Source organism: Flavobacterium aestuarii (assembly GCF_040049115.1).
Lineage (GTDB): Bacteria > Bacteroidota > Bacteroidia > Flavobacteriales > Flavobacteriaceae > Flavobacterium > Flavobacterium aestuarii.
The window spans coordinates 230,687-331,064 of record NZ_JBDLZZ010000003.1; the positions used below are offsets into that span (position 1 = coordinate 230,687).

Sequence of the window (100,378 nt, forward strand, 5' to 3'; positions counted from 1 at the left end):
ATGAATAAGAATGTTGGAGACTTCTTAATTCAGAGTTTTGCTTCCAATACCCAAAATCCCTATTCTGAAAGTTATAGAGGGAAATTGTATGGCGAAACCTTGGCTGGAGATCTTTTGGATAATAAGCCTCAAATATTAGATATTCACCCTGTAAAATATTCTAAAAAAATAGTTACATGCTCCTCTGCAACTCCTGTTAAAGAGATTGCCCAAATAATGACCAAGAAAAATGTAGGCGCCATACTTGTCGTAGAAGATAAACTTCCTATAGGTATTATTACAGATAAAGATTTGAGGAATAAAATTGTCACTGGTGAATATCCAATAACATCTTCAGCTTCGGTAATTATGACAAGCCCAGTTATAACCTATCACAAAAAACTGACTACAACACAGGCTCAGATGGCCATGATGAAAAGCAACATTAGCCATATCTGCCTTACCAAAGACGGCACCCCTAATACAAAGGCTGTTGGAATTCTATCCAAACATGATGTAATGGTATCATTAGGAAATAATCCTGCTGTATTGATAAAAGCTGTAAAAAGAGCCAAAAAATATAAAGAAATAAAACCTATAAGGGCTAGCATCATGCAGTTATTGCAAGGGTATATAGACCAAAACATCCCAATAACATTAACATCAAAAATCATTACAGAATTGAATGATGTCTGCATTCAGCAAGTGATAACTATTGCGCTAAAAAAAATGAGTACACCACCGCCAGTAAAATTTGGCTGGCTGGCTATGGGAAGCCAAGGAAGAAGCGAGCAATTACTGCAGACCGATCAAGACAATGCCTTGGTATATGAAGATGTTCCCGAAGAATTAAAAGAAAAGACTAAGAAATACTTCCTGGAGTTAGCTGCTCACGTTAATAAAGGATTATTTGAAATTGGATACGAATACTGCCCTGCCGAAATGATGGCATCCAATCCAAAATGGTGCTTAAGCCTGGAAGAATGGAAAAAACTGGTACATCATTGGATCACAAATACTGGAAAAGATGAAGTCCTATTATCCTTTATATTTTTTGACTACAGCCTGTCTTATGGTGATAGCGAATTAGTAAACAAACTTTCGGATTTTATATTAGAGGACATAAAGGCTAATCCTGTATTTTATCTTCATCTAGTAAGCGGTGCTTTGCAGAGTCCATCTCCTACTGGGTTTTTCAGGCAATTTTTATTGGAACAGGATGGTGCGAACAAAGATTTCTTTGATATAAAAAGAAGAGCCTTAATGCCTCTGAGCGATGCTGCGAGAGTATTAATCTTATCGCATTCAGTAAAATCAATCAGCAATACTCCGGAACGTTTTGAAAAATTGGCCGAATTGGAACCTCAAAACAGAGAATTATATTTATCTTGTTCCTATTCCTATAGAGCGCTGTTAAAATTCAGAACCAAACAAGGATTGCTTCATAATGATTCTGGGCAGTATATTGCACTTGAACATCTTACAAAGTTAGAAAAGATTAAGCTAAAAAGCACTTTTAAAACCATTAAGGAACTGCAGGAAATTATTTCAATTCGTTTTAATCCATCAAACATATTGTAATGAAGAACTTTTTGACAGAATGGAAAACTCAATTATCTGATTTTTTAAAAATATCAAAAAAACCAATTGATGAATCACTTTTGTGCCCCGTTGAAAGTGTTCGTTTTGTAGTTTTAGATACTGAGACCACAGGTTTTGACTATGATAATGATCGGATTCTATGTATTGGGGCTATCACTTTGCAAAATAACATCATAGCCATTTCTGAAAGTTTCGAAATGTACATACACCAGGAACATTATGACAAAAGCAGTGTACAGATTCATGGTATTCTAAGGGATCTGGTTATGAAAAAACCTGGCGAATTAGAAGTTCTTCAGCAGTTTTTAGATTTTTTAGGAGATTCAATTATCATTGCCCATCATACTATATTTGATATCACCATGATCAATCGTGCTTTGGAACGAAATGGACTTCCTGCACTGACAAATAAAACATTGGACACTGCATTTCTATATAAAAAAACACTGATCAGATCTAATTTACTGGAATACAAGGATCATTATGCATTGGACGATCTCGCCGATAAATTTGATATTTCCAAAAAAGACCGTCACACCGCAATGGGCGATGCTTATATCACTGCTATTGCCTTCTTGAAAATTGTAAAAAAATTAAAAGAGAAAAAAACGAAAGGTGAATTTCTTTTAAATGATCTGTTTTATTATTAATTGAATTCAAGGTTCTTTTTTTAATTCTTGCCTCTGATTTATGCAGTGATTTCTCTTCCAAATACATTTTTCAGCTATTATTACGACCGGAGAGAAAATTTCTTAATACCCATTTTATATCCCTTACATTCCTGGAAACTGTTACCTGAAGGCATCAGATTTTTTCAAAGAGTCTGTATTTACTGTTAAAAACTCCAAAAAACATAAAATTTATATTTTTTGTAAAACAAAATACTTTTTCACACTTAAAACAACCGATTGTGTAAAAGCAATTCATATCTTTACAGCAAAAAAAACGAAATATAATTATTGTTTTAAAAAAAAACTAGTTAATAAATTGTATATATAAAAATAAAAACTATTTTTGTGTAATCGATTGCATAAATGATTATATTTCAATTAAGCTATTAAAAAAATTTAAAAACAAAAGATTAATGGATAATAAAAATATCGGTAAATATAGATGGACAATCTGCGCAATGCTCTTTTTTGCAACCACTATCAACTATCTTGACAGACAAGTGCTTTCATTGACATGGAGTGATTTCATTGCACCCGAATTTCACTGGACCAACAATGATTATGGAAACATTACAGCACTATTTTCTATATTTTATGCCGTTTCATTATTGTTCGCAGGAAAGTTTGTGGATTGGATGGATACCAAAAGAGGTTTTCTCTGGGCAATAGGTATCTGGTCATTAGGAGCCTGTCTGCACGCTTTTTGCGGTATAGCAACTGCTGGAATTATCACAGGAAATTGGTTTGTAGGTTTTGAAGGAGCAAAAGAGGCAATAAGTACTATAAAAGATACTAGCCTGATTATTTCAGTAAGTGTAACCTTGTTCATATTTGCCCGCTTTGTGCTGGCAGTGGGCGAAGCTGGAAACTTCCCTGCCGCTATAAAAACCACAGCCGAATATTTTCCAAAAAAAGATAGAGCTTTCTCTACCAGTATATTCAATGCGGGTGCTACTGTTGGTGCTTTGGCTGCACCTATAACTATTCCTTTTATTGCTAAATCTTTTGGATGGGAAATGGCTTTTATCATTATTGGTGCACTAGGTTTCGTCTGGATGGGGTTCTGGATTTATATTTATGATAAACCAGAAAAACACCCCAAAGTCAGTGCGGATGAATTGGCCTATATACAGCAAGATGCTGTCGCAGATAGCAAAATCATAGGCTATGTACCTGAAACTGCTGCTAAAGTATCGCTTATAGACTGCTTCAGATACAAGCAGACTTGGGCTTTTGCATTTGGCAAATTCATGACCGATGGTGTCTGGTGGTTTTTCCTATTCTGGACCCCAGCATACCTAAGCTCTGTGTACGAAATGGATTCAACAGAAGCTGCTTTCCCATTATTTGTTTTATATATGATCACCTTGCTTTCGATCATTGGAGGGTGGCTTCCAACTTATTTTGTAGAGAAAAAAGGGATGAACCCATACGATGGACGAATGAAAGCAATGCTGATTTTTGCATTTTTCCCATTATTAGCATTAATAGCACAGCCATTAGGATACATTTCATATTGGCTGCCTGTAATTATAATTGGTATTGCAGGTGCCGCACACCAGGCTTGGTCTGCCAATATCTTTACCACTGTTGGAGATATGTTCCCTAAAAAAGCAATTGCAACCATTACAGGAATTGGCGGATTGGCTGGAGGAATTGGATCTACATTAATAAATAAAGGCTCAGGGATGTTATTTGACTATAGCAAAGAAAGTGAAATGATATTTATAGGTTTCAAAGGAATTGAGGCTGGCTATTTTATAATTTTTTCAATATGCGCAGTATGTTATCTTATAGGCTGGATTGTTATGCGATCATTGGTTCCTGACTACAGCCCTATTACAGATCTTTAAAATTAAAACCAAACCAAAAAACAGCCAAAACCACACAATTACTCATGAATCAAACGAACGCTACAATAGGAAAATATCGTTGGACAATATGCGGCTTAGTTTTTTTTGCAACAACTGTAAATTATCTAGATCGGAATGTAATAAGTTACCTAAGGCCATTTTTAGCAGAAGCTTTTCATTGGTCACCTGAACAGGAAGTTATTGATTATGCAAATATTGAGATAGCTTTTAAAATTGCCTATGCCTTAGGAATGCTGATGGCAGGAGGATTTATTGATAAATTAGGAACAAAATTAGGTTATGCAATAGCAACTGGCCTATGGAGTTTAGCGGCTATCGGTCATGCTTTTGCGACTGGAACTGGAGGTTTTATAATTGCACGTATATTTTTAGGAGTCACTGAAGCGGGAAATTTCCCTGCTGCAATAAAAGCTACTGCTGAGTGGTTTCCTCAGAAAGAACGGGCATTAGCGACCGGCATTTTTAACTCAGGAAGCAACATCGGAGCTATAATTGTTCCATTATCTGTACCATTTATTGCTGAAAATTATGGCTGGCAATGGGCATTTATTGCAACGGGTATTATTGGCTTTATATGGCTGTTTTTATGGTTCGTCTATTATGAAGTGCCTCAAAAACAAAAACGCCTTTCACAGGCAGAACTTGAATACATTACTACAGACAAGACTGAAGCAATTGAAGAAGAAAATACAGAGAAAGCTTCTTGGCTAAAACTGCTTACTTTTCGCCAGACTTGGGCATTTGCAATTGGCAAACTATTAACCGATCCTGTCTGGTGGTTTTATTTATTCTGGCTGCCTGATTTCCTGATGAAGCAATATAAGCTTACTGCTACTGAAATTATCTGGCCATGTGCCTTGGTCTATGTTATTGGAAGCATCGGGAGTATTGGCGGAGGATGGCTCCCTTTAAAGCTGATAAACAAAAACTGGCCTGCATACAAAGCCCGCAAAACAAGTATGCTGCTATATGCAATTGCGGTTTTGCCAGTTTTGTTTTCACAGTATTTAGGATCAATTAATATGTGGTGGGCAATTCTTGTTATTGGTTTTGCTGTCTCTGCTCATCAGGCATGGAGTGCCAATATTTTTACAACAGTATCAGATATGTTTCCTAAAAACGCAACAGCTTCAGTAACAGGAATTGGAGGGATGTTCGGGGCGCTAGGCGGAATTTTGTTAACTTTACTGGTTCAGAAAAATATGTTTGTTTATTACACCAAAATTGGACAGATAGAAACAGGATACTTTATCATGTTCTGCATTTGCGGAGCTGCTTACTTATTAGCCTGGTTAATTATGCATATTTTGGTTCCAAAAATGAAAAAAGTAGAATTATAACATTCAAAAACAAATAAAATTGAATTTGAATTATGTTTTTTAAATATAAAAATATAATTTTGTGCAATCGATTACATAAAACTTGATATTATGACAAAATATAGTTTCAGATACGCCTCAAATCCAGAAGCAGTAAAACATTACGACACTAAACAATTAAGAGATGAATTCCTGATTGATAATTTAATGCAGGAGGATGAGATTGTATTAACTTATTCTCATTATGACCGATATATTGCTGGCTCAGCAGTCCCGGTTAAAGATTTAATTCTAGAGACCATTGATCCATTAAAAGCAGGGTATTTCCTTGAACGCAGAGAAATGGGAATTATAAATGTGGGAGGAAATGGCTCTGTAGTTGTTGAAGGAACAGTATATGAATTAGGTTTTAAAGATGCCTTATATATTGGAAGCGGTAATAAAGAAGTGATTTTTAAAAGTGCAGATTCAAAAAATCCTGCAAAATTTTATATCAACTCTGCTCCTGCCCACACCAGCTATCCAACTAAAAAAGTAAGTTTGGCTGAAGCTAAAAAACTGGAATTAGGCACAATGGAAACAGCAAATCACCGTACCGTAAATCAAATGATTATTGGCGGTGTTGTTACTACCTGCCAATTACAGATGGGTATGACCGAATTAAGGCCGGGAAGTGTTTGGAACACTATGCCTGCTCACGTTCACGACCGCAGAATGGAAGTATATTTTTACCTGGATATTCCAGAAAATCAAGCAGTATGCCACTTTATGGGACAGCCGCAGGAAACAAGACATATCTGGATGAACAATCACCAGGCTGTTATTTCACCGCCATGGTCAATCCACTCTGGTTCAGGCACAAGTAACTATACATTTATTTGGGGAATGGCCGGTGAAAACTTAGACTATGGAGATATGGATGTGTGTAAAATAACAGATTTAAGATAATTAATAACTATTAAATAAAAATTATGTCAATCAACCTTTTTGATTTAACTGGAAAAACAGCACTTGTAACCGGGGCAGTACATGGACTTGGAATGGCAATGGCAAAAGGACTTGGTCATGCTGGCGCAAAAATTGTTGTAAACGATCGTTCTTCACGAGAAACAGTTGATAATGCTGTTGCTGAATACAAATCAGCAGGAATTGATGCTTACGGATATATATTTGATGTAACCGATGAAGCAGCTGTAATTGAAAATATTAAAAAAATCGAGGCTGAAGTCGGCCCAATCGATATTCTGATCAATAACGCTGGAATTATCAAAAGAACTCCTATTGTTGACATGGAAGTTGCTGATTTTTCAGAAGTTATTAATGTAGATTTAATCAGTCCTTTTATTATGTCAAAAGCAGTTGCCAAAGGAATGATTGCCCGTGGAACCGGAGGAAAAATCATCAACATCTGTTCAATGATGAGCGAACTGGGAAGAGATACTGTAAGTGCTTATGCTTCTGCAAAAGGAGGTTTAAAAATGCTTACTAAAAGCATGGCTACAGAATGGGCAAAATTCAATATCCAGACAAATGGAATCGGTCCTGGATACTTTGCTACAACTCAAACTGCTCCTATTAGAGTAGACGGACACCCATTTAACGAATTTATCATTAGCAGAACACCGGCAAACCGCTGGGGAGATCCAGAAGATTTACAAGGCGCTGCTGTATTTTTATCTTCAAAAGCGAGTGATTTCGTTAACGGACACATCCTTTACGTAGATGGTGGAATTCTTGCAACTATCGGAAAACCATCAAACGAGTAATAATCTTTTAAGACGTTTATAATGAGTACTAGTTTCATACACGATAATTTTTTATTAGAAAATAAATTTGCTGAAGAATTATATCATAATTACTCCAAAAATCAGCCTATAATTGATTATCACAATCACTTAAACCCGCAGTTTATTGCCGAAGATAAAATTTTTGATAATATCACCAATGTTTGGATAAACGGAGATCACTACAAGTGGCGTGCTATGCGTACTTTAGGAATCAACGAGCAATTCATCACAGGGAACGGTTCAGATAAAGACAAATTCATAAACTGGGCAAAAACTGTTCCTTACACAATGCGTAATCCTTTGTACCATTGGACACATTTAGAATTGGCCCGTTATTTTGACATCACTGAACTATTAAACGAAAAGTCAGCAGAATCAATTTACGAGCAGACTTCTGCAAAAATAAATTCTCCAGAATACAGTACAAGAAACTTACTTAAAAAAGTAAATGCAGAATTTGTATGTACCACTGAAGATCCAATTGACAATTTGGAATACCATCAGCAATTGGCAAAAAGTGATTTCACTACAAAAGTAAGTACTGCTTTTAGACCTGATAAGGCAATCCTTATTTCAAATGACGGTTACAATGATTACATTGACACATTGGGTCAAGTGGCAGGAGTAACTATCAATACCTATTCAGATTTATGTTCCGCTTTGAGAAATAGAATTGAGTATTTTGACAAAAACGGATGCCGATTATGTGACCATGGTTTAGATCAGGTTTACTTTGAAAACTACACTGAAAGCGAAATAAATGCTATCTTCAAAAAGAAAAGAGAAAATGCAGTATTGAGCAATGAAGAAGCATTGAAATTTCAAAGTGCAGTTTTATTCTTCCTGTTTGAAACCTACCACGAATTTGGATGGGTACAGCAGCTGCACTTAGGAGCATTGAGAAACAACAATGCCCGTATGCACCGTATTCTTGGACCTGATACAGGATGGGATTCTATTGGAGATTACCCGCAGGCTCAAAAACTGTCTGGTTTCTTAAACGCTTTGGACAGCAAAGATAAATTAGCAAAAACAATTATTTATAATCTGAATCCTGCTGACAATGAAGTTATGGCTACCATGATTGGTAACTTTAATGACGGAAGCGTTAGAGGAAAAGTTCAATTTGGTTCAGGCTGGTGGTTTTTAGACCAAAAAGACGGAATGACCAATCAGCTGAATGCACTTTCAAACATGGGGCTTATCAGCTGCTTTATCGGAATGCTGACTGATTCCAGAAGCTTCTTATCTTTCCCAAGGCATGAATATTTCAGACGTATTCTTTGTAATCTTTTAGGAGATGAAATTAAAAGAGGCGAACTTCCTAATGATATGGAATGGATAGGCAAAATGGTTTCAGATATCAGTTATAATAATGCTAAAGAATATTTCAAATTCTAATTCATTTTTGAACCATTAAGACATTAAGGTTCATTAAGTTTTAAAAAAAATAGCAAGCAGAATAGGCCGATTTATTTTAAGAAAATAAGAATCATTATAATCTTTTAATCTGTAGCTAAATAAAAAATAAACCATTAAGATATTTAAGGTTCATTAGGCTCAAAACTTTATTTCCTTAATCTCTTAATGGTAAAAAGAAAATTTTTATTGGTAAAAAAAATAAAACAATATGAGTAAAGTAGTTTCATTCGGAGAAATAATGTTACGCCTTTCACCAGAAGGGAATTTACGTTTTGGCCAAGCTACATCATTTGGAGCAACTTATGGCGGAGGCGAATTTAACGTTGCTGTTTCTTTAGTAAATTATGGTGTAAACGCTGAGTTTGTAACACGATTACCAGAAAATGAGATTGGTACCTGCGCCTTAAGAGAAATGAGAAAAATGAACGTAGAATCCAAAAACATCGTTTTTGGAGGAGAACGTTTAGGAATTTATTTTCTTGAAACAGGAGCCGGAACACGAGGAAGCAACGTAGTTTATGACAGAGCGTATAGTTCTATGGCAACTATTGAAAAAGGAACTATAGACTGGGAAAATGTATTGAAAGACGCTGCGTGGTTTCACTGGAGCGGTATAACTACAGCTATTTCTGAAAGTGCTGCCGAAGCATGTTTAGAAGCTGTTAAAGCTGCTCATAAATTAGGACTGACAATATCATGCGACTTAAATTACAGATCCAAGTTATGGCAGTATGGAAAAACTCCAAGTGAGGTAATGCCTGAATTACTGCAGTACTGTAATGTAGTTTTAGGAGATATTGATACAGCTTATTTTATGCTGGGTAAAAACAAAGTAAATCCAAACTATCAAGACGAAAAATCACTTCCTGCTTTATATACAGCCTTATTTGATTTACTTCCTAATCTAAAAACAGTTGCCACTACCCTGCGTTATTCAGTTAGTGCTTCACATCAAAGAATCGGCGGTATATTATTTGACGGAAAAGCAATCTACCAAGGTGCAGTAAAAGAAGTTACACCAGTTATTGACCGTGTTGGAAGCGGTGATGCCTTTATGGGCGGATTAATTTACGGTTTATTAGAATATCCAAATAATAACCAAAAAGCATTAAACTTTGCAGTTGCAGCCTGCTGCTTAAAACATACCATTGCAGGAGATTATAATCTGGCAAGCTTAAAAGAAGTAGAAAATATGGCAGAAGGTGATTCCGCTGGATTAGTATCCAGATAAAAAATATTTAGAAGTTTCTAAGATGCTGAGTTACTAAGCTGCTAAGATTTAGTTCCTTTAAAAAACTCAGAAACTTAGTAACTCAGAAGCTCAGAAACTTAAAAAAAACAAAAATGGCAAAATATACGCGGTTAGAAGTTGCAGCAGCAATGAAAGAAACAGGATTAGTTCCATTGTTTTTCCATACAGATGTAACATTAGCAAAAAAAGTACTTAAAGCCTGTTATGACGGCGGCGCCCGATTGATGGAGTTTACCAGCAGAGGAGACTTTGCTTTTGAGATTTTTGGAGAACTCAACAAATATGCGATAAAAGAATTACCGGGAATGATTCTGGGGGTAGGATCGATTACTGATGCTGCAGCTGCTTCGCTTTACATGCAGCTAGGAGCAAATTTTATTGTTACTCCGGTCTTTAGAGAAGACATCGCTATCGTTTGCAACCGCCGAAAAGTATTATGGTCGCCAGGCTGCGGATCGCTTACTGAAATCGCAAGAGCAGAAGAATTAGGCTGTGAAATTGTAAAATTATTCCCTGGTGAAATCTACGGACCACAATTCATAAAAAGCATAAAAGGACCTTGCCCTTGGACAAGCATCATGCCTACGGGAGGCGTAACAACTGCCAAAGATAACCTGAAAAGCTGGTTTGATGCCGGAGCGACCTGCGTAGGAATTGGTTCTCAGCTTATAACCAACGAAATATTATTAAGCAGAGATGTCGATGTATTAGAAATTCAAGTCCGAAAAACATTAGCCACTATCAAGGAAGTCAGACAAAAATAAACCCATTAGTAAAATCTGATGTAAACCAAACAATATCAATAGTCTGTGCAAAAAAACAAGAGTGTTACGGTCCAGCTAACCACAACACTCAGCACTAATTATGCTCAAAATTTGCCGAGGAAATTGAAACAAAAAGCTCAATAAGCGATTGAATACTAGGGAAAAGCATTTAATCCCCAATCCTCATTAAAGGATTAAAACTAAAATTCCAGGATAACGGTCGTTTATTATTATAAAAAAATCAGGCTTATACTTTAAGCCCATAACAGTAAGGAAAAAATGAAAAATTTAAATAGAAAAAATTTAGGATTAGAGAAATTACAGCCTATCAAAGTAATTCAATTTGGAGAAGGGAATTTCCTGAGAGCTTTTATAGATCACGCTTTTCAAGAGCTGAATGAAACTGCAGATTTCAATGCTGGAATCGCTGTGGTACAGCCTATAGAAAATGGAATGGTGAACATGCTGAACGATCAGGACGGGCTGTACACATTATTCATGAAAGGATTGACAAAAGGACAAGAGATTCAAGAGAAAAAACTAATCACGAATCTTGTATCAGGAATTAATCCGTATACTGACTTTAATAATTATTTGGCTTTGGCCAAAGAAGAAGAACTGCAGTTTATCATTTCAAATACAACAGAATCTGGAATTGCTTATGTAAGCACTGATACTGCTGTAATGCAGCCGCCAAGTTCCTATCCTGCAAAACTGACTGTTCTTCTGCACGAAAGATTCAAGCATTTCGGCGGGGACAAAACGAAAGGATTAGCGATTATTCCTTGTGAATTAATTAATTATAATGCTGATACTTTAAAAGAAATTATCCTTAAATACAGCAGCGACTGGAATTTGGGAGCTGAGTTTGTTACTTGGATTAATGAAAGTAATTCTTTCCATAATACACTTGTAGACAGGATTGTACCAGGTTATCCAAGAGCTGAAATTGATGAATATAACAAGCAGCTGGACTACACCGACAATTTAATTGTTTCGGCTGAAAGTTTCTTCCTTTGGGTAATTGAAGGCGGTGAAGATCTGAAAGCAAAATTACCGTTCCACAAAACTAATCTAGATGTAAAAATAGTTGCCGATATGCAGCCTTACAGAACCCGAAAAGTTAGAATCCTGAATGGTGCACATACTGCAATGGTTCCTTTTTCATTGATGTATGGAAATGAAACCGTGAAAGAAACTGTCGATAATGACTTTACTGGAGCTTTTGTCAATAAAGCAATTTTTGATGAAATCAATGAAACAATTGATATGGACAAAAAAGAACTGGATCAGTTTGCAGAAGACATTCTGGATCGTTTCAGAAATCCATTTATCAAACACAACCTTTCCAGTATTGCCTTAAATTCTATTTCTAAATTTAAAGTAAGAGTATTGCCAAGCATTCTGGGCTACACTTCCAAGTTTGGCAAAGTGCCTGCCAACTTAACTTTTGCTTTTGCATGCCTGATCCGTTTTTATCAGGGAACTTGGAATGGAGCAGCTTTACCAGTAGATGACAGCAAAGAAATTACAGATGCTTTTAAGGCTATCTGGGAGAATAATATAACAAAAGCAGTAGAGCAGACACTTCAAAACACTGAGTTTTGGGATGAGGATTTAACTGCCATAAAAGGTTTATCTGAAGCAATAGAATTAGCCATAAACGAAATAAATACTAACGGAATCGAAGAAGGTTTTAAAAATTATTTAAAATCTTTTGAATCTGTATCGCTGTAATTAAAAACGAAAAGCTGTTTAGGTAACGCTTGCGTGAAGGATGGCAGTGGAGCTCTTTTTATATGTGGCTTTTTCTGCCTCATATAAAAAAGCGGGAACGAACAGCCTGACCCTTGTGGTCACGCCCAAATTAATAGTTTCTAACTTATTTAGCTTCAAAGCGGCTAAGATTTAGAAAGTATTTTTAAAGCTATAATATTAAAAATAAAACTTTGAAGCTTAGAAACTTAGTCTCTTAGCCACTCAATAAAAAAGTGAGTATAAATTTATAATTAAGTGAGATGCAAAAGAAATTAATAAAAGTAAACCCTACGGACAATGTGGCGGTTGCATTAGTAAATCTTGCTGCTGGCGAGGTCGTTTCTTTTGAAGGTGAAGACATCACCATCGAATCAGATGTGAAAATGAAACATAAAATTGCACTGCACGCTTTTGAAGCAGGGCAACGTATCATTATGTATGGTGTTCTGGTAGGCAAAGCAAGTGCGCCAATTGCAAAGGGAGGACTGCTTTCTACAGCAAATGTAAAACATGAAAGTGATAAAGTTACTGGAAAAACCGAAACTATAGCCTGGAATGTGCCCAATATCGATAAATGGAAAGACAGGACTTTTCTTGGATATCATAGAGAAGATGGACAAGTTGGAACTGAGAATGTCTGGCTGTTTTTCCCGCTGGTTTTTTGTGAAAACAGAAATATCGAAATTTTAAAAGATATTTTTGAAAAAGAATTGATGAAGCCAAAAGAAAATGACTATCAATTGTTATTGCGTTCACTTATCAATTCAGAAAATGGTTCGAATGAAACTGCTGCAAAAACAGCTGAAAATGATGTGTTCAAAAACATTGAAGTAAAGTTTATCACGCATCAAGGTGGCTGTGGCGGTATCCGTCAGGATTCACATAGTTTAGCAAAACTTTTGGCTGGTTATGTAAATAATCCAAACGTTGCAGGAGCTACAGTATTGAGTTTAGGCTGCCAAAACCTGCAGATTTCAATCTTCAAAGAAGCCATGGATGCCATAAATCCAGACAGCAAAAAACCAGTTTTAATTTACGACCAGCAGTCCATTGGAACTATTGAAGCAATGATGAGCAGTGTGGTAAAAGATACTTTTGAAGCTATAAAGGAAGCTAATAAAATAGAAAGAACACCAGCGCCATTATCCAAATTAAAAATTGGTCTGGAATGCGGCGGTTCTGACGGATTCTCTGGTATTTCTGCCAATCCAACACTGGGAGTAACTTCGGATCTGCTTACGGCATTGGGAGGAACAACTATTCTTTCAGAATTTCCAGAATTATGCGGTGTTGAGCAGGAATTAGTCAACCGATGCAATGATGATGCTGATGGAAAACGTTTCTTGGAATTAATGAAATGGTATGAAAAAACGGTGGTTGACGCGGGTTCGGGATTTGATATGAATCCTTCGCCAGGAAACATTAAAGACGGATTGATTACAGATGCTATGAAATCTGCAGGAGCTGCAAAAAAAGGAGGAACCTCCCCTATTGTCGGCGTTTCTGATTATGGAGAATACATTACGAAACCGGGATTGAATCTGCTTTGTACTCCAGGGAACGACGTAGAATGTACAACAGCGATGGTTGGTTCTGGCGCTAATATGGTATTATTTACAACAGGTTTAGGAACCCCAACAGGAAATCCAATCGCACCCGTTGTAAAAGTGTCTTCCAATTCTGAACTTGCCAGAAAAATGTCTGACATCATTGATATTGATACCGGGGGCATTATCACTGGTGAAAAATCAATTGATGAAATGGCAGATGAAATGCTTGAATTTATAATTGATGTTGCGAGCGGTACTATAAAAACCAAAGCAGCAATTTTAAATCAAAATGATTTTATTCCTTGGAAAAGAGGAGTTTCATTATAATACCAAAGAAAGTTTTTTTAGATTATTTTGTTAAAAAAAAGCTGTTAGATAATTTTTCTAACAGCTTTTGATTTTTAGAATAAAAGTATTTTAAAGGCATATTATTTTATTCTTGTAGAAGATTTTCGAATGTGCAATTCAGGATTAAGCACCACTTTCTTTTCAATTTTTATTTTATCAGTATTATTTATCTGTTCCAGAAAAACTTTGGCAGCCATCTTCCCCATCTCCAGTGGTGATTGATCTACAGATGAAATTGACAATTCCATAAATCGTGTAAAAGGCTCATTTCCAAAACCAAAAACACAAAACTCTTCGGGAATCTTTATACCTCTTTCTTTCAATTCCTGAATGGCTCCCAGAGCGGCAAAATCACTGGAAGAAAAGATTCCGTCTGGCGGGGGATTCAAAGCCAGCAATCTTTCGACCGCCTGTCTTCCAGCATCAACATTACTTTTTACTTGAAAAACATAATCTGGATTGAATGGCAAACCACTGTCGGATAATGCTTTCTGGTATCCTTTATTTCTATTATCATAAATTTCCAGAGACTGGTCGCCAGTTAAATGAGCAATACGCTTGCATCCTTGCTCAATAAGATTTTTGGTAGCCAAATACCCCCCTTCCAAGTCATTGATGGTTACAGAGCTGACTCCGTCCATTTTTTTCTTTCGGTCAAAAAAGATTAAGGGCACATTTTTGTCAACCACATTTTTTATTACATGATCATTTTCTTCAGAAACATTGGAAATAGACATCAAAATCCCATCGACCTGTGCATTTAGCAAAGTACTGATGTTTTCAATCTGCCTCATTTCGTCTTCAAGTGTCTGGCAGATAATTACATGATAGCCTTCCGGGCGCAATTCTTCTTCTATTCCTCTAATAACCGAAGCAAAAAAATTACTATCAATGCGGGGAACTATAACGCCAACGTTATTGCTTTTGCCACTGCGCAGCGATTGAGCCAGTTTATTCTGCTTATAATTCATTTTAGCTGCGGTATCCAATACAAGCTGTCGTGTAACCTGACTTATTTTAGGATTACCATTTAATGCTCTGGAAACAGTAGCAGCTGTAATATCCAGTGCTTTGGCAATATCGTAAATTGTCGTTTTTTGATCCATTCTGGAATTTGAAGTATAATTTATAGCTGTAAAAATAAAATAAAAAAATTAAATAATTTCAGCAATGTTATCGATTGCATAAAATTTAATTTATTCTATAATTTTTGAATTAAAAGCAATAGTTAAAACTTAATAAATTTATAAAATTAAATATAAAATAAAGAATATAGCAAAAATAACCGCTTTTTATTTTATTTATAATTTTTTATTCGACATTTTTTTGTTTATATAAAAATTATACGTAGGTTTGTGCAATCGATTACATAATTACAATTACACATTCAGCAAAAGCTCCCTGATGAAACTATTCAAATCACATACAATTTTGAAAAACACTTCACAACAGATAAACATTTTTGTAGTGTGTGCATTAGCAGCAGCGTCAACAGCTTTTGCACAAGAAAACAATCCAGCAGAACATTGGGAGAAAATCGAAACTATAGTAAAATCGGTTAAATACCCAAGTTTTTCAAATAAGGTGTATAACATTCTGCAGTATGGAGCGCAATCCAGCATTACATTCGACAATACCGCATCAATTAATAAAGCTATCAAGGAATGCAACCAAAACGGAGGCGGAACAGTAGTAATACCAAAAGGAAAATACTTATGCAAAGCCATCCATCTGGAGAATAATGTTAATCTTCACTTGGATAAAGATGCTGAAATTCTTTTCAGCACCAATCCGAAAGATTATTATCCATTAGTCCACACTTCATTTGAAGGTACCGAATTCATGAATTATTCACCATTAGTTTATTCATACAAAAAAAACAATGTAGCCATAACTGGCGAAGGAACTTTAAACGGTCAAGCTGACATGGAAAACTGGTGGCCTTGGGCAGGCAGCGAACAATATGGATGGCAAAAAGGAATTTCTTCTCAGAGCGATCCTCTCAATCGATTGCGCTTGGTAGAAATGGCAGAAAACGGCATTCCTGTTACTGAAAGGATTTTTGGTGAAGGGCATTATTTGAGACCAAATTTTGTAGAATTTTTTGAATGCAAAAATGTACTTATTCAAGGAATAACGATTATTAATGCTCCATTTTGGGTTATTCATCCCATAAAATCAGAGAATGTAATTATAGATGGAGTGACTATCAATAGCCACGGTCCAAATAATGACGGCTGTGACCCTGAATATTCAAAAAATGTAATCATTAAAAACTGCACCTTTAACACTGGAGACGACTGCATTGCTATCAAATCGGGCCGCGATGCCGATGGCAGAAGAACAGGTATAAAAAGTGAGAATATCATTGTACAAAATTGTACCATGTTTGATGGGCATGGCGGTGTTACTATAGGAAGCGAAATATCTGGGGGAGTCAGCAATGTATTTGTAGAAAACTGCAAAATGAGCAGTCCTAATCTTGATATTGCCATTCGATTAAAAACCAATACCAAAAGAGGTGGCCTGATAGAAAACTTTTATGTAAGAAATATAGAAATTGGACAAGTTAAAGAAGCTATATTGAAAGCAGATATGTTTTATAATGTACATGGCAATCAAACAGGAGCTTTTATGCCTAGAATAGAAAATATTTATCTGGAAAATGTAAAGGTAAAAAATGGCGGAAAATACAGTATTCTAGCAAAAGGACATATTGAATCTCCCATTAAAAATATCACTTTTAAAGACGTAACTGTCGAAAGCGTAAAAGAACCTTATTCAGTAGAAAATGTAAATAACCTAAAATTTATAAACACAAACATCAATGGCAAATTAATAAAGAACTAAAATAAAAAACCAACAATAAACTATTTATAAACAACCAAACAATTATTTTTATGAAAATAAAAGAACATTTTAAAAACGGCATAAGCTTTTGTTATGTCTTAACCCTTTTATTGGGGCTTTTCATGACCAATGAAATGGCCGCTCAAAAAAATACTACAGTTAGTGGTATCATAAAAGACGATGCTGGATTATCTATGCCTGGGGTAAACATACTTGAAAAAGGAACCGCAAACTCTACAAGCACTGATTTTGATGGTAAATTCAGCTTAAAATTAACTACCGATAATGCAGTATTGGTAGCAAGCTTCATTAGTTTTCAAACACAAAATATTACGGTTGCCGGCAGAACTTCTTTAGAAATTAAATTAAAATCTGAAGAACAGACATTAAAAGAAGTGGTTGTAGTTGGATATGGATCGGTAAAAAAATCAGATGTGACTGGGGCAATCAGTACTATTAAACCAGAGACAATTACTGAAAGAAATGCAATAAATCCATTAGAAGCCATTCAAGGGAGTACGCCTGGTGTGCAGATCACTTCCAGTACAGGCCGTTCTGGGGATGGATACAAAGTGGTAATCAGAGGTAATAACTCTTTGCTGACTGATGCAACACCATTATATGTGGTAGATGGTGTACCTACAGACAATATTGACTTTTTGAACCCACAGGATATTGCCAGAATGGATGTTTTAAAAGATGCATCATCTGCAGCGATTTATGGATCAAGAGGTGCTAGTGGAGTAATTATAATTGCTACAAAAAACGGAACATCTGCTAAAAGTGGTATCAGTGTATCTGTAGAATCATCATATGGAACTAAAAAAGCAGTGAGATTGCCAGAATTCATGTCAGGAGCTGAATGGTGGCAATATCATCAAACTGCTTACATGAGTGCAACTCCTTTAACACAAACACCAAAACAGCTTGCGGACTTAGCTGGAAATCAAAGCCCGGTATTAGTGGCTAGAGCGAACAGCGGATATAATTTTGACTGGTATGATGCAATATTGCAAACAGGAATGACATCTAACAATTATATTAACCTATCTGGAAGAGCTGACAGTGGTTTAAGCTACAACATGGCATTTGGTATTCAAAAGGATGAAGGACTTATTGACAAAGACACTAATGACAAGTATACATTCAAGTTAGGTGTAAACCACCGTATAAACGATAAATTTTCAACAGGAGCTAACCTGACCATGGCACGTGTTGAAACAGAACTGGGAAGTGATCTTGCCATGCAGGAAGGAACCAGATTCAGTCCTTTGTTATCTCCATGGGCAGTAGATGCTGATGGGAATGAAATTATAGGAGAATTATTTTTTCAACCAGGAAAATTAACATATCCAAACAGTACCGTATTTGCGATCAATAAAACAAGTTCAGTCAATCCATTCATGGAAATTGCTAACTCTACACAAACTCAAAAAAGCTGGAAAACTATCGGTAACGTATACTTTCAATACCAGGCTCTTAACTGGTTATCATTCAAAACTTCGTTTTCAGCAGGTGTTAACAATGGCGTAAACAGCTCAGCTTATGGTGCACAAACAACAGCGGGTGTAAAATTGGGGAATATCAATTCAGCTTCTATCAAAAACATGCAAAATTTCAATTATACCTGGGATAATCAAATTGACTTGAAGCATACATTCAATGAAGTTCACAATGTAAGCGCACTTTTATTACAAAGTTTTTATTCTAATACAGATGAAAATTCATATATGTTTTCAAACAACCAGCCATTTGATGTTGGTTCAAACAATATGGGTTCAGGAGTACAAACTAGTTATCAGATAACTTCTGGGTACGAAAGAAACACATTAAATTCGTATGCAGTGCGTTTAAATTATGGATATAAAGACAAATATTTAATTACAGCATCAACCCGATGGGATGGTTCTTCAGTTTTGGCAGAAGGAAATAAATGGACTAGTTTTCCATCTGTAGCTTTGGGATGGAATATTAGCAGAGAATCCTTTTTAGCAGATAGCAATGCTGTCTCAAATTTAAAATTACGTGCAAGTATCGGTTATACAGGAAATGACAATGTAGCTCCTTATACTTCTCAAGATTTATTAAACCAGCAGACTTTCTATGCCAATGGCGGAAATGTTGTATCAGGATGGCAGTCTAAAAACTTAGCCAATACAAATTTGACTTGGGAAAAAACAAGAGAGTTAAACTTAGGTCTTGATTTCGGTTTCTTATCTAATAGAATTACAGGAACAGTAGATGTTTATGACCGTCTATCTGATAAATTAATACAAGAGCAGAAATTACCATATGAAACGGGCTGGGATAAAACCTATGCCAATGTAGGATCTGTAAGTAACAAAGGTATAGAGATAGGATTAACTACTAAAAATATTAAATCAAATTTAGTTGATTGGGAAACCAGCTTTACTTTTACTAAAAACGTAAATAAATTAGAATCTATCTATAACCAGGATCAAACTAGTGATATTGGAAATAACTTAATTCTAGGTTCAGAGCTGAAACCAAACTACAACTACATTTATGACGGAGTTTGGCAAGAAAGCGAAGCTGCCGAGGCTGCTCTTTATAAAATGGCACCAGGTCAAGCAAAAATCAAAGATTTAAACGGTGACGGAAAATTCGATTCAGAAGACAGAACTGTAATTGGCAATGTAAATCCAGAATGGCAAGGAAGCATGTACTCTAAATTAAAAGTAGGCAACTTCGATTTCAATTTCTCTATATTGACTAGCCAAGGACAGACTGTACTGAGCAGTTTTCACAAAAATTTTGCCGATGTTAGCGGAAGGTCATTTCAAAAAATAAAAATGGATTATTTTATCCCTACAAACGGTGCGGGTTTAACGCCTAATGCCTCAAATGAAAATCCAAGACCAGGACCGGTAGCAACTGGAGCTGGTGCTTTTTGGGGATCCAACATGGCTTACTATCGAGAAGTTGATTATGTAAAAATTAAAAACATATCTTTAGGCTATACTTTTAACACGGAATTGTTAAAAAAGCTAAAAATGAGCAATCTTAGAGTCTATGTAAATGTATTAGACCCATTTGTTTTTACAGATTTTGATGGATATGATCCAGAATGGGCTGGCGCAGCTTTCGGTATAAATCGTCCAGCATCTGTTACAACTCAATTAGGGCTAAGTGTTAAATTTTAATAAGATATAAAATGAAAAAAATAATAATAGTATTAGGGCTAATCGCTACAGTATTCAGTTCCTGCAATGATTATATTGAAGAGGAAAGCTTATCAAATGTTCCTGCTGATGCCACTTATAAAACTGCCAAAGGATTTCAGTTATTAGCAAATTCAAACTATGCAACCCTCAAAAATATTTATGGCGGTGCACCATGGCTATTTTGTTCTGGAACAGATATGTATTCGGAAGGACCAACTCCAGAACCAGCAGGATTGAGCCAATACACTCAATTAATACCAGATGCTGAAGGTGTTGAGCAATTGTATTTAAGCTGCTACCAGGCGATACAGTCTGTAAATAAAACTGTTTATTATTCGGCAATTACAGAACAAACGCCTAATATTCCATCAATAGTAGCAGAGGCTAAATACATACGAGCAAATGCGTATTTCTTATTAGTACAAACCTATGGCGGAGTTCCAATTGTGGATGAAAACATTAATAGTGCTGTTATATCATTCAACAGAAATTCAGCTGAAGAAGTATACAGCCACATTATCAAAGACTTGGAAGAATCCCTTGCTAATATTGGGACAGCACCATACGCATCTACTGGAAAAGTAAATAAGAGAGCGGTTCAGGATTTATTGGCAAAAGTATATCTGACAAGAGGTTATGAAACTTTTGGAAAAGCTGCAGATTTCACTAAAGCAGCTGCCTATGCCGATGAAGCAATTGCTGGACAAGCATTAAACATACCTTTTGATCAATTATTCAAGCCAGGCAATGATTTGAATGCCGAAACTATTTTCTCAGTACAATACGACAAGGCATCAACAAGTACTAGTCCTGGAACATTAGGAAATAGCCAGTTTTACTACTTCAGTTCGTACTTAGGAGGATCGGAAACCGGCGCTCCTTTAAGAAGCAAGAATTTAATTGCTACAAATTATGCACTGGGATTATTTGAAAAAGGCGATCAAAGATGGGGCGCTACTTTTATGACTGAAATGGTTCAAGGACCAGAAGTCCAAGCAAACGGATCGGTTAAAACAATTCTTTATTATCCTTTTTACAGAAGCTCAAATCCTTCTGCATTGCAAGTGAGACACTTTTATGAGCCAAAATGGTTTACTCCAGCCGATAAAACAGCTTGGGAAACAGCCCATGCTGGCAGATTAGCTTCAAATTTTGTATACCACCCATGGGGAGAGTATTCTGCTGAATTTGTTCAGACTGGCAACAAAGGAAGTACAGACTGTTATGGAATACCAGTTAGAAAATTTGATGATCCCGATCCAACAACACCAGTAGGAACTGCAACAAACAATCTAGTAAGTACAAGAGATATTATTTTATCACGATTAGGTGAAACCTATTTAATTGCAGCCGAAGCTTATTACAAAGCAGGTAATTCATCTACGGCATTAGCACGCCTAAATGAAGTTAGAAGAAGAGCTGGAGGAGGTACTGCAGGAGTAATACCTGTGCTGACAACTATTGACATTAATACAATATTAGACGAAAGAGGAAGAGAACTGCTAGGAGAATATAAAAGATGGTTTGACTTAAAACGTACTGGAACATTAGTAGAAAGAAATGTTTTATACAACCCTAAAGTTCTTAATGCAAGCGTTTTTAACGGTGTAGGAGGCAATCTTAAAATTCTAAGACCAATACCTCAAAAAGCTTTAGATTTAAATCAAAATAAGGATTTCCCGCAGAATCCAGCATATTAATACCTGTAATAGTTTTAGTTTTTTGTTATTTATGAGTTTAGTAGAAATAGGAGTTTGAGTTAAAAATCAAACTCCTATTTTAAATTAAAAAAGTCTTGAAGAAATAAAATGAGAAAATCGCTGATAATATTTTTTTTAACTTCTCTTGTCATTCAAGCACAGACCAAAAACACAATAGATACATCCTATACGCCAAAAAGTGTATATCATAAGGAGATAAAAAACTATCCTTTTATAACCTTGATCCAGCCCAGAAACCACCCCAATGTAATAGAAAAAAAAGAAATAGTTTATTACAAAATAAAGGACAGACAGCTGCACTTAGATGCATATTATACAAATAAAAAAAATCCAGCCATAATTATCCTTCACGGAGGAGGATGGAAATCTGGCAATAAATCCCAGATGGAGATTTTTGCACAAGAAATGGCTTCAAGAGGATTCTCTTGTTTTACAATAGAATATAGATTATCGCAGGAAGCAAAATATCCTGCTGGTATTTTTGATGCTAAAAAAGCGATTCAGTTTATCAAAATAAATGCTGAAAAGTTCAACACAGATACTGCTAAAATTGCTATATTAGGTTGCTCTTCGGGAGGACAGATGGCTGCTTTAATAGGATCAACAAATAATAACAGGCACTTTGAAAACAAAAGCTTAAACAAAACAGCCAGCACGGTGCAGGCAATTGTGGATATAGATGGAATCGTGGCATTTAAGCATCCCGAATCTGAGGAAGGGTCAGCAGCATCACAATGGCTTGGAGGAAGTTATGATGAAAAACCTGAGACCTGGAAAGAAGCTTCGGCTCTAACCCATATTGATAAAAATACACCTCCTGCCCTATTCATTAACAGCAGCAAAAAACGGTTTCATGCAGGAAGAGATGATATGATTGCAATATTAAACCAATATAAAATTTATAACGAAGTCAAAACTTTTGAAAATTCGCCACATTCTTTTTGGTTTTTAAATCCCTGGTTTGATGAAACAGTAAATACAACAGTACAATTCTTGAACAAAATATTTAAAATAGATTAATAATATCTCATAATTCACACAATGAAAACAGTTTATACAATTGCAGCACTATTATTGGCAGGATTTACTGCTGTTAATGCCCAAAACAAAATCAATGTCCCAGCAAATGCTAAAACTTATGCAGAAATATCCCTTAAAGAAGGCGGTAAATGGGAAGGACGAAAATACGTTGGAGGCGTTTTTAAAAATGTCGAAAAACTTAAATTAGCCAAAGAACATACCGATCATTCTTTTGATATCCGATATGAAGGACCAGGATGGGAAAGCAACAAAATAGGATATCGCCTGTATCTGGATTGGAGAAATGCTATTGATATTTTTGGAAAAAAAACCGAAGCTGTTATTTTGCCTCAAGTGGGACAAGAAGGATTTGACTCCTATCACAATATGCAGGATTGGGGGGCTGATATCCTTAAAGCTGGAAAAGGAATCGGAATCGGCTCTATCGATCGTTATCTGAACAATGAAAAACTGCATTTCTATGAAGTAGATTCTACTTTTGCCAGTGTCGAAAACCAAGCTAAGCAATCTACTGTAAAAGTAGAATATTATGGCTGGAAAACAGCTTCAGACAAAATTGACTTCACTTCATATTTAACTATTACCCCGGACCAGCGCTATACCAAACACACTTTTAAGGCATCAAAGGAAATTAAAGGAATCTGTACCGGAATCGTTAAGCAGAAAAATACTGAGTTTTTTAAAAAAGAAAGCCAGAACAAAAAGTGGGCATATATTGCAACTTATGGGGTACAATCTTTAGTTCCAGACAATTTAGGCATGGCAATTTTTTACGAAGTAAATACTGTAGAATCTCTAGAAGATACAGATCTGGACTATCTTCTGGTATTTAAGCCAACTGCACAATCAACTTCTTTCTATCTTCTGGGAGCTTGGGAACAAGAAAAAAATGGTATCAAAAACAAAGAGGAGTTTATCAAATACCTGGATGAAAAACTATCTGTTTTAAACAAGAAAAGCAAACTCTAATTTAGTAAACATTAAAAAAACAATAAATGGTAATCGGAAAAACAAACGCATTCATGACAGCGGCGCTTTTTATCTCATTTGCTTTTTTCAGCTGTAAAACTATAGCTCAAGAACCCGCAAAAAATACCATAAACCGAAGTGCCAGCACGATTTCGAAAGATTTAAAATGGTCAGATAAAATGGCTTTGACACTAATGAAACGTCATCCCGAAAGTTATATGATTGACGATTCAAAAGAGCCAAAATGGGATTATGTACACGGTTTGGTTTTATATTCATTTCAGGAATTGTATAAAAAAAATCCTGATCCCAGATATATAAATTATATAAAAACCTACGTCGATAATTTTGTTCAGGAAGATGGCAGCATCGTAACATACGAATTGGAGAAATACAATATTGACATGGTTGTAGCGGGACGATTGCTATTTAATATATACGCAGACTCAAAAGAAGATAAATATCTAAAAGCCATGCAGCTGCTTCGAAGACAGCTTGAGGAACATCCAAGAACCCAAAGCGGTGGTTTTTGGCATAAAAAAATATACCCAAACCAGATGTGGCTAGACGGTTTATACATGGGAGAACCATTCTACGCACAATACACTGTCACTTTTGAAAATGGCAAAAATCTAGATGATGTTGCTAAGCAGTTTGAACAGATTCAATTGCATGCTGCCGATGCAAAAACTGGATTATTATATCATGGCTGGGACGAAAGCAAAAAAATGCCGTGGGCAGATCCAGCAACAGGAAATTCACCAAATTTCTGGTCAAGAGCTTTAGGATGGTATGCAATGGCATTGGTTGACGCTTTGGATTACTTTCCAAAAGATCATCCAAAACAAAAAGAATTGGTAAAGTATTTAAATAATGTTTCAGCTGCTTTGGCAAAATATCAAGATGAAAAATCTGGCTTATGGTATCAGGTTACTGACAAAGGCGGTGAAAAAGGAAATTATCTGGAAGCTTCGGGCTCTGCCATGTTTGCGTATGCTTTTGCAAAAGGAGCAAACAAAGGATATTTATCCGCCAAGTACAAGAAACTTGCCAATAAAGCCTTTGATGGCCTGACTAATCAGCTGATAAAAACCGATCCTGATGGAACAATTACTTTAACTCAAGCTTGTGCAGTTGCTGGTTTAGGAGGAAATCCATATAGAGATGGATCCTATAATTACTATATCAATGAAAGAAAAAAAGACAATGACCCCAAAGCTACAGGTCCATTCATTTTAGCAGCTTTAGAATTAAATAGATAAAAAATATTCCAGAATCAGAATGAAGATTATAAAAATCATATCGCTTTTTGTATGCTTAATTGTTATTCCTAAAGCAATTGGCCAACAAAAAAATGAAAAGCAATTTTCACAAGCCTGGGTATCAGATAATGGTGATGGAACCTATAAAAATCCTGTTCTTTACGCCGATTATTCTGATCCAGATGCTATTCGTGTTGGTGATGATTATTATATGACCGCTTCATCTTTTAATTGTATTCCCGGCTTGCCTATACTCCATTCCAAAGATCTGGTAAACTGGAAAATAATTGGCTATGCCCTTTCCAGGCAAAAACCTTTGGAAGTATTTAATAAAGTCCAGCACGGAAACGGAGTCTGGGCTCCCTGTATCCGCTATCACAATAATGAATTTTATATATTTTACCCCGATCCTGATTATGGGATCTACCAGATAAAAGCAAAAAAAGCCGATGGCCCATGGAGCGAACCCATTATGATAAAAGAAGGCAAAGGACTTATTGATCCTGCTCCATTATGGGATAATGATGGCAAAACATACTTGGCTTATGCATTTGCAGGAAGCCGTGCCGGTATCAAAAGCCAATTGGCAATCTGTACGATGAATCCTGAAGGAACTCTGGCAAATAATGATGACGTCATGATTATTGATGGTCATGCTGATGAATCCACAATTGAAGGCCCTAAATTTTACAAACGCAATGGTTATTACTACATATTTGCCCCAGCTGGCGGAGTTGCAACAGGCTGGCAGACCGTTTTAAGATCCAAAAACATTTTTGGCCCTTATGAAAAAAGGAAAGTAATGGATCAGGGAAAATCAAATATCAATGGGCCTCACCAAGGCGCCTGGATTCAAACACAAACGGGTGAAGACTGGTTTCTTCATTTTCAGGATCAGTTTGCTTATGGCAGAGTGGTTCACTTACAGCCAATGAAATGGGCACACGACTGGCCAGTAATTGGAAATGATGAAGACAAAAACGGAATTGGTGAACCTGTAATGGCTTATAAAAAACCAAACGTTGGCAAAAAATCATTCGCCATTGAAACACCTCCTGACAGTGACGAATTTAATCTTCCTGAGCTGGGACTGCAGTGGCAATGGCATGCTAATCCTCAGATAACATGGGGATTTCCAACCGCTATGGGATATTATAGCCTGAATTGCATTCCTGTTCCAAAAGAGGCATCAACACTTTATGAAGTACCTAATCTGCTATTACAAAAATTCCCATCGAATGAATTTACTGCTACCGCAAAAATTAAATTCAACCCCCGTTTTGATGGAGAAAGCATGGGATTGGTCATTATGGGGCTGGATTATAGTTACATCTGTTTTAAGCAGGAAGCTGGCAAGCTGTATTTGTCTCAAAAAACAGCTAAAAATGCAGACAAAAAAGGTATAGAAATAGAGAGCGTACCAATTCCTGTCAATAATCAGAATCTTTATTTACAAGTGAAAGTAAAACCAGGAGGAATATGTACTTTTTATTATAGCGAAAATGGTCAGGATTTTACCTCAATTGGTGAAGCTTTTACAGCAAAAGAAGGCAAATGGATTGGAGCCAAAATTGGTTTTACAGCACTGCGGAAAGGTATAATAAATGATGCCGGCAACGTAGAAATCGATTGGTTTCGGGTCACCAGATAATATATTTTAGGGATGAAAAATACAAAAACATATATATACATAATTCTGCTGCTATGTACTAATATTCAGGCTCAAAAAGAAAAAAATGAAACTGCTCTGAAAGACGATTTTAATATTGTAGTCGACCAAAGCGGGAATGGAGACTTTAAAACAATTCAGGAAGCTGTAAATGCATCCAGATCTTTTCCATCCAAAAGAATTATGATATTTATTAAAGACGGAACGTACTATGAAAAAGTAAAAATACATGCTTGGAATACCCATATTTCATTCATCGGCGAGAGCCAGACAAAAACCATCATAACATACGATGATAACTTTAATAAAATAAATCTTGGCCGAAACAGTACTTTTTATACCTACACCGTCTTGGTTGAGGGAAATGATTTTTCATGCAAAAACCTCACCATTCAAAACCCATCGGAAACAATTGGCCAAGCGGTTGCATTGAATGTAAATGCTGATAGAGCCATGTTTGCGAACTGTACTTTTTTAGGAAATCAGGATACGCTTTATACTTCGGGCGAAGGAAACAAAAATTATTTCAAGGATTGTTATATAGAAGGTACAACCGATTTTATATTTGGCAATGCCACCGCTCTTTTCGAAAATTGTACAATTCACAGTAAAAGCGACTCGTATGCCACTGCAGCGTCTACAGAGCAAGGCACAGTTTATGGATTTATATTTAAAAACTGTAAGCTTACCGCCGATGAAAAAGTTACCAGAGCATATTTGGGACGACCTTGGAGGCCTTATGCCAAAACCGTTTTTATTCATTGCGAAATGGGCAGTCATATTCTGCCCGAAGGATGGCACAACTGGTCAAAACCTGAGGATGGAGCCAGCACTTTTTATGCTGAATATAAATGTACTGGCGAGGGTTATCAGCCAAAATCCAGAGTTTCATGGTCACATCAGCTAAAAGATTCCGAAGCCAAAAAATATACTATTGAGAACATATTAGATTCAGAATGCACCTCTTCAAAACAATGGTATCTGAAAAATAATTAAAATTCAGGAATTTAAAGAGCTCCTCACAACAGATTTTTTCAATCATTCAATTATGAAATATAAATTCTTAATTATTTTCTTTTTAGCATTACAGTGTGCTGCGCAAAAAAATAATTTTCCTTCTGATAAAGCAGAAGAAATTATCAAACGCATTCAATTGCCCGTTATTCCTTCATTTAAAATTGAAATAACAAAACTGGGCGCTAAGGGAGATTCTGTGAGCAATTCAAAACCTGCATTTGATAAAGCAATGGCGCTTTGCAAAAAAAATAATGGTGGTACAATTATAGTTCCTAGAGGAATTTATACTTTAAACGGTCCAATTCATTTTGTAAGCAATGTCAATATTCAAATCGAAAAAGGAGCCAAAATCCGTTTTAGTGACAATCCCGAACATTATTTACCAATGGTACTCACAAGCTGGGAAGGCACAATGCTTTATAACTACAGCCCATTAATTTATGCCTACAGCTGCAGTAATATTGCTATTACAGGCGAAGGCACAATTGATGGCGAAGGTGGCAAAACCTGGAATAGTTACAAAGCCAAAGAAGAAGCTGGCAAAATGCTGAGCAGAGATATGAATCACAACAATACGCCAATTGCTGACAGGAAATTCGGTGCAGGATATTTCCTGAGACCACAGATGATTCAGTTTTTTAACTGCAGAAACATTTTGCTGGAAAATGTAAGACTGGAAGATTCTCCTTTCTGGACTGTTCATTTGCTGAAAAGTAAAAGCATCACCATTCGAGGCTTAAAATATAAAGCGCACAATAAAAACAATGACGGAATAGACCCCGAATATTCCAGCGATATCCTGATTGAAAATGTACTTTTTGACAATGCAGATGATAATATTGCCATAAAGGCAGGAAGAGATGATGAAGGAAGAAGGAATTCAGACACCCCTTCTGAAAATATTGTAATTAGAAATTGTGAATTCAAAGGTTTGCACGCTATTGTCATCGGCAGCGAAATGTCTGCAGGAGTGCGAAATGTATATGTTGAAAACAGCAAATTCAGGGGTTACTTAAAGAGAGGGATTTTCATCAAAACCAATTCGGATCGTGGTGGTTATATCAAAGACATTTATTTCAACAATATTGCTTTTGGAAAAGTAGAAGACTGTCTGTACATAACCGCTAATTATCACGGAGAAGGCAGCGGATTGCATCCTTCGAAAGTTTCGGATATTTCTTTTTCCAATATCAGCTGTGCCGAAGCAACAAACACTGGAATAATAATTGAAGGATTTCCAGATAAAAAAGTAACCAGCATCAGACTAGATAACATCAATATTCAATCAGCCAAAAACGGAATGACTACCACCAATTCAGAAAATGTTACTATCAATGAAGTCGTAATTGGCCAGAAAGCAACCACTCCTTCGGCAGCAAAATAATTTTAATGAAATCAAAAGTTATGAAGTGGATTCCCTTCTTTTTTATGCTAATCTCTCTAAATTGTTCAGCACAAAAACCAACGATTTATGGCATTGGCGATTCGACCATGGCAAACAAAACTGAACCCGAAAAAAACCCGGAACGAGGCTGGGGACAATTATTTCCTATATTTCTTACTGACAATATAAAGTTCGATAACAGGGCTGTAAATGGGCGGAGCACTAGAAGTTTTATTAACGAAAAACTTTGGGATGCAGTTTATCAAAAGCTAAAAAAAGGAGATTACGTTTTTATTCAATTTGGACATAATGATGCCAAAGACAAAGATTCCTTGCGTTACACCAATCCACATACAGCATACCGTCATAACTTAATCCGTTTTATAACCGAAACCAGAGAAAAAGGAGCGACTCCAATTCTTTTTTCATCGATAACCCGCAGAAATTTTAACGAAAAAGGTGTGCTCATTACAACTCATGGAGATTATACATTAGAAACACGTCTGGTTGCTCAGGAATACAATGTTCCTTTTATAGATATGGAATATTACACGGAATTATTGGAGCAGTCATATGGTGTAGAAAAATCAAAAAAATTGCATTTACACTTCAAAGCTGGAGAAACCCCTTATTACAAAGAAGATAAAGCCGATGACACCCATCTTTCTGTAGAAGGAGCAACAGCCTTAGCCAGAATAGCAGCAGAAGAATTAAAAAAAACGAAACTGGATTTAATCAAGTATTTAAAAATATAAACTTTTTAAATAAAAAATGGAAGAGAGAAACAAAACGTTAGGAGAATTTATTATTGAGAACCAAAAAGATTTCCCTTACTCATCGGGTGAGTTATCACGCATTTTCAATTCCATAAAATTAGCTTCAAAGGTGGTTAGCCACAAGGTAAACAAGGCGGGATTAGTGGACATTGTGGGAGCTGTGGGCGAAAAAAACATACAGGGCGAAGACCAGCAGAAACTGGATCTTTATGCCAATGAAGTTTTTATTCAAACACTCACAAATAGAGAAATTGTCTGCGGAATAGCTTCCGAAGAAAATGATGATTTCCTTACCATACAAGGAAGTGACAACGGTAACAATAACAAATATGTTCTTTTGATGGATCCTTTGGATGGTTCTTCCAATATCGATGTAAATGTATCTGTTGGAACTATTTTTTCGGTTTACCGAAGAATAACACCCGTTGGAACCCCAGTTAAATTAGAGGATTTTTTACAGCCTGGAACAGCACAAGTTGCAGCGGGCTACTTTATTTACGGAACCTCAACCATGCTTGTTTATACCACTGGTCAAGGCGTAAATGGTTTTACATTAAATCCTGCGATAGGAACTTTTTACTTGTCTCATCCAAAAATGCAATGTCCTGTAGATGGCTCTATTTATTCTGTAAACGAAGGCAACTACATCCATTTCCCGCAAGGCGTAAAAGACTATATAAAATACTGCCAGCAAGAAGAAGAGGATCGTCCTTACACTTCCAGGTACATTGGCAGTTTGGCATCCGATATTCACAGAAGTATAATTAAAGGCGGTGTTTATTTATATCCAACAAGTTCCAAAGCCATCAAGGGAAAATTAAGGCTTTTATACGAATGCAACCCAATGGCTTTTATCATTGAGCAAGCTGGAGGAAAAGCCTCCGACGGTGTCAACAGAGTAATGGAAATAGAGCCAACCGAATTGCATCAACGTACCGCCTTCTTTTGCGGAAGCTACAATATGGTGGAAAAAATAGAAGAATGCATCCATCAGGCATCACTGAGTAAATATTAATTTTTTGGAGCAGAAAGATGAGGCATTTTAGGCTAGATGGTTCCTGCTCTTCGTTTCAATCTCTTCGCAAAAGCTGCGAGGATTTCCACTGCGATCAGGGCTAAAAGGAATGACATTGCAATCTTGCTATGATTTACAATCCAACTCAAAAAAAAACAGTTTAGAAATTTCCTAAACTGTTTTTCTTTTATTCTAAAACAAAGTAACCTGACCATCATCATCCAGCTGGATTTCCGTATCGTCCTCTGTTTGTGTCTGTACTTCAATTTCTTCGACAACTACTTCAGGCTCTTCATAAGGCAGAGACTCCAATAAATTAACCTGTTTCAGTTTATCAGTCGTCAATTGATTACCAAGTGCCTTAAAACCTTTTACAGCAATAAAAGCCTCAATGTCTACAGTCATATTCTCTTTCTGTACACCTTTGACTTTGGCAAAAACCAATTCAGCCACTGGACGATAATCTGTTGCCACAATTTCCAGTCTGGAATTAGGATGTTCCGTGATGAAGCATTCTTCTTTATTTTCGGTTTCAACAAGGAAACGTTTCAGGAAATAACGTTCTTTTTCTCCGTCATAATAAATGGCAGAAATTGGTTTCTTCGGAATCCATTTTTCCAGAACAATCATGTCTTCATCAAAATGGGTTGTCAATTCAGGTATAACAACCTTAATTTTACCGGCTTGCGAAATAATTAAAATCTTATCGCTCGGCCTGAATTCGCCCAGCAGTTCTCCCCTTGCATCGACATTCAGCCTTTGCACGGTATCGTCAAACCAAATCTTTCTAGGCAATAAAGTCGAAATACCTTTCTCCTTCAACTCAATTTTCTTGATTGGATATTTGGTAACCAGATTCCCTTTGGAAGCACGTCCTTTGATTGCTAAAGAAGCAAAATCAATATCAAACTTTAACTTCTTGATACTTCCAACCTGGCGCAGTAAAATAGTAATTACCTCAGCTTCGCCATTTGGATTACATGAAAAATACAAGGTTTGCGAACCTTTGGTTTCATTGGTCAAATCGTATAATTTATCACGGGTTACGCCTGAAACATTGAAACGCTTAATATACGATGGTCCAGATTTTCCGTCACGGTAAATCATGTTGTAAATAGTACGCTTATCGCTCTTATCAAATACAGCGACATGTATAATATCTTTCCCTACAAAGGTTTTTGCATCTACTTTGGTAACCATCATTTTACCTTCGCGAAGAAATACAATTACATCATCAATATCCGAACAATCAGCAACATATTCGTCTTTTTTCAGACTGGTTCCTACGAAACCTTCTTCCCTGTTTACGTACAACTTGGTGTTTCTCAAAACAACTTTCGTAGCCTCGATATTATCAAAACTGCGCAGCTCCGTTTGGCGTTCTTTTCCTTTTCCGTATTTCTCTTTTAATTTGGTAAAATAAGCAATGGCAAAGTCAGTAAGGTGTTCTAAGTTATGTTCAACCTCCTTCATTTCGTCTTCCAGCTTCGCAATAAAATCATCCGCTTTATCAGAGTCGAAACGCGTAATACGAATCATCGGAATCTGAGTCAAACGATGCAAATCATCATCATTAATCTCTCTGACAAATGATTTCTTGAAAGGCTCAAACCTGTCGTACAAATATTTATATAATGATTCTCTGTCACCATACAACTTGAAATCGATGTACATTTCTTCGCGGATGAAGATTTTCTCCAAAGTCGAGAAATGCCATTTATTTTTTAATTCCTCCAGCAGAATTTCCAATTCCTGACGAAGCAGATCAACTGTTCTGTGCGTTGAAATTTTCAGCATTTCAGAAACTCCGATAAATAACGGTTTGTTATCTTCAATCACACAGCCCAAAGGCGCGACAGAAGTTTCGCAGGCTGTAAAAGCGAACAAAGCATCAATAGTTTTGTCCGGAGAAACGCCTGGGAAAAGATGAATCAAAATCTCTACTTCGGCAGCAGTATTATCTTCAATTTTCTTGATTTTGATTTTGCCTTTTTCATTGGCTTTCAAAATACTGTCAATCAGACTCGAAGTATTGGTCGAAAAAGGTATCTGCGTAATCACCAAAGTATTTTTATCCAATTGCGAAATCTTCGCACGCACACGAACACGTCCCCCGCGCATTCCATCATTGTAATTGGATACATCAGCAATACCCTGAGTCAGGAAATCGGGATAAAGCGTAAATGGTTTTCCTTTCAGTATTTTGATTGAAGCATCTATCAGCTCATTGAAGTTATGAGGCAGTACTTTTGTCGAAAGACCAACGGCAATACCCTCGGCTCCCTGTGCCAAAAGCAGCGGAAACTTTACCGGAAGATTGTTCGGTTCCGCACGGCGTCCGTCATAAGAAACACCCCAATCGGTAATCTTAGGCGAATATAAAACCTCCAAAGCAAATTTTGACAAACGCGCCTCGATATAACGGGATGCTGCAGCGCCATCACCCGTTAGAATATTTCCCCAGTTTCCTTGGCAGTCAATCAGTAATTCCTTCTGTCCAATCTGCACCATTGCATCGCCAATACTCGCATCACCATGCGGATGATACTGCATCGTGTGCCCTACTACATTGGCAACTTTATTGTAACGGCCGTCATCCAGCTCTTTCAAAGAGTGCATAATACGGCGCTGAACCGGTTTGAATCCGTCTTCGATAGCAGGAACAGCACGCTCCAGAATTACGTACGAAGCATAATCCAGGAACCAGTCTTTGTACATTCCGGTTACTTTCGTAATCACGTCCTCTCCTTCTTCTTCCTGATTTTCGTAAAAATGCTGTCCTTCAAAATATTTGGCATCTACGTTGATAATTTCGTCATCTCCTTCTTGATTATTATCAAAAGAATTATCTTCAGAATTACTTTCTTCGCTGTTTGGAATAATGTTGTCGTCTTCTTCGTCTTTCATAGTTTCTTTTAACTATTGAATTTATTATTTTTTTACAAAATCTACTCCAACTCTTATTGGATAAGAAAAAGCGTGATTAGCTATTCTCTGAGTATAATTTGATTTTATAGTAGTTATATATTTTGCAACAAATGAGTCTTTTTTACCATCAGATTTAAGAAAATTAAACAATATTTCACCATCTTGATTAAATTGTGTGTCAACAACTAAAAATTGGATAGGTTTTATATAAACTGGACTGAACTTATGATGATCTTTATCTATAATTGTATTGACATCAGTCCATTTGACTATTTGTTTTTCTCCTAAATAACTTATGAAGGCTGTGTCTCCTAGTTTTAGAGCATCATTTGATTTAATCGGACTTCCTTTAGCAAAGAAAAACGAATTTTCAATTTTATCTGGTCTTAAACAATCACATAATGCGGTAATACAGATATAATATTCATCTTCATCTTCTTTTTTAAACACATCTCCAAAATTTAGCTTATTGTCATTTTTTAATTTTGTAGAGTTATAAAAGATATTCATTGCTATTAGCTCTCTATCTTCAGGTATAATACCTTTATTTTCAGAATCTAAAAAGTCTTCATCTAATAGCGAAATAGGTATACTTCTTAGATTAAGACTCGCCTTTTCTAACATTATTTCTTTAATAAATTCAGGAAAGAAATGCAACAAATCATCATTTCTGTAATTTTCTCTATGAAATAGTAGGCTGTCTTTTGAAAAATGCAACAAGTTTTGATCAATAAAAGCACTACTTTGAGAAAAAACAGATTGCATTTCTAACCCTAAAAGTTGTGTAAAACTATTGTCGTGATTAATAATTTGATTTGATAAGTTTTTCAATAAAATTTGCGGATCATTATCTTGCTTGTTTAAAATCGTAATAATAGTGTTTTCAATCACAATTGTTTTTGTATCAAATGAAACAAAAGATGGGCATGGATTTCTCTCATTAGATTTAAGCGTGTCCATTAAGGCTATAGATGCTTTAATCAAAGAACATTTTTTATCGGTTTTACCTGTTAATTCAAAAATTGCATTAAGGATATTTAAATTATTTTTAAAAAGTTTTTTTGTGACTTCTTTTACATCTTCTTTATCTCTGTTATAATTTAAATAATCTAAATCACTTTTTATAGTTTTTATATCTTCAATTAATTCTAATTGCTCTTTTAAGTTTAAATAATAATCTTGAGTTTCGTTCGAAAAATAAGACAATATATTATAGAATACTTTGTTCAAATCTTCTCCATTTTCAGAAGTATAAATAGCACAAAAATGAATATGAGGTCTAGTAACTATATCTTCAAGTAATTCTAAAGAATATTGCTCGCCAGACTTGTCTTGTAGATTCCAGTCTAAAAGGACTAAATCTCTATCTTCGAATAGATAATTTTTTAAATTGATATTTTTTTCATCATTTAGAATATATTTATGGATATCTAATGAAATTCCATTATCCCTTAAATTCTCGTAGAGTTTTAAAGATAAATCTTCTTCGATTTCACCTTTTAATTCATCATCTTTTTGAAAAAAAGTTCTTGCTTTTTCATCAATAAAAATTGCAGATTTTATAGATTTCTTTATAATTTCTAATGCTTTTTCTTCGTAACTCATAAATCTAATTTAAAGGCTTAATCACAAAACAAGCACCATTTAAAGTGTTGTAGTTTTTATCGTTAGTTGCATAAATATCAAAATAGCATTCGTTTAAACTTTGCTTTGTTAAGTACAATCCAATTCCTCTTCCGTTTGGTCTATTAGAATAAAATAATTGGAAGATTTTTTCTAAGCGATGGTCTTCAATTTTTTGACCCGAATTCATTATTACCATTTCATCGGTTTCTTTGAAATAATCAAGTTTAATATGTTTAGTATTTGAATTTCTTATCCAATAAAGCGCATTGCTTATAATGTTGATAAATGCAGTGTGAATTACAGGTTCCTTAATGTTTATAATGTGACTTTTAAAAGCTGTTGTTTGTTCAAAATTCACTTCGCCATTACTTAACTTTGAAGTAAAGAATTTTTGAAGATAAGTAAATATGTCATTACATTTTATATCCTTAGCAACTACACCCGAAATTCTATAAAGAGGAGAAAGCAAATCGTATTTATCTTCAAGTTGTTTGAAATTTTGTTTCAAAAATTGGAATTGTTGAACATCTGTAAATAGGTTATCATTACTCAATTTATCAATTGAATGGTTAATTTTTGCATACAATTGATTGAATTCGTGATCAATGATTTCAACAGCAACGCCAAGTTGAGCCGTTTCTCTTGTTTGATCCCATTGGTATTTCATTGAATCATATTCAGCTTTGTATGCACCTTGAACTAATTCTTCATCTAAATCAAAACTTAATTTATTTAAATGTTCAATCAAAGGAAGTAACTCTTTAATTACCTGTTCTCTTAAATGTTCAAACTTATTAGATACTTTTTCTGTTTGTAGTTTTACAGAGTCTTTAGAATTGATTGAACTTATAATTTGTTCTTTATCAAGATTAAAATCTTCGATAATTCTTCTTGACCTTGTCGAATAATCTTTTAGTAAAGTATCAAATTTAGTTTTTATAATTTCTCTGTTGTCAGAAATCAATCTTTCAAGTGTACCATTATATTTTTGAAAATTTTTTACAAATTCCATTTTCAACTCTTTAACCTCCAACTTTTCCTGTACTCTAACCATCAATTGTGTACTATCTTTTTTTATAGTATCATTAAACTTGACTAATTTATTTTCAAATTTATCAAGTCTGTCTAATTGAGTATCAGTTGGCTTGTAACGTTTAGGTATTTTAGGCAAAAGATTTTTGTATTCAATATCAAGTGAATTTAATTTATCCAAAATTCCTTCAATATCAGAATATAATACATCACTTTGATTAGTTCTTTCTTCCAACTGATTTAATAAATCTTTATAATCATTTTGATACTTTTCAAAACGCTCAGAATAAGAATTTAAATCTTTTGAAAATTGAACTTTCTCGACAGTCTCTCTTTTTTTGTCTGCTTTTAAAACTTCTGATTGAGCATTTAGTAATGCTTTTTTATCAAGAAAAATAGATTGCTTAGCTTTATCTCCAAAATATTCATTCGCTAAATCTACAAAAAAAGCAATTAAATCAGATTCGAATGCCCTGTATGAAGCATTATTTATTAAACCTTCACGACTAGACTTGTCTTTTAAATTAGGGTTTTCATTTCTTGACAATCCTAAATAACCAAACATTCTACGATATGAAAAATAATATGATCCTATTCTTCTTGATCTTCGTTCTTCAAATCTTAAAAAATCAGCATTTTGCCTTCCATAAGGTAAAACTCTAAAATCATCTCGGTAAATATATAAGCCTCCATAATTCGTCACTTTCTTTTTTATTTTTGAGTATGATTCATCCTCTAATTTTGATGAGCCTTCTTCACCTTGGCTATAACCTAACTTAATTGGAACTGAACCATAATTATTCCTTATATCTTTTTTTCTTGGATTTGTATAACTATGATTTATGTATTCATCATAAATTTTGATTTTCCCATTAAAATTACCAGTTCCGTCAAAAACACCATCAATAATAATATCTGCTACTTCAAAATCTTTTTCTTCAAAAAATTTCCCTTGTGAAGTCAAAAAATCGTAATCTTGATTTTCTAATTTATAAATCGGAATAGTTGTCTTAACAGGTAGTTTTTCATCTTTAAATACATTTGTAAAACCAGAAAGACTTGAAAGAACAAACATTCTATCTTCCGTTTTATCTTCATCAGTATTGGTCAATTCTGTTATTTGATCTATAGGTTCAAAAATGATAAATTTTGTACCGCTATTTTTATTTAAATGAATTAAGTTTTCTAATAGTTTATCTTCTAAGAAATCAGGCAAATAACATTTCTCTACTGAACTTTCAATTTCAGTTTTTAAATTAGACTGAGAAGATTCCCAAATTAAATTTCCATCTACATCATTTTCCTTTTCAAAGTTTTTAAGAAAATCTTTTTTTAGTTTTTCAAATTTTGAAGGAAAATCATTTATAGAATCAATGTTTTCAACAGGAATATCTACATCATCAAGAAAAAGATTGTAGTTTTCAAGTAATCTCCAATCAAAAAATAAAGCTTGTAGAGGATAACCTTGTTTTTTAGTCAACATTAACATTGGGTTTCCTAGAAAAGCTACTGATAGTCGTCCAATACCTTTTTCACCAGCTTTTATTCTTGGTTTTTTCCAAAGTGTTTCTTCGCTCTCTTTTTCTTCAAGAGTTGCTCTACTTTTAGAATCAGTTCCAAGAACTAACCATTTTTCAAAAATATCTTTTCGCGACATTCCTTTTCCATCATCTGTCATTACAAATAATGGATTATTTAGCCCTTTATAACCAGCTAAATAAATTTCAGCAGTTAAATTATCTGCATAAGCATCATAACCATTCTTCCACAACTCTGTAATGGCTGTTGGTAAATCGGCAATTTGTCCTTTACCTAATAAATCGACTGCTCTAGCTTTGGTTCTAAATTGCATTTATATGATTATTTATTATAGCCTTCCCTATAGATTCAGCATATTTAGGAGGAACTGCATTTCCTATCATACGTGCAGTATTGGCAACACTTGTTGTTTTAAAGACGTAGTCTTTAGGAAAAGTTTGTAAAGTAGCTCCTTCTCGAATTGAAATCGCTCTATTTTCTTCAGGATGTGCAAAACGACCGTTTGAAATACTAAAGAATTTTGTTGTAATCGTTGGAGATTGCTTATGCCACCACATTCTACCATAAGTATCTTTAAAATTAGTCGTGTCATTTTTATGACAATCAGGAACTAATACTTCATTATTAGCATATACTATTCTTGAACCACCGTCTTTATGAGTTAAATTTAATCTGTCAATATTGATTTGCGCCAATCCTGCCACAGTATGATTAAATTCAGTTCCATCTTTGTTACCTGCCTCCACTTTCGGAAAACCATTGTGTTCTCCAATAACATCATAAACGGTTAGTTTTTTACCCCCATTTTTTATTGGTTCGAGTTCGGTATTGGTTATTCTATTTGCAATTAACGTAAGCCTTTTTCTATTTTGTGGTACTCCATATTCACTCACATTATGAACATCACAATGAACTTTATATCCTTGATTTTCTAGCCACATTTTGAAATCTTCAAGACCGCTTTCATCTTTTCTTCTTAGGACTCCAGGGACATTTTCAACAATTACATAACCAGGATTAAAATATTCTACAAATCTTCTAAACTCAACAAGTAAACTTTTAGACTTGCTTGATTTTGTTCTATCAGTATTTATAATACTCCAATATTGACAAGGACTACAGCCTATTAAGATAAGATTATCGTCATCTTTTTGAAGATTTAATCTTTTTTCTAGTTCAATTTCTTTGTAATCAAAAGCATTAGCGTGAATAAATTCAGCCCCTTTGATATTTTTTTCATAAGTATCTTTGCAAGTGATATCATAATCTATACCTGCTAGTATTTTTATACCCGCTTTCTGCATCCCAGAGCTCATTCCACCTCCTGAGCAGAAAAAATCAACAGCTTTTAATGCCATAAAAAACTCTTTAATATTTTAATATATTTACACAATTTGGGACTAAGATATGAAAATTTAAATTTTGTAACATTTTATTTATTTTCTAACGATATGAATTCTCCAATCAGTGATTATATTTTCATTTTTTCATTAAAAAAGATTGTTCAGACACTGTCTGAATAATTTGAGGATAAACTAAATAAAACTGTTTACAAGTATTTAACATTGTGATAAAATCATTTTACATTTTTTCCTTAAATTATGATATACAAACCTAACTAATTATAATGGTTATTCAAACCAAATTCCAAATCAGCCTACCATAAACAACTCCTTCAGCTCCTTATTACTCAAATTCCCAATCCTGTTTTCGCCTGTGGAAAAGGTCATTTCGGCTAGGTCTGCTCCCCGCAACTTTGGCCTCTATCCTATTGCCTTTAATTGTAATTTTGGTTACAGAACCATTGTTGGCATAACTTTTTCCTCTTGGTAAACGGTTATCATAATCTATGTTTGACAAAGTGTTGAGCCATTGCAAACCCCACCAAGTCTTACCGTAGGTATTGGACATTATATTTTTTATTTAAATTATTTCTCTGTTTCTATGCTTTTTTCTTTCCGCAAAAAGGACAAAAAACAAACATATTTTCTACCTGTTTTTGGCATTTTTTGCAAATGCTAAATGTATCTTTATTTCCGTACGATTCTGCCGTAACGGCTTCTTTGTACTCGTCTGGTATTTCTTTTAAAAAACGGGAAGCATTTCCTTTTTCGGTAATTAAATACAGTTGGTCTTTGGCTCGGGTTATCGCTACGTAAAACAGCCTGCGTTCTTCTTCCATCAAACTATCATGATTGGCGGGTTTGATAACTTGAAAAATACGGTCTTCCAGCCAAATATCTGGAAATCCTCCGTAACCGTCCGTCAAACCGACTATAAAAACTACTTTTGCTTCCAATCCTTTGGCTCCGTGAATGGTTTTGCCTTGTACTTTTAAATCCTCATTTCGCAAAGCAAAATAATAAGGCTTATACATTTTGCTACGGCGGTACAAAAACAAAATATCATCATTTTTGAACCCCTCATTCAATAATTGACGAACTTTTTCAACACAAAAAACAACATTTTCGTCCTGATTGTTTCCTGAATATTCCATTATTTTAAAACTGGAAACCTTGGAAGCAAAAATCTCCTTTTCTATTTTGAACTTATTGTGTTTGATGACTTCATTACTCGCACCAACTATGCTTTGTGTACTGCGGTAATTCAGGTTGAGTTTTATGGTTTTGGCTTCTTTAAAATTTTGATCAAAATTCAAGATACAATCCACATTCGATCCTCGAAATCCATAAATACTCTGCCAGTCGTCGCCTACGCAAAATAGCTGTGTTTTGTGGGTCAGCATCAGCTTAATCATTTCAACCTGCAGATTATTGACATCCTGAAACTCATCGACCAGCAAATACTGATACTGTGTTTGAAATTTTTGAAGTATATCCTTGTTGTTGCTGAATAAGGAAACCGTTCGACTGATTAAATCGTTAAAATCCAGATAAGATTTATTAGTACAATAACCCAAAAACTCTTTTACCAAAGGCATAGCAATACTATAAAAAACCCGAATTCTTTCGTGAGGATCGGTTTGTGATTTGGCATAGACTTCGTCCCAATTACTGCCCTCAACTTTGAGCATGTCACAAATTCGAATGGCTTGAAAAATAAAATCCTTAACCTCTTCCTGATATCGTCTAAATTCTTCCTGATACGACAAAACCAACTCACTCCTATAATTTTCAGACAAGCGTCCTTTGATAATTTTGTCCAAAACATGATTGAAAAGTGCCGAATCCTCTGTCATTTTCTCATAGGTTTTCACCCATAGAATATTTCCTTTGGTAAACTGCTCGGCTTTGTTTTTTGAAGGATAGCTTTTATTGGAAATGTGTTCCAAATAAATATTGGCATCTTCGATATAAAAGTCAGGTTTAAAATCGAAATCTTTAATGTTAATTTGTGGTTCGTATTGATAACCGATACTGTGCCTAAAAAGCCAATCGGCTATATATTGCTCTGATTTTGAACGCACCTTCTCGCCCCGAAGCGTCGTGTATATTTTCCCATCTGGATACAGATTAATGTTCTGAAATTTTTCGGTATGAATTTTATCAACCACATAATCCAACAGATATTTTTTGAGTTTCAAAAGATATTCGGTGTTTTCACATTGCCTGATGAGCAGTTTATGAAAAACTTCGAAACTTGTTTCTAGAGCCGAAAAAACCTGCATCGGATCATCATCCTTTTTCTTGTCTTCGGATATAATTTTGAACTTATTATCAAATTCCTTTACCCCATAATTTTGCATAATTTTATAACACAAACTATGAAAGGTACGAATGGTTAGATTTTCAATCCATTTGTACTTTTTGATATGAATAAGCCGTTGACGGTTTTTTTCGTCAAATTGCAGTTTCTTGTCAAAGATTATTTTTTCATACTCCCCCGATTGATCCGCTTCTATAATCAAGCGGTCTATCATTTCGTTGGCTGCATTTTTGGTAAACGTAATAGCTAAAATTTCGGAGGGTTGTACTTTTTTTTCGGTAATTAAATACTTTATTTTCTGCAATAAAGTTTTGGTTTTGCCCGACCCCGCTCCTGCCAAAACCAAGATGCGTTTCTCTTCGGCTTTTACAGCTTCTATTTGGCGGTCGTTAAGGGTTTCGAAAGGCATTTATTGTTGCTTATAAATAATTTCTAAAACTAAACTTTTAATAATTCCTTCAAAACAGTCTCACTTGGTAAAACAGTCTTGTATTTACTGGCAAAAATCTGTTCATTGTTTTCGGGCAAAGTATATTTTACCACTGCTTCACTCTTATTTTGGCAAAGCACAATTCCAATCGTTTTGTTCTCATCTTCCAGACGCATTTCTCTGTCATAATAGTTGACATACATCTGCATCTGACCTAAATCCTGATGTTTTAATTCCCCTATTTTTAAATCAATCAGAACAAAAGATTTTAATATTCGGTTATAAAAAACCAAATCAATTCTGAAATGTTTATCGTCAAATGTAATTCTTTGCTGTCTTCCCACGAAAGTAAAACCGTGTCCCAATTCCAATAAGAAATGTTCCAGCTTATTAATGATTTCTTCCTCTAGTTGCGATTCCGAATACTGATGCAATTCAGGCAATCCAAGAAATTCTAGAATATATGGATCTTTGATAACATCTTTTGGTTTCTCAATAATCTGACCTTGCTCTGAAAGTTTTAATATTCCTTCCTTATCTCTGCTTAAAGCCAATCTTGTGTAAAGAGCTGTATTATATTGACGCTTTAATTCTCTAAGGCTCCATCTATACTTTATCGCTTCAATTTCATAAAATTTTCTTTCTTTTGAATCGTCGATATTTATAAGAAATAAATAATGTGACCAAGTCAATATAAAATTCAAAGAGAGTTTTGATAATTCTACATGATCTTGATTTTTAGAAATACTAGACACTGTCTCGTATTTTTGATTGACGTCTTTAGAAATACTAGACACTGTCTCGGAAATTGAATAGACCAAATATAGTTTCCTCATATTCTGCAAATTATCTACAGAAAATCCCTTCCCAAACTCCTTTGTCAACTGTTCAGAAAGCCCCTTTAAAAGCTGTTTTCCATATTCAGCTCTGTCTTTTCCGTTTTGTTCTTCTTCAACAATGATTCTTCCAATTTCAAAATAGGTATATACCATTGTTGAATTTACGGTACGCAAAACCTGCTGTCGGGCATTTTGCAATAACTCGGCAACTTGCTTAAATATGACTTTATTTTGTAGATCGTTAGCCAATAATTATGTTGTTAATTTTTTAAGCTTCCTCAATCACATCCAATTCCACTTTCAGGTTTTTGATAATAAAATCCTGTCTGTCCGGCGTGTTTTTACCCATGTAGAACGATAACAGCTGCTCTATCGAAGTATGTTTGTCCATCATAACCGGATCAAGGCGAATGGTGTCTCCAATGAAATTCTTGAACTCATCGGGCGAAATCTCTCCCAAACCTTTAAATCGGGTGATTTCAGGTTTTGGTTTTAATTTTTCGATAGCCTCTACACGTTCTTCTTCTGAATAACAATATATCGTTTCTTTCTTGTTACGAACCCTGAAAAGCGGTGTCTGCAAAATATACAAATGCCCCTCCTTGATTAATTCAGGGAAAAACTGAAGGAAAAAAGTAATCAGCAATAAACGGATGTGCATTCCATCGACATCGGCATCGGTTGCAATTACGATATTATTGTAACGGAGTTTTTCGAGTCCGTCCTCAATATCAAGCGCGGCCTGCAATAAATTGAACTCTTCGTTTTCATACACAATTTTTTTGCTCATCCCGTATGAATTCAAAGGCTTACCTCGCAAACTAAACACCGCCTGCGTATTCACGTCACGTGATTTGGTAATCGATCCGGAAGCCGAATCCCCCTCGGTAATAAAAAGCGTACTCTCCAAGTTTCTCGGATTTTTGGTATCCGGAAGATGCGCACGGCAATCCCTTAATTTTTTATTGTGAAGATTAGCTTTTTTGGCACGGTCAGTAGCCAGTTTTCTAATTCCTGATAATTCTTTCCGCTCACGTTCGGCCTGCAGAATTTTACGCAATAACGCTTCGGCTGTTGGTGGATTTTTATGTAAATAATTATCTAATTTGGTTTTGATAAAATCATTTACGAAAGTACGGACAGAAACCGCTGGTGTTCCATCATCAGAACCCATATCGGTAGAACCCAATTTGGTTTTGGTCTGCGACTCAAAAACCGGTTCCATTACCTTGATGCTAATGGCACTCACGATCGATTTACGGACATCCGAAGCTTCAAAGTTTTTATTGTAAAACTCACGGATCGTTTTTACAATCGCTTCTCTGTAAGCTGCTAAATGCGTTCCTCCCTGCGTAGTATTCTGACCGTTTACAAAAGAATGATATTCTTCGCTGTATTGTGTCTTACTGTGCGTCAGTGCAACCTCAATATCGTGTTCTTTAAGGTGAATAATTGGATATTCCAAATCTTCTTGATTGATGGTTTCTTCCAGCAAATCGCGAAGACCATTCTCTGAATAATATTTTTCGCCATTAAAAATAATCGTCAAACCATTGTTCAGGTAACAATAGTTTTTGACCATTTTGATGACATATTCCAAGCGGAATTTGTAATTTTTGAAAATTGTTTCGTCTGGCGTAAAAGTAACTTTAGTCCCTTTTCGCTTCGTAGTTTCAATAATATCCTCTTCCGAAACTAAATTCCCAGCCGAAAATTCAGCTGCTTTTTGTTTATCTTCACGAACAGATTCTACACGGAAATAATTCGAAAGTGCATTCACGGCTTTTGTTCCCACACCATTCAGACCAACCGATTTCTGGAAAGCCTTGGAATCGTACTTACCACCCGTATTCATTTTCGAAACAACATCAACAACTTTTCCCAGCGGAATACCGCGGCCATAATCGCGAACCGAAACCGTTTTGTCCCTGATTGTTACCTCAATTGTTTTTCCAGATCCCATCACAAACTCATCGATACAGTTGTCGAGAACTTCTTTTAATAAAATATAAATACCATCATCCGGCGAAGAGCCGTCACCAAGTTTTCCAATGTACATCCCGGGACGCATACGGATATGTTCTTTCCAATCGAGAGAACGGATATTATCTTCGGTGTATTGATTTTGATCTGACATTTTGAAATTTGTGGATTTTAGGCTAATGTAGTGTAATTTGATAAAATTAAAAAATGTGCCATATCAAACTTATTAAGAATGATATTGACACTTAATTATAACACTGAAAAACAAATATATTAGAGTTTTTTTTGAAAACTAAATATTATTAATAATATCCAGCAGCTGTCTGTTCAATTCTTCATTTGAGATTTTACCTTTTTCAGTATCAAAATTATCATTGAAGCTTGGCAATGAGAAAACTGCTTTTATATCGGCGTTGAAGCGTGGAAAGTTGTTTTTGGCAATTTCCAAAACACTTGCTCCGCCTCTTGCTCCTGGTGATGTCGCCATTAATAACATAGGTTTATCCTGAAATAATTTTGGATTTATTCTCGAACACCAATCAACCGTATTTTTGAATGCTGCACTATAATTACCATTATTTTCTGCTAAAGAAACAACTAAGAAATCTGCTGTTGCAATTTTTTCTAAAAAAGCTTTGGCCAATACATGCTGACCAATAACAGCCTCTTTATCTACACTGAATAAAGGCATTTCGTAATCGTTTAAATCCAAAACTTCCACTTGGGCATTTTCAAATAAACCAGCTGCATAAACAGCTAATTTTTTATTGATTGATTTTTTGCTTGGGCTTCCGGCAAATGCAATGATTTTCATAGTGATTTATTTTTTAATTATTTTTCACTTTTTTATATTCTATGGTTTCTCCAAAGTTTTTTAAATTCAAAACCCGTTTAAATTCATTTCTTGAAGGCTTTAAAATAAATAAAATCGAATCGATCATAGTTGATTTTATTTTGGTCAGCGAATCCATTCTTTTTAAATCTTCTTCCGAATAAATGTATTTTATTTTAAGGATATTCTTCTCCAAACTAACAGCTTTTATTTTCCAATAAACGGAATCTTTGTAATTAAGAACCAATTCTCCATTTATTCGTTTTGCTTTTTGTTTATCCGAAAAAACAAAAAATGTATCAATCTGCTTGTTTGAAAACTCGATTGAGTCGCCAATATACCTGTAATCATAAACCTCATCATTTAATTTAGAAACGTACTGGTTACCTTTTAAATCAAAAATCATTTTTATAGAATCCATTTCTTTTTTATGAAACCGATACTTGTAATAACTTTCCGTTAGAATAATATTTTCTTTAACATTGATGTAAGTCGAATCTGAACTCATAAAAAGCCCCCTAAATTTATTTGGAATTTTAGACAGTTCTGAATCATTTATTGGCTGCGGTTTTTCAAAACGTATTGCAAAACCTACTTCCTCTGCAGGTTCGTCTCCTCTTTTACACGAAACAATAAACAGTAATCCAACAATTAAAAAGTATTTTTTCATTTTATACCGCTATAAAAATTTAAAGCGAATTTACGTATAAAAATCATTAAATCAATTCAAATAATTTAGATCGAAAACCAGATCAATTCATAAAAAAAACCTACAAAATTACTCTTGCAGGTTTCTATCTATTTTCTTTATTCTATTCTCTATTTTCTAAAGACTATACATTGAATCTAAAATGCATTACATCACCATCTTTTACGATATATTCTTTTCCTTCAACTTTGAATTTACCGGCTTCTTTAGCTTTAGCTTCCGAACCGTATTGAACGTAATCATCGTATGAAATCACTTCGGCGCGGATAAATCCTTTTTCGAAATCCGTATGAATGACTCCTGCTGCTTGCGGAGCAGTCGCTCCAATATTGATGGTCCAGGCACGAACTTCTTTTACTCCAGCTGTAAAATAGGTCTGCTGTTTCAATAACTTGTAAGCTGCACGGATCAAAACTGATGCCCCAGGCTCAGTCAATCCCATATCTTCCAAGAAAACCTGACGTTCTTCGTAGCTTTCTAATTCAGTAATATCAGCCTCTGCTCCTACCGAAAGGATAATTACTTCAGCTTCTTCATCTTTCACTAATTCACGAACTTGATCTACATACTTATTTCCTGAAACTGCCGAATTTTCATCAACATTACAAACATACAAAACTGGTTTTGCAGTAATCAGCTGAAAACTTTCGAGAAGAACCTCTTCCTCATTACTTTGAGGGGTAATAACTCTCGCTGATTTTGCCTGTAACAGAGCCTCTCTGATTCGATCCAAAAGTGCTTTTTCAGTCTGTGCTTCTTTATTTCCTGTTTTGGCAGCACGGTTTACTTTTTCCAAACGTTTTTCAACCGTTTCTAAGTCTTTTAACTGCAATTCAATATCAATAGTTTCTTTGTCACGGATAGGGTTTACATTTCCGTCTACGTGCACAATATTATCATTGTCAAAACAGCGCAAAACGTGGATAATAGCATTACATTCTCTAATGTTTCCAAGAAATTGATTTCCTAAACCTTCCCCTTTGCTGGCTCCTTTTACCAGTCCTGCAATATCTACAATATCTACAGTGGCCATTTGCACACGTTCTGGTTTAACCAGTTCTTCCAGTTTATTAATTCTTGGATCTGGAACGTTTACAACTCCAATATTAGGTTCAATAGTACAAAACGGAAAGTTGGCACTCTGCGCTTTTGCATTGGATAGACAATTAAATAATGTTGATTTTCCAACATTTGGTAACCCTACAATTCCTGCTTTCATAATATGTTTGTTTACAAATAACAGCAAGCTGTCATTTATTTTGTGATATTCATTTTTAAAAGTGTGCAAATATAGGATTTAAAAAATGCTTGCTAAACAATTTTTTCAAGATTAATATTTCATCATTCATTCATGTATTTTTCTTAACATTTTTAAGTGTTTATGTTAAAATATAATTATATTTATACCATAATTAACCAATAACCAACTTATTAGATTATCAAATGGATGAAAATGTAGCCAATTATGGAAGTTTTGAAAATCAGATTACAGCCGCAACAGATACTTACAGCACCAAAATGGTAACCGATTTGACTTTAGGCTTTATGCTGTCAAAATCTCTCAAGTTAAGTATTGGGGGTAATAATATTTTCAATATTTACCCTGACCAGCAAGATGACTGGGTTGAGGCCGGTGGTTATTGGGATGCTGTCCAAATGGGCTTTAATGGTGCATATTATTACACCCGTTTAGCCTTTACCTTCTAAAAAAATCATAAAAATAAAGGGCTATCGTAAGGCAGTCCTTTATTTTTTTTTAATTTTATACGAGCAATACAACTACCATGGCAAATTTATTCGATGGAAAAATGGCAGCCATTTTTGATGCCATGTATCAGACTTTTATTAATTATGATGAGGAGTATGAGTTTTTTAATGAATTACTTCGAGAGAAAAATTGCATCTCTGTACTTGAAATAGGAAGCGGAACAGGAAATCTCGCCAAACGTTTTTGCAGAAACAATCAAGATTACAAAGGACTGGACTCAAGCCTCAGCATGATTGCAATTGCCCAGGAAAGAAATAAAGACTGCACCTTCATTCATGGCGATATGCGCAAATTTGAACTGGAGAATCCCGTAGACGCAATCATTATAACTGGACGGTCTACAAGCTATTTAATCAATAATGAAGATATTATTGATGCTTTTGAATGTGTGCACAAAAACCTGAATCCCCAAGGCATTTTTATATTTGACATTATTGATGCCAATCGGTTTATACCTTTTATCAAAGAGAACGAAACCATTATTCATGAGGCCTCGTACGAAGGCATTAATTACATTCGGGAAAGCCAATGGGAAACTACACCATTTGAAAATTTCATGCTGAACTGGAATGCAAAATACTATCAGATTGTAAATAATGAAAAAGAAATCCTGTCTGAAGATTTTTCTACAGTCCGGGTTTTTACACGCAACGAAATGGAGCTTTTTTTATATTTAAATAATTTTGAAATCCTGAAAGTCATTGATCGAAAAACCTACGCTTATGATACTTATGTATTTATGGCAAAAAAAAGAGAGTTTTAACTGCAAAACAGCTAACTTCAAGAGTTAATAACCAATTTTATTGATGATTTCCAATTCCTTAGCAGTAGGAGTCAAACCAGAAACATTCCAATACTCGGTCAAAATAGAGTTTTTAGCATTAAAAAGTGTTTTATCTTTAAAAACCTGGCTATCATTATAAGTAAAATTTTGAATATTAAAATTAGTAGTAACCAGATTATTCATTATTTCAATATTTTTCACTTCATTTCCCATATTAACACTATAATTGATTTCCTCATTCGAACTGACTAAATAGTAAGTCCCCGCATCCACTCTATAATTAGTTTTAAATTGAGATCTAATAATGTTTTTAAAGCCTTTGGCAGTATTTTCGTCGATTGTTGCCAAAGTCACTGGGGAGATTACTGCCGTAACCTCAATTATCAGCTTCTTTTTTATATCATAAACAACTTTAAAATCATCGAGCAATTCTGTTTCTTTTTCAGTTGAAATTGGAGTAGCAATGATATCATTATACTCTTGATTCAAAGGATTTACCTTTACAATAAAATTATATTTTTTTCTAATTTTATCGTCTGTTAATGGTCTCAATACCGAAAAAATATAATATTTTTCCATCATCGAATTTAAATTATACCCCAATAAATCTGAGGAAACATCTTCTCCAATTAGACCAAAAGATCGATTTTGCTCTAACAGCAGAATTGATTTTACTTTTTTTTGATCCTTATATAATTGAAAATTAATAAGCCCATCATTAAAATAGGTATATTCTCCATTTAATTTAAAAAACTCCCGAGCATATACTTTCAGTCTGGCAGGAATGTTTAGGGTTTTAATAGAATTACTCACTAAATCCTTAACTATTTCATGTGGTTCTCTGCTGGTTATAACAATATCATCGAGAGTAGTAAGCTTGCTCTTTAAATAAAAAATATTTTCCGCTTGATTTAATGAAGCCCACTTTATGGTAAGAGGCATATAGGAAGAATGTGTTACTTTTAAATTTGAACCGCCTTTAAGCTCAAACACTACAGTTCCTTCAGCATTACTCATTAATACCTGCTTTGTTTTCAAGACTAAAACGACTGCGTCATCAATTGGCTGATTGGTATCTACATCCAGCAGTATTACTCTTTTTTCATTGGTTTGTGAAAAAGCAGTAAAAGACAAAATAAACTGAAATAAAATAAAAATTTTTCTCATATTCACGAATATAGATGACTTATTCACAAAAAATATTTCTTAAAAATATAAAAAAACAATTGAATCAATGTATTTTTTACAAAAAAAGGAACATAATATAGTTTCAAGATATAAAAAAACCTGCGAAAAAACGCAGGTTTACTTTATATTACATAAAAAAACAATTATTCATTATGCAGGAATGATTGTCTGTTTAATAAAGTCTCTTCAGTTTCGACATGATTGTCGTCTGGCACACAGCAATCTACAGGACACACAGCAGCGCATTGAGGCTCATCATGAAAACCTTTACACTCTGTACATTTGCCTGGAACAATATAATAGATTTCATCAGAGATAGGCGTTTGAGCTTCCTCAGAATCTACTTCGGTACCATCTGGCAAAACCACTTTTCCTCTTAGTTTTGTACCATCTTTATATCTCCAGTCATCTGCTCCTTCATATATTGCAGTATTTGGACACTCAGGTTCACATGCCCCGCAATTGATGCATTCGTCAGTTATTATAATTGCCATCTTCTTTAGCTTTATGCTTTAAGCTTTGTGCTTTAAGCTATTTTTTTAATATCTAAATTTTTAATTTAAAGCTTCATGCATAAAGCCTAGTGCCTAATGCTAAAAAAACTTATTTTTGTGCAAAATTACAATCAAAACTTTTCATAAGCAAACATTATGACATTAGATACAAAAAAAAGTGCATTTGTTAAACTAGGAGAATTCTTAAGTCAATTTAAAGAAAATAATTGTATAAAGAAAGAAACTGCATTTGGCAATGATTTATTTTTTGACAATTTCATCGATTTAATTCAGCTTTCTCAATCTCACAATGGCTGGTACACTCCTGAACAGGTTTATTTTGCAATTGCTTCCTGGGCAGAAGCTTTGACGGACGACAAGCTTACAAAATGGCTTTCTGAATATGATTTCAGCACTGTAAAACCAAAAAATACAGCCTTGATATTAGCTGGAAATATTCCGCTTGTAGGGTTTCATGATTTCATCTGTGTCTTACTATCTGGACATAATGTACTCGTTAAAACATCATCAAACGACCAGCATATATTGCCTTTTTTGGCCAATTATCTAATTGCTGCTGAACCTGAATTAAAAAACAGAATTACATTTGCTGAAGGAAAACTGGAAAATTTTGATGCTGTAATTGCAACCGGAAGCAACAACACAGCCCGTTACTTTGAATATTATTTCAAAGACAAGCCTTCTATTATCAGGAAAAACAGAAACTCAATTGCTGTTTTAAATGGCGAAGAAACTAGAGAGCAATTGACAGCATTAGGCGAAGATATTTTTAGATATTTTGGGTTAGGATGCCGTAATGTCTCTAAATTATTTGTTCCTAAAGGCTATTCTTTTGACTCCTTTTTTGAAGCAATTTTTAAATATCAGGATGTTATTCATTATGAAAAATATGCTAACAACTACGATTATAACAAAGCTGTTTTCCTGATGAGCAATTTTAAGCTATTAGATAACGGATTCTTGACTATTAAAGAAGATTCGAGTTACGGTTCTCCTATTTCGAGTGTGTTTTATGAGTATTATGAAAACCTTCAGGATCTCCAAAACCGCTTAAACGAAGAAAGTGAGCAGATTCAATGCATAGTGAGTAATAATCTAGTAAAAAATAGCATCGGATTTGGAACTACTCAAAAACCCGATTTATGGGATTATGCAGATAATGTCGACACTATGTCATTTTTGATAACCTTATAATTGAATCTTTTTATATTATTTCAAAAAATTTAATGATTATTCGTGCCGTATTCCCGAAATTTGCACCTTAAAAAATTTTAGCCTTTCAGCTATTGAACCAAATAAAAACAAAGTAACTACACCATGAAAAAACACAACTACAGCGCAGGACCTTGTATTTTACCGCAAGAAGTTTTTGAGAAATCAGCTCAAGCTATTTTAAATTTTAATGACTCTGGTTTATCTCTAATAGAAATTTCGCACCGCAGTAAGGATTTTGTTGCCGTAATGGAAGAAGCAAGAGCTTTGGTTTTAGAACTTTTAGATTTAAAAGACAAAGGATACCAAGCCATTTTTCTAGGAGGAGGAGCTAGCTTAGAATTCCTGATGGTTCCCTACAACTTAATGAAAGAAAACGGCAAGGCTGCGTATTTAAATACCGGTACTTGGGCTTCTGCAGCAATAAAAGAAGCAAATTTTTTCGGCACAACTACTATTGTAGCTTCTTCAGAAGACCAGAATTTCAATTATATACCAAAAGGATATACGATACCTGCTGATGCAGATTATTTTCACTGCACAAGTAACAACACCATTTTTGGAACTCAAATGAAAGAATTTCCAGAAACGGATATTCCAGTTGTATGTGATATGAGTTCTGATATTTTTTCTAGAAAAATTGATTTTTCAAAATTTGACATTATATATGCCGGTGCTCAAAAAAACATGGGACCTGCAGGAACTACTTTGGTTGTTATCAAAGAAGAAATTCTTGGAAAAACCGGCCGTACCATTCCAAGCATGCTAGATTATGCTAAACATATCAAAGCCGAGAGCATGTACAATACCCCGCCTGTTTTTTCTGTATATGCCTCATTGTTGACTTTACAATGGCTAAAGAAAATAGGTGGCATTGAGGCTATCGAAAAAATAAATGATGCCAAAGCAGCACTGCTTTATGCTGAAATAGACCGAAATCCGCTATTTAGAGGAACAGCAGCTGTTGAAGACCGTTCTAATATGAATGCTACGTTTTTATTAAACGATGAATCACATGCAGCAAAATTTGATGAAATGTGCAAAGCCGCTGGAATAAACGGATTACCTGGACATCGTTCTGTAGGTGGTTACAGAGCTTCTATGTACAACGCGCTGCCACTGGAAAGCGTTCAGGTTCTTGTTGATGTAATGAAAGCTTTAGAAACTAAAATTTAATGATTAAATAAAAAAAATAAATGAAGATATTAGCAAACGACGGAATTTCTAAAAGCGGTATTGATGCTTTAGAAAAAGCCGGTTTTGAAGTTATTACCACAAAAGTAGCACAGGAACAAGTTGCTAATTTTATAAACAAAAACGACATTGGAATATTGCTGGTACGCAGCGCTACGAAAGTCCGTAAAGATATCATCGATGCTTGTCCAAGCCTTAAAATCATTGGCAGAGGCGGCGTTGGAATGGATAATATTGACGTTGAATATGCCAAGAGCAAAGGGATCCATGTAATAAATACTCCTGCATCTTCGTCAGAATCTGTAGCCGAACTCGTTTTTGCCCATTTATTTACAGGTGTAAGATTTTTACATGATTCTAACAGGAATATGCCTCTTGAGGGTGACACTCAATTTGAACAGCTGAAAAAAGCCTATGCCAATGGTATTGAGCTTAGAGGCAAAACCCTTGGAATAATTGGCTTAGGACGAATTGGCAAGGCAGTTGCAAGAATGGCAATAAGCTTTGGAATGAAAGTTATTTACAGCGACATGGATGTGCCTCATAAGGATTTAAAAATCCATTTTTTTGACGGACAGACTATCAGCATATCACTCAACTCTCAATCTCTTGAATCGCTTTTTAAAGAGTCTGATTTTATCACGCTGCACGTCCCTGTTCAGGACGATTACGTAATTAGCGGGAAAGATTTTGAACTGATGAAAGATGGAGTCGGAATTATTAATTGTGCCCGTGGCGGTGCTATTGACGAAGTAGCATTGATCGAAGCGCTAGATAGCGGAAAAGTACTATTTGCAGGTTTGGATGTTTTTGAAAATGAACCCAATCCAGAAATTACTATTTTAATGAATCCTAAAATTTCACTGACTCCGCACATTGGAGCTGCTACTGCCGAAGCTCAAGATAGAATTGGTACAGAACTTGCACATCAGATCATAGATTTACTAAGCTAAACAACTGATATAAAAACATATAGTCAGTAATTATTAGCCCAGGTTAATAATTACTGACTTTTTTTTTGATTATATTTGACATAAACTTTAATCACCAAAAACTATGTTTGAACAATTAACCCAATTAGTACAGCAATTTGGCCAAGACGATGTTGTGAAAAATGACGCCATTCCAAATGAACAGAATGAAGCCGTAATGGAAGAAGCTGGAAATTCTATTTTTTCGAGTTTGCAAAAAATGGCATCAGAAGGCGGAATGGAACAATTGGCGGGATTATTACAAGGAAATAATGCTCAGAATTCCTCTAACCCCGCAGTTCAGCAGATAACGAAACAGCTTACAGGAAGCCTGGGAGAAAAATTTGGCCTGGACAGCAATACTGCTTCTGGAGTCGCTGGAAGCATCATACCTAAAGTTCTAGGCGGGCTGGTAAACAAGGCCAATGATCCAAATGACAGTTTTCAGCTGACAGATTTAATTGGAGCTATTTCTGGAGGCGGCGCGCAAACCTCTGGAATCATGGATGCCATTTCAAAATACGGAACACAATTTGGCTTAGACCAGAATGCCGATGGTAAAGTTGACATTGCAGATGCGGTGGCAATATCTAAAAGCAGTGGCGGTATTGGCGGCTTTTTTGGAAAACTTTTTGGAAAATAGCATATAACCTAAAAAAACTTAAAAAGACATCTGCCTTTTTGCAGCTGTCTTTTTCGTTTTGAGCAGATAAGCTCTTTAATCAATATAAAGCCTTAAATTTGTATAGATTATCCATAGCTGTTCTAATTATTTAATGACAATTTCTGTACTTTTTACAATGCTCAAATATTCTTTATTATGAAAAATTTAATTTACACAGTGCTAATTCTCATCACAATTATAGCGTGCAGTACTTCCAAGTCAAATCTTTCAAACGTAGAAAAACCTAAGACAGCAAATGACACCATAAAAATTGTTAATAAAGAATTAGAATATGAGGTCATTATAATTGAACCAGGTTTTGATTACTGGCTTGCATCAACCGCTTTTCCAAGAGGATATTACTCACAAAGTTATTTAGAAAACAAAAACAGTTTTTATGTTACCGAATGGAATAACCGAGTAATGCAGCCGCAAAGATATCCTCCAAACCTTTATGAAATGACAATTAATTATGACCCAAACATTAATTATGGATATGAAGTGAATTATCTTATTTATAATTACATGATTTACTTTCAAAACAAATACAATCAGAGATTATTTGGCCGCGTTCCTTCGAGATAATAAATCCTGCTTTTTAGAAATCTGAACTGCCAGTACAAATCTTTCAGTAATCTGCATCCCGGCTGTGCTGAATGTGACAAAATAAATTAGATTATCTATATCTTTAAATGATATTTACTGTTTCCTGATTTTTGTTAAACACAAAAGATCAGCCCTGAAATTGATTTGTTTTCATTTCCATATTTATGATTTAAATACCAACAAAACCTGCTATATTTGTAAAAAGGAATTTTTAAATCAATAATGAAAAGATTAAAACAACGATGGGGAATTACTTCTAATTACGACCTTGTAATTATCTTTATCGTTTTTGCCATTAACGGTTCTTTATCAGCAAAAATATCCGGCTACGCAATGGATTATTTTGGGTTAAATAAAGACAGCATGCATTGGTTTTTTTATTATTTCGTTCTGCTTGTATTAGTACTTCCCTTATATCCCTTTTTGCTGATGGTTTTTGGATATCTTTTTGGACAATCTAAATTCTTTTTCCCCTTTTCAAAGAAAATGCTGAAAAGTATAGGACTTGGCTTTTTTTTTAGAGAATAAAAACTATTTGTGGTTCTTCGCAGTACCTTTTTGAAACCAATATGTATACATCCAAGTAATAGTAAAGGATGGAATTATATCGGTAAACGGAATTATTTCTTCAACAAAAGTTAAAATACCAGCCACACGGCCTACACGGCCTGGATACATCCTGGTCATTAAAAAACCTGCTAATGGCGCCCAGACTATATCAATGTATTCGGCAAGCCCTGGAATACTATAGGAAACCATTCCGACAGCATCAAATAGCAAGCCTAACAGCAGTTTATTTATTTTTTGTTTTTGCAGATCCTGATTATTCATTTGATAAAAAGTAATTAAAATATAAAACTACAAAATCAAATCGCATTACAATTAAAGTAAAAAGTTAAAAATTACCGAAGCCATTGTAATATCGTCTCAAACTTTTGTTTCTTTGTGAAAACAGTTTCAAAATAATGATACACGCAAAAAACATCCATAAATATTACGATCAGCTTGAAGTATTAAAAGGAGTAGATTTACATATTAAAAAAGGCGAAATTGTTTCTATCGTTGGAGCTTCGGGTGCAGGAAAAACTACACTCTTGCAAATATTAGGAACATTGGACAAACCTAATTCCGAAGTAAAAGACAAGGAGACTTCATTGGTTATAAACAATGAAGACATTCTAAAAATGAACGACAAATCCTTATCCCGATTCAGAAATTTAAATCTGGGATTTATTTTCCAATTTCATCAATTGCTGCCTGAATTTACTGCATTAGAAAATGTCTGCATTCCTGCTTACATTGCTGGTAAAAAAGTTTCTGAAACCGAAAAAGAAGCCAAAAAACTATTAGAATATTTAGGATTATCTCATAGAATAAATCATAAACCAAGTGAACTTTCGGGTGGTGAACAGCAGCGCGTTGCTGTTGCTAGAGCATTAATCAACAAACCCGATGTTATTTTTGCCGATGAGCCTTCGGGGAATCTAGACACCCATTCGGCAGAAAATCTGCACCAATTATTTTTTCAGCTGCGGGATGAGTTTGGGCAGACTTTTGTAATTGTTACCCATAATGAGGAATTGGCAAACATGGCCGACAGAAAATTAATTATGGTAGATGGTCAAATTAGCAATCCATAACAGAAAATGAATCAAGCTGAGCTCAAAGATTTCCTTGACCAAAAAGTAATTCAATACAATACACTCGATTTTATTGAAAGCGATCCAGTCCAGATTCCGCATTTATTTTCTCAGAAAGAAGATATTGAAATCGCTGGATTCCTGAGTGCTACAATTGCTTGGGGCAATCGAAAAATGATTATTAAAAACGCTCATAAAATGATGAGTTTAATGGGGGACTCTCCTTATGATTTTGTTCTTTCTCACAGTGACAATAATCTGCAGCAGCTGGATTCATTTGTACACCGGACTTTTAACGGGCAGGATTTTGTTAGTTTTATAAAAGGATTACAGCACATTTATTCCAATCACGGCGGTCTTGAAGCTGTTTTTACAAAACATCAGGAAACTGATTCAATTCAAAAAAGCATTTCGGAATTCAAAAAAACATTCTTCGAAACCCAGATTCAAAACAGGGCTCAAAAGCACATCTCGGATCCAATGAATGGTTCTGCAGCAAAACGCATCAACATGTACCTCAGATGGATGTGCCGTCAAGATAACAAAGGAGTTGACTTAGGTATTTGGAAATCCATTTCACCTTCACTCCTCTCCTGTCCTCTCGATGTCCATTCTGGCAATGCTGCGCGTAAACTGGGGCTGCTCACTAGAAAACAAAACGACAGCAAAGCCTTGGCAGAACTTGATATAAACCTCCGCAGACTTGACCCAAATGACCCCGTAAAATATGATTTTGCTTTGTTTGGTCTAGGAGTTTTTGAGAGATTTTAAAATACCTTTTGCATTACAATTCAATTTTAGGATTTGGCACCTTATACTTCTAAAAACCTCTTTTTTTTCAAATTTGAACTTCAATTGAAAAAAGTGAGGTTTTATTTATTTTAATACTTTTAAAATATTAATTACCTTTATGTAATCTATAATAAAAAAGAATCAATTCTCTGTTACGTTTTACACTAACACCAAAAAGCACTTTTTATTAATGGAAGTATTAATTCATTATTTCATCCGAATCATCTTACCCATTCTTATTATTGGGTGTGCTTTATTAATTGCTGTTTTAATCATCAACAGGTATCGATACGATTTATTTCGTCCCAAATTTGAAGCTGCAAAAAATGAAATCGAGAATTTCCTGACCAATATAGTTTTCTCTCCCTTTGATGATGCTATTCATAAAAGCGAAATTGAACAGCTTAAAAAAGTGATTCCTTTTGAAAAAAGCTGGTGTAAAAAATTGCTTCTTAATGAAATAATATTTCTGAAACTAAATCTGAAAGGAGAGGTTACCAATAAATTTCATTATATCTACGAACAATTTGATTTATTTAATTATACTCAAAAACTTTTAAAAAGCTCTCTTTTTTATTTAAAATGCTTAGGCCTTTTTCAACTGGAGTCTTTAGATTATAAAAAAGGAAAAGACTACATTACCTCTTTATTAAATCATAAAAACAGGGATATAAAATCCAGAGCTTTTCTAGCATTGATTTCATTGAAGCCAAATAAACTCGAATCATTAATCGATTTTTCGCATGAAATTACAATTGCCGAAGAGATTAATATTATGGATATTTTGCATCAGAAGAAAACAAAGATGCCCGAAAACTTAAAGGACTGGATTGTTTCAGATAATGCATCGATTATCAAGCTTGGCATTAAGCTGATGATGTTCTATAATTATACAAATGAAAATAAAAATATAGTAAAACTGCTAAGCCACAAGGATAAATCTGTACGCCATGAAGTCATTATGGCAATTAATTTCCTCTTCATTTTTGAAGCAGAAAGTGAACTGATAGCGCACTTCAGCCAGGAAGACACCCAAAATAAATTAGAAATTTTCAATACACTTTCTGAAATTGGATCAATAGAATCTGAGAAATTTATTGCCCAATTATTAGAAAACAAAACAGATGAAAACATTAAGCTGGATGCTGTCTATTGCCTCTACAAAATTAATCCGCATTATTTCAGCAATCATTTTTTAGACAATTACGATGTACAAAAAATGGTTAAACATGTAAAAGCCATCAATAAATGATCGATGATATCCTATCCATATATGCTAATTTTATAGGTGCTTTTTCTATCACTTATATAATATGCTATTGTATATTGGCAGCCTTATCCTATTATGCAATCAAAAAAAGCCTTAATACCAAGCATTTTATTCCTAATAATGTTATTATAAAATCCAACTATATTCCTGGTGTTTCCATTGTGGCACCAGCATTCAATGAAGGAGCCACTGTAGTTAATAACGTTAAATCATTACTGTCATTAACCTATCCAAAATTTGAAATAGTATTAGTAAATGATGGCAGCTCGGATGCCACTTTAGAGAAATTAATTAAAGAATTCGAACTGGTAAAAGTTGATTTTTATTATCAGGAAAAGATTAAGACCCACACCGTTAGAGGTCATTACAAATCAACTAATCCACTATATTCCAAATTATTAGTCGTAGACAAAGAGAATGCCAAAAGCAAAGCCGATGCAGTCAATGTAGGAATAAATTCTACCAAATACCCATTGTTCATTTGTACCGATGTAGATTGCATCTTAAAAAATGATACCGTAATAAAATTGGCAAAACCCTTTATAGAAGCTAAAAAAAGAGTTATCGCCACTGGAGCAGGCATAAGGATATCGAATTCGTGCGAAGTAAAAGATGGTTTTTTGGTTAAGATTCATTTCCCAAAAGGCTGGCTTCCCAGATTTCAGGAATTAGAATATGTCCGAGCTTTTCTTTTTGGAAGAATGGCTTGGAGCAAAATTAATGGATTGCTTTTAGTTTCTGGCGCTTTGGGAATGTTTGACAAAGAGATTGTAATAGCTGCAGGAGGATATTTCCACAAATCTTTAGGTGAAGATATGGAACTTGTAACCCGAATGAGGAAGTACATGTATGACAATAAATTACCTTTTTCTATACAATATATCCCAGAATCCCTCTGCTGGACAGAGGTACCGGCTACCAAAGAGGTCTTTATCCGACAGCGCATGCGCTGGGCAAGAGGATTAGTCCAAACATTGTATTTGCATAAAAGCGTTTTTTTTAATCCAAAATATCAAAAAACAGGTTTTTTAATATTCCCCTATTTTTTCTTTTTTGAATTTTTAATTCCTATTCTAGAAGTAATTGGAGTCGCTGTATTGATTCTGAGCTTTATTTTTTTACATGAAGATTATGTTAATTTTCTTTATTTAACGCTGACTGTATACTTATTTTACATCATCCTGACCTTTATATCAATTCTGCTAGATGATGTTATTTATAAAAATTATGCCAATGCCAAGGAAATAGTTATTCTAGTACTAATGGCTATTATAGAGCCCTTTTGCTACCATCCAATCAATGTATACGCTTCACTGAAAGGATATTACAATTTTTTCAGCTTAAAAGAACAAAGCTGGGGAAATATGCAGAGACAAGGTTTTAAAACCCAGTCAGAAATCGAAAATGAACAAACCCTAAAACAGCAGAAAAATAAAAAAATGACTTCTCATCATATTAAATACTTGTATCTCACTACATCATTAGTATTTACTTTTTGGCTGTCGAGTGTTTTCGAAATATATTCGAAAGTATCAAACGGTATAGTGAATCCAAATTTGGGTATGGAAATCTGGTTTAAATTAATCAACGACTGCTGGTCCGCGATTGTTGTGAGCCTGATTCTTTTCCCTTTATTCATAATAATCGGGTATATTCATAAAACGTTTTCAATACGATTGATGACTGTAATTTTCGTTCTTATTGCCCTTGTGCAATTTGCATTAGTCAAATATAGCTGTACTACGCTTGTAAACTTGGGAGCCGATTTATTAGGATATTCATTTTCGGATATGTACATCACTGTTACAGCATCAGAATCACTATCCTTTATATTCTTTTTGCCATTTATAATAATTCCATTACTGTATTTGGGAATCAATTATGCTATTGCAAAATGGGCAAAAAAGCAAATAGTTTTGATAAGCACATTGGCACTTATTATCATTGCTGGCGGAATAAAATTCTTCGTACCAGACCTTTCAGACTCCAAATACGAAAACAAACTGGCGTTTTTAACCAAAGATATAATTCGATTTGAAAGAGATAAAAACATAGCAGATAATTCTCAAAATATCAAATTCAAGTCCGAATACCCAATGCTCAAAGCATTTAAAGAAACTCCAGATGTTTTGTCACCATATTTTAATATTACCAATGAAAAACCTAACATTGTTGTCATTATAGCAGAAGGTTTGGGAAATGAATTTGTTGGCAAAAATCAATATGCAGGATTTACGCCATATTTGGATTCGATGATTTCTAAGTCGCTGTATTGGGAAAACTTTTTAAGCAATGGAGGAAGAACTTATGCTGTACTTCCGTCATTATTGGGTTCCTTGCCTTATGCCGAAAAAGGTTTTCTGGAATTAAATCCTTTTCCAGCACATCTTTCGCTGATAAATGTGCTAAAGGCAAATGAGTACACCACTTCTTTCTATTCGGGCGATAATGCAAATTTTGATAGAAAAATCAATTTTTTGGAACAGAATGGTATTGACAACATAATCGACAAGAATAATTATGGTCCAGAATATATTCCAACAAAAAACAATTCAAAAGGTTTTTCCTGGGGCTATCCTGATGCTGCAATTTTCAAGAAAGCACTTGTCGAAACCAGCAAAATGAAGCTCCCACGATTGGATATTATTCAAACGCTTACCAATCACGAACCTTTTGATTTTCCAGAAAAAGATGAGTATTTAAAAAGAATTGACGAAATCATTGAATCACATCCGAATCTTAAATCTCAAAAAACAAATATTGCTTCCTATAAAGATATTTTTGCCTGTCTGAATTACACTGATAATTCGATTAAAGAATATATGGAAGCTTACGCCAAAAGAGCTGATTATAAAAATACCATCTTTATTATTACGGGCGATCACCGTTTGATTCCAATTGATCAAAAAGACAAATTATGCCGTTTTCATGTACCTTTATACATTTTCAGCCCGATGCTGAAAAAAGCTGAATCGTTTAAATCTATTTCTTCGCATTGGGATGTTACACCAAGCCTGGTTTCCTTTTTGTTCAGCAATTATAAATTTAACAGACTGGATCAGACCGCATGGATGGGAAAAGGACTTGATACTGAAAAAGAATTCAGAAACACGCAAGGCATTCCTCTAACCCGCAGTAAAGGAACTATTGATGATTATGTGTATCAGGATTATCTGTATTCCGGTGGCGAATTGTATAAAATAAACGACAGCTTCGATATAGAAAAAATCAGCGATGATGATGTTTTAGAAAAAATTACCAAGGAATTTAATGCTTTTAAACAGCTGAATGCGTATTTGACACAGAAAAACAAAATCATTCCAAAGTCATTAAATTTAAACAGACAGCAGGGAGTTCAGTTTACTAAAGAAGAGCAGATCACTATCGCTAAATTAACCAAAGGATTAAATCCTGAGCAGATGTTTCAAGCAGCCAAAGATTTATCAGCCAAAAAAGATTACAAGACGGCTCGACTGGTAAGTGATTTTATCCTGAATGAATTACCCAATTATGCCGATGTACGAACCTTCAAGGCAAGAACACTAGGCTGGGAAGGCGAATATAAAAAAGCAGAAAACGAGCTGCTGATTGTTATTAAAAGAATGCCCTCTTATGATGATGCGTATTTGGCGCTAATGGATGTTTACTGGTGGTCTGGTCAAAACGAGAAAGCTATAGAAATTGGCAAATCGGCACTATCCAGCAACATAAAAAATCCTGAGATCAAAGAAAAAATAACGCGATCACAAAAAACATTAAATAATTCAAAACAACGCAAGTAATGGATATATTCAATATTAAAAAAAACTTTATTTTCCTCATTATAATTTTGCTTTCTGTTTCCATTCAAATGACTGGACAGGAAAAAAAATATAATGGAGATCCAGATGTTTCGTTTAAAACGGCTCGTGATCTGGCTTTTAATAAAAACAGAAAGCAGGCACAAGATACCTTGCTTCACATCCTGACCAAATATCCAGATTATCATGATGTACGTGAATTTTTGGCTTCGACTTATGCCTGGGATGGAGATTATAAAAAAGCCCGAACTGAATTTGAAACTATTTTAAAAAAAGATACAAACAGAAAAACTACATGGGTCGCAGCAATCAAAAATGAAATGTGGGGAGACTATCCATTCCTTGCTTTGAAACTATCGAAAAAAGCATTGAAAAAATTCCCAAAAGATTCCGAAATATTAGAATTACAGAAAAGTGCCCAGGAAAGCACGATGATTCCAACTGCTACCGCTGGTGCCGTACAAACAATATCCAGTAAAATCCAGAATGATTCTATAGCAAAAGAATCTGATTCGGGTTTAGAAAAAACGGCCCGGAATAATACGATAGGTGTGACTTCAGAAATTGATTTTTACTCCGAAGTATATGATCCAATGATTTACAATGCAATAAAATATGCGCGCCAGACCAAATATGGAAGCATTATTGCACGAGCCAATATCGATAGAAGACTTGGTGATTATGGAACACAATTTGAGATGGATTTATATCCTAAAATTGCCAAAGGAATGTACGCATATTTAAATTTTGGTATGTCAAATTCGTATTTATTTCCTGATTATAGATATGGAGCAGAAATTTTTAAATCGTTGCCAAAAAGTTTTGAAGTATCGTTAGGGCTGCGAGCCTTGCAATACGATACGACCACAATGATTTATACGGGTTCCGTCACTTGGTACAATGGAAATAATTACTGGTCATTCCGGCCTTATTTTACCCCTGGAGACAATGGATTAAGCACTTCGGGAACAATTACCTATCGCAAATACAGAAGCGATGCGGATAATTATTTTGGGATCAATGCCGGAGTAGGAATTTCGCCAGAACTTAATCAGAATTACTTTTTTGCAAATGATAAGCGAATTGTAAATCTGCAATCTCATAAACTGAACGCTGGATATTATTTTTCGACTAATAACAAACAAAATGCGTGGGGGGCTCAACTGGGAATTATTCATCAGGAAATTCCTTTTGACCAAGGCAATTATTTCTGGATTTCAACAATACTGCTGTCCTGGGAAATCAGATTTAAATAATCAGATTCTCTAATTTAAAAGTGTCATTGCGGTTTTAATCAATTCTGAAAAAATGCAGATTAGACAACATATTATCGTCTTTGTGACTGTTTTTTTATCTTTTGCAAACTGCAGTATTATGGCTCAGAACTCCTTACATTTAGCAAATACGAAAGGTCACGAAATTGTTATTGTGTCTTCTAATAATGATACAAAAAAAGCTGCTGCACTTTTAAAAAACTATTTAGATCAGTCTTTTGACAATCCATTTTTAATTCAAAATAAACAAATAGAAAACTCAGATAATCCACAGATTATTCTCGAAATTCACAGTAACCAAAGCTCCATTAAGGATTCTTTTATTATCAAAAGCGATGAAAACAACATCTATTTAATTGGTTCAGATGAAAAAACATTACGGTATGCCGTTTATACTCTGCTGGAAACATGGGGTTTCAGAAAATATACTGCAAAAGACAGTTATATTCCGAAATTAAAAGAAGCTGCATTCCTAAAAAACTTCAATAAAACTTACAAACCTTCTTTTGAATATCGTGCCTTATTTTATCCGGATTGCTATGACGCCGATTTTAGAGATTGGCACAAACTCGATTGGCATATCAATGATTTTGGTATCTGGGGACATTCCTTTTATAAATTATTGAGTGCCAAAGAATATTTTAAAACGGATCCCACATTTTTTTCCTTGTATGAAGGCAAACGAAACAGCGAATCTTTATGCATGACCAATGATACGGTAGTGAATATAATTTCAAAAAAAATGACCGAAATTATAAGTCAGAACCCTGATGCCCAATTTTTTTCTATAAGTCAAAATGACGATGTGGTTTACTGTGAATGCGATCAGTGCAAAGCATTCAACGAGAAACATGGAGGACCACAAGGTTCATTATATTATTTTCTAAACAGAATTGCTATACAATTTCCAAAAACCAGAATAACAACTCTCGCCTATCTTCATACTTATCGAGCTCCCGAAAATATAAAAATAGAGCCCAATATTTATACTCTTTTCTGCCCCATAGAGATGAATCGCGGAAAAGCTATTGAAGAAGCTTCCAGCAATAAAGGCTTTTTGAATATTCTTGACAAATGGGGCAATACAACAGAACATTTGTATCTATGGGATTACACTGTTGAATTTACCAATTATCTTTCTCCTTTTCCAAACCTTCACACCTTTTTAAAAAATTATAAATTATACGGACAGAAAAAAGTTAAAGGCCTATTTGTTCAAGGATATGCTGATATTCCTGGTGATTTATATGAATTAAGACAATATCTTCTGGCCAAAATAATTTGGGATACTGATATTGATATTGAAGCAGTAACCAATGATTTCCTTAACGGTTTTTATGGCAATGCTTCGCCATTTGTTAAAAAATATATTGAACTGCTGACTCAGAATCAGGAAAAAAGCAATCGCTATCTGGATATTTACACCAACCCGATAGAAAACAGGAATACCTTCCTGTCACCAGAGGCTATGGATCAATATGATAAACTAATAAATCAGGCCGAAATAGTTTCAAAAAATGAGCCGATTATAGCCAAACGTATCTTAAAACTCAGATTAGCATTAGAATATGTATATTTTGAACAATCAAAATTTTATGGCAAAGACAAGCACGGAATGTTTGCCGGAAAAAACAGAGAGAATCAACGAAAACTGCTTAGAGAACGGGTGCTTCAATTTACCAGAAGCTGTAAGGATCTTGGTATTTATGAACTTAGTGAAGGCGGATTATCGCCCGATCAATATTATGCCGAATGGCTGGCTATCGAAAAGAATGGCATAACCCATTTGGGCGAAAAACATACAGTACGCTTTTTGACGGCACCCGCCGAAGAGTACACAGGTAAAGGAACTTATGGTTTAACCGATGGTGTGCGTGGTTACAAAAATCCTGCTATAAACTGGATCGGCTGGTACGGCAGCAATCCCGAAATTGAAATATCTGTAAAAAAACTAAACTTCAATACTATCAAAATAAATACCCTCGACAATCAGAGACATTGGATTTTTACACCAAAAAAAATCAGTATTTATGGTTTAAAAAACGATGAATGGCAATTCATTACTAAATTAGAAAAAAATAATAGTCCAGAAAATCTCGAAGTAACCATTGAAACCTGGGAATTAAAATCCGATACTTTTAAGAATTATAATCTTCTAAAAATTGAAGCCGAAAACTTAAAACAATTACCCGCCTGGAGAAATCGTAAAAACAAAAAACCAATGGTAATGATTGATGAAATTGAACTGTATAATAACTAAAAACTACTTCATCATATTTAAGATTCCATTCTGCTGAATTTAAAATACACTTATCTTTTCACGCTTATCAGAATACGAAAAATCAATTGCTTTTCCGAAAACAATTTGTAGATAAATTTGCATAAAAAAATTAAAAAATGTACTTTTATCTATATAATCAATCATTTCATCGATTAAATAGAAAGTTCCTACGAAATAAAAAATTCATATTACTGCCAATCAGAATAAATAAATTTCAATAATTTAAAAATTAACATCTATTAACAGCACAATTCATTCATACAAAAAAAATGTATATATAAATAAAACTTAAAATAGAGTTTTGGCATAATTGTTGGAATCAACCCAATTTACAGTTCCAAAAAATGCTTTTTTCATTTATAAAGCATCTAAGATCAAGAAAAAACAAGGATTAAACATTAAAAGCAAAAGAGATGAACAATTCCGACCTAAAAATATTAATTGCTGAAGATGATATATTAATGATTAAAATTCTTGAGTTTATTCTTAAAAAAGAAGGCTATCAAGTAACTTCATGCAAAGATGGATTGAGTGCTATTGAAAAAATCCCTGTACTTATACCTGATTTAATAATTACAGACATTATGCTGCCCTTTCGCTCTGGATTAGAAATAATTGGTTATTCGAAAGAGCATTTTGCAAATACTCCTGTCATTGTAGTATCGTCATTAGGAGAAGAGGAAAGTACAGTTGTTGAGGCATTTAATCTAGGTGCTGATGATTTTGTTTCAAAACCTTTTAATCCTAATGAATTATTACTGAGAGTCAAGCGATTATTTACGAAAGCAAAACATAGAATCAAGCCAAATGATGATTCTTCTAGAAATAGCGCTTGATGAATAAAAATCCTTCCTTTATAAAAAATCTCCATGTGGTTCATACAAACTAACATGGATTTTTTTTATAAAATTTTTGAAATAAAGTCAAAGTTACCATTACTTTCTATCCTTAGTTTCAAAAAACCTATCTTTGCACAAAATTCAAAAACAAATGAGTACTTTCGAACAATTCAATCTCCCTAAATCTGTACAAAAAGCAATAGACGATTTGGGCTTTACTTCTCCTACTCCTATTCAGGAAAAAACTTTTTCTGTGATAATGTCTGGGCGTGATATGATGGGAATTGCACAAACAGGTACTGGTAAAACATTTGCCTATTTATTACCCCTTTTAAAATTATACAAATTCACTCCAGGACACACACCAAAAATTGTAATTCTGGTACCAACCCGGGAACTTGTAGTCCAGGTTGTAGAAGAGATCGAAAAACTGACTAAATATATGTCTGTTCGCACTATTGGAATTTTTGGCGGAGTGAACATCAATACCCAAAAAACGACTGTTTATCAAGGATGCGATGTATTAGTGGGAACGCCAGGGCGAATCATGGATTTAACCCTAGACAATGTTATCCGCTTTGAAGAAATGCAGAAACTGGTTATTGATGAATTTGATGAAATGCTGAATCTGGGTTTTCGTACCCAGCTGACGGCTATCTTAGCAATGATGCCCAAAAAGCGTCAAAACATTCTTTTCTCGGCAACAATGACTGATGAAGTAGATGCTATTTTGAATGACTATTTTGACTATCCAGAAGAGGTTACACTTTCTCCATCGGGTACACCTTTGGAAAACATTACTCAAATCACCTATCAGGTTCCCAATTTCAATACTAAAATCAACTTGTTGAAACATTTATTACAAACTAATACAGACATGAGCCGTGTTTTGGTTTTTGTGAATAACAAAAAGATTTCTGATATGCTCCACGAACAGATCGAAGAAGATTTTCAAGATCAGTTTGGCGTAATTCATTCTAATAAATCCCAGAATTATCGTTTAAGCACTATGGCTTCATTTCAAGAAGGAAAGCTGAGAGGATTAATCACTACCGATATTATGGCAAGAGGTCTGGACATATCTAATATTACTCACGTAATCAATTTCGAAATGCCTGAGTTGCCAGAATTATACATGCATAGAATTGGTAGAACTGGCCGTGCAGATGCAACTGGTACAGCCATTAGTTTTGTAAGTCCAAGAGAAGAAGAATCTAAAATAGCCGTTGAAATTTTAATGGATACCGAATTGGAATATGAAATTTTTCCAGAAGATGTAGAAATTTCAGCTAAATTGATTGGCCCTGAAAAAGACCGTCAGCCAATTAAATTTCTGATGAAAAAACAAAAACTGGAAGGTGATGGCGCTTTTCACGAAAAAAGCAAAAAGAATAAAAAAATCAACTTGGGCGGACCTGGTGTTACGAAGAAAAAAACACACGGATCAGTCAATAGGAACATGCTGAAAAACCAAGCCAAGAAGCGAAAGAACAAAAAGTAAATTCAAAAAAGCCTAAAAATAAGTGACATTTTTAGGCTTTTCTTTTAGAAATTTAAAAGTAAATCCTCTAACGGAAAATGGTCAATTACACTATTTCCATAATGCGCTATCTGAATCTCCTTGTCCTTGCCAATTAAAAAATCAGCTGGAACAAGCGCACACAGCCTTTCTTCACGAAGTACAAATTAGAATCCTGCTGATTGAAATTCAATAATAAATCTTTGGATTTAAGCCTTTTCTCCTTTTTCCAAAACTTTAATAAAATTTCAACTGAATCGGCTCCTAAAACTGATTTTTGGGATAAGAACTGTGATAATTCAGCCTCCATAATTATACAGTTATTTAGCAAACACCAAACAAACGGGTGAACACAGATCAAATCTTTTTCTCGTATCGGTAAGCGTTCCTTTCCATTTGTTGATCTTAAAAATCACAATGTCGCTGGTGTATTGATGTGCTACCAAAAGAAATTTACCCGTTGGGTCAATCGTAAAATTTCTTGGGCCTTTACCTAAAGTACTTACCTGTCCTTTCAATGTCAATTTCTTTCCTTTTCCAGAAATTTTAAAAATGGAGATGTTATTAGCGTCACCTCTGTTCGAAGCGTATAAAAATCTTCCGCTTGGCGAAACGTGAATATCTGCTGAACTGAAAGTCCCATTATAATCTTTAGCCAAAATAGTTGTTTCTCCTATTTGAGTCAGCTTTCCTTCTTTGTAACTAAAAGTAGTCAGCGAGCCGTCCAATTCCTGCAGCAGAAAAACATATTTTCCATTTTTACTAAAGGTTAAATGTCTTGGACCGCTTCCTGCTTTGACAGAAACACTGTCTTTTAATTTCAGAACTTCTGAATCGGCAGATGGGTTATAATCATAAACATATACCTTATCATTTCCTAAATCATTACTCAATACATATTTTTTGTCTGGCGAAAAATACACCATATGCACGTGTGGTTTTTCTTGTCTCTGAGCATTCGGCCCTTTGCCGTAATGCTGAACAACCTGTTTGGCTTCGGTTAAACCGCCATCGTCTCTTTTGCCAAAAACCGATATGTTTCCTCCGGAATAATTCGCTACAATCACATTCTTTTCATCATTTATAAGATAACAAGGATCTGCCCCTTTGGAACTCACACTATTAATAAGAAGCGGTTTTCCGCTTGCAGCGTCAAATGAAAATGAACTTACTGTGCTTTCTCCGCCATTCTCATTTACGGCATAAACATATTTTTCGTCTTTGGAAAGCGATAGATAACTTGGATTAACAATACTATCCGAAGATTTTTTCAATCGTATTTGAGCATTATTGGTATCAAATTCATATACGTAAATCCCTCTGCTTGAACACGAATTGGTATAGGTTCCCACAAGAAGATTGACTTTGTTTTTTTGGGCTCGCATAGACACTATGGAGGAAATTAATAAAAGAAATAGATAAACTTTTTTCATATTTTATAGTTTCAAAAAAGCTAAAATACTTATTTTCTTTCAGAATTTCCCTATTTGCATTCTATTTTGAAAAATAATAACAACATTATAAGAAACTGTCAACAAATTTGTATTTTTGACTCACAAAATCCACTAACTTCCTGTTTTTAAACCTGTGGAGCAAACAAAACCCTAGAATGCATTTTAAACAGCCTGAAATTCTATACTTTCTATTATTATTGATTGTTCCAATTCTGGTTCATTTATTTCAATTAAGGCGTTTTAAAAAAGAATATTTTACCAATGTCCGTTTCCTAAAAGCCCTTTCGATACAAACCCGCAAAAGTTCAAAAATAAAAAAATGGCTGCTTTTGACATGCCGTCTTTTTCTGCTAGCCTGTATTGTTTTTGCATTTGCCCAGCCTTTTTTCGAATCCAAAGACAGCAAAAATGCAAACAACGAAATGTATATTATTCTGGACAATTCCTTTAGTATGCAGGCCAAAGGAAAAAAAGGAGAATTACTAAAACGAGCCATTCAGGAATTACTGGAAGAAACTCCCGAAAACACTGCTTTTTCGTTACTCACAAACACCGAAAGTTATTGGAATACTGATATTAAAACGATTCGAGCTGAATTGCAAAACATGAAATACAGCGCAACTCCTTTTCGATTGGATAATATTCTGGCAAAGGTTAAAGCACACAAATCAGCTTTTAAAAAAGACATTGTTGTCATAACCGATGCTGTGGGATTGACTCCAAATCAGATAAAAAACATTGAAACTGATAATATTCCGTATTTTATTATTCCAAGGGCAGAACAAAAAAACAATGTAGCTATTGATAGTGTTTTTATCCATCAAAATCTTGATGATTTTTACGAATTGAGTATAAACACTACAAATTATAGTGAAGATTTCAAACCCGTGTCAATGGCTTTATACAATCAGAATAAACTGATTACCAAAACCATTATAGATTTTAAAAATAAAAAACAGACCATCAATTTTACTATTCCAAAGCAAGCTTTTCATGGCTATGCTGCTATTGAGGATAATGATCTGGCCTATGACAATAAATTGTTTTTTAGTATTTCAAAAATCAAAAAGAACAATATCATCTGCATTGGTACACCCGAAAAAAATAATTTCCTGAGCCGGATTTACACCAATGACGAATTCAGCTGCAATTCAGTAACCTTGAACACATTAGATTATAACCTGATTGACAAACAAGATGCCATTGTGCTGAATGAGTTAGACGAAATTCCTCAAGCGCTGCAAACTACATTAAAAGCATTTGTTAAAAAAGGAGGAAATCTGATTGTTATACCTGGCGAAACAGCCTCTGTGCCTGATTTGAACACATTGTTGAGCCCTTTTGGAAATATACAATTCAAATCATTAGAATCTAATGACAAGCTGATTACCAAAATCAATTTCAGCCATCCGCTGTTTGCTGGTGTATTCGAAAATAAAACCAATAATTTCCAATATCCAAAGATCAAGAAAGACTTTACAGTTTCAACCACAAGTCCTTCCGTTTTGACATTTGATGACCAGTCACCATTTTTGACAGCCATTCGGACTTCAGCCGCATCAGTATATGTTTTTTCGGCTCCTGTAAATAGTGAAAATTCCAATTTCCAGCAATCTCCTTTAATCGTTCCTGTTTTTTACAAAATGGCTTTAAGCAGTCAAAATAACGGAATTAATGCAAATACTATTGGTAATAATTCATCTTATCTAGTTTCGGTAAATTTGGCAAAAGATGAAATCCTGACAGTAAAAAATAAAGAGGAGCAATTCATACCTGTACAGCAGCTGCTGAATAATAAAGTACAATTATTTTTTAACGATTACCCCGAAAAGGCTGGGAATTACACCATTAATGACACTCATAAACCTATAGAAAATATCAGTTTTAATTATCCAAGAACCGAAAGCGATCTGGATCAGGTAAACGAAAATATTTTATCAGATTATAAAACAAGTGAATCCATTTCCACTATTTTTGATACGCTGCAAAGCAACCGGACAGACAATCAGATTTGGAAATGGTTTATTATCTTTGCATTGCTTTTCCTGGCATTGGAAATGGCAATTATCAAATTTGTGAAATAACAATCCTATTTCTAAAAATTATAAAAACAACATGAACATAATCATCCGAAGCGCCAAAATTATTGATTCGAAAAGTCCTTTTCACAATCAGACTGCTGATCTTTTAATTGTTGATGGTTTTATAAAAAAAATTGGAACAGCACTACCAAATACGGATAACATTGAAGAACTGAAACTTGACAATCTCCATATTTCACAAGGGTGGTTTGACAGCAGTGTTTCGCTTGGAGAACCTGGTTTTGAAGATCGTGAAACTATTGCAAATGGTCTTGATGTTGCAGGAAAAAGCGGTTTTACAGCCATTGCATTACAGCCCAACTCTTTTCCTGTTATTGACAATCAGGCGCAGGTTAATTTTGTAAAAAACAAGGCTAACGGTTATGCTGCACAATTGTTTCCAATTGGAGCTTTAACAAAAGAAAGCGAAAGTAAAGATATGGCCGAATTGTATGATATGAAAAACGCTGGAGCTGTGGCCTTTGGGGATTATACAAAAAGTCTAGACAATGCCAATCTGCTGAAAATTGCCTTGCAATATGTCCAGGATTTTGACGGACTGGTTATTGCTTTTTCTCAAGACGAAAAAATAAAAGGAAACGGTGTTGCCAATGAAGGTGTTACCGCAACCCGTCTGGGATTAAAAGGCATTCCAGATTTAGCCGAAGAATTACAAATTGCCCGGAACTTATTTTTATTGGAATACACTGGGGGGAAAATGCATATCCCAACTATTTCATCAGCAAAATCAGTTCAATTGATAAAAGATGCTAAAGCAAAAGGATTAAACGTTACTTGCAGTGTAACTGTTCATCATTTAGTTTTGACCGATGAAAAACTGGAAAGTTTCGATACACGCTTTAAAGTAACTCCACCACTAAAAACTGAAAGCGACAGGCAAGCATTGCTTAATGCAGTTCTTGATGGAACTATAGACCTCATTACTTCTGACCATAATCCGATTGATATTGAACATAAAAAAATGGAATTTGATTTGGCTAAAAATGGAACAATCGGGCTTGAAAGTGCTTTTGGAGCTTTAATGACTGTATTGCCATTAGAAACCATAATCGAAAAGTTTACTGCAGGAAAATCAATTTTCAGTATTCCAGCAGCAACTATCAACGAAGGCGAAATTGCCAATATTACCTTATTCAACCCCGAAGGTTCTAGTGTTTTTACAAAAGAAAATATACTTTCAAAATCTAAAAACTCTGCGTTTCTAAACACAGCCCTAATTGGAAAAGCATACGGAATTTTGAACCAGGGAAAATTAATTTTAGGATAAAAACATGAACAACACAACCGAAGCTGGAAAAACTGCAGCTATAACCAGCTATATTTTAGGTATTGGCGTATTTATTGCCATGTCCATGAATAGCGGTGAAGACAAAAACGAATTTGCTTCTTTTCACATTCGACAAGGGCTCGGACTTACAATTACTTTTTTTTCATTGGGATTAATTATAGGTAATTTTGACAGTCTTATGATTTCTGCACCAATGTGGATTTTCATTTCAGTATTATGGACTTATGGAATTTTCAGCGCTATAAAAGGCGAAACAAAACCAGTTCCGCTGCTTGGAGAATATTTTCAAAAATGGCTTAAAAGCATTTCTTGATTTTTGATTTTTCAACAAACCAAAAATAATAAACCAAATACTTAAGTATGAATCTATCCTTAGAATACAAAATAAGAGAACCTAAAGTTATACTTGATAAAAATCCACTATTGCTTTTACTTCACGGTTACGGCAGTAATGAAGAAGATTTGTTCTCGTTTGCAAGCGAACTGCAAAACGAATATTACATCATATCGGCCCGTGCGCCTTATGATCTGCAATACCGAAGCTATGCTTGGTACGCAATCAATTTTGATGCCGATCAGAATAAATTTTCGGACAACGACCAAGCCCGGATTTCAAGAGATATTATAGCTGGATTTATTGATGAATTAGCAGCCAATTACCCAATTGACGCAAACAATGTGAGTTTGATTGGTTTCAGCCAAGGATCGATTTTGAGCTACGCCGTAGCGCTTTCTTATCCTGAAAAAATAAACAAAGTAGTAGCAATGAGCGGTTATCTTAATTTAGAAATTGTTGCTGATGATTACCTGAAAAATGATTTAAGCAAACTTAAAATATTTGCTTCACACGGAACTGTCGATCAGGTAATTCCAGTGGAATGGGCTAGAAAAACAGCTCCAATTTTAGAAAAATTAGGGGTAGCGGTCACTTACAAAGAATATCCCGTAGGCCACGGCGTGGCTCCGCAAAACTTTTTTGATTTCAAAAACTGGATAACTGAAAATTAATTCATTTCTTCACCGCAAATTCGCAAATTATTACAATTGAAAACCATTTAAAGAATTTACGAATTTGCGTTTTTTTTATTTCTGATAAATAACCGATTGAATTACTTCGAATGAAACGCTTTCGTCATCATTGATAAAATATTTCAATAACACTTCACCCCAATATTCGCCATCACTATAATCGGCAATTATCCATCGGTGATTTAGTACTTTTATTTTATTAATTGAAAATTTATTTGCTCCCAATTGTTCTTGTCCAGTATACGGATTCCCCTTTGGATTAACATTCAGATCCAATAATTTTTCGGTAACGTAGGGAACCAAAGCTGTGTAATTCCTGATTTTTTCAGATTTAGCCGATTCAAAATAATTTTGAGCATTTTCATTTTTTCCCAATGAAAAATAATCTGCATCAGACCATTTATTAGTCATCACTTTCAAACTGTCTTTTAACTTGACAGTCGTTTTTTTATATTTTTCCTGTTCAAAAGTGACCTCTTTGCTTAAATACATGTAAGTATAAACATTAAATACCAATGACAAAATTAAAGCATAAAGGAGTAGTGATTTTTTCATTTTAATTAAATTGTAATTTCTAAATTATCGTAAGCCAGAAAAACATTCTCAGGCAGTTTTTTTTGAACCTCTTCATGAAAACCTAACATGTGACTGATATGCGTTAGATAGGCTTTTTCAGGCTGCAGCAAAGCTATAAAATCAAGGGCTTCTTCCAAATTAAAATGGGTATTATGAGGCTGTTCCCTTAAAGCATTCACTACCAAGACTTTTAAACCTTTTAGTTTTGCAATTTCTGAATCGTCAATAGTTTTGACATCAGTCAAATAAGCAAAATCATCTATCCTAAAACCAAAAACCTGCAAATCTCCATGCCAGACACTTACTGGAACAGCAGTCTTGTTACCAATAGAAAATGGCTGGTTATTTTCTATTTCAATAGTTTTTACCGAAGGAGCGCCAGGATATCTATTGACAGTCTCGAATATATAATCGAACCGTTTTTCGATATTGACAAGAACCCTTTTATGTGCGTAAATAGGAATAGGTCCCTGCTTAAAATTAAAGGGGCGAATGTCATCCAAACCAGCGGTATGATCTGCATGTTCATGAGTAAAAAGAATTCCATCCAGTTTTCTGCAATTCGATGAAAGCATCTGCTGTCGAAAATCAGGACCGCAATCGATTACGTATGAATAATCTTCCCATGTAATCCAAACGGAAACTCGGAGCCTTTTGTCCTTAAAATCAGCACTTTTGCAAACTTCATGATCAATCCCGATAATTGGAATGCCTTGTGATGTGCCAGTACCTAAAAAATATACCTTCAATTTGTTCGTTTTTTTTACAAAAATAGAATTAATTCTCTTTCACGAGAAGCCTAATTAGTTAACTTTGTAACATAATTGCCGAATTTAAACAAAAAAAATGGAAGCCAAACAGATAAAACTAAAAGGAGACAAGGTTATCGAGCAAATTCCTTCCTTGAAGGATAAAGCACTTCGTATCAATTTGAATGAAAACATATACGGAACTTTTGCTGAAATTGGAGCTGGGCAGGAAACCGTAAGGCATTTTTTTAGATCAGGAGGATCATCTGGGACAATTGCAAAAGCCATGTCTGCCTACGATAAAGATTTTAGCGATGCCGTTTATGGAACTGAGGAAGACGGCCGTTATGTAACCGAAAGCCGATTGAAAAAGATGCTGACTTTTGAAGGCGAATTGATTGAAGAGCGATTAAGCCGGACAAAGCATCCAAACAAAATGTTTTTCAGTTATGCCAATACTGTTGCTACTATTGACTTTGCTAAACAATTTAAAGGTCATGGCTGGGTAGGAATCCGCTATCAGCTGGATCCTGCAGAAGACTACAATGAAATAATTATACATATTCGTTTCAAAGAAACGGACTCCCGATTACAGCAGGAAACACTTGGGGTTTTAGGAGTTAACCTAATTTATGGTGCCTTCTACAAATACAATGACCCAAAAAAATTACTGCGTTACTTATACGATCATCTTGACAAAGATCAATTAGAAATTGACACCATTAATTTCTCAGGACCACGTTTTGCTGATGTGGACAATCGTCTGATGAGCTTACAATTAGTAAAAAACGGCATGACCGATGCGGTAATGTTCAACCCAAAAGGTAAAAATGTATTGCCAGCAGCCGTTCTTTACAAAAAAAATATCCTTGCTTTTAGAGGAAGCTTCCGTCCAGTTACCAAGGTAAATATGGACATGTATGCGAATTCCTTAAAAATGTTTCTGGAAGAAAACAAAGTAGAGAAAGAAAACACTTTGGTAATTTTTGAAATTACATTATCCAATCTTAGATCAGATGGTGAAATCGATGAAAGGGATTTTATGGATCGTGCCGAACTGCTCTGCTCATTAGGACAAACGGTAATGATTTCCAATTTTCAGGAATATTATAAAGTGGTTGAGTATTTCTCCAATTATACTAAAGCCAGAATGGGGCTCTCTATGGGTGTCAATAACTTAGTAGATATATTTGACGAAAAATACTACCGCCATCTTAGCGGTGGAATACTGGAAGCCTTTGGAAAATTATTCTATCGTGACATGAAAGTCTTTTTATACCCAATGCTGGGTGAAGAAGGGGAAATTATTACCTCCAAAAATCTGAAAGTGCATCCTAGAATGAAAGAATTGTATAAATTCTTTAAGTTCAACGGAAAAGTAGTTGATATCGAAGATTACAATCCCGAAATCCTAGAAGTATTCTCCCGCGAAGTATTAAAAATGATTAGTGCCGGCAAATCAGGCTGGGAATCAATGCTTCCTCCAGGAGTAGCCGAAATTATTAAAGAAAAAGGGCTTTTTGGCTATAAATCAAATCCTTTATTAGAAGCAAGCAAATAGGAGTAAATAGCTTTTAAAAAATAATCCAAGAAAGATATTTTTCTTGGATTATTTTTATATTATAAAATGACGTCTTTTGAACAAATTATTTCAAAATCTGATCTGCGTGAGCCTTGGTTTTTACTTCCGAAATAACATCCGAAATAATTCCGTTTTCATCAATTACAAATGTAGTCCTGTGGATTCCATCATATTCTCTTCCCATAAACTTTTTTGGCCCCCAAACTCCAAAAGAATTAATAACAGATTTATCCTCATCTGCCAGTAACGGAAAAGGAAACTCATATTTATCCTTAAATTTTGCCTGAGCTTTGGCACTATCGGCACTTACGCCCAAAAGGGCATAATTATTAGCCTGAAAACGCTCAAAATTATCTCTCAAATCACAAGCCTCGGCTGTACAGCCAGGTGTAGAAGCTTTTGGATAAAAGAAAACAACCAGTTTCCTGCCTTTATAATCGGCTAATTGATGTAATTTTCCATCTTGATCTTTTCCTGAAAATTCTGGAGCATGATCGCCTATTTTTAATGTAGTCATTTTTTTAAGATACTAAGTTATTAAGTGGCTAAGATACTAAGATTTTAAAAAAATAAGCTGAACATCAATTTCACAATTAAAAAACAATCCTAGATTCTAAGGTTCTTAGTAACTTAGCAGCTCAAAATTCAGATTAAAAAACAGTCTTAAAACTTACAATATTAGTAACTCAGCAACTCACAAAAATGACCAAACAGGAACGCGTAACATTTGTTATCAATACTTTAAACGAATTATACCCAACCATTCCAATTCCGCTTGACCATAAAGATCCATATACCTTGCTGATTGCTGTCTTGCTTTCGGCGCAATGTACAGATGTGCGCGTAAACCAAATCACACCTTTGCTTTTTGCAAAAGCAGACAATCCGTATGACATGGTCAAAATGTCTATTGATGAAATTAAGGAAATCATCCGTCCGTGTGGCCTGTCACCAATGAAATCGAAAGGAATCCATGGATTGTCCCAAATATTGATAGATAAACATAATGGACAAGTCCCGCAAAGTTTTGAGGCACTGGAAGAATTGCCTGCGGTTGGACATAAAACCGCCAGTGTAGTGATGTCGCAGGCTTTTGGCGTCCCTGCATTCCCAGTAGACACACATATTCATCGTCTAATGTACCGATGGAATCTGACTAATGGCAAAAATGTAGTTCAGACCGAAAAAGATGCCAAACGCATTTTCCCCGAAGAACTATGGAATGATCTTCACCTTCAGATTATTTGGTATGGACGCGAATATTCGCCTGCTAGAGGCTGGAGTTTAGAGAAAGATATTATTACCCGGACAATTGGCAGAAAATCGGTTTTGGAAGAATTTGATAAAAAACAGATACTGTATAAATAACAAATTTCACTAGCTTTTATCAAACTAGTGAAATTTGCGAGGTATTCTAATCAGGCAATAGATTAAAATACTTTTCTTGAAACTGCAAGGATTAATTAGCAATAATTTCAAACACCTTTTCTTCTATCTTAACCACTTTTAATGCTTTCGAATAGTTTAACAAAAAAGAAACAACTTCTTTATCTGGTTTTACTTTTTTTACTTTTTTTAATTCTTTAGAGTAATTCTTTTCCATATCAATATAAATTTTTCATTTTATATTATAACGGATGAATTGTTCTTTTATTATCAATTGGTCAAAACAATTTGATGCTTGTCTATAATTTTTCTCAAATTCATTATGGCGTATCGCATTCTTCCCAATGCTGTATTAATGCTGACACCTGTAGTTTCTGATATTTCCTTGAAACTCATATCTTGATACATACGCATAATCAATACTTCTTTTTGGTCGGCAGGAAGCTCCTCTACCAGCCTGCGTATATCAATCTCAACCTGATCGGCTATAATTTGATTTTCGATAGTAAGAGAATCATCAGACATTACAGAAAAAATCGAAAACTCTTCTGTCTCTCTGTACATCGGCATTTTTTTTGATTTTCTAAAATGATCAATAATTAAATTGTGGGCAATACGCATTACCCAAGGCAAAAATTTTCCTTCTTCATTATAGGAATTTAATTTTAAGGTTTTGATTACTTTGATAAAAGTATCTTGAAAAATATCGTTGGAAACGTCTTTATCAGCAATTTTTGAATAAATAAATCCAAAGACTTTGGATTCATGTCTTTTTATTAATGCAGCCAATGCACTTTCGTTACCTGCAATATATTCTTTTACGAGTAAAGCGTCTGTCTTTTGTAAATTTGCCATATCTATTCCTTTTTAGATTAGTTAGTACTTGGGGAGTTTCTAAAAGGTAGTTCTATGCGATAGGCTTACAAATTTTTATTTAAGATTAGATAATTGCCAAATTTAACAAATTATTATCAAAACAAACAAGTAAAAAAGCGATTAATGTTATTTTTTTATTTTAAAAAAAATTAATTGGCTAATTTATTGAGATATAAAAAATATAGCATAAGTTTTCTATTACATTGTTTATAGCAATCTCTAATAAAGATTTAAAAAGCAGTTTAAAATATAACCTGCAAAATAACTTTCATGCCAAAATGGGGGCATTCAGCATGATGCATAAATCCTGCAGGCATTAATCAACTCATTTTACTGATATACTTTAACATAATCTACAATAAACTCTTGTGGAAAAACTGTATCGTCTACAGCTGGTCCTCCAAAATTTCCGCCTATTGCCATATTAATTATAAAATAGAAAGGCTGATCGAAAGGCCAAGTATTTTCGTTTTTACTTTCGGGCTCAAAAGTGTAAACTAAGTCTTTGTCTACAAAAAAATCGATTTTATCTTTTGTCCATTCAATCGCATAAACATGATACCCTTCTTCGATATCAGCTATTGCTGTTTTCTTGCTGTTAACAGAATTTCCATGACTATCTTGTGTGTGTAAGGTAGTATAAACTGTATGAGGCTCACGACCAACATATTCCAGAATATCAATTTCACCACATTTAGGCCAGCCTTTTTGAGTAATATTTGATCCAAGCATCCAGAATGCGGGCCATAATCCTTGACCTACAGGCAATTTGGCTCTAGCTTCTAAACGGCCATATTTAAATTCCTGCTTGGTCTTGGTATTAATTCTTGCAGATGTATAATTATTGCCATCTTTCTTGGCTGTTATAATTAAATTTCCATTTTCCAGCCTATGGTTCTGGTCCGTGTAAAGCTGTCGCTCATTATTTCCCCAGCCACAATTGGGACAGCCATCTCCTAATTCGATATTCCAGACCTTGTCATTCAATATCTTGCCATCAAAATTTTCTTCCCATACTAACTTACGTTTGGCTTGCTGTCCAAACATGGCACTGCTTATCAAAAGAATCATTATAAACCTGTTCATTGCTGTCTTATTTTATAAATTGAAAGTCACTTTTTAATGTTTCTGCAGAATTACCACCAACAAAGACTTTAAAGTCTCCTTCCTCAGCTTCCCATTTGCTGTTAGCAGTAAAAAACTCAATTGTTTTTTCGTTTATAACAAAGGTAACTTTTTTAGATTCGTTAGGCTGCAATTCAATCATTTCGAAACCTTTTAATTCCAAAACAGGTCTTGTTACACTTGCAATCAAATCACGGATATACAGCTGAACAACTTCTTTGCCAGCTGCTTTTCCAGTATTTTTAACTGAAACCGAAACTTCGATCTTGCCATTTTTAGAGAATGATTGCGAGGATAGTTTTAAATCTGAATATTCGAATTTGGAATAGCTCAATCCATAACCAAAAGGATATAATGGTGTATTCTTTTCATCTATATAATGAGACCAAAAAACACTATCGGGTTCGTTCATAACTGGTCGCCCCGTGTTTTTATAATTATAATAAACAGGTACTTGCGCAACACTTCGAGGAAAAGTCATTGGCAATTTACCGCTTGGATTGTAGTCTCCATACAAAACTTGTGCAATAGCATTACCACTTTGTGTTCCAAGCTGCCAAGCTTCGACAATAGCAGGAATGTGTTCTGCAGCCCATGGAAGTGCAAGCGGACGTCCATTATTAAGCACCAGAACAATATTTGGATTTACTTTATAAACCGCCTCCAAAAGTTCCTGCTGAACACCTGGCAATCCAAGATCTGCCCTGCTCCTGCCCTCACCCGACTGCAAACCATGCTCACCTAAAACGAGTATAACTACATCGGCATTTCTGGCCACATTCAAGGCTTCATCAAATCCAGATTTATCGTCAGTATTTATTTTGGTTTCCAGTACAAATTTTGGAGTTCCTAGCGCCACTTCAGCACCTTTGGCATACACCAGCTGATTATCTTTATAAGCTTGTAACCCTTCTAGGACAGAAACGGCTGTATTGTCCTCGGCAGCAATTCTCCAATTCCCTAATGGACTCGTTTTATCATTTGCCAATGCACCAATTAAAGCAATTTTTTGACCAGATTTTTTTAAGGGCAAAACATCATTATTATTTTTTAACAATACAATAGATTTTTTGGCCATATCCAAAACTTCTTTGTGAAATTCGGGCTTTCCAACAGTTGCCAATTCTCTGGCTTCGTCGCAATATTTGTATGGATTATCAAATAAGCCTAATTCAAACTTTACCTTCAGTATCCTCCTTACGGCATCATCAACAGTGCTTTCTTTAACTTTTCCTTCTCTAACCAATTGTGCTAAATGATTGACATAGGCATTGGATTCCATATCCATATCAGATCCAGCGTTGATAGCAATTTCGGCAGTATGTTTATCATCTTTGGCATAACCATGAGACTTCATTTCCTGCATAGAACCCCAGTCAGTAACAATAAAGCCCTTAAAATTCCAATCTCTTTTTAAAATCTGTCTTTGCAGGTAAGAATTTCCAGTAGCTGGAATTCCATTAAGTTCATTAAAAGAATTCATAAAAGTTCGTGCTCCAGCATCAACAGTTGCTTTAAAAGGAGGGAAAACAACATTCTGCAAAGTCGTTTCACTCATATCTACTGTGTTATAATCCTTACCCGATTCGGCAAAACCGTACGCCGCAAAATGTTTGACACAAGCCAGAATGTTCTTATTGGAGCTCAAATCTCCTTGAAAACCTTTGACACGGGCTTCGGCAATTCGGCTGCCCAAAAAGGGATCTTCTCCTGCTCCTTCCATCACACGTCCCCAGCGGGCATCACGTGAAATATCAACCATTGGTGCAAAAGTCCAGTTTATGCCTACAGCTGAAGCTTCATCGGCAGCCATTGCAGCTGATTTCCGAATAGCCTCTAAATCCCAACTAGCCGATTCGGCAAGCGGTATAGGACTAATCGTCTTTAAGCCATGAATCACATCAAAACCAAAGAGAAGCGGAATTCCCAATCGGGTTTGTTCAACGGCTATTTTCTGCAAAGCTTTTACATCTTTTACGCCTTTAACATTCAGCATAGAACCTACCAGTCCTTTCTTTAAATCCTCGTACTTTTTGGCTGCTAAACCTTCTTTCGGAGTTGGCCCAGTTACATCCCAAAAACCATTATATTGGTTAAGCTGTCCTACTTTTTCATCAAGAGTCATTTTCTTTAAAAGTGTTTCTACTTTTTTCTCTAAAGAAATATCGCTTTTAACCTTCGTTTGGCCCTCAACAGAATCTATTGCCAATAATCCAACCGCCAAAAACAAATAGGATTTTTTAATTATTTGCATCATAACTTGCTCTTTTAAAAAATAAGAAGATTGAATTGCATCCAATCTTCTTATTCTCATTACTAATTCAAAAATTTATTGATACACTTTTACATAATCAACTTCCATAGAGGATTGTGTAAAAGCAGGATCTATCGTGCCTCCCAAATTACCTCCCATAGCTACATTTAAAATCATAAAGAAATTTTTATGAAATGGCAATGCAGTATCCGAATTGTCAAAAGTAAAATACAAAACATCATCTACGAAGAAACGGATAGTTTTTGGTGACCAGATTGTTTTATAGACATGGAATTCAGAACTTGCATTCGCAATAGGAGTAGTTTTCACGGCTGCATTTCCTCCTGAGCTGCCTGGAAAATGCAATGCAGATTGAGTTAATAATGGCTTATTCCCAATCCATTCCACAAAATCAATTTCTCCATTTGCTGGCCATGTACCTCCTGAAGCTCCGAGTGACCAAAAGGCTGGCCATGTTCCAGCACCGCTAGGCATTTTGGCTCTCATCTCTATTTTGCCATACTTAAAATCATACAACCCTTGTGTTTTAATTCGGGCAGAAGAATATTCGGCTCCTCCTGAAGCTTCTTTAATAGCAGTTATTACAAGATTTCCGCCGGCTATTTTTACATTTTTGGCAAGATTCGTATAATTCTGCTTTTCGTTATTACCCCAGCCGTTATCACCTTTACCAAGATCATAAGTCCATTTTGCAGGATCTGGCGCACCATCAGTATTAAACTCATCTGACCAAGCCAAAGTGGTGTAATCTGTTGTATCGTCTGTATCAGTTGTTGGAATTGTAGTGGTAAATGTTATATACCAAGCTAATGAAGTATTATTTCCTTGAACAAAACGTACAATCATTCGGTTTTCAGTAATCGACATAATCTCATATTGAGTTGCTCCAGCATAATACCCCATAAAACCTCCATCAGAAAAGTTCATTACAGTTCCTGTAGTCTGCTTTTTGGCATCAGGATTTTTAGAAACTACCGACGCCGAAGGACTCAAAGCAACAATTTTAGTACCAGCCGTACTGTAAGCTAAACATTGGTCATCACCTCCATTTGTACCGCCTCCAACACTTTTGTATGAATTATTAAAAAAAGTATTCCCTTTATTGTCCTGCTTGTATTCAATTTTACCGTTTACTAAGGCAAATGTATAATCACCATCATAGAAACACGTTGCTGCTTTCTCGAAAGAACCTGCCTGATAATAATTTGGATAATAATTTTTGGTCGCATCTCCATCGTTTTGACCTACACCAAAATGTCCATTCTCGGCAGCTGCTATATACCATTTTTTTCCAGCAGCAGTTCCTCCTGTAAGCAACATGGTAGATTTTTCATCACTAAAATTACTAAGAACAGTTACATCAACAGTAGTATTGGTTGAAACTCCTCCTTTACCAGAAGCAATTACTGTTACTGTGTAAGTATTTACTCCGACAGTTGTAAAAGGATGTTCAATAATACCTCCAGGAGCATTATCTGTATTTCCATCTCCGTAAATGTATTTATATGAAATTGCATTATTTGCTTTAGCCGTGAATCTTACTTTGCCAGAACCATCTCCGTTTGGTGCATCAGCTGTTTTCCCAACAATCTCTACAGTTATTTGCAGATTAGAAGGAGCATCTAATGCCCCAAAAGAGTTATTCTCATCTTGGCAATTAACCATTAGCAATAAGCTAAAAATGGCTATTATATTTGAAATTATTTTTTTCATGTTCCTTTATTTTAATTAGTTATGAAAATAGACATTGTCTATATATACTGTATTGTTTCCAGTTGGAGTTCCTACATAAATAAGCTGTGCTATATGAGCTCTTGTAGTTAAATTAGTAAAATCACTTAAAGGAATATCAAGACTTATCCAAGTATTCTTAGCAGGCGATGTATAAGCAACTTCATGCTCTTTATCATCTCCTCCCCCATAGGCACCATCAGCTCCAAAATCGACTAATTTAATTTTGAAAGCTGTAAAGTCTGAAGACCAGACATCTGTATGAAAATGCGTCATTGCAGTTGCATTTATTTGCGTTGATGCTGTTTCAATACCTACAAAATCTAAAGCACTGTATTTTTTAGTTGCATTACCGCTTATTGTAATATCTTCGAGTGTAGCAGCAGACCAAGATGTTCTCCAAGTATCTACAGGAACATTAGTATATGCATTGCTGAACATAGAGATCACATTCGCTGCAGGCAAAGTTGGAGCAGGAGCGGCATTTGGTCCTGTGCCTGTTGCTGCTTCTTTATAAAAATAAATATTATCAATAAAAACAGTTCCCCCTGCCCAAGGAGTTCCAACAAATTTCAATTGGAAAATATCTGCAACTGTCAGCCCTTGACTAGTGAATGCCGAAATTGGAATATCAATACTTGTCCATTGATTTGCTGTAAGGTCTTTTACAACAGGTTTTTCTCCATTTGTTTTACTGATTAAAGATGTTTCTATTTTAGCTAAATCAGGTGTCCAGACATCCATGTGAATGAATTCCATTGCAGATACATCAACTGTAACTCCGTCTGCCAATGCAATTCCTTGATAGCTAAGTTTAATGTAATTCAGCATTTTATCACCATTCAAATCAAACTCTGCCCAACTGCTTCCTTGTCCTGCTTGTCCCCAATCTGGAAAATAATTAGTTCCTGCAACATTAGCGTATTTTGAACTATAAATAGAAATTACATCTCCTGCTTGCCTATTGGGTGGCGCGGGAGCCGATGTACTTGGTGCCGTTACCAAAGTAACTGTGAAGTCCTCTGTATATTCAGTTGTTTTAATTGCTGCACTCTTAGACACAACTCGAATCTTGTAAACTCCAGCTTGCTGATACGTGTAAGAAACGGATTGCCCATTATTGGCTGCAATAGGATCAGGTTTTCCAGCTTCGCCAAAATACACATCATAAAACAATGCAAAATCAGCTGTAGCTGTAACGGTGACTTTTTTTGAAACAGACAAATCATTAGTAATAACCACTTTTAAATTTTGTGGTGCTTTGAAAGAAACAACTACTTCCTGTGTTATTTCGGTACTTTTTCCGTCCAAAGTTGATCCAATAATTTTTGACTGATAGACTCCTTCCTTATAAACATGTGTAACAGTTTCTCCTGGATATAAAACAGCTGGCGTGGCAGTTCCATCTCCAAAATATATTTGATACTGAGTAACGCCTTCTCCCTTTGGTAAGAAGGTTACTTTTCCTGTATTGTCCTGCGTCACAGTTGTGAGAGCCGAAATGTTCGTTGGTGCGCTAACGCTTTCCAAATCAACCGAGTTATTGTCATCTGTACAGCCAAAAGTAACTGCAAGGACAAAAAGACTTATAATATAGTGTACTTTTCTCATAATAATAATTTTTTAATATCCAGGATTTTGACTCCAATTACCAGCTGAAAATTGAATTTCCTGTAAAGGAATTGGGAATAATTCATTTTTACCTGCTTTAAATCCAGGGATAGTACCTGAAGCTTTTCCTGTACGCACTAAATCGAAAAAACGGAAACCTTCTCCAACAAATTCTACTCTTCTTTCTTTCCAAATTACATCTGTCAACGCACTGCCAACAGAAGAAATTCTGTGATTAGTATCGCCAAATGCGCGGTCTCTTACCTGATTTAAATAACCTAAAGCTTTAATATCGTTAATTCCTCCACGATTAAGAGCTTCAGCTGCCATTAATAATACATCGGCATAACGGATAGCTCTGTAATTATTAGGATTAGTCAAATTCAAATCCCCTTGAGCTTCTCCTGATCTTACTCTTGGTAAATATTTTTGATTGAAATACCCTGTGTCCTCATTTCCTTTGCCATAAGTTGCATTATTTGCAGTAGCCCAAGCGGCAATATCTAATAAGGAAGCATCTAATCTTCTATCTCCGATTTCAAATGCATTATAAGTTTCTTCGGTTGGTACATTAAAACTAAATCCCGAAGTGTATTTTGGTCCAGTATAATTTCTTACACCACTAAACCCAACAGCCACATTCCCTTCACTGCATTGGAGACATCCAAAACCAGCTCCTTCAACATCTGTGTATTGTACTTCAAAAATAGATTCTGGTCCGTTTTCGCCACTCATTTCAAAAATTGAGGCATAATCAGTAACCAGAGAATATTTTTGAGAAGTAATTACCTGCTCTAAAGCTGCAGCAGCTTCCGAAAATTTATTCTGATATAAATATGCTTTTCCTAATAACGCAAGAGCTGCTCCTTTTGTAGCTCTTCCTGTTTGCGAAGCATCAGGCGATAAATTAGCCACAGCATAAATCAAATCAGATTCAATTGATGCATATACCTCTGCAATTGAAGAGCGAGGTACCTTTGTTTCATCACCTGGAACAAATCTTTTGTCTCCATTAAGAGGAATACCACCAAACCATTTTACCAATTCAAAATGATAATATGCTCTAAGAAAACGAGTTTCGGCAATAATCTGATTTTTTCCTTCAAAATCAATTTTATCCTTAAATTCTAAAATATAGTTTGCTCTTTGAACTCCACCAAACATCCAATCCCAAAGATTCTTAAGATTATCATTTACTGGAGTATGGATCATATCATCAATCTGCTGAAAACCGATTACATCTGTAGGACTTTCTCCTCCAGCTAGGGTGTTATCGGACGCAATTTCGCCCATCAACACGTTAATATAGGTTGATTGCAATGGATCATAAGCAGCTATTAGAGCTTTGTCATAATCTTCCTTAGCATTGAAAAAATTCTCTGAATCGATTGAATATTCAACATCACGATCTACAAAATTGTCATTGCACGAAACGAAAATTGCAGAGAAAAGTGCGATACCTATAACTGTATTAAAAATATACTTTTTCATTTTTGATTACTTAAAAATTAACGTTTAATCCTAACAAATATGTTCTAGGAATTGGGTAAAAACCATAATCGATTCCGCCACCTATAGGAGCTCCATTTGAAGCAGCTGGATCATATCCACGGTATTTTGTAAAAGTGTACAAGTTATTAGCACCCAGGTACACTCTAAACTTAGATATTCCAGCTTTTTCGAAATATTTAGGATCTATTGAATAACCCAATTGTACATTTTGAATGCGTATAAAAGAAGCATCTTCAACAAAATAATCAGAAAAAACATTGTTTGAAGTTGCGCTTGTAGTTACTCTTGGGACAGTATTACTGGTATTTGGACCAGTCCATCTATCAAGAACATAATCTAAATGATTTACATCTGTAAGTGTTCTTTCATAATTTCTTACCATTTCATTTCCAATTGAGGCAAATGTATAAGCAACAAAATCAAAGTTTTTATAATCTAATTGCAGATTGAATCCCATGGTACTTGCAGCAATTGGACTGCCAATGTCCGTTCTATCTGAAGTATTAATTACTCCATCACCATTCATATCTACATAACGAATATCTCCTGCTTGAGCATCAGCGCCAAGTGCCAATTGAGAAGGAGCTGCATCAACCTCTGCTTGGTTTTGAAAAATTCCATTAGTTTTATATCCATAAAAATATCCTATCGGTTTGCCAGTCTCCATCCTAGAAGGAGCTAGTTGACCTACTCCGAATGAGCCTCCTTCAATAAATCCAGTTCCATTGTTTACAGCAGTAACTTTATTTTTAATAACAGTTACGTTATATCCTAAATTCAAGGTTAGATTGTTTGAAAATGTATTTTTATAATCAATAGAAAATTCCATACCTGAGTTCCTTACAGTACCTGCATTTATAGTTGGAAGCCCAGCTCCAGGAGCTGCACCGCCCAAAATACCAGAAACTGGAATATTTGGTATCAATAAATTTGTTCTGGTGTCAATAAAATAATCGGCTACGATATTAAATTTATTTTGAAACATTTTAAGATCCAAACCAACATCAAATTTCTTGGCAGCTTCCCATTTTAAATTTGGATTTGTTATTTGTCCCGTTGCCAATCCATTCACAATTGTACCGTTAAAAACATAAGTGGCCTCACCATTTAATTGAGAGATGTATCCATTAGATGGAATTTTATCACTCCCTAAATGGCCATAACTTCCTCTGATTTTCAAGAAATTAATAAATCCCTCATTTCCTCCAAAGAAATTTTCATCAGAAATAATCCAACCAGCAGTCATCGATGGAAAATAAGCTACAGCATTATTCGGGCCAAATTTTGTAGAAGAATCACGTCTCAACATAGCTGATAAAAGATATCTACCTTTGAAATCATATTGTATTCTAGCAAAATAATTTAATTTTCTTTCGTCATAAACATAAGAATTATTAGGAGCTGATGTCGGTAAGCCGTTCGCTAAATGAACATCAGCAAACTCCCAAGAATTATAAGGAACATCAAATCCAGTAGCATACAAACCATTTCCATATTCCTTAATAATAGTTGCTCCTAAAGTTCCAATGATGTTATGATCTCCAAATTTCTTAGTATAAGTTCCATAAAGATCTAAAGTGTAATTATTATCAAAAACAGCACTTTGAGTTACTGAACTTCTATTCACATCAAAAACTTTTCCTCCGTAAGAAATCTGTTTAGCAAAATTTCGAGATTGACCACTTTGTGTATTAAAACCAAAAGACCCTGTAAATACAAAAGAATTTGTCAATTTGTAATCTAACCCAAGATTTCCGTTAAACTTTCTTAATTCATAGTCATTATAAGTATTCTCAATTTGTGCCAATGGATTTATAATTTCAATTCCTAATCCTGGCGTACTTGGTACTAATGTGTAATTCCCGTTACTGTCATAAGGAGCTTGAGTAGGTGAAACATTCAAGGCGTTGAACAAAACTGAACCTAATCCGTTATCGTTTATAGTCTTCCGTGTTAAATTAGTGTATATAATATTTGTTTTTAATTTCAACCGATCTGAAACGTCTGCTCCAAGAGAAACACGAGCTGTGTTTCGCTCAAAACCTGATTTATCGCCACCAATGATTCCGTCTTGAGCCAAATGTGAGGCACTTACAGCATAAGAGATTTTATCAGATCCACCAGAGATTGACAAGTCATAATTTATGATTGGTGCAGGATTCATAATTTCTTTTTGCCAGTTAGTTCCTTCTCCTAAGCCTGATACATTCGGATATGGTATTGTTTTTCCACCATTAGCATAACTCTCATTTAGTAATAAAGCATACTCAGTAGAGTTTAATGTTGGTAATGTTCTGCTGGCTTCTTGAATACCTGTAGAGGAATTAAAAGAAATTTTAGTTTTAGAATTTCTTTTACCTGATTTGGTAGTTACAAGAATAACACCATTGGCACCATTGGCACCATAAATAGCTGCTTGAGCATCTTTCAGTACTGTAATCGACTCTACATCACTTGGATTTAAAACACTTAGATCACCTATATATCCATCTATAATAACTAATGGACTAGTATCGCCATTGGTTGCCACACCGCGGATAAGTATACTTAAACCGGCTCCTGGAGCTCCACCTGATGTTGTAACATTTACACCTGCAACAGTTCCTTGCAATGCCTGTTCAACTTTCACAGGTCTAAGTGTTTCAATTGTCTTGGTATCAACTACACTTACTGCTCCAGTCACATTTTTTCTTTTAACACTTCCATATCCAATGACAACCACTTCATTCAATGTCTTAGCTTCATCTACCATATTGATTACTATGTTAGAATCGCTTGCATTGACAACATATTCTGTTGATTTGTAGCCCACATAAGTAACTAAAAGTGTACTTCCAGCTGAGACACCTTTTATGGTGAACTTGCCATCAAAATCAGTTGACGCTGAATTCCCAGAATTCTTGTCTTTGATATTCACGCCAAACAAGGGTAAACCTGTACTTCGTTCTTTTACTGTTCCTGCTATATCCTTCTTTTGAGCAAACCCAAAAGCTGAAAAAAGCAAAAAGATAATCAATAAATGATTTGACTTCATAATTTATAAGTTTTAGTTAGTGAACTACAAACATATTATGAAGCGTTAAAGAAAACATAAAAAGAACCTCAACAAAAAATATACAGTTAAAAAAAACCAATATTTAATTATCAATATCACACAAAAACTTAATAAAAACAAAGAATTCCGAAATCATTATTTTTTCTATAAAACATAAAAAAACCACAACTATTACGTTAATGTTGTGGTGATGTATAGGTAAAAATCAGTAAAGGCGATAAAACCTATACTTCCATAATATACTCTACGAGACCCTGCTCGTGGGCTAAATCCATTTTTTTACGCAAACGATATCTTTTTATCTCTACACTTCGTACCGATATATTAAATAAAGGGGCTATTTCCTTAGAAGAAAGATTTAATCTGAGATAAGCGCAGAGTCTCAGATCATTTGGAGTCAAAGCAGGATGCGCCAGCTTAATCTTCTTCAAGAAGTCCTTATCTGCGTTATCAAAAGCTTCTTTAAAAATACTCCATGAATCCTCTTCAGTAATATTTTTGTTAATAGTGGTAATTACCGATTTTACATTGCTCGCCCCGCTTTCGGATGTTTTCTTTAAGTCATCTTTAATAAAAGCCAATAATTCATTCTTACTATTTAAACTCATCGTAGAAACAGCCAATTCCCTGTTTTTTGAATCAACATCTTGGGTCAGCTGCTCGTTTTTCAATTTCATCAGCTGTTTTTCATTTTCTAATTCTTGAATTTCGAGCAGTAAGTTATTTTCTTCAATAAGCTTTTCTCTCTGCTTGCGGTAATAATTTAAATAGGCTTTATTTATAAAATGACCTGCTGCAAGAAATAATAAAAAGTAAATGATAACAGCAAGGTTTGTATTATACCAAGGCTTTGAAATAGCAAAATTATAAGTTGCAACATTCTGCAATATAGTGTTCGCAAATTTTGCACGTACCTTGAATTGATAATCGCCTGGCGGAAGATTTTTAAAATTTACTGCTGACTTAGAACTCCAATCACTCCATTCTTCTTGAAAACCTTCTAACAGATACTGATATTCAGCATTTATATACTTATCATATTCTGGAACCGTATAGCCAAAAGTGATATTGTTTTCGTTGTATTTAAAACTTCCTTCTTCATTGATAGCACTATTTATAACTTCTTCATTTAATTTATTAGTCTCAATATTTGTTATTCCAACATGATAACTTTTGAAAATCATATCATTAATATTGATGGAATAAAAACCATCTGTGGTTCCGATCAGGTATTCAGAATTGGACATTTGAGCTATGTTTTCAAAACCCAGCATAGAATTTGTCAAAGAAGATGGAATTGGAATGACATTCTTCTTGAAGTGATTGCTTAGTTTGCTTAACGAAAAATAATGAATGTAATTTTTGGAAAAAAGCCAGATTTTATTGGAATCATCAACAATCAATTTACCAGATGTATACTCGTCATTCTCAAATACTGAACTTAGCAAATGATCTTTGTTAAACTGCTTTGTTTTAGGGTTTAATTTAAAAATCCCGTCCTTATAAGCATAATAAATCTGATTGTTGAATTTTATCAAACTGGAATATCTTCCTTTTTTTGGATATGAATATGCCGTAAACGGACTAGCCTTAAATAGTTTACTATCCAGCTGAAATCTAAAAATGCCTTTATACTCGTGGCTTACATAAATTTCCTGTGAATTGGTGATCTCAAAATATCGGGAAGAATAATTAAATCCTTTTATTCTGTTTCTGAAAACCCAATGATTATTTACTTTTTCAAGTATCGAAATCCCGTAGTAATTGCCTTGCAGCAGCATGTTTTCGTGATAAGGGACAGTTTCAAATTTCCAGGTCCCGGACTGTGAAAAAATACACTTGGCAGATCCGTCATTAATAATGTAAGTTCCCGTATCATGTCCACAAAAAAGTGTTCCCTGATATTCAAATAAGGACCAGACTTGCCCTTTAGTTCCTGCTATAAATTTAAATTCATCTTTTGCCTTATAATTTTTACAAAAAAGCCCCTGATTAGTCCCTACATACAATTTTCCATTATGCAATTTTGTGGCATATACTGTCCCCAAAGCTCCTGTATCATCAGTAAAGCTTTGTATTGGAGATTGCATATTGATACAATTTATACCATTATCAAGCCCAACCCAAAGATTATTATCTATATCTTCAAATAGTGACAAAGCAGTATTGTTGCTTAGTCCTTTATTTTGAGAAATATGAAATTTCAGTTTTCCTTCTTTAGTCAAAATAAAAACACCATTTGAAACGGTTCCAACAGCAAAACTTCCATCCGAAAGTATTAAGCTGCTGTAAACGCTGCTGGTTTCTATCTGAGAATCAGCTTCGGTAACAAACTTGGATACAGCTGTGCCTATTAATTTATAATATCCATTAAGCTGTGTTTGAACAATCAATCCATCGGCAACTGCAAAAACATTTATAATCCTGTTCTTTTTCAATATCGGATTATTGGAAACCAAATGTGCTTTTCCGCTTTGCAATTCAAACAGCCCTTCATTTACGGTCTGGAAATAAATAGAATTGCTGGTCTGATATGACTTTGTAATAGTACTGCTGGGCGCAATTATCTTAAATGTCCTGGCTTTGGTGTCATAAATATATAGACGATTCAAAGATTGAAAAATCACCCATTGATCATACTGCAGAATGTTCCAGAAATGCTCATCATTCAGGATGCTGCTTTTTATTGATGCACTCAGTGAAGTATATTTCAAAATGCCGCTGGATTGTCTTGACCAAAAGCCAAATTCCATATAACACCCAGTGTAGATACGATTATCAATCACCTTTACAGATCTTATAATGGTTTCATTTGGTGAAGGATACAATTTCCAATTGGAACCATTAAACTCTAAAAGCCCTTCATTATTAGCAAAAAAAACATACTGATTCTGCGATTGCGAAATCATCCAGTTCTGATTTGCTGCTCCGTATATATTTGGAGTATACTTAACAATTGGAGGGAGTTCTTGCGAAAAAGCATTTACGAATATAAAAAATAACAGGAAAGTAATTTTTGTTTTCAAATGAGGTGCGGTATTTAAATTAGGAACTGCTAATAATGAGAAACTCAATCAGAGAGACAAAATTATCATTGTATTTTAACTCGATTAATCATTAAAAATACAAATCGAAAAACAAAAATAGGGTAAAAAAGCAAGTTTTGAATATAATTGTTTAGAGTTTCACATATTAAAATTGAGTACTTTTGTGAAAATTCATTTTTAGTATGCCTGTTGACATTTCCAAACTCGATCCAAAGAAAAACATCATAATAAAAGGAGCCCAAGTACATAATTTAAAAAATGTTGATGTGGCTATTCCTAGGAACAAACTAGTGGTAATTACAGGGCTTTCCGGCTCTGGAAAATCCAGTCTGGCATTCGATACCCTGTATGCCGAAGGACAGCGCCGTTACGTAGAAAGCCTATCCTCATACGCAAGGCAATTCTTGGGCCGTTTGGACAAGCCAAAAGTAGAATACATTAAAGGCATTGCTCCTGCAATTGCCATAGAACAAAAGGTAAATACAACCAATGCACGTTCTACTGTAGGAACCTCAACCGAAATCTACGATTATATCAAGCTCTTATTTGCCCGAATCGGAAGAACTTATTCGCCAATTTCGGGACAAGAGGTCAAAAAAAATACAGTTACCGATGTGGTTTCGGCTGTAAAAGAATTTGAACTTGACAGCAGATGGCTGCTCCTGTCTCCAATTCATCTCGAAGAAGGAAGACAATTAGAAGAAAAACTAAAAGTGTTATTGCAGCAAGGATTTGCAAGAATTCTGGTAAACAATGAAATGGTTCGTCTGGATGATTTTTCATTAGAAGAACAGCATTCATTAGACCATAAAGATATACTGCTCATCATTGACCGGATTGTTGTCAAAGACGAAGAAGAGTTCTATAACCGATTATCTGATGCTGTACAGACTGCTTTTTTTGAAGGAAAAGGAATCTGTTATCTTCAGGAATTAAATTCAGATAAAAAACTTTCTTTCTCCAATAATTTTGAACTGGACGGACTCACTTTCCTGGAACCCAATGTGCATTTATTCAGCTTCAATAACCCGTATGGAGCCTGTCCTGTTTGCGAAGGTTATGGAAATATTATAGGTATTGATAGTGATCTGGTTGTTCCAAACACATCGCTATCTGTATTCGAAAATGCTATTTTTCCTTGGCGTGGCGAAAGCATGAGCTGGTTTCGCGACGAATTGGTAAAACATGCTTACAAGTTTGATTTCCCTATTCACAAACCATTTTTCCAGCTTACCGAAGAGCAAAAGGATATAATCTGGACTGGCAATAAATATTTTCAAGGACTGAATGATTTTTTTAAGGAACTGGAAGAGAAAAATTATAAAATTCAAAACAGGGTAATGCTTTCCCGATACAGAGGCAAAACCAAATGCCACGTCTGCAAAGGAAAACGCTTGAGAGCCGAAGCTTCGTATGTGAAAATTAACGGGAAAACAGTTTCTGATTTAGTGGATTTGCCAATTAAGCATTTGGTTGAATTTTTCAAAAATATTACGCTGACTGAATACGAACAGCAGATTGCCAAAAGGTTATTGATTGAAATTAACAACCGCCTTTCATTTTTATCTGAAGTTGGACTGAATTATCTGACTTTAAATAGAAATTCATCAACGCTCTCCGGAGGCGAATCGCAGCGAATCAATTTGGCAACTTCTCTAGGCAGCAGCCTTGTAGGATCTATGTATATTCTGGATGAGCCTAGTATTGGATTGCATCCCAAAGACACAGAACGCTTAATAAAAGTCCTGCTGTCTTTACGGGACTTGGGCAATACAGTAATTGTTGTCGAACATGATGAAGATATTATGAAAGCCGCCGACATGATTATCGATATTGGCCCAGAAGCTGGAACACATGGTGGAAATCTTGTCGCACAGGGTACTTATGAAGAAATCTTAAAATCAAGTTCGCTAACTGCTAAATATCTCAATGGTGAACTGGAAATCAATGTACCAAAGAAAAGGCGGACATCTAAAAATTTCATCGAGATAAAAGGAGCACGAGAAAACAATTTGCAAAATATAGATGTAGCTATTCCGCTGGACTCTTTAACTGTTATAACAGGAGTTTCTGGCAGCGGAAAAAGTACGCTTGTCAAAAAAATCCTTTTCCCTGCCATGCAGAAAAAACTAGACAATGCTGGCGAAAAAGCGGGACAATTTACTGAATTATCAGGTTCCTTTTCACATATCAAACACATCGAATATGTTGACCAGAACCCTATAGGAAGAAGTTCCAGATCTAATCCTGTAACTTATATCAAGGCTTATGACGATATCCGGGAATTATATGCCAAAGAAAAACTGTCAAAAGTACGAGGTTATCAAGCCAAGCATTTCTCATTTAACGTTGACGGCGGCAGGTGCGAAACCTGTAAAGGAGAAGGCTCCATAAATGTTGAAATGGTGTTCATGGCCGATGTACAGCTGCCTTGTGAAACCTGCAACGGAAAACGTTTCAAAAAAGAAGTTTTAGAAGTCACCTTTGATGGCAAAAATATTAACGATATCCTGACAATGACTATCGATGATTCGATTGTTTTCTTCGAAAAAAATAAACAGGCAAAAATAATACAAAAACTGCAGCCGCTGCAAGATGTTGGTTTGGGATATGTGCAATTAGGTCAATCTTCATCAACACTTTCGGGAGGCGAAGCGCAACGCATCAAACTTGCTTCTTTTTTAGTCAAAGGAACCATAAAGGAAAAAGCACTTTTTGTATTTGATGAACCTACGACTGGATTGCATTTTCATGACATCAAAAAACTAATGGCTTCATTTGATGCCTTAATAGAGAAAGGTCATTCCATATTGGTCATTGAACACAATCTTGATTTAATCAAATGTGCAGACTGGATAATTGATCTGGGACCGGAAGGAGGAGAAAATGGCGGATTATTATTAGCCAAAGGAACTCCAGAAGAAATCGTTAAAGACAAAAAATCTATTACAGCTAAATATTTAAAAGAAAAGCTCTAGGGCTGGCATACTTTCACTCCAGCAAAACCCTCGTCAGTATAATTTTCTGACGAGAGTTTTTGTTGCTGCTGCTTTTATTGATAAAAGGACCTGAAAATCATACTCTCTAAAGATTGTTTTAAGCATTTTTATTCATTCTTATCAAAACTAAAATACATTCCTACAAAAAGGTTTTTAATCGAGTTTTAATGCTCTTTAAACAGATAAATGAATTAATTTACCCTGCATTCTGTTATTTATTATATTTTTATTAAAAAATAAAATTCAATAACAATAATACCACATTTAATCGATATGAGTTGTTATTTAACAACAAAATTACACAAATAGATGGTTTTATTGACAATAATTTAATGCGAGTTTTATAAATATTAATTTTTTAAATTTTTTATCATGAATAAATCCAGAACCTATTTAAACATAAGAAAAATTAGAGAATTGAAAAATTTAACCAGAGAATATGTTGCAGAAGAATTGAATATGAGTATGAGCGGATATGGTAAAATTGAACGGGGTGAGGTTGATTTAACAGTTACTAAATTAATTGAGATTGGAAAAGTACTTGATGTTTCAATAGAATTTATATTCAAATTTGATGTCTCGCTATTTTTTAACGACAGTAGTCAGTCATCACAGAAAGCAAGTTAAAAATTCTTTTCAAATATCCGACAACTGATAATATGTCAGCGGTTTACTATAAATCATCTTTTGACACGTATCATTTTCTGCAGATCTTTCATGGTATTTGGCATAATACACAATTCTATATTTTTGGCACTGGCTGATAAGCCCTCAAAAGCTACTGCACCAAGATAACGATCCGCAAGATCAAAACTATACATCTGCCAGTTTTGATCATTTTTGAATAAGGCTGAATCAATGATATGCTGGCCATCCAAACATGGAATATATCTAAAATCTTCATCAATACCTTTTCCCAAAGCTTTTACAAAGGCTTCCTTACGGGTCCATGAAGTATAAAATGCGTACTTTTTATCAGCAGCATTATTGATCATAAAAATTTCATTTTCTTGAAAAATATCAGGAAGCATATTTGTAAAGTTAAAATCATCAGCCATATATTCTATATCTATACCAATATTTTTATTCGAAATTGCAATTACTGCATAATCTTCAGAATGAGACAAATTAAAATGCAGCCATGGATGTGTAGCTAAATAAGGTTTTTTATTCAGATTATAATCAAGAAAAATTTCTCTCACATTCTGCTTAGTATGAGAAGCTAAAATTAATTTCAGAATCGACCTGTATATGACAAAACGATTTCTATCTATTTCCTTATAAAATCGTGCAGCCCTGTTACGTTCTTTGGTATTAAGAAACTCAGCTAAGTCAGATTTTAAGTTAATGAAATCAGGTAAATAGATTGCATAAATGATGACATCATTACTCTCTACAGAATATTTTTTACTAGGTATTAGCTTAACACCCTTAATATAAGTAAAAGAAATAAAGAGTTTATATGTCTGCATGTTTTTGATCTAAAATATCCTGAAGCAGCCTCGCTAATACTTTATCATTTGGCGGAGCTACAATATCATAATGATTGCCTGGTATGTTGTGAACTGTAATGCCTTTTAATGCGGCTCTTTTCCATCCCAAGTGTGTGGGATCTAATTTATAACTCATATCATCTTCGGACCGGAATAAATCTACCTTGAAGTTTTGAGGCTTAAGATGATAGCGGTCAATAATTTTTTTGACCTTGCCATCAGTTTCTATAAGTTCCTCAAGTGTTAATACTCTTTGCTCCATCATAGCAGTATTATGCCCAAAAAATCTTTTTAAAATATATTTTTTTTCATTGAGACGCATTTTAAAGGCCTTCCAGCTCAAAACCATTTCTTTGTATCTGACTATTTTTTTCTGCCTGTAAGTCTCATAATAATAAGAAGAATCGACATACGAATCGAGCAAAGCAGTCAGCGTGACTTTTTTTCCGAGTTCTTTTAACTGCCGCGTCATTTCGAAGGCAACAATTCCTCCAAAAGAAAATCCTGCAAGAGCATACGGTCCTTGCGGATGTATTTTTACAACAGCTTCGACATAATGGGCTGCCATATCTTCGATAGATTCATACCACTCATTATATTCCTTAGCCGTACCCTGTATCCCATAAATAGGCTGATCCTCATCAAAATACTTACTCATGTTCACAAAATTTAAAACATTCAGTCCTGCTCCATGAACAATAAAAAGCGGTGCTTTTTTACCGTTGGGTTTTATTGGAACCAGGCAATCTGAGTAAAATTCTTTATCTGGATTTAATAATTTGGCAAATTTCTCTATCGTTGAATGCTCAAATAAAACTGAGAGTGGGAGTCTTTTACCTGTTTTCTGTTCCAGCTTGTTCATTACCTTAACTGCGATTAAAGAATGCCCGCCCATCTCAAAGAAATTGCCTAAAACATCGATATGATCTATATGCAGGACTTCTTTCCAGATGGATGCCACAATTTTTTCTTCTTCTGTACGGGGTTCTGTATAACTGTGCTTTGTATCTGCTGCATATTGGGATAATTCTTTGCGGTCTATCTTCCCGTTGAGAGTTGTAGGCAGTTTTTCCAATAGATTAAAGTCATGAGGCACCAGCTGTGACGGCAATCTTGAGGCCAGAGCCTCACGCCACAAGGGTATCTGTGCTTCAGCCGTTTCAAGGCTGGAGTCAGGGACAATATGGGCTACAAGGAAATTCTCATTAGCCAGCACTACAGCATATTTTATGCCTTCAAGCGATAAAAGTGCCTGTTCTACCTCGCCAGGCTCAATACGGTGCCCCCTGATTTTCACCTGCTGGTCAAGGCGTCCTAAGCATTCTATTTCATCATCCGGAAGCAGCCTGCCCAGATCGCCTGTACGGTACAG

76 protein-coding genes and 1 pseudogene (1 of these 77 only partly in view) are annotated in these 100,378 nt (G+C 34.8%); 46 read left to right on the forward strand and 31 right to left on the reverse strand.

Annotation, left to right across the window (positions count from 1 at the left end):
• The 11 genes from ABEG11_RS04680 to ABEG11_RS04730 form a co-directional block, all read left to right on the forward strand.
• Positions 1-1,560, forward strand: the 3' portion of a protein-coding gene (locus ABEG11_RS04680) for a DUF294 nucleotidyltransferase-like domain-containing protein (protein ID WP_348823040.1). It extends 360 nt beyond the left edge of the window; the window shows 1,560 of its 1,920 coding nt (coding positions 361-1,920); its start codon lies off the left edge, out of view; its stop codon occupies positions 1,558-1,560.
• Positions 1,560-2,231, forward strand: a complete 672-nt coding sequence (locus tag ABEG11_RS04685) for a 3'-5' exonuclease (protein WP_348823041.1) — start codon at positions 1,560-1,562, stop codon at positions 2,229-2,231. Before ABEG11_RS04680 ends, ABEG11_RS04685 begins: the two co-directional genes overlap by 1 nt.
• 434 nt (positions 2,232-2,665) lie before the next feature.
• Entirely contained in the window at positions 2,666-4,105 is a 1,440-nt protein-coding gene (locus tag ABEG11_RS04690) for an MFS transporter (RefSeq protein ID WP_348823042.1), read from the forward strand.
• Between the two features lie 44 nt (positions 4,106-4,149).
• A complete protein-coding gene (locus ABEG11_RS04695) occupies positions 4,150-5,466 on the forward strand; it encodes an MFS transporter (protein ID WP_348823043.1) in 1,317 nt (438 codons plus the stop codon).
• A 90-nt stretch (positions 5,467-5,556) separates the two neighbouring features.
• Positions 5,557-6,393 carry a 5-dehydro-4-deoxy-D-glucuronate isomerase gene (gene kduI, locus ABEG11_RS04700; RefSeq protein WP_348823044.1) on the forward strand — a complete coding sequence of 279 codons (837 nt, stop codon included), beginning with the start codon at positions 5,557-5,559 and terminating at the stop codon, positions 6,391-6,393.
• A 23-nt stretch (positions 6,394-6,416) separates the two neighbouring features.
• Positions 6,417-7,211 carry a gluconate 5-dehydrogenase gene (locus ABEG11_RS04705; RefSeq protein WP_348823045.1) on the forward strand — a complete coding sequence of 265 codons (795 nt, stop codon included), beginning with the start codon at positions 6,417-6,419 and terminating at the stop codon, positions 7,209-7,211.
• 21 nt (positions 7,212-7,232) lie between these two features.
• The gene (gene uxaC, locus ABEG11_RS04710) at positions 7,233-8,633 is read left to right on the forward strand and encodes a glucuronate isomerase (RefSeq protein ID WP_348823046.1); all 1,401 of its coding nucleotides are present in this window, start codon (positions 7,233-7,235) and stop codon (positions 8,631-8,633) included.
• Between the two features lie 229 nt (positions 8,634-8,862).
• Positions 8,863-9,885, forward strand: a complete 1,023-nt coding sequence (locus ABEG11_RS04715; RefSeq protein WP_348823047.1) for a PfkB family carbohydrate kinase — start codon at positions 8,863-8,865, stop codon at positions 9,883-9,885.
• Between the two features lie 113 nt (positions 9,886-9,998).
• Complete coding sequence (locus ABEG11_RS04720) at positions 9,999-10,670, forward strand: bifunctional 4-hydroxy-2-oxoglutarate aldolase/2-dehydro-3-deoxy-phosphogluconate aldolase (protein ID WP_348823048.1); 672 nt, start codon at positions 9,999-10,001, stop codon at positions 10,668-10,670.
• A gap of 279 nt (positions 10,671-10,949) precedes the next feature.
• Positions 10,950-12,407 carry a tagaturonate reductase gene (locus tag ABEG11_RS04725; protein WP_348823049.1) on the forward strand — a complete coding sequence of 486 codons (1,458 nt, stop codon included), beginning with the start codon at positions 10,950-10,952 and terminating at the stop codon, positions 12,405-12,407.
• Between the two features lie 281 nt (positions 12,408-12,688).
• Positions 12,689-14,305 carry a UxaA family hydrolase gene (locus ABEG11_RS04730; RefSeq protein WP_348823050.1) on the forward strand — a complete coding sequence of 539 codons (1,617 nt, stop codon included), beginning with the start codon at positions 12,689-12,691 and terminating at the stop codon, positions 14,303-14,305.
• Positions 14,306-14,406: 101 nt separating this feature from the next.
• Here ABEG11_RS04730 and ABEG11_RS04735 read toward each other — a convergent pair whose 3' ends face one another.
• On the reverse strand, positions 14,407-15,432 hold the full coding sequence (locus ABEG11_RS04735) for a LacI family DNA-binding transcriptional regulator (protein ID WP_348823051.1): 1,026 nt from the start codon (positions 15,430-15,432) through the stop codon (positions 14,407-14,409).
• A gap of 298 nt (positions 15,433-15,730) precedes the next feature.
• Between ABEG11_RS04735 and ABEG11_RS04740 the strand changes: the two genes are divergently transcribed.
• The 11 genes from ABEG11_RS04740 (at position 15,731) to fbp (ending at position 31,215) form a co-directional block, all read left to right on the forward strand.
• Positions 15,731-17,176, forward strand: coding sequence for a glycoside hydrolase family 28 protein (locus ABEG11_RS04740; protein WP_348823052.1), 1,446 nt, complete (start codon positions 15,731-15,733; stop codon positions 17,174-17,176).
• 50 nt (positions 17,177-17,226) lie between these two features.
• Positions 17,227-20,340, forward strand: coding sequence for a SusC/RagA family TonB-linked outer membrane protein (locus tag ABEG11_RS04745; RefSeq protein ID WP_348823053.1), 3,114 nt, complete (start codon positions 17,227-17,229; stop codon positions 20,338-20,340).
• Positions 20,341-20,351: 11 nt separating this feature from the next.
• Entirely contained in the window at positions 20,352-22,061 is a 1,710-nt protein-coding gene (locus ABEG11_RS04750) for a RagB/SusD family nutrient uptake outer membrane protein (protein ID WP_348823054.1), read from the forward strand.
• 108 nt (positions 22,062-22,169) lie between these two features.
• Positions 22,170-23,102, forward strand: coding sequence for an alpha/beta hydrolase fold domain-containing protein (locus ABEG11_RS04755; protein ID WP_348823055.1), 933 nt, complete (start codon positions 22,170-22,172; stop codon positions 23,100-23,102).
• A gap of 21 nt (positions 23,103-23,123) precedes the next feature.
• A complete protein-coding gene (locus ABEG11_RS04760; RefSeq protein ID WP_348823056.1) occupies positions 23,124-24,092 on the forward strand; it encodes a DUF4861 family protein in 969 nt (322 codons plus the stop codon).
• 26 nt (positions 24,093-24,118) lie between these two features.
• A complete protein-coding gene (locus tag ABEG11_RS04765) occupies positions 24,119-25,354 on the forward strand; it encodes a glycoside hydrolase family 88/105 protein (RefSeq protein WP_348823057.1) in 1,236 nt (411 codons plus the stop codon).
• 19 nt (positions 25,355-25,373) lie between these two features.
• Positions 25,374-27,005: a glycoside hydrolase family 43 protein gene (locus ABEG11_RS04770; protein WP_348823058.1), complete on the forward strand. Its 1,632-nt coding sequence runs from the start codon at positions 25,374-25,376 to the stop codon at positions 27,003-27,005.
• A 12-nt stretch (positions 27,006-27,017) separates the two neighbouring features.
• Entirely contained in the window at positions 27,018-28,019 is a 1,002-nt protein-coding gene (locus tag ABEG11_RS04775; RefSeq protein ID WP_348823059.1) for a pectinesterase family protein, read from the forward strand.
• 52 nt (positions 28,020-28,071) lie between these two features.
• Positions 28,072-29,424, forward strand: coding sequence for a glycoside hydrolase family 28 protein (locus ABEG11_RS04780; RefSeq protein ID WP_348823060.1), 1,353 nt, complete (start codon positions 28,072-28,074; stop codon positions 29,422-29,424).
• Positions 29,425-29,429: 5 nt separating this feature from the next.
• On the forward strand, positions 29,430-30,179 hold the full coding sequence (locus ABEG11_RS04785; RefSeq protein ID WP_348823061.1) for a rhamnogalacturonan acetylesterase: 750 nt from the start codon (positions 29,430-29,432) through the stop codon (positions 30,177-30,179).
• Between the two features lie 16 nt (positions 30,180-30,195).
• Entirely contained in the window at positions 30,196-31,215 is a 1,020-nt protein-coding gene (gene fbp / locus ABEG11_RS04790) for a class 1 fructose-bisphosphatase (RefSeq protein WP_348823062.1), read from the forward strand.
• Positions 31,216-31,407: 192 nt separating this feature from the next.
• On the opposite strand, the gene ABEG11_RS04795 is transcribed toward fbp, so the two are convergent.
• The 11 genes from ABEG11_RS04795 to ychF form a co-directional block, all read right to left on the reverse strand.
• On the reverse strand, positions 31,408-34,122 hold the full coding sequence (locus ABEG11_RS04795; protein ID WP_348823063.1) for a DNA gyrase/topoisomerase IV subunit A: 2,715 nt from the start codon (positions 34,120-34,122) through the stop codon (positions 31,408-31,410).
• 24 nt (positions 34,123-34,146) lie between these two features.
• The gene (locus tag ABEG11_RS04800) at positions 34,147-35,748 is read right to left on the reverse strand and encodes a response regulator receiver domain (RefSeq protein ID WP_348823064.1); all 1,602 of its coding nucleotides are present in this window, start codon (positions 35,746-35,748) and stop codon (positions 34,147-34,149) included.
• Between the two features lie 4 nt (positions 35,749-35,752).
• On the reverse strand, positions 35,753-38,653 hold the full coding sequence (locus tag ABEG11_RS04805; protein WP_348823065.1) for an ATP-binding protein: 2,901 nt from the start codon (positions 38,651-38,653) through the stop codon (positions 35,753-35,755).
• Positions 38,643-39,698, reverse strand: a complete 1,056-nt coding sequence (locus ABEG11_RS04810; protein ID WP_348823066.1) for a DNA cytosine methyltransferase — start codon at positions 39,696-39,698, stop codon at positions 38,643-38,645. Before ABEG11_RS04810 ends, ABEG11_RS04805 begins: the two co-directional genes overlap by 11 nt.
• Before the next feature lie 328 nt (positions 39,699-40,026).
• On the reverse strand, positions 40,027-40,251 hold the full coding sequence (locus tag ABEG11_RS04815; RefSeq protein WP_348823067.1) for a hypothetical protein: 225 nt from the start codon (positions 40,249-40,251) through the stop codon (positions 40,027-40,029).
• 31 nt (positions 40,252-40,282) lie between these two features.
• Positions 40,283-42,415, reverse strand: coding sequence for a UvrD-helicase domain-containing protein (locus ABEG11_RS04820; protein WP_348823068.1), 2,133 nt, complete (start codon positions 42,413-42,415; stop codon positions 40,283-40,285).
• Positions 42,416-42,444: 29 nt separating this feature from the next.
• On the reverse strand, positions 42,445-43,524 hold the full coding sequence (locus ABEG11_RS04825; RefSeq protein WP_348823069.1) for a PDDEXK nuclease domain-containing protein: 1,080 nt from the start codon (positions 43,522-43,524) through the stop codon (positions 42,445-42,447).
• A gap of 19 nt (positions 43,525-43,543) precedes the next feature.
• Positions 43,544-45,412 carry a DNA topoisomerase IV subunit B gene (locus tag ABEG11_RS04830; RefSeq protein WP_348823070.1) on the reverse strand — a complete coding sequence of 623 codons (1,869 nt, stop codon included), beginning with the start codon at positions 45,410-45,412 and terminating at the stop codon, positions 43,544-43,546.
• 138 nt (positions 45,413-45,550) lie between these two features.
• On the reverse strand, positions 45,551-46,072 hold the full coding sequence (locus tag ABEG11_RS04835; RefSeq protein WP_348823071.1) for an NADPH-dependent FMN reductase: 522 nt from the start codon (positions 46,070-46,072) through the stop codon (positions 45,551-45,553).
• 13 nt (positions 46,073-46,085) lie between these two features.
• Positions 46,086-46,760, reverse strand: coding sequence for a hypothetical protein (locus tag ABEG11_RS04840; protein ID WP_348823072.1), 675 nt, complete (start codon positions 46,758-46,760; stop codon positions 46,086-46,088).
• Between the two features lie 163 nt (positions 46,761-46,923).
• A complete protein-coding gene (ychF, locus tag ABEG11_RS04845) occupies positions 46,924-48,018 on the reverse strand; it encodes a redox-regulated ATPase YchF (RefSeq protein WP_194639365.1) in 1,095 nt (364 codons plus the stop codon).
• Positions 48,019-48,314: 296 nt separating this feature from the next.
• On the opposite strand from ychF, the pseudogene ABEG11_RS04850 reads away from it, so the two are divergent.
• Together ABEG11_RS04850 and ABEG11_RS04855 are read left to right on the forward strand one after the other, a co-directional pair.
• Positions 48,315-48,506: pseudogene (locus tag ABEG11_RS04850) on the forward strand (hypothetical protein); the annotation flags it as partial.
• Between the two features lie 77 nt (positions 48,507-48,583).
• Positions 48,584-49,330, forward strand: coding sequence for a class I SAM-dependent DNA methyltransferase (locus ABEG11_RS04855; protein ID WP_348823073.1), 747 nt, complete (start codon positions 48,584-48,586; stop codon positions 49,328-49,330).
• Between the two features lie 24 nt (positions 49,331-49,354).
• Here the strand turns inward: ABEG11_RS04855 and ABEG11_RS04860 are convergent, their stop codons facing one another.
• Positions 49,355-50,518 carry a hypothetical protein gene (locus ABEG11_RS04860; protein ID WP_348823074.1) on the reverse strand — a complete coding sequence of 388 codons (1,164 nt, stop codon included), beginning with the start codon at positions 50,516-50,518 and terminating at the stop codon, positions 49,355-49,357.
• 164 nt (positions 50,519-50,682) lie between these two features.
• Complete coding sequence (locus ABEG11_RS04865) at positions 50,683-51,033, reverse strand: 4Fe-4S dicluster domain-containing protein (protein WP_348823075.1); 351 nt, start codon at positions 51,031-51,033, stop codon at positions 50,683-50,685.
• Between the two features lie 156 nt (positions 51,034-51,189).
• Between ABEG11_RS04865 and ABEG11_RS04870 the strand changes: the two genes are divergently transcribed.
• The 6 genes from ABEG11_RS04870 to ABEG11_RS04895 all read left to right on the forward strand — a co-directional run bounded on the left by ABEG11_RS04870 (position 51,190) and on the right by ABEG11_RS04895 (position 56,229).
• Entirely contained in the window at positions 51,190-52,248 is a 1,059-nt protein-coding gene (locus ABEG11_RS04870) for an acyl-CoA reductase (RefSeq protein WP_348823076.1), read from the forward strand.
• A gap of 123 nt (positions 52,249-52,371) precedes the next feature.
• The gene (gene serC, locus ABEG11_RS04875) at positions 52,372-53,442 is read left to right on the forward strand and encodes a 3-phosphoserine/phosphohydroxythreonine transaminase (RefSeq protein ID WP_348823077.1); all 1,071 of its coding nucleotides are present in this window, start codon (positions 52,372-52,374) and stop codon (positions 53,440-53,442) included.
• Between the two features lie 20 nt (positions 53,443-53,462).
• Positions 53,463-54,413, forward strand: a complete 951-nt coding sequence (locus ABEG11_RS04880) for a D-2-hydroxyacid dehydrogenase (RefSeq protein WP_348823078.1) — start codon at positions 53,463-53,465, stop codon at positions 54,411-54,413.
• A gap of 103 nt (positions 54,414-54,516) precedes the next feature.
• Positions 54,517-55,074 (forward strand): DUF937 domain-containing protein, encoded by a 558-nt coding sequence (locus ABEG11_RS04885; RefSeq protein ID WP_348823079.1) that lies wholly within the window; start codon positions 54,517-54,519, stop codon positions 55,072-55,074.
• Between the two features lie 177 nt (positions 55,075-55,251).
• The gene (locus ABEG11_RS04890) at positions 55,252-55,680 is read left to right on the forward strand and encodes a DUF6146 family protein (protein WP_348823080.1); all 429 of its coding nucleotides are present in this window, start codon (positions 55,252-55,254) and stop codon (positions 55,678-55,680) included.
• A 243-nt stretch (positions 55,681-55,923) separates the two neighbouring features.
• Complete coding sequence (locus ABEG11_RS04895) at positions 55,924-56,229, forward strand: DUF6787 family protein (RefSeq protein WP_348823081.1); 306 nt, start codon at positions 55,924-55,926, stop codon at positions 56,227-56,229.
• Between the two features lie 3 nt (positions 56,230-56,232).
• Here ABEG11_RS04895 and ABEG11_RS04900 read toward each other — a convergent pair whose 3' ends face one another.
• Complete coding sequence (locus tag ABEG11_RS04900; RefSeq protein WP_348823082.1) at positions 56,233-56,532, reverse strand: hypothetical protein; 300 nt, start codon at positions 56,530-56,532, stop codon at positions 56,233-56,235.
• A gap of 134 nt (positions 56,533-56,666) precedes the next feature.
• Here ABEG11_RS04900 and ABEG11_RS04905 point away from each other — a divergent pair, with 134 nt between their 5' ends.
• The 8 genes from ABEG11_RS04905 (at position 56,667) to ABEG11_RS04940 (ending at position 69,098) form a co-directional block, all read left to right on the forward strand.
• Positions 56,667-57,341 (forward strand): ABC transporter ATP-binding protein, encoded by a 675-nt coding sequence (locus ABEG11_RS04905; RefSeq protein WP_348823083.1) that lies wholly within the window; start codon positions 56,667-56,669, stop codon positions 57,339-57,341.
• A 6-nt stretch (positions 57,342-57,347) separates the two neighbouring features.
• Positions 57,348-58,112: a TIGR02757 family protein gene (locus ABEG11_RS04910; RefSeq protein ID WP_348823084.1), complete on the forward strand. Its 765-nt coding sequence runs from the start codon at positions 57,348-57,350 to the stop codon at positions 58,110-58,112.
• Between the two features lie 211 nt (positions 58,113-58,323).
• Complete coding sequence (locus tag ABEG11_RS04915; protein WP_348823085.1) at positions 58,324-59,385, forward strand: HEAT repeat domain-containing protein; 1,062 nt, start codon at positions 58,324-58,326, stop codon at positions 59,383-59,385.
• Positions 59,382-63,185 carry a sulfatase-like hydrolase/transferase gene (locus tag ABEG11_RS04920; protein WP_348823086.1) on the forward strand — a complete coding sequence of 1,268 codons (3,804 nt, stop codon included), beginning with the start codon at positions 59,382-59,384 and terminating at the stop codon, positions 63,183-63,185. The genes ABEG11_RS04915 and ABEG11_RS04920 overlap by 4 nt, the downstream gene beginning before the upstream one ends.
• The gene (locus tag ABEG11_RS04925) at positions 63,185-64,459 is read left to right on the forward strand and encodes a YaiO family outer membrane beta-barrel protein (RefSeq protein ID WP_348823087.1); all 1,275 of its coding nucleotides are present in this window, start codon (positions 63,185-63,187) and stop codon (positions 64,457-64,459) included. The genes ABEG11_RS04920 and ABEG11_RS04925 overlap by 1 nt, the downstream gene beginning before the upstream one ends.
• Positions 64,460-64,511: 52 nt before the next feature.
• On the forward strand, positions 64,512-66,737 hold the full coding sequence (locus tag ABEG11_RS04930) for a DUF4838 domain-containing protein (RefSeq protein WP_348823088.1): 2,226 nt from the start codon (positions 64,512-64,514) through the stop codon (positions 66,735-66,737).
• Between the two features lie 434 nt (positions 66,738-67,171).
• Positions 67,172-67,594, forward strand: coding sequence for a response regulator transcription factor (locus ABEG11_RS04935; protein ID WP_348823089.1), 423 nt, complete (start codon positions 67,172-67,174; stop codon positions 67,592-67,594).
• A gap of 154 nt (positions 67,595-67,748) precedes the next feature.
• Positions 67,749-69,098 (forward strand): DEAD/DEAH box helicase, encoded by a 1,350-nt coding sequence (locus ABEG11_RS04940; RefSeq protein ID WP_348823090.1) that lies wholly within the window; start codon positions 67,749-67,751, stop codon positions 69,096-69,098.
• A 133-nt stretch (positions 69,099-69,231) separates the two neighbouring features.
• On the opposite strand, the gene ABEG11_RS04945 is transcribed toward ABEG11_RS04940, so the two are convergent.
• Positions 69,232-69,426 carry a cyclic nucleotide-binding domain-containing protein gene (locus ABEG11_RS04945; protein WP_348823091.1) on the reverse strand — a complete coding sequence of 65 codons (195 nt, stop codon included), beginning with the start codon at positions 69,424-69,426 and terminating at the stop codon, positions 69,232-69,234.
• A gap of 10 nt (positions 69,427-69,436) precedes the next feature.
• Positions 69,437-70,549: a lactonase family protein gene (locus ABEG11_RS04950; RefSeq protein ID WP_348823092.1), complete on the reverse strand. Its 1,113-nt coding sequence runs from the start codon at positions 70,547-70,549 to the stop codon at positions 69,437-69,439.
• 176 nt (positions 70,550-70,725) lie between these two features.
• Here ABEG11_RS04950 and ABEG11_RS04955 point away from each other — a divergent pair, with 176 nt between their 5' ends.
• Genes ABEG11_RS04955 through ABEG11_RS04970 form a run of 4 tightly spaced genes read left to right on the forward strand, consistent with a single transcriptional unit; the run spans position 70,726 to position 74,968 of the window.
• Complete coding sequence (locus tag ABEG11_RS04955) at positions 70,726-72,654, forward strand: BatA domain-containing protein (RefSeq protein ID WP_348823093.1); 1,929 nt, start codon at positions 70,726-70,728, stop codon at positions 72,652-72,654.
• A 31-nt stretch (positions 72,655-72,685) separates the two neighbouring features.
• Positions 72,686-73,939, forward strand: coding sequence for a dihydroorotase (locus tag ABEG11_RS04960; RefSeq protein ID WP_348823094.1), 1,254 nt, complete (start codon positions 72,686-72,688; stop codon positions 73,937-73,939).
• Positions 73,940-73,943: 4 nt separating this feature from the next.
• Entirely contained in the window at positions 73,944-74,273 is a 330-nt protein-coding gene (locus ABEG11_RS04965; RefSeq protein WP_348823095.1) for a hypothetical protein, read from the forward strand.
• A 47-nt stretch (positions 74,274-74,320) separates the two neighbouring features.
• Positions 74,321-74,968: an alpha/beta hydrolase gene (locus ABEG11_RS04970; protein ID WP_348823096.1), complete on the forward strand. Its 648-nt coding sequence runs from the start codon at positions 74,321-74,323 to the stop codon at positions 74,966-74,968.
• A 75-nt stretch (positions 74,969-75,043) separates the two neighbouring features.
• On the opposite strand, the gene ABEG11_RS04975 is transcribed toward ABEG11_RS04970, so the two are convergent.
• Both ABEG11_RS04975 and ABEG11_RS04980 read right to left on the reverse strand, forming a co-directional pair.
• Positions 75,044-75,544, reverse strand: coding sequence for a hypothetical protein (locus tag ABEG11_RS04975; protein ID WP_348823097.1), 501 nt, complete (start codon positions 75,542-75,544; stop codon positions 75,044-75,046).
• Positions 75,545-75,549: 5 nt separating this feature from the next.
• A complete protein-coding gene (locus tag ABEG11_RS04980) occupies positions 75,550-76,314 on the reverse strand; it encodes an MBL fold metallo-hydrolase (protein ID WP_348823098.1) in 765 nt (254 codons plus the stop codon).
• A gap of 97 nt (positions 76,315-76,411) precedes the next feature.
• Between ABEG11_RS04980 and ABEG11_RS04985 the strand changes: the two genes are divergently transcribed.
• Complete coding sequence (locus tag ABEG11_RS04985) at positions 76,412-77,875, forward strand: TonB-dependent receptor (protein ID WP_348823099.1); 1,464 nt, start codon at positions 76,412-76,414, stop codon at positions 77,873-77,875.
• A gap of 85 nt (positions 77,876-77,960) precedes the next feature.
• On the opposite strand, the gene bcp is transcribed toward ABEG11_RS04985, so the two are convergent.
• Positions 77,961-78,413, reverse strand: a complete 453-nt coding sequence (gene bcp, locus ABEG11_RS04990; protein ID WP_348823100.1) for a thioredoxin-dependent thiol peroxidase — start codon at positions 78,411-78,413, stop codon at positions 77,961-77,963.
• A gap of 185 nt (positions 78,414-78,598) precedes the next feature.
• On the opposite strand from bcp, the gene ABEG11_RS04995 reads away from it, so the two are divergent.
• Positions 78,599-79,264 carry an endonuclease III domain-containing protein gene (locus ABEG11_RS04995; RefSeq protein WP_348823101.1) on the forward strand — a complete coding sequence of 222 codons (666 nt, stop codon included), beginning with the start codon at positions 78,599-78,601 and terminating at the stop codon, positions 79,262-79,264.
• A 91-nt stretch (positions 79,265-79,355) separates the two neighbouring features.
• Here the strand turns inward: ABEG11_RS04995 and ABEG11_RS05000 are convergent, their stop codons facing one another.
• The 9 genes from ABEG11_RS05000 to ABEG11_RS05040 form a co-directional block, all read right to left on the reverse strand.
• On the reverse strand, positions 79,356-79,499 hold the full coding sequence (locus ABEG11_RS05000) for a hypothetical protein (RefSeq protein WP_348823102.1): 144 nt from the start codon (positions 79,497-79,499) through the stop codon (positions 79,356-79,358).
• A gap of 53 nt (positions 79,500-79,552) precedes the next feature.
• Entirely contained in the window at positions 79,553-80,137 is a 585-nt protein-coding gene (locus ABEG11_RS05005) for an RNA polymerase sigma factor (protein WP_348823103.1), read from the reverse strand.
• A gap of 351 nt (positions 80,138-80,488) precedes the next feature.
• Positions 80,489-81,244, reverse strand: coding sequence for a glycoside hydrolase family 16 protein (locus ABEG11_RS05010; protein WP_348823104.1), 756 nt, complete (start codon positions 81,242-81,244; stop codon positions 80,489-80,491).
• 7 nt (positions 81,245-81,251) lie between these two features.
• Complete coding sequence (gene bglX / locus ABEG11_RS05015) at positions 81,252-83,537, reverse strand: beta-glucosidase BglX (protein WP_348823117.1); 2,286 nt, start codon at positions 83,535-83,537, stop codon at positions 81,252-81,254.
• Positions 83,538-83,612: 75 nt separating this feature from the next.
• Complete coding sequence (locus ABEG11_RS05020) at positions 83,613-85,271, reverse strand: family 16 glycosylhydrolase (protein ID WP_348823105.1); 1,659 nt, start codon at positions 85,269-85,271, stop codon at positions 83,613-83,615.
• A gap of 15 nt (positions 85,272-85,286) precedes the next feature.
• Entirely contained in the window at positions 85,287-86,900 is a 1,614-nt protein-coding gene (locus ABEG11_RS05025; RefSeq protein WP_348823106.1) for a hypothetical protein, read from the reverse strand.
• A gap of 12 nt (positions 86,901-86,912) precedes the next feature.
• On the reverse strand, positions 86,913-88,391 hold the full coding sequence (locus ABEG11_RS05030) for a RagB/SusD family nutrient uptake outer membrane protein (protein ID WP_348823107.1): 1,479 nt from the start codon (positions 88,389-88,391) through the stop codon (positions 86,913-86,915).
• Between the two features lie 10 nt (positions 88,392-88,401).
• Positions 88,402-91,446 carry a SusC/RagA family TonB-linked outer membrane protein gene (locus tag ABEG11_RS05035; protein ID WP_348823108.1) on the reverse strand — a complete coding sequence of 1,015 codons (3,045 nt, stop codon included), beginning with the start codon at positions 91,444-91,446 and terminating at the stop codon, positions 88,402-88,404.
• Positions 91,447-91,691: 245 nt separating this feature from the next.
• Positions 91,692-94,493 carry a triple tyrosine motif-containing protein gene (locus ABEG11_RS05040; RefSeq protein ID WP_348823109.1) on the reverse strand — a complete coding sequence of 934 codons (2,802 nt, stop codon included), beginning with the start codon at positions 94,491-94,493 and terminating at the stop codon, positions 91,692-91,694.
• A gap of 203 nt (positions 94,494-94,696) precedes the next feature.
• On the opposite strand from ABEG11_RS05040, the gene uvrA reads away from it, so the two are divergent.
• Both uvrA and ABEG11_RS05050 read left to right on the forward strand, forming a co-directional pair.
• Positions 94,697-97,492 carry an excinuclease ABC subunit UvrA gene (gene uvrA / locus ABEG11_RS05045; RefSeq protein ID WP_348823110.1) on the forward strand — a complete coding sequence of 932 codons (2,796 nt, stop codon included), beginning with the start codon at positions 94,697-94,699 and terminating at the stop codon, positions 97,490-97,492.
• Between the two features lie 393 nt (positions 97,493-97,885).
• Positions 97,886-98,140 carry a helix-turn-helix domain-containing protein gene (locus ABEG11_RS05050; RefSeq protein ID WP_348823111.1) on the forward strand — a complete coding sequence of 85 codons (255 nt, stop codon included), beginning with the start codon at positions 97,886-97,888 and terminating at the stop codon, positions 98,138-98,140.
• Between the two features lie 53 nt (positions 98,141-98,193).
• Here the strand turns inward: ABEG11_RS05050 and ABEG11_RS05055 are convergent, their stop codons facing one another.
• Together ABEG11_RS05055 and ABEG11_RS05060 are read right to left on the reverse strand one after the other, a co-directional pair.
• Positions 98,194-98,985 (reverse strand): 4'-phosphopantetheinyl transferase family protein, encoded by a 792-nt coding sequence (locus ABEG11_RS05055; RefSeq protein ID WP_348823112.1) that lies wholly within the window; start codon positions 98,983-98,985, stop codon positions 98,194-98,196.
• A partial coding sequence (locus ABEG11_RS05060; RefSeq protein WP_348823113.1) for a thioesterase domain-containing protein occupies positions 98,972-100,378 on the reverse strand: 1,407 nt, incomplete at its 5' end. The genes ABEG11_RS05055 and ABEG11_RS05060, both read right to left, overlap by 14 nt.

Coding starts and splice junctions, on each gene's coding strand:
- ABEG11_RS04685 (WP_348823041.1), top strand. CDS start 1,560: ATGAAGAACTTTTTGACAGAATGGAAAACTCAATTATCTGATTTTTTA.
- ABEG11_RS04690 (WP_348823042.1), top strand. CDS start 2,666: ATGGATAATAAAAATATCGGTAAATATAGATGGACAATCTGCGCAATG.
- ABEG11_RS04695 (WP_348823043.1), top strand. CDS start 4,150: ATGAATCAAACGAACGCTACAATAGGAAAATATCGTTGGACAATATGC.
- kduI (WP_348823044.1), top strand. CDS start 5,557: ATGACAAAATATAGTTTCAGATACGCCTCAAATCCAGAAGCAGTAAAA.
- ABEG11_RS04705 (WP_348823045.1), top strand. CDS start 6,417: ATGTCAATCAACCTTTTTGATTTAACTGGAAAAACAGCACTTGTAACC.
- uxaC (WP_348823046.1), top strand. CDS start 7,233: ATGAGTACTAGTTTCATACACGATAATTTTTTATTAGAAAATAAATTT.
- ABEG11_RS04715 (WP_348823047.1), top strand. CDS start 8,863: ATGAGTAAAGTAGTTTCATTCGGAGAAATAATGTTACGCCTTTCACCA.
- ABEG11_RS04720 (WP_348823048.1), top strand. CDS start 9,999: ATGGCAAAATATACGCGGTTAGAAGTTGCAGCAGCAATGAAAGAAACA.
- ABEG11_RS04725 (WP_348823049.1), top strand. CDS start 10,950: ATGAAAAATTTAAATAGAAAAAATTTAGGATTAGAGAAATTACAGCCT.
- ABEG11_RS04730 (WP_348823050.1), top strand. CDS start 12,689: ATGCAAAAGAAATTAATAAAAGTAAACCCTACGGACAATGTGGCGGTT.
- ABEG11_RS04735 (WP_348823051.1), bottom strand. CDS start 15,432: ATGGATCAAAAAACGACAATTTACGATATTGCCAAAGCACTGGATATT.
- ABEG11_RS04740 (WP_348823052.1), top strand. CDS start 15,731: ATGAAACTATTCAAATCACATACAATTTTGAAAAACACTTCACAACAG.
- ABEG11_RS04745 (WP_348823053.1), top strand. CDS start 17,227: ATGAAAATAAAAGAACATTTTAAAAACGGCATAAGCTTTTGTTATGTC.
- ABEG11_RS04750 (WP_348823054.1), top strand. CDS start 20,352: ATGAAAAAAATAATAATAGTATTAGGGCTAATCGCTACAGTATTCAGT.
- ABEG11_RS04755 (WP_348823055.1), top strand. CDS start 22,170: ATGAGAAAATCGCTGATAATATTTTTTTTAACTTCTCTTGTCATTCAA.
- ABEG11_RS04760 (WP_348823056.1), top strand. CDS start 23,124: ATGAAAACAGTTTATACAATTGCAGCACTATTATTGGCAGGATTTACT.
- ABEG11_RS04765 (WP_348823057.1), top strand. CDS start 24,119: ATGGTAATCGGAAAAACAAACGCATTCATGACAGCGGCGCTTTTTATC.
- ABEG11_RS04770 (WP_348823058.1), top strand. CDS start 25,374: ATGAAGATTATAAAAATCATATCGCTTTTTGTATGCTTAATTGTTATT.
- ABEG11_RS04775 (WP_348823059.1), top strand. CDS start 27,018: ATGAAAAATACAAAAACATATATATACATAATTCTGCTGCTATGTACT.
- ABEG11_RS04780 (WP_348823060.1), top strand. CDS start 28,072: ATGAAATATAAATTCTTAATTATTTTCTTTTTAGCATTACAGTGTGCT.
- ABEG11_RS04785 (WP_348823061.1), top strand. CDS start 29,430: ATGAAATCAAAAGTTATGAAGTGGATTCCCTTCTTTTTTATGCTAATC.
- fbp (WP_348823062.1), top strand. CDS start 30,196: ATGGAAGAGAGAAACAAAACGTTAGGAGAATTTATTATTGAGAACCAA.
- ABEG11_RS04795 (WP_348823063.1), bottom strand. CDS start 34,122: ATGAAAGACGAAGAAGACGACAACATTATTCCAAACAGCGAAGAAAGT.
- ABEG11_RS04800 (WP_348823064.1), bottom strand. CDS start 35,748: ATGAGTTACGAAGAAAAAGCATTAGAAATTATAAAGAAATCTATAAAA.
- ABEG11_RS04805 (WP_348823065.1), bottom strand. CDS start 38,653: ATGCAATTTAGAACCAAAGCTAGAGCAGTCGATTTATTAGGTAAAGGA.
- ABEG11_RS04810 (WP_348823066.1), bottom strand. CDS start 39,698: ATGGCATTAAAAGCTGTTGATTTTTTCTGCTCAGGAGGTGGAATGAGC.
- ABEG11_RS04815 (WP_348823067.1), bottom strand. CDS start 40,251: ATGTCCAATACCTACGGTAAGACTTGGTGGGGTTTGCAATGGCTCAAC.
- ABEG11_RS04820 (WP_348823068.1), bottom strand. CDS start 42,415: ATGCCTTTCGAAACCCTTAACGACCGCCAAATAGAAGCTGTAAAAGCC.
- ABEG11_RS04830 (WP_348823070.1), bottom strand. CDS start 45,412: ATGTCAGATCAAAATCAATACACCGAAGATAATATCCGTTCTCTCGAT.
- ABEG11_RS04835 (WP_348823071.1), bottom strand. CDS start 46,072: ATGAAAATCATTGCATTTGCCGGAAGCCCAAGCAAAAAATCAATCAAT.
- ABEG11_RS04840 (WP_348823072.1), bottom strand. CDS start 46,760: ATGAAAAAATACTTTTTAATTGTTGGATTACTGTTTATTGTTTCGTGT.
- ychF (WP_194639365.1), bottom strand. CDS start 48,018: ATGAAAGCAGGAATTGTAGGGTTACCAAATGTTGGAAAATCAACATTA.
- ABEG11_RS04855 (WP_348823073.1), top strand. CDS start 48,584: ATGGCAAATTTATTCGATGGAAAAATGGCAGCCATTTTTGATGCCATG.
- ABEG11_RS04860 (WP_348823074.1), bottom strand. CDS start 50,518: ATGAGAAAAATTTTTATTTTATTTCAGTTTATTTTGTCTTTTACTGCT.
- ABEG11_RS04865 (WP_348823075.1), bottom strand. CDS start 51,033: ATGGCAATTATAATAACTGACGAATGCATCAATTGCGGGGCATGTGAA.
- ABEG11_RS04870 (WP_348823076.1), top strand. CDS start 51,190: ATGACATTAGATACAAAAAAAAGTGCATTTGTTAAACTAGGAGAATTC.
- serC (WP_348823077.1), top strand. CDS start 52,372: ATGAAAAAACACAACTACAGCGCAGGACCTTGTATTTTACCGCAAGAA.
- ABEG11_RS04880 (WP_348823078.1), top strand. CDS start 53,463: ATGAAGATATTAGCAAACGACGGAATTTCTAAAAGCGGTATTGATGCT.
- ABEG11_RS04885 (WP_348823079.1), top strand. CDS start 54,517: ATGTTTGAACAATTAACCCAATTAGTACAGCAATTTGGCCAAGACGAT.
- ABEG11_RS04890 (WP_348823080.1), top strand. CDS start 55,252: ATGAAAAATTTAATTTACACAGTGCTAATTCTCATCACAATTATAGCG.
- ABEG11_RS04895 (WP_348823081.1), top strand. CDS start 55,924: ATGAAAAGATTAAAACAACGATGGGGAATTACTTCTAATTACGACCTT.
- ABEG11_RS04900 (WP_348823082.1), bottom strand. CDS start 56,532: ATGAATAATCAGGATCTGCAAAAACAAAAAATAAATAAACTGCTGTTA.
- ABEG11_RS04905 (WP_348823083.1), top strand. CDS start 56,667: ATGATACACGCAAAAAACATCCATAAATATTACGATCAGCTTGAAGTA.
- ABEG11_RS04910 (WP_348823084.1), top strand. CDS start 57,348: ATGAATCAAGCTGAGCTCAAAGATTTCCTTGACCAAAAAGTAATTCAA.
- ABEG11_RS04915 (WP_348823085.1), top strand. CDS start 58,324: ATGGAAGTATTAATTCATTATTTCATCCGAATCATCTTACCCATTCTT.
- ABEG11_RS04920 (WP_348823086.1), top strand. CDS start 59,382: ATGATCGATGATATCCTATCCATATATGCTAATTTTATAGGTGCTTTT.
- ABEG11_RS04925 (WP_348823087.1), top strand. CDS start 63,185: ATGGATATATTCAATATTAAAAAAAACTTTATTTTCCTCATTATAATT.
- ABEG11_RS04930 (WP_348823088.1), top strand. CDS start 64,512: ATGCAGATTAGACAACATATTATCGTCTTTGTGACTGTTTTTTTATCT.
- ABEG11_RS04935 (WP_348823089.1), top strand. CDS start 67,172: ATGAACAATTCCGACCTAAAAATATTAATTGCTGAAGATGATATATTA.
- ABEG11_RS04940 (WP_348823090.1), top strand. CDS start 67,749: ATGAGTACTTTCGAACAATTCAATCTCCCTAAATCTGTACAAAAAGCA.
- ABEG11_RS04945 (WP_348823091.1), bottom strand. CDS start 69,426: ATGGAGGCTGAATTATCACAGTTCTTATCCCAAAAATCAGTTTTAGGA.
- ABEG11_RS04950 (WP_348823092.1), bottom strand. CDS start 70,549: ATGAAAAAAGTTTATCTATTTCTTTTATTAATTTCCTCCATAGTGTCT.
- ABEG11_RS04955 (WP_348823093.1), top strand. CDS start 70,726: ATGCATTTTAAACAGCCTGAAATTCTATACTTTCTATTATTATTGATT.
- ABEG11_RS04960 (WP_348823094.1), top strand. CDS start 72,686: ATGAACATAATCATCCGAAGCGCCAAAATTATTGATTCGAAAAGTCCT.
- ABEG11_RS04965 (WP_348823095.1), top strand. CDS start 73,944: ATGAACAACACAACCGAAGCTGGAAAAACTGCAGCTATAACCAGCTAT.
- ABEG11_RS04970 (WP_348823096.1), top strand. CDS start 74,321: ATGAATCTATCCTTAGAATACAAAATAAGAGAACCTAAAGTTATACTT.
- ABEG11_RS04975 (WP_348823097.1), bottom strand. CDS start 75,544: ATGAAAAAATCACTACTCCTTTATGCTTTAATTTTGTCATTGGTATTT.
- ABEG11_RS04985 (WP_348823099.1), top strand. CDS start 76,412: ATGGAAGCCAAACAGATAAAACTAAAAGGAGACAAGGTTATCGAGCAA.
- bcp (WP_348823100.1), bottom strand. CDS start 78,413: ATGACTACATTAAAAATAGGCGATCATGCTCCAGAATTTTCAGGAAAA.
- ABEG11_RS04995 (WP_348823101.1), top strand. CDS start 78,599: ATGACCAAACAGGAACGCGTAACATTTGTTATCAATACTTTAAACGAA.
- ABEG11_RS05000 (WP_348823102.1), bottom strand. CDS start 79,499: ATGGAAAAGAATTACTCTAAAGAATTAAAAAAAGTAAAAAAAGTAAAA.
- ABEG11_RS05005 (WP_348823103.1), bottom strand. CDS start 80,137: ATGGCAAATTTACAAAAGACAGACGCTTTACTCGTAAAAGAATATATT.
- ABEG11_RS05010 (WP_348823104.1), bottom strand. CDS start 81,244: ATGAACAGGTTTATAATGATTCTTTTGATAAGCAGTGCCATGTTTGGA.
- bglX (WP_348823117.1), bottom strand. CDS start 83,537: ATGCAAATAATTAAAAAATCCTATTTGTTTTTGGCGGTTGGATTATTG.
- ABEG11_RS05020 (WP_348823105.1), bottom strand. CDS start 85,271: ATGAAAAAAATAATTTCAAATATAATAGCCATTTTTAGCTTATTGCTA.
- ABEG11_RS05025 (WP_348823106.1), bottom strand. CDS start 86,900: ATGAGAAAAGTACACTATATTATAAGTCTTTTTGTCCTTGCAGTTACT.
- ABEG11_RS05030 (WP_348823107.1), bottom strand. CDS start 88,391: ATGAAAAAGTATATTTTTAATACAGTTATAGGTATCGCACTTTTCTCT.
- ABEG11_RS05035 (WP_348823108.1), bottom strand. CDS start 91,446: ATGAAGTCAAATCATTTATTGATTATCTTTTTGCTTTTTTCAGCTTTT.
- uvrA (WP_348823110.1), top strand. CDS start 94,697: ATGCCTGTTGACATTTCCAAACTCGATCCAAAGAAAAACATCATAATA.
- ABEG11_RS05050 (WP_348823111.1), top strand. CDS start 97,886: ATGAATAAATCCAGAACCTATTTAAACATAAGAAAAATTAGAGAATTG.
- ABEG11_RS05055 (WP_348823112.1), bottom strand. CDS start 98,985: ATGCAGACATATAAACTCTTTATTTCTTTTACTTATATTAAGGGTGTT.